General features: G+C 47.2%; 107 protein-coding genes, 5 tRNA genes, 3 pseudogenes and 1 riboswitch (2 of these 116 running past the window's edge). Of the genes and pseudogenes, 60 read left to right on the forward strand and 55 right to left on the reverse strand.

Annotated elements, in window-relative coordinates:
• Positions 1-925, reverse strand: the 5' portion of a protein-coding gene (locus VNK96_04815; GenBank protein ID HWP31033.1) for an FAD-dependent oxidoreductase. Its footprint begins 59 nt before the window's first position; the window shows 925 of its 984 coding nt (coding positions 1-925); it begins with the start codon at positions 923-925; the stop codon falls past the left edge of the window.
• A gap of 115 nt (positions 926-1,040) precedes the next feature.
• On the opposite strand from VNK96_04815, the gene VNK96_04820 reads away from it, so the two are divergent.
• The 11 genes and pseudogenes from VNK96_04820 (at position 1,041) to VNK96_04870 (ending at position 10,176) form a co-directional block, all read left to right on the forward strand.
• Positions 1,041-2,582, forward strand: a complete 1,542-nt coding sequence (locus tag VNK96_04820) for a hypothetical protein (protein HWP31034.1) — start codon at positions 1,041-1,043, stop codon at positions 2,580-2,582.
• The gene (locus tag VNK96_04825; protein ID HWP31035.1) at positions 2,575-3,105 is read left to right on the forward strand and encodes a hypothetical protein; all 531 of its coding nucleotides are present in this window, start codon (positions 2,575-2,577) and stop codon (positions 3,103-3,105) included. Before VNK96_04820 ends, VNK96_04825 begins: the two co-directional genes overlap by 8 nt.
• On the forward strand, positions 3,102-4,628 hold the full coding sequence (gene purH, locus VNK96_04830) for a bifunctional phosphoribosylaminoimidazolecarboxamide formyltransferase/IMP cyclohydrolase (protein ID HWP31036.1): 1,527 nt from the start codon (positions 3,102-3,104) through the stop codon (positions 4,626-4,628). Before VNK96_04825 ends, purH begins: the two co-directional genes overlap by 4 nt.
• 48 nt (positions 4,629-4,676) lie before the next feature.
• On the forward strand, positions 4,677-5,009 hold the full coding sequence (locus tag VNK96_04835) for a hypothetical protein (protein ID HWP31037.1): 333 nt from the start codon (positions 4,677-4,679) through the stop codon (positions 5,007-5,009).
• Between the two features lie 204 nt (positions 5,010-5,213).
• Positions 5,214-5,480 (forward strand): DUF370 domain-containing protein, encoded by a 267-nt coding sequence (locus VNK96_04840; GenBank protein HWP31038.1) that lies wholly within the window; start codon positions 5,214-5,216, stop codon positions 5,478-5,480.
• Complete coding sequence (locus VNK96_04845; protein ID HWP31039.1) at positions 5,477-6,535, forward strand: rod shape-determining protein; 1,059 nt, start codon at positions 5,477-5,479, stop codon at positions 6,533-6,535. Before VNK96_04840 ends, VNK96_04845 begins: the two co-directional genes overlap by 4 nt.
• On the forward strand, positions 6,532-7,338 hold the full coding sequence (gene mreC / locus VNK96_04850; GenBank protein HWP31040.1) for a rod shape-determining protein MreC: 807 nt from the start codon (positions 6,532-6,534) through the stop codon (positions 7,336-7,338). Before VNK96_04845 ends, mreC begins: the two co-directional genes overlap by 4 nt.
• Complete coding sequence (locus tag VNK96_04855; protein ID HWP31041.1) at positions 7,335-7,814, forward strand: hypothetical protein; 480 nt, start codon at positions 7,335-7,337, stop codon at positions 7,812-7,814. Before mreC ends, VNK96_04855 begins: the two co-directional genes overlap by 4 nt.
• 27 nt (positions 7,815-7,841) lie before the next feature.
• Entirely contained in the window at positions 7,842-9,116 is a 1,275-nt protein-coding gene (locus tag VNK96_04860) for a Glu/Leu/Phe/Val dehydrogenase (protein HWP31042.1), read from the forward strand.
• 94 nt (positions 9,117-9,210) lie between these two features.
• Positions 9,211-9,468 (forward strand): annotated as a pseudogene (gene rpsR, locus VNK96_04865) (30S ribosomal protein S18).
• 213 nt (positions 9,469-9,681) lie between these two features.
• A complete protein-coding gene (locus VNK96_04870; GenBank protein ID HWP31043.1) occupies positions 9,682-10,176 on the forward strand; it encodes a hypothetical protein in 495 nt (164 codons plus the stop codon).
• 16 nt (positions 10,177-10,192) lie between these two features.
• Here VNK96_04870 and VNK96_04875 read toward each other — a convergent pair whose 3' ends face one another.
• Together VNK96_04875 and VNK96_04880 are read right to left on the reverse strand one after the other, a co-directional pair.
• Entirely contained in the window at positions 10,193-10,513 is a 321-nt protein-coding gene (locus VNK96_04875; GenBank protein HWP31044.1) for a hypothetical protein, read from the reverse strand.
• A gap of 11 nt (positions 10,514-10,524) precedes the next feature.
• Positions 10,525-11,091, reverse strand: coding sequence for a MarR family transcriptional regulator (locus tag VNK96_04880; protein ID HWP31045.1), 567 nt, complete (start codon positions 11,089-11,091; stop codon positions 10,525-10,527).
• Positions 11,092-11,226: 135 nt separating this feature from the next.
• Between VNK96_04880 and VNK96_04885 the strand changes: the two genes are divergently transcribed.
• Positions 11,227-11,616, forward strand: coding sequence for a Rid family detoxifying hydrolase (locus tag VNK96_04885; GenBank protein HWP31046.1), 390 nt, complete (start codon positions 11,227-11,229; stop codon positions 11,614-11,616).
• Positions 11,617-11,712: 96 nt separating this feature from the next.
• Positions 11,713-12,099: a hypothetical protein gene (locus tag VNK96_04890; GenBank protein ID HWP31047.1), complete on the forward strand. Its 387-nt coding sequence runs from the start codon at positions 11,713-11,715 to the stop codon at positions 12,097-12,099.
• 118 nt (positions 12,100-12,217) lie between these two features.
• Here VNK96_04890 and VNK96_04895 read toward each other — a convergent pair whose 3' ends face one another.
• Both VNK96_04895 and VNK96_04900 read right to left on the reverse strand, forming a co-directional pair.
• On the reverse strand, positions 12,218-13,081 hold the full coding sequence (locus VNK96_04895) for an NAD(P)-dependent oxidoreductase (protein HWP31048.1): 864 nt from the start codon (positions 13,079-13,081) through the stop codon (positions 12,218-12,220).
• A 34-nt stretch (positions 13,082-13,115) separates the two neighbouring features.
• The gene (locus tag VNK96_04900; GenBank protein ID HWP31049.1) at positions 13,116-14,069 is read right to left on the reverse strand and encodes a 3-phosphoglycerate dehydrogenase; all 954 of its coding nucleotides are present in this window, start codon (positions 14,067-14,069) and stop codon (positions 13,116-13,118) included.
• Here VNK96_04900 and VNK96_04905 point away from each other — a divergent pair.
• The 10 genes and pseudogenes from VNK96_04905 (at position 14,068) to VNK96_04950 (ending at position 20,486) form a co-directional block, all read left to right on the forward strand.
• The gene (locus VNK96_04905; protein HWP31050.1) at positions 14,068-14,310 is read left to right on the forward strand and encodes a hypothetical protein; all 243 of its coding nucleotides are present in this window, start codon (positions 14,068-14,070) and stop codon (positions 14,308-14,310) included. The two genes, VNK96_04900 and VNK96_04905, sit on opposite strands and share 2 nt — an antisense overlap.
• Before the next feature lie 18 nt (positions 14,311-14,328).
• Positions 14,329-14,520, forward strand: a pseudogene (locus VNK96_04910) (hypothetical protein).
• 96 nt (positions 14,521-14,616) lie between these two features.
• Complete coding sequence (locus VNK96_04915) at positions 14,617-14,988, forward strand: tetratricopeptide repeat protein (GenBank protein ID HWP31051.1); 372 nt, start codon at positions 14,617-14,619, stop codon at positions 14,986-14,988.
• A gap of 203 nt (positions 14,989-15,191) precedes the next feature.
• Positions 15,192-16,655 carry a tetratricopeptide repeat protein gene (locus VNK96_04920; protein HWP31052.1) on the forward strand — a complete coding sequence of 488 codons (1,464 nt, stop codon included), beginning with the start codon at positions 15,192-15,194 and terminating at the stop codon, positions 16,653-16,655.
• 4 nt (positions 16,656-16,659) lie between these two features.
• A complete protein-coding gene (locus VNK96_04925; protein ID HWP31053.1) occupies positions 16,660-17,508 on the forward strand; it encodes an NAD(+)/NADH kinase in 849 nt (282 codons plus the stop codon).
• 96 nt (positions 17,509-17,604) lie between these two features.
• Positions 17,605-17,697, forward strand: a tRNA-Ser gene (locus VNK96_04930).
• Positions 17,698-17,719: 22 nt separating this feature from the next.
• Positions 17,720-17,881 carry a hypothetical protein gene (locus tag VNK96_04935; GenBank protein HWP31054.1) on the forward strand — a complete coding sequence of 54 codons (162 nt, stop codon included), beginning with the start codon at positions 17,720-17,722 and terminating at the stop codon, positions 17,879-17,881.
• 163 nt (positions 17,882-18,044) lie between these two features.
• Positions 18,045-19,223, forward strand: a complete 1,179-nt coding sequence (locus VNK96_04940; protein ID HWP31055.1) for an MFS transporter — start codon at positions 18,045-18,047, stop codon at positions 19,221-19,223.
• Positions 19,224-19,301: 78 nt separating this feature from the next.
• Entirely contained in the window at positions 19,302-19,670 is a 369-nt protein-coding gene (locus VNK96_04945) for a cupin domain-containing protein (GenBank protein ID HWP31056.1), read from the forward strand.
• A gap of 201 nt (positions 19,671-19,871) precedes the next feature.
• On the forward strand, positions 19,872-20,486 hold the full coding sequence (locus tag VNK96_04950) for a hypothetical protein (GenBank protein HWP31057.1): 615 nt from the start codon (positions 19,872-19,874) through the stop codon (positions 20,484-20,486).
• Between the two features lie 98 nt (positions 20,487-20,584).
• Here VNK96_04950 and VNK96_04955 read toward each other — a convergent pair whose 3' ends face one another.
• The 4 genes from VNK96_04955 to VNK96_04970 form a co-directional block, all read right to left on the reverse strand.
• Positions 20,585-21,307 (reverse strand): queuosine precursor transporter, encoded by a 723-nt coding sequence (locus VNK96_04955; GenBank protein ID HWP31058.1) that lies wholly within the window; start codon positions 21,305-21,307, stop codon positions 20,585-20,587.
• A gap of 248 nt (positions 21,308-21,555) precedes the next feature.
• Positions 21,556-22,083, reverse strand: a complete 528-nt coding sequence (locus tag VNK96_04960; protein ID HWP31059.1) for a YceI family protein — start codon at positions 22,081-22,083, stop codon at positions 21,556-21,558.
• A gap of 238 nt (positions 22,084-22,321) precedes the next feature.
• Positions 22,322-23,074 carry a C40 family peptidase gene (locus VNK96_04965; GenBank protein ID HWP31060.1) on the reverse strand — a complete coding sequence of 251 codons (753 nt, stop codon included), beginning with the start codon at positions 23,072-23,074 and terminating at the stop codon, positions 22,322-22,324.
• 123 nt (positions 23,075-23,197) lie between these two features.
• Positions 23,198-23,956, reverse strand: a complete 759-nt coding sequence (locus VNK96_04970; protein HWP31061.1) for a PspA/IM30 family protein — start codon at positions 23,954-23,956, stop codon at positions 23,198-23,200.
• A gap of 79 nt (positions 23,957-24,035) precedes the next feature.
• On the opposite strand from VNK96_04970, the gene VNK96_04975 reads away from it, so the two are divergent.
• Positions 24,036-24,920, forward strand: coding sequence for a nitrilase-related carbon-nitrogen hydrolase (locus VNK96_04975; protein HWP31062.1), 885 nt, complete (start codon positions 24,036-24,038; stop codon positions 24,918-24,920).
• Positions 24,914-25,789: an NAD+ synthase gene (locus VNK96_04980; GenBank protein ID HWP31063.1), complete on the forward strand. Its 876-nt coding sequence runs from the start codon at positions 24,914-24,916 to the stop codon at positions 25,787-25,789. Before VNK96_04975 ends, VNK96_04980 begins: the two co-directional genes overlap by 7 nt.
• Here the strand turns inward: VNK96_04980 and VNK96_04985 are convergent.
• From VNK96_04985 to VNK96_05010, 6 genes are all read right to left on the reverse strand, one after another.
• Entirely contained in the window at positions 25,783-26,625 is an 843-nt protein-coding gene (locus tag VNK96_04985) for a metal ABC transporter permease (GenBank protein ID HWP31064.1), read from the reverse strand. The two genes, VNK96_04980 and VNK96_04985, sit on opposite strands and share 7 nt — an antisense overlap.
• A gap of 25 nt (positions 26,626-26,650) precedes the next feature.
• Positions 26,651-27,664, reverse strand: a complete 1,014-nt coding sequence (locus tag VNK96_04990; GenBank protein ID HWP31065.1) for a metal ABC transporter substrate-binding protein — start codon at positions 27,662-27,664, stop codon at positions 26,651-26,653.
• Between the two features lie 10 nt (positions 27,665-27,674).
• Positions 27,675-28,748, reverse strand: a complete 1,074-nt coding sequence (locus VNK96_04995; GenBank protein HWP31066.1) for a hypothetical protein — start codon at positions 28,746-28,748, stop codon at positions 27,675-27,677.
• A gap of 77 nt (positions 28,749-28,825) precedes the next feature.
• Positions 28,826-29,869 (reverse strand): L-threonine 3-dehydrogenase, encoded by a 1,044-nt coding sequence (gene tdh, locus VNK96_05000; protein ID HWP31067.1) that lies wholly within the window; start codon positions 29,867-29,869, stop codon positions 28,826-28,828.
• A gap of 18 nt (positions 29,870-29,887) precedes the next feature.
• Positions 29,888-30,565, reverse strand: coding sequence for a ThuA domain-containing protein (locus tag VNK96_05005; protein HWP31068.1), 678 nt, complete (start codon positions 30,563-30,565; stop codon positions 29,888-29,890).
• A 43-nt stretch (positions 30,566-30,608) separates the two neighbouring features.
• Entirely contained in the window at positions 30,609-30,968 is a 360-nt protein-coding gene (locus VNK96_05010) for a hypothetical protein (GenBank protein HWP31069.1), read from the reverse strand.
• Between the two features lie 371 nt (positions 30,969-31,339).
• On the opposite strand from VNK96_05010, the gene acnA reads away from it, so the two are divergent.
• The 3 genes from acnA (at position 31,340) to VNK96_05025 (ending at position 35,407) form a co-directional block, all read left to right on the forward strand.
• Positions 31,340-34,066, forward strand: coding sequence for an aconitate hydratase AcnA (gene acnA / locus VNK96_05015; GenBank protein ID HWP31070.1), 2,727 nt, complete (start codon positions 31,340-31,342; stop codon positions 34,064-34,066).
• Positions 34,067-34,269: 203 nt separating this feature from the next.
• Positions 34,270-34,680: a hypothetical protein gene (locus VNK96_05020; GenBank protein HWP31071.1), complete on the forward strand. Its 411-nt coding sequence runs from the start codon at positions 34,270-34,272 to the stop codon at positions 34,678-34,680.
• Positions 34,681-34,702: 22 nt separating this feature from the next.
• The gene (locus VNK96_05025; GenBank protein ID HWP31072.1) at positions 34,703-35,407 is read left to right on the forward strand and encodes a DUF1326 domain-containing protein; all 705 of its coding nucleotides are present in this window, start codon (positions 34,703-34,705) and stop codon (positions 35,405-35,407) included.
• Between the two features lie 81 nt (positions 35,408-35,488).
• Here the strand turns inward: VNK96_05025 and VNK96_05030 are convergent, their stop codons facing one another.
• Positions 35,489-37,057, reverse strand: coding sequence for an MBL fold metallo-hydrolase RNA specificity domain-containing protein (locus VNK96_05030; GenBank protein HWP31073.1), 1,569 nt, complete (start codon positions 37,055-37,057; stop codon positions 35,489-35,491).
• A 99-nt stretch (positions 37,058-37,156) separates the two neighbouring features.
• Between VNK96_05030 and VNK96_05035 the strand changes: the two genes are divergently transcribed.
• A complete protein-coding gene (locus VNK96_05035) occupies positions 37,157-37,480 on the forward strand; it encodes a four-helix bundle copper-binding protein (GenBank protein HWP31074.1) in 324 nt (107 codons plus the stop codon).
• Positions 37,481-37,739: 259 nt separating this feature from the next.
• On the opposite strand, the gene VNK96_05040 is transcribed toward VNK96_05035, so the two are convergent.
• From VNK96_05040 to VNK96_05055, 4 genes are all read right to left on the reverse strand, one after another.
• Positions 37,740-38,639, reverse strand: coding sequence for a ChaN family lipoprotein (locus VNK96_05040; GenBank protein HWP31075.1), 900 nt, complete (start codon positions 38,637-38,639; stop codon positions 37,740-37,742).
• On the reverse strand, positions 38,636-40,756 hold the full coding sequence (gene glyS / locus VNK96_05045) for a glycine--tRNA ligase subunit beta (GenBank protein ID HWP31076.1): 2,121 nt from the start codon (positions 40,754-40,756) through the stop codon (positions 38,636-38,638). The genes VNK96_05040 and glyS overlap by 4 nt, the downstream gene beginning before the upstream one ends.
• Before the next feature lie 165 nt (positions 40,757-40,921).
• The gene (locus VNK96_05050; protein HWP31077.1) at positions 40,922-41,836 is read right to left on the reverse strand and encodes a phosphoribosylaminoimidazolesuccinocarboxamide synthase; all 915 of its coding nucleotides are present in this window, start codon (positions 41,834-41,836) and stop codon (positions 40,922-40,924) included.
• 37 nt (positions 41,837-41,873) lie between these two features.
• Positions 41,874-42,992: an iron ABC transporter permease gene (locus tag VNK96_05055; GenBank protein HWP31078.1), complete on the reverse strand. Its 1,119-nt coding sequence runs from the start codon at positions 42,990-42,992 to the stop codon at positions 41,874-41,876.
• Here VNK96_05055 and VNK96_05060 point away from each other — a divergent pair.
• The 3 genes from VNK96_05060 (at position 42,898) to VNK96_05070 (ending at position 45,731) form a co-directional block, all read left to right on the forward strand.
• Positions 42,898-44,073: a pyridoxal phosphate-dependent aminotransferase gene (locus tag VNK96_05060; GenBank protein HWP31079.1), complete on the forward strand. Its 1,176-nt coding sequence runs from the start codon at positions 42,898-42,900 to the stop codon at positions 44,071-44,073. The genes VNK96_05055 and VNK96_05060 overlap by 95 nt on opposite strands.
• Entirely contained in the window at positions 44,070-44,762 is a 693-nt protein-coding gene (rnc, locus tag VNK96_05065; GenBank protein ID HWP31080.1) for a ribonuclease III, read from the forward strand. The genes VNK96_05060 and rnc overlap by 4 nt, the downstream gene beginning before the upstream one ends.
• A gap of 234 nt (positions 44,763-44,996) precedes the next feature.
• Entirely contained in the window at positions 44,997-45,731 is a 735-nt protein-coding gene (locus tag VNK96_05070; GenBank protein ID HWP31081.1) for a DUF6777 domain-containing protein, read from the forward strand.
• 21 nt (positions 45,732-45,752) lie between these two features.
• Here the strand turns inward: VNK96_05070 and VNK96_05075 are convergent, their stop codons facing one another.
• A complete protein-coding gene (locus VNK96_05075) occupies positions 45,753-46,856 on the reverse strand; it encodes a Xaa-Pro peptidase family protein (protein ID HWP31082.1) in 1,104 nt (367 codons plus the stop codon).
• Between the two features lie 200 nt (positions 46,857-47,056).
• On the opposite strand from VNK96_05075, the gene VNK96_05080 reads away from it, so the two are divergent.
• From VNK96_05080 to VNK96_05090, 3 genes are all read left to right on the forward strand, one after another.
• Positions 47,057-47,130: transfer RNA gene (locus VNK96_05080), tRNA-Gln, on the forward strand.
• A 111-nt stretch (positions 47,131-47,241) separates the two neighbouring features.
• Entirely contained in the window at positions 47,242-49,617 is a 2,376-nt protein-coding gene (locus VNK96_05085) for a prolyl oligopeptidase family serine peptidase (protein HWP31083.1), read from the forward strand.
• 102 nt (positions 49,618-49,719) lie between these two features.
• On the forward strand, positions 49,720-50,280 hold the full coding sequence (locus VNK96_05090; protein ID HWP31084.1) for a uracil-DNA glycosylase: 561 nt from the start codon (positions 49,720-49,722) through the stop codon (positions 50,278-50,280).
• Between the two features lie 111 nt (positions 50,281-50,391).
• On the opposite strand, the gene VNK96_05095 is transcribed toward VNK96_05090, so the two are convergent.
• From VNK96_05095 to VNK96_05105, 3 genes are read right to left on the reverse strand one after another with little or no spacing between them, the layout of a single operon-like run.
• Positions 50,392-51,834, reverse strand: a complete 1,443-nt coding sequence (locus tag VNK96_05095) for a rhodanese-like domain-containing protein (protein HWP31085.1) — start codon at positions 51,832-51,834, stop codon at positions 50,392-50,394.
• A gap of 31 nt (positions 51,835-51,865) precedes the next feature.
• The gene (locus VNK96_05100; GenBank protein HWP31086.1) at positions 51,866-52,429 is read right to left on the reverse strand and encodes a rhodanese-like domain-containing protein; all 564 of its coding nucleotides are present in this window, start codon (positions 52,427-52,429) and stop codon (positions 51,866-51,868) included.
• Between the two features lie 44 nt (positions 52,430-52,473).
• On the reverse strand, positions 52,474-54,069 hold the full coding sequence (locus VNK96_05105; protein HWP31087.1) for a DUF4127 family protein: 1,596 nt from the start codon (positions 54,067-54,069) through the stop codon (positions 52,474-52,476).
• Positions 54,070-54,129: 60 nt separating this feature from the next.
• Between VNK96_05105 and VNK96_05110 the strand changes: the two genes are divergently transcribed.
• The 3 genes from VNK96_05110 to fsa are packed head-to-tail and all read left to right on the forward strand — an operon-like array spanning position 54,130 to position 57,802.
• Positions 54,130-55,659, forward strand: coding sequence for a YifB family Mg chelatase-like AAA ATPase (locus VNK96_05110; protein ID HWP31088.1), 1,530 nt, complete (start codon positions 54,130-54,132; stop codon positions 55,657-55,659).
• A gap of 25 nt (positions 55,660-55,684) precedes the next feature.
• Positions 55,685-57,097, forward strand: a complete 1,413-nt coding sequence (gene xylB / locus VNK96_05115; GenBank protein ID HWP31089.1) for a xylulokinase — start codon at positions 55,685-55,687, stop codon at positions 57,095-57,097.
• Positions 57,098-57,130: 33 nt separating this feature from the next.
• Entirely contained in the window at positions 57,131-57,802 is a 672-nt protein-coding gene (gene fsa, locus VNK96_05120) for a fructose-6-phosphate aldolase (GenBank protein ID HWP31090.1), read from the forward strand.
• 136 nt (positions 57,803-57,938) lie between these two features.
• Here the strand turns inward: fsa and VNK96_05125 are convergent, their stop codons facing one another.
• From VNK96_05125 to VNK96_05160, 8 genes are all read right to left on the reverse strand, one after another.
• Positions 57,939-58,712, reverse strand: a complete 774-nt coding sequence (locus VNK96_05125; protein ID HWP31091.1) for a PIG-L family deacetylase — start codon at positions 58,710-58,712, stop codon at positions 57,939-57,941.
• Positions 58,709-59,218 carry an RNA 2',3'-cyclic phosphodiesterase gene (gene thpR / locus VNK96_05130; protein ID HWP31092.1) on the reverse strand — a complete coding sequence of 170 codons (510 nt, stop codon included), beginning with the start codon at positions 59,216-59,218 and terminating at the stop codon, positions 58,709-58,711. Before thpR ends, VNK96_05125 begins: the two co-directional genes overlap by 4 nt.
• Positions 59,215-60,447, reverse strand: a complete 1,233-nt coding sequence (locus VNK96_05135) for a competence/damage-inducible protein A (protein HWP31093.1) — start codon at positions 60,445-60,447, stop codon at positions 59,215-59,217. Before VNK96_05135 ends, thpR begins: the two co-directional genes overlap by 4 nt.
• Complete coding sequence (locus VNK96_05140; protein ID HWP31094.1) at positions 60,444-61,367, reverse strand: lactate/malate dehydrogenase family protein; 924 nt, start codon at positions 61,365-61,367, stop codon at positions 60,444-60,446. Before VNK96_05140 ends, VNK96_05135 begins: the two co-directional genes overlap by 4 nt.
• Before the next feature lie 107 nt (positions 61,368-61,474).
• Entirely contained in the window at positions 61,475-62,434 is a 960-nt protein-coding gene (glpX, locus tag VNK96_05145; protein ID HWP31095.1) for a class II fructose-bisphosphatase, read from the reverse strand.
• A gap of 25 nt (positions 62,435-62,459) precedes the next feature.
• Positions 62,460-63,506, reverse strand: a complete 1,047-nt coding sequence (locus VNK96_05150) for a M48 family metalloprotease (GenBank protein HWP31096.1) — start codon at positions 63,504-63,506, stop codon at positions 62,460-62,462.
• 348 nt (positions 63,507-63,854) lie between these two features.
• The gene (locus VNK96_05155) at positions 63,855-64,247 is read right to left on the reverse strand and encodes a hypothetical protein (protein HWP31097.1); all 393 of its coding nucleotides are present in this window, start codon (positions 64,245-64,247) and stop codon (positions 63,855-63,857) included.
• 119 nt (positions 64,248-64,366) lie between these two features.
• On the reverse strand, positions 64,367-65,467 hold the full coding sequence (locus VNK96_05160; protein HWP31098.1) for an FtsW/RodA/SpoVE family cell cycle protein: 1,101 nt from the start codon (positions 65,465-65,467) through the stop codon (positions 64,367-64,369).
• 124 nt (positions 65,468-65,591) lie between these two features.
• On the opposite strand from VNK96_05160, the gene VNK96_05165 reads away from it, so the two are divergent.
• Positions 65,592-66,665 (forward strand): hypothetical protein, encoded by a 1,074-nt coding sequence (locus VNK96_05165; protein ID HWP31099.1) that lies wholly within the window; start codon positions 65,592-65,594, stop codon positions 66,663-66,665.
• A gap of 41 nt (positions 66,666-66,706) precedes the next feature.
• Here the strand turns inward: VNK96_05165 and VNK96_05170 are convergent, their stop codons facing one another.
• The 3 genes and pseudogenes from VNK96_05170 to VNK96_05180 all read right to left on the reverse strand — a co-directional run bounded on the left by VNK96_05170 (position 66,707) and on the right by VNK96_05180 (position 71,114).
• Entirely contained in the window at positions 66,707-68,650 is a 1,944-nt protein-coding gene (locus VNK96_05170) for a hypothetical protein (protein ID HWP31100.1), read from the reverse strand.
• 6 nt (positions 68,651-68,656) lie between these two features.
• Positions 68,657-68,956 (reverse strand): annotated as a pseudogene (locus VNK96_05175) (thioesterase family protein).
• Positions 68,957-69,155: 199 nt separating this feature from the next.
• Positions 69,156-71,114, reverse strand: a complete 1,959-nt coding sequence (locus tag VNK96_05180) for a GAF domain-containing protein (GenBank protein ID HWP31101.1) — start codon at positions 71,112-71,114, stop codon at positions 69,156-69,158.
• Positions 71,115-71,182: 68 nt separating this feature from the next.
• On the opposite strand from VNK96_05180, the gene VNK96_05185 reads away from it, so the two are divergent.
• The 3 genes from VNK96_05185 to VNK96_05195 are packed head-to-tail and all read left to right on the forward strand — an operon-like array spanning position 71,183 to position 73,843.
• Positions 71,183-71,623: a BON domain-containing protein gene (locus VNK96_05185; protein ID HWP31102.1), complete on the forward strand. Its 441-nt coding sequence runs from the start codon at positions 71,183-71,185 to the stop codon at positions 71,621-71,623.
• Positions 71,624-73,129, forward strand: coding sequence for a carboxypeptidase M32 (locus tag VNK96_05190; protein ID HWP31103.1), 1,506 nt, complete (start codon positions 71,624-71,626; stop codon positions 73,127-73,129).
• A 3-nt stretch (positions 73,130-73,132) separates the two neighbouring features.
• Positions 73,133-73,843 (forward strand): hypothetical protein, encoded by a 711-nt coding sequence (locus VNK96_05195; protein HWP31104.1) that lies wholly within the window; start codon positions 73,133-73,135, stop codon positions 73,841-73,843.
• 35 nt (positions 73,844-73,878) lie between these two features.
• On the opposite strand, the gene VNK96_05200 is transcribed toward VNK96_05195, so the two are convergent.
• The 8 genes from VNK96_05200 to VNK96_05235 all read right to left on the reverse strand — a co-directional run bounded on the left by VNK96_05200 (position 73,879) and on the right by VNK96_05235 (position 81,638).
• Positions 73,879-74,445, reverse strand: a complete 567-nt coding sequence (locus tag VNK96_05200) for a cysteine dioxygenase family protein (protein ID HWP31105.1) — start codon at positions 74,443-74,445, stop codon at positions 73,879-73,881.
• 164 nt (positions 74,446-74,609) lie between these two features.
• Positions 74,610-74,984, reverse strand: a complete 375-nt coding sequence (locus VNK96_05205) for a hypothetical protein (GenBank protein ID HWP31106.1) — start codon at positions 74,982-74,984, stop codon at positions 74,610-74,612.
• A 52-nt stretch (positions 74,985-75,036) separates the two neighbouring features.
• Entirely contained in the window at positions 75,037-75,594 is a 558-nt protein-coding gene (locus VNK96_05210) for a hypothetical protein (protein HWP31107.1), read from the reverse strand.
• Positions 75,591-76,487, reverse strand: coding sequence for a site-specific DNA-methyltransferase (locus VNK96_05215; GenBank protein HWP31108.1), 897 nt, complete (start codon positions 76,485-76,487; stop codon positions 75,591-75,593). The genes VNK96_05210 and VNK96_05215 overlap by 4 nt, the downstream gene beginning before the upstream one ends.
• A gap of 67 nt (positions 76,488-76,554) precedes the next feature.
• A complete protein-coding gene (locus tag VNK96_05220; GenBank protein ID HWP31109.1) occupies positions 76,555-76,959 on the reverse strand; it encodes a hypothetical protein in 405 nt (134 codons plus the stop codon).
• 272 nt (positions 76,960-77,231) lie between these two features.
• A complete protein-coding gene (locus tag VNK96_05225; protein HWP31110.1) occupies positions 77,232-80,819 on the reverse strand; it encodes a vitamin B12-dependent ribonucleotide reductase in 3,588 nt (1,195 codons plus the stop codon).
• An 18-nt stretch (positions 80,820-80,837) separates the two neighbouring features.
• Entirely contained in the window at positions 80,838-81,350 is a 513-nt protein-coding gene (gene nrdR, locus VNK96_05230; protein ID HWP31111.1) for a transcriptional regulator NrdR, read from the reverse strand.
• 210 nt (positions 81,351-81,560) lie between these two features.
• Positions 81,561-81,638 (reverse strand) — tRNA-Pro (locus tag VNK96_05235).
• A 74-nt stretch (positions 81,639-81,712) separates the two neighbouring features.
• Here VNK96_05235 and VNK96_05240 point away from each other — a divergent pair.
• The 4 genes from VNK96_05240 (at position 81,713) to VNK96_05255 (ending at position 84,990) form a co-directional block, all read left to right on the forward strand.
• Complete coding sequence (locus VNK96_05240) at positions 81,713-83,134, forward strand: aldehyde dehydrogenase family protein (GenBank protein HWP31112.1); 1,422 nt, start codon at positions 81,713-81,715, stop codon at positions 83,132-83,134.
• Positions 83,135-83,145: 11 nt separating this feature from the next.
• Positions 83,146-83,823 carry an AraC family transcriptional regulator gene (locus VNK96_05245; protein HWP31113.1) on the forward strand — a complete coding sequence of 226 codons (678 nt, stop codon included), beginning with the start codon at positions 83,146-83,148 and terminating at the stop codon, positions 83,821-83,823.
• Between the two features lie 162 nt (positions 83,824-83,985).
• Entirely contained in the window at positions 83,986-84,759 is a 774-nt protein-coding gene (locus VNK96_05250; protein HWP31114.1) for a prepilin-type N-terminal cleavage/methylation domain-containing protein, read from the forward strand.
• Between the two features lie 154 nt (positions 84,760-84,913).
• A tRNA-Met gene (locus tag VNK96_05255) sits at positions 84,914-84,990 on the forward strand.
• Positions 84,991-85,004: 14 nt separating this feature from the next.
• On the opposite strand, the gene VNK96_05260 is transcribed toward VNK96_05255, so the two are convergent.
• Entirely contained in the window at positions 85,005-86,000 is a 996-nt protein-coding gene (locus VNK96_05260; protein ID HWP31115.1) for an aldo/keto reductase, read from the reverse strand.
• A gap of 80 nt (positions 86,001-86,080) precedes the next feature.
• Between VNK96_05260 and VNK96_05265 the strand changes: the two genes are divergently transcribed.
• Positions 86,081-86,674, forward strand: coding sequence for a hypothetical protein (locus VNK96_05265; GenBank protein HWP31116.1), 594 nt, complete (start codon positions 86,081-86,083; stop codon positions 86,672-86,674).
• 215 nt (positions 86,675-86,889) lie between these two features.
• Here the strand turns inward: VNK96_05265 and VNK96_05270 are convergent, their stop codons facing one another.
• The 4 genes from VNK96_05270 to VNK96_05285 form a co-directional block, all read right to left on the reverse strand.
• Entirely contained in the window at positions 86,890-87,732 is an 843-nt protein-coding gene (locus VNK96_05270) for a ParB/RepB/Spo0J family partition protein (protein HWP31117.1), read from the reverse strand.
• Entirely contained in the window at positions 87,725-88,504 is a 780-nt protein-coding gene (locus VNK96_05275; protein HWP31118.1) for an AAA family ATPase, read from the reverse strand. Before VNK96_05275 ends, VNK96_05270 begins: the two co-directional genes overlap by 8 nt.
• A 93-nt stretch (positions 88,505-88,597) precedes the next feature.
• Entirely contained in the window at positions 88,598-89,413 is an 816-nt protein-coding gene (locus VNK96_05280; GenBank protein HWP31119.1) for a prepilin-type N-terminal cleavage/methylation domain-containing protein, read from the reverse strand.
• A 73-nt stretch (positions 89,414-89,486) separates the two neighbouring features.
• A complete protein-coding gene (locus VNK96_05285) occupies positions 89,487-90,308 on the reverse strand; it encodes a type II secretion system protein (GenBank protein ID HWP31120.1) in 822 nt (273 codons plus the stop codon).
• A 267-nt stretch (positions 90,309-90,575) separates the two neighbouring features.
• Between VNK96_05285 and hisS the strand changes: the two genes are divergently transcribed.
• A complete protein-coding gene (gene hisS, locus VNK96_05290) occupies positions 90,576-91,835 on the forward strand; it encodes a histidine--tRNA ligase (GenBank protein HWP31121.1) in 1,260 nt (419 codons plus the stop codon).
• Here the strand turns inward: hisS and VNK96_05295 are convergent.
• Positions 91,783-92,292 (reverse strand): hypothetical protein, encoded by a 510-nt coding sequence (locus VNK96_05295; GenBank protein HWP31122.1) that lies wholly within the window; start codon positions 92,290-92,292, stop codon positions 91,783-91,785. The two genes, hisS and VNK96_05295, sit on opposite strands and share 53 nt — an antisense overlap.
• A 107-nt stretch (positions 92,293-92,399) precedes the next feature.
• Here VNK96_05295 and VNK96_05300 point away from each other — a divergent pair, with 107 nt between their 5' ends.
• Genes VNK96_05300 through VNK96_05320 form a run of 5 tightly spaced genes read left to right on the forward strand, consistent with a single transcriptional unit; the run spans position 92,400 to position 100,911 of the window.
• Complete coding sequence (locus tag VNK96_05300) at positions 92,400-93,914, forward strand: hypothetical protein (GenBank protein ID HWP31123.1); 1,515 nt, start codon at positions 92,400-92,402, stop codon at positions 93,912-93,914.
• A gap of 36 nt (positions 93,915-93,950) precedes the next feature.
• Positions 93,951-94,868 carry a cation diffusion facilitator family transporter gene (locus tag VNK96_05305; GenBank protein HWP31124.1) on the forward strand — a complete coding sequence of 306 codons (918 nt, stop codon included), beginning with the start codon at positions 93,951-93,953 and terminating at the stop codon, positions 94,866-94,868.
• Positions 94,869-94,906: 38 nt separating this feature from the next.
• Positions 94,907-97,864 carry a hypothetical protein gene (locus VNK96_05310; protein HWP31125.1) on the forward strand — a complete coding sequence of 986 codons (2,958 nt, stop codon included), beginning with the start codon at positions 94,907-94,909 and terminating at the stop codon, positions 97,862-97,864.
• Entirely contained in the window at positions 97,855-100,245 is a 2,391-nt protein-coding gene (locus VNK96_05315) for a UvrD-helicase domain-containing protein (protein HWP31126.1), read from the forward strand. The genes VNK96_05310 and VNK96_05315 overlap by 10 nt, the downstream gene beginning before the upstream one ends.
• Before the next feature lie 30 nt (positions 100,246-100,275).
• Positions 100,276-100,911, forward strand: coding sequence for a hypothetical protein (locus VNK96_05320; protein ID HWP31127.1), 636 nt, complete (start codon positions 100,276-100,278; stop codon positions 100,909-100,911).
• A gap of 174 nt (positions 100,912-101,085) precedes the next feature.
• Here the strand turns inward: VNK96_05320 and VNK96_05325 are convergent, their stop codons facing one another.
• Positions 101,086-101,766 (reverse strand): lysophospholipid acyltransferase family protein, encoded by a 681-nt coding sequence (locus tag VNK96_05325; GenBank protein ID HWP31128.1) that lies wholly within the window; start codon positions 101,764-101,766, stop codon positions 101,086-101,088.
• A gap of 47 nt (positions 101,767-101,813) precedes the next feature.
• Here VNK96_05325 and tyrS point away from each other — a divergent pair, with 47 nt between their 5' ends.
• The 3 genes from tyrS (at position 101,814) to VNK96_05340 (ending at position 105,835) form a co-directional block, all read left to right on the forward strand.
• Positions 101,814-103,037, forward strand: coding sequence for a tyrosine--tRNA ligase (gene tyrS, locus VNK96_05330; protein ID HWP31129.1), 1,224 nt, complete (start codon positions 101,814-101,816; stop codon positions 103,035-103,037).
• 501 nt (positions 103,038-103,538) lie between these two features.
• On the forward strand, positions 103,539-105,266 hold the full coding sequence (locus VNK96_05335) for a DUF4838 domain-containing protein (GenBank protein ID HWP31130.1): 1,728 nt from the start codon (positions 103,539-103,541) through the stop codon (positions 105,264-105,266).
• Positions 105,267-105,310: 44 nt separating this feature from the next.
• Positions 105,311-105,835, forward strand: a complete 525-nt coding sequence (locus tag VNK96_05340) for a hypothetical protein (protein ID HWP31131.1) — start codon at positions 105,311-105,313, stop codon at positions 105,833-105,835.
• Between the two features lie 231 nt (positions 105,836-106,066).
• Here the strand turns inward: VNK96_05340 and VNK96_05345 are convergent, their stop codons facing one another.
• Positions 106,067-106,909, reverse strand: coding sequence for a class I SAM-dependent methyltransferase (locus VNK96_05345; GenBank protein HWP31132.1), 843 nt, complete (start codon positions 106,907-106,909; stop codon positions 106,067-106,069).
• Entirely contained in the window at positions 106,906-107,931 is a 1,026-nt protein-coding gene (locus VNK96_05350) for an ROK family protein (GenBank protein HWP31133.1), read from the reverse strand. The genes VNK96_05345 and VNK96_05350 overlap by 4 nt, the downstream gene beginning before the upstream one ends.
• Before the next feature lie 68 nt (positions 107,932-107,999).
• Here VNK96_05350 and queG point away from each other — a divergent pair, with 68 nt between their 5' ends.
• The 3 genes from queG to VNK96_05365 are packed head-to-tail and all read left to right on the forward strand — an operon-like array spanning position 108,000 to position 111,521.
• Positions 108,000-108,965, forward strand: coding sequence for a tRNA epoxyqueuosine(34) reductase QueG (queG, locus tag VNK96_05355; GenBank protein ID HWP31134.1), 966 nt, complete (start codon positions 108,000-108,002; stop codon positions 108,963-108,965).
• A 27-nt stretch (positions 108,966-108,992) separates the two neighbouring features.
• Complete coding sequence (locus VNK96_05360; protein HWP31135.1) at positions 108,993-109,205, forward strand: hypothetical protein; 213 nt, start codon at positions 108,993-108,995, stop codon at positions 109,203-109,205.
• 48 nt (positions 109,206-109,253) lie between these two features.
• Positions 109,254-111,521 carry a penicillin acylase family protein gene (locus VNK96_05365; protein HWP31136.1) on the forward strand — a complete coding sequence of 756 codons (2,268 nt, stop codon included), beginning with the start codon at positions 109,254-109,256 and terminating at the stop codon, positions 111,519-111,521.
• A gap of 13 nt (positions 111,522-111,534) precedes the next feature.
• Here VNK96_05365 and VNK96_05370 read toward each other — a convergent pair whose 3' ends face one another.
• Both VNK96_05370 and VNK96_05375 read right to left on the reverse strand, forming a co-directional pair.
• Positions 111,535-112,833 (reverse strand): MFS transporter, encoded by a 1,299-nt coding sequence (locus tag VNK96_05370; protein ID HWP31137.1) that lies wholly within the window; start codon positions 112,831-112,833, stop codon positions 111,535-111,537.
• A 215-nt stretch (positions 112,834-113,048) separates the two neighbouring features.
• Positions 113,049-113,124: transfer RNA gene (locus VNK96_05375), tRNA-Ala, on the reverse strand.
• Between the two features lie 210 nt (positions 113,125-113,334).
• Positions 113,335-113,402: riboswitch (Fluoride riboswitch) on the forward strand.
• 36 nt (positions 113,403-113,438) lie between these two features.
• Between VNK96_05375 and VNK96_05380 the strand changes: the two genes are divergently transcribed.
• Positions 113,439-114,635 (forward strand): cation:proton antiporter, encoded by a 1,197-nt coding sequence (locus tag VNK96_05380; protein HWP31138.1) that lies wholly within the window; start codon positions 113,439-113,441, stop codon positions 114,633-114,635.
• An 18-nt stretch (positions 114,636-114,653) separates the two neighbouring features.
• On the opposite strand, the gene VNK96_05385 is transcribed toward VNK96_05380, so the two are convergent.
• Positions 114,654-115,343: the 3' portion of a hypothetical protein gene (locus VNK96_05385; GenBank protein ID HWP31139.1), read on the reverse strand. The gene runs 357 nt beyond the window's last position; 690 of the gene's 1,047 nt are visible here — the last part of the coding sequence; the start codon falls outside the window, past its right edge; it ends in the stop codon at positions 114,654-114,656.

Here is a 115,343-nt window from a genome sequence, read left to right on the forward strand (position 1 = left end):
CTGCACGACCTGCTACCGTGCCATCGCCACAGATTATGACGCGCGTTCCTGGTGGATTTATGTTTTCGAAAAGTGCCACCGACTCCGGTTGAGAGATGCTCCAACGTCGTACGTAAACCCAATCCGGGTTTTGGAACGCCGTACCATATAGACGAACCAACGTAGGAACGACGACGGCTAACAAAGATTCATCGGAATCCTGAAAATGTTCTTTGCTATAAAGTGGACCGAGTTGCGCTACGAATACGGTCTTCCCTTCTGGTGCTCGACGCGGGCATTTCGAAGTTTCTATTCCCAACCATAGCAACGGTGCCGTGCGCTCCAGTGAAAGTAATGCGCTATAAGGAACATCTCTCAAGGGAACCGAAAAACCAAGACAAACAGAAAGACATGGGCGATATCTTGCATTCGTGATGTTTCTTCCCGAACCGAGGGTTTGCAGTAATCTCCGCGTCTCCGGAGCGGGAGGAGACAGAATTACCGCATCGAATAATTCCGATTCGAGGATGAATTTTTGACCGGAGCGTCCGAGTGCTTCTATCTTCGTAGATATTCGAACGTCGAGCCCATCTGCCAACAATTGAGGAAAGCGATTTGCACCTGTTTCATACGTGTAGCGCTGTTGAGCGTTTTTTTCCGGTGAGCCAGGCAAAATAAAACTGTCATTCAAAAGATAAATCGGTTTTTCGATTCGCGTCAAACCGTCTTTCGGAAGTAAGTTTAAAAGAAAATTTTCTATGCTCATACCCCGCGGAGTGTAGGATTGCAATCCGGTATCTACGGGAATTCCGTGCAAAACGACAGTTTCAGCTCTACCTCCGACATGGTCTTCCGCTTCGTAAACAACGGTTTCGACATCGTTTCGTTGGAGGATTCTTGCTGCGGCAAGCCCTGCAATTCCCGCTCCTACAACTGCTACACGCATTGCTTTCAATATCCTGAATCGGAAAGAGTATATCAGAGGTTTAGACTACGCGAGGTCTCTTCACTTTACTGTTGATTCCTGAGAAAGCGAAGGGTAGAGGTTATAATCTAAAACCGTGGTTGTGGGAATCGCACTTTCGAAAGACCAGGTGAGGGTGGAACCTGGTAATGCCGCTACGCTAAACGTTACGGTTCGGAACTCAGGCTCTTCTGCTGACCGGTTCGAACTGGAAGTGCACGGACTCGATAGCGAATGGGTTGCCGTTCCCTCTCCTTCCTTTACGTTGGCGCCGGGTGAAGAAAAACAGCAAAAACTTTTAATCAAACCTCCCCGTACTGCCGAAAGCAAAGCAGGCACCTATCCATTTCTCATACGTGCTCGCTCGCTCGAAACGGGAAAGTACGAAGAGGTGCAAGGTGTTCTGGAAATCGAACCCTTTCACTTAATTAGTTTAGAGATAGAGCCTCGTCGAGCACACGCGAGTATTTCTCGAAAGCAAGCAAACTTCAACATCACAGCAATCAACTTAGGAAACGCAGATGAAACTCTGCAATTCTTTGCCGACGATCCAGAGGATGAATGCACTTACCAATTCGCGCAGGAAAGAATTTCACTCGCACCTGGTCAGCAAAAACAAGTGGTGTTGCATGTTCAACCGAAGCATCTTCCCGTAGTCGGTGCACCGCGACTGTATGGTTTTTCTGTATCTGCACGTGGAATCGAAAATCCCCACGTCGTAGCAAGCGTTCAAGGGCAAATCGAGCGTCGTCCTTTGGTAACGCTCACGATGCTCGCCATGCTCATTATTATTTTGGCAGCCATAGGAGTTTGGTATGCATTACGCCCCACCTACCCCAGAATGGAATCTTTCGCTGCTGATTCCGTGCAAGTGCCAAAGGGAGAGAACGTAAGATTAACATGGACTGCTTCTTCGGACACGAAGAGCGTGCGAATCGAAGGAAATGGAAAAGTTTTATTTGCGCATCTTCCCCATAAAGGAGAAGTTTTCGTTCCCATCAACGAAACGACTACTTTTACTGCGACTGCAATTAACGATTTAGGAGAAAGCCGGGTTCCGATGACGGTTACCGTTACGGCTGTCGAATTACCCCCCCCTCAACTCCCGGAGATTGAAGAGTTCGCGTTATCTCCGTCAAAAGTCGTGTTAGGAAACAGTGTCGTCGTGCGATATAAAGTCAAGAATGCCACGAAAGTCCTCCTGCAGCCTTTGGGCATCGAGTTGCCTGTAAATTTGGAGGATTATTCCTTTACTCCATCGCAAACGGGAAAACTCGAATTTACTCTCGTCGCCATGAATCAAGAAGGCAAAGCCACGCGAAAAACCGCAACGATCACCATCGAACCCAAAAGTCAAGCGAAAATCCTTACTTTCCGTGCGTTATTCGAGGGCGAACCCGTCGGAGATAAAATGTTAGAACCTGGCTCACGAATTGTTTTAGAATGGCATCAAACCGGCGCAGAACGACTGGAGATCACTCCCGGTGTCGGCGAAGTGCAAGAGGAAAGAGGAAGTGTAGAAGTGCAGGTAGACAAAACGACAGAGTTTACTTTAACCGCGATAGATAGCGAAGGAATTTCTGTATCCAAAAAAATCATAGTCAAAGTGAAACCTCCGACTATAGGAACTGATGGATAAAATTTTTCTTTCGGGTTTCGGACCTTTCAAAGGTTTCGATGTCAACCCGAGTGAAGTGCTGGTTTGCTCGATAGACAAAAAGGATTCTGTCGTGCTGCCTGTTTCTTTCGATGCCGTAGATGCATTTTTACAAGATGGCTTTGTCAAACGTTTCGATGCATGGTTGATGATAGGAGTGATGTCGAAAGGAGAACGTTTCCGTTTAGAACGCACTGCGAAAAACTGGGTATGTGGGGAACCCGACGTTCGGGGGGTAATTCGAGGCGAAAAACGAATCGATAATGATGCGCCTGAAATCCTGCACGGCTCATTGTTTCAAAAAGGGTTTCGTTCCTGCAGATCATGGACTCTTTCCGATGATGCAGGCGCGTATTTGTGTAATTACCTTTATTTTCGCGCACTTCAAAAATATCCTAACTTCCCCATCGGATTTCTTCATGTCCCTGCATTCCAAATATTGGACGAAAACACGCAGATACGAATCCTCAAGCGCTTGTTGAAAAAATTGGAGAGCGCGCAGTGAAACGACTCGCATTGATTTCCGTCACGGACAAATCCGGCATCGTCGAATTCGCGAATGCTTTGTTGCGCAACGATTTCGAAATTCTAAGCACGGGGGGGACTGCCAAGCATTTACTCGACAACGGAATCCCCGTAACCTCCGTTAGCGAATATACCGGAATGCCGGAGATTTTAAACGGACGAGTAAAAACTTTGCATCCGAAAATTCACGCTGGGCTTTTAGCGCGTCCCAGCGATTTGAAAGGAGATGAAGATTTCAGAAGAATCGAAGTGTTGGTGGTCAATCTCTATCCATTCGAAAAAACCGTTTTGAGCGGGGCATCGAAAGAGCAATGTATCGAAAACATCGACATCGGCGGACCGACGATGATTCGCGCTGCGGCGAAAAATGCAGAAAACGTGCTCGTGGTTGTAGACCCTGCGGATTATCGAGAAGTATCGGAAAACTTAGAAAATCCTTGTGAAAAGTTGCGCGAGCGATTGCGTGCCAAAGCCTTTGCACACACAGCCTATTACGATTCCCTCATTGCCGAATATTTTCGCGGCGATGGTGATTTTCCCGAAATTTTGACTTTTGGATTTCGATTGCGACAACGCTTGCGATACGGCGAAAATCCTCATCAAAAAGGGGGGGTTTACGTGCGTGCTTTCGAACCGAAAGGCGTTATAGGTGCAAACCAAGTATGGGGCAAAGAATTGAGTTACAACAATTTTTTAGACGCCGATGCCGCTTGGGAATTAATTTGGGATGTTCACCGTGTATTCGAAATGCGAAAAAAACCTTGCGTAATTGTAAAGCATGGCAATCCGTGTGGACTCGGATGGAGTGAACAGCCGGAACTTTCTTTTCAGCGCGCAAAAGAGGGTGATCCGATCTCTGCATTCGGTGGAATCGTCGCTTTTCCTTTCGAACTCGATGAAAAAACTGCTTCCGCAATCACAGCGAAAGGCAACTTTTTCGAAGTCATCATATGTACTCGAATTGTTCCTGAAGCGTTGAACATTTTTCAGCACCGTTCAGGATGGGGGCAAGATGTGAGAATCTTGGAAGCACCCGAACCTGAATCGACCTCTTTCCTTGCTTTGCGTTCAATGAGAGGGGGGGCGTTAGTACAGGAATACGACTCTAAAGACATTACGGAATGGCGAGTAGTCACTGAAAAAAGTCCAACCTCCGAACAAAGTCATACACTTCGCGTTGCCTGGGCTATCGTGAAACATGTGAAATCGAATGCCATTACCGTTTGCAACAGCGAAAGATTGCTCGGAGTCGGTGCAGGCCAAATGAATCGCGTTCAATCCGTACGGCTCGCCTTGGAAAGTGCTGGCGAATTAGCGAAAGGTGCGGTTCTTGCAAGCGATGCCTTTTTCCCGTTCCCGGATAGTATTCAAGAAGCCGCTAAAGCAGGAATCGTTGCAATCATTCAACCCGGAGGTTCGAAAAAAGACGAGGAAATTATTCGTGTTGCAAACGAGGCAGGGCTTGCAATGGTCTTCACGGGTATGAGACACTTTAAACATTAGACAACAAACGAGACGAGTAACTGCGTCTTATCTCTAAGGAAAAATCAAATGGCTCAAGAAACTTCGAATGACCTTCCCGTAATCGTAGGCGCGATAGTAGTCGGTGTAATCGCAATCGGAATCTTTTACTTCATGCGAGCCGAACCTCAACCCCCAGCAGCCCCTGAACAACCTGTTTTGACCGAGCCAGCCACTCAGGCGGTCGCTCCCGTTATGATCGACACGACCGCAAAACCGTTCGGTCAGCAAGCAGGAGGAACCGGAACTGGCGGCGGTGGTGCTGTTCCTACCGGTGGTCCGTCCGCCGCAGGAGCCGCGGGTCCAGGCGGCGGTGGCGGTGGTGGAGGCCCTGTGGCAGCAGGTGTCGCTCAAACGGGATAAGCACAAAACCTTTTTCCCATACCCTCCTTGTAAAAGAGCACGCCCAAAATTAGGGTTGTATATTTCCTCGGCAATATCCTTGGAAGTAAGGAAATAGTCGATGAGGTGTAAGCCTTTTGCGACCGTTTTACGCACTCCCAAGCCTAAAAGCATCTTTTCCCACTAAAACGTGGCATACTTAAGTGCCCGAATTATGGAGGGTGGATGCCGATTCCTTATATGCTCGATGTCGGATTCTATAACTATGTGGTTACAAACCAAATCGTTGCCCTCGTGGGCAGCGATTCTGCCCCTATTCGAAGGTTAATCCAACAACTTAGGAATACAGGACAAGTGATCGATGCGACACAGGGCAGAAAAACAAAATGCGTTATTTTTACGTTGGCTAATCAAATCGTTTTATCCGCCATGTCTCAAGAGACACTGGCGAAAAGGTTAGGGTCAGGGGAATCGATAGGCGAACGGGAATGAAGTTTTTCAACGGTTTTTTCGATGGGTTTTTCAGCCACTTCACCGAAGACCTCGGAATTGATTTAGGCACATCGAATACGCTCGTCTATTCCGAAACTCGCGGGGTTTTACTCAATGAACCGAGTGTAGTTGCAGTAGATACCGAGACGAATACGATTTTGCAAGTAGGAGAAGAAGCGCAACGCATGTTGGGTCGCACACCTTCGACGATTGCGGCTATTCGACCTTTACGAGATGGCGTAATCGCGGACTATGATCAAACCCAAGCGATGCTTCGCTACTTCATTAGCAAAACGACAACCCGTCGTTTTGCCTTTCGAAAGGTAGTGGTCGGAATACCCAGCGGTGTTACAGAAGTGGAAAGACGCGCAGTTATCGAGGCGTGTAGACGTTCGGGAGCGAGTCAAGCATTCGTCATAGAAGAACCGATGGCAGCGGCAATCGGTGCCGGGCTTCCCGTTGCAGAGCCTACAGGCTCGATGGTCGTTGACATAGGGGGGGGCACGACGGAAGTAGCAATTATTTCTTTAGCGGGCATCGTCAGTGCGCGTTCGATTCGAATTGCCGGGGATGAAATTGACGAGGCTATCGTGAATTACGTACGACGTGCATTCAATCTCTATATCGGAGAAAGAACAGCAGAACGCGCAAAAATCGAAATCGGATGTGCTTATCCACTGGAAGAGCAGCGAACATTCGAATTGCGGGGAAGAGATTTAATTAGCGGACTTCCGCGCAGCGCGGTGATTACGAGCGAAGATATCCGCATCGCCATCCAAGAACAATTGAACGCTATCGTGGAAGCGGTGAAACTTACATTGGAATCCGCACCGCCTGAACTCGCTGCGGATATTATCCATAGAGGAATCGTTTTAGCAGGAGGGGGGGCTTTGTTGAGAGGTTTAGACCGGCTTATCGCTGAGGAAACCGGAATTCCCGTCGTAGTCGCTCATGACCCATTGAGTTGCGTCGTTATCGGAACGGGAAAAGTCCTTTCCGAAGTTCGTCGGAATCCGCAGTTGGGCAAGGTTCTCGTTCAGGCTTATAAAGATTGAAACGACGACCGATTTGGCTCGTTCCACTTTTGCTTTGTATCATCGCAATCCTTTTGCAAGGTTTACAGCAACGAAGTAATGCGCAAGGAAAAGTAAGTTTAATCCTTCTTCCACTGCAACAAACCATCTACATCGTCCAACGCCCCCTCGGAATATTCGCAGATTGGGTTTCTGGGTTTTTTTATGGTCTGGTAAATGGTGCGAACCTGGTGCAAAAAGTTCAATCTTTAGAATCGGAACTCGAAACTGCGAAACAAGCGCAAACACGAATGCGATTACTGGAGGAAGAAAACCGCCGCTTGCGTCAAATGCTTCGAATGCCTGCAAATTTCGCGCGTAAAAAAGTTTATGCAGATATCGTGGGATTTTTTCCTACAGAAAAGAAAATCCTCCTCAATGTCGGCTCGCGTCAAAACGTTCGTGCCGGAGACCCTATAATTTCTCCGGAAGGACTCGTCGGTCAAATCGTCCAAGTTTCAGGAAATTTTTCCTATGGCAATTTGCTCACGCATCCTGAATTTAGCGTCGGTGCACGCGTTCAAAGACTAACATCGGAAGCAGTCGGAATCGTTCGCGGACAAGGAAACAACGTGTTGGTTTTAGAAATATATGAAGAAAACGCAAATGTTCAAGTTAACGATCTCATCGTAACTTCAGGACTTTCGACGATTTACCCAGAAGGCATTCCAATCGGCATAGTAACTGAACTTTGGTCGGAAAGGGAGTGGGGAATCCGCCGAAGCTCCGTTCTCCCTTCCGTTAATCTTCATCGCTTGAGGCAAGTGGTGGTGCTCACTCGATGATTTCTCTGATTGTAACGAGTGCGATTTGGCTGATAGTCGCTGCCGGAATGCAAGGTGCTCTTTCAGAGCGAATCACAATCGGATGGGGAAAGCCGGATTTTCTTTTGGTTTCCGCGGTTATCCTCTCGATTCATCGCAGTACGGAAGGGAGCGCAGTTACCGGCTTTTTTGCCGGTCTTTTTCATAGTGCGCTCATCAACGACAGATTAGCCGCACTGACGATAAGCCGCATGCTTGCATGCGTTATTTCCGAAAGGCTGTACGCCGGGTTTTTAGGGACAGGGGGTGTGACGGCGGTTATCGTGTCCGTAATCGCCACGTTCGTTGCAGGGCTAATTTATTTATTCATCGGTGTTCCTCAAAACATTTGGAGTTACTTCGCTGATACAATAGGAAGCGCGATTTACAACGGCGCGGTCGCTATACCTATCTACGGGATTTACCGGATGTTCGCAAAAAGGCGTATTCGAACGTGACCAGCCGAAAACTAAGGAGTTCATATCATGCAGACTAAGACTTCGACGAATTTCAAGAAAACAAACATTCTGGATATGGCAAGACAACAACTCGCCATTGCTGCGAAGTACTTGGATTTGGACGAGGGGCTTCACAAAATATTGGCTCATCCCAAACGCCAGTTAATCGTTTATTTCCCGGTCGTAATGGATAACGGTGCGGTAGAAGTTTTCGAAGGATATCGGGTTCAGCATAATATCAGCCGCGGTCCCACGAAGGGGGGGCTACGTTATCATCCCGATGTAGATTTAGACGAAACGACTGCGCTGGCGATGTGGATGACATGGAAATGCGCTGTTGTAGATATTCCTTATGGGGGGGCAAAGGGCGCGGTTCGAGTAGACACGAAAAGACTGAGCAAACGAGAATTAGAAAAACTCACGCGAAGGTACGTTTCCGAAATTAACATGATTATAGGACCGGATACGGACATTCCCGCCCCGGATATGGGAACGAATGCGCAGGTCATGGCATGGATTATGGATACCTACAGTATGCAAAAAGGCTCTATGGCGACAGGCGTGGTCACGGGAAAACCCGTTTTGTTGGGGGGGTCGCTCGGAAGGGTAGAAGCGACGGGGCGAGGAGTGGTTACGGTTGCACAAGAGGCTTGCAAGTTTTTGGGAATCAACTTTGCGAATTCCAGAGTCGTCGTACAGGGTTTTGGAAACGTCGGAAGTATTGCCGCAATGCTTTCCGAACGTGCGGGAGCGAAAGTGATCGGTGTTTCCGATGCATCGGGGGGGATATACAATCCCAATGGGCTTCCCATCGAGACGTTGATTAATCGCTATGCTCATCGTGAGGGAGGGATTAAAGAATTTCCCGATGCAGAAAGAATCACGAATGAAGAACTCCTGACTTTGGATTGTGACATCCTAATCCCGGCAGCGACCGCAGAACAAATCCACAGCCGAAATGCGAATCAAATCAAAGCGAAACTGATCGTCGAGGGCGCGAACGGTCCTACGACTCCCGAAGCGGATGAGATCCTCATCGACAGGGGAATTTTCGTCGTTCCGGACATTTTGGCGAACGCAGGTGGAGTTATCGTTAGTTATTTCGAATGGGTGCAGGACCTCCAAGCCTTTTTCTGGGAAGAAAGTCAAGTAAACGAAAAATTAGAAAAAATCATGCGCAACAGTTTTCAGAACGTCTTGCAAACGATGAAACAACATAAAACGAGCATGCGGCTCGCCGCCTACATCATCGGGGTAAAACGAGTGGCAGACGCTACCGTTACCAGAGGTATCTATCCGTAGGGACGTGCTATACTAAATTCCGAGGAACCGTATGCGAAAGAAAGAAGAAAACTTAGAACAAACATTGGAACCGGCTGAAAAAGTGCCTTCCGAAATGACAGAAGTCGAAGAGGTGGTTAAAAAAACCCAGGCGCGAGAGCCGCGTCTGCGGAACCGAAAACGCCGCAAAGTTTCCTTTTTAACTATAGAAAAAATTGATAGAGTGGATTATAAGGATGTCCAACTGCTGAAACGCTTTCTCAACGACCAAGGAAAAATCCTCCCTGCGAGAAACACAGGCAATACTGCAAAGCAGCAACGAATGATAAGCCGTGCAATACGAAGAGCGAGAGAAATGGCTCTGCTTCCGTTCGACGGATTAGAAACGGGAGGTGGGGAGTACTCCTATGCGCGCAGGTCGAGATCAAGAGCCAGGCAAGAACCGAGAGAAGAATCTCAATAGAGTTTTTGCTTCCTAAAACGAGTTCGCGTGTGTTCACGAAAACGAATATCCATCTTGAAATGGTTTCTTCTTATATTTTGTTTTTCGTTTTTATGCGCTTCCTGTAAAAGTGCGCAAGACTGGATGCCGTTAGTGCCGGGAAAATCGTGGCGCTATGTTGCGAAAACCCCTTTACGAAGTGGAACCTATCGACTCCGTGTGAATGGTGAAACTCGTGTAGGACTCGAAAGAGGTTATCTCTTAGAAAGCGAAAGCGGCAACACGAAAATGGCATGGTCGAGAAATTCTTTGGTCGTATCTCAAATGGGCGGCATCGAATTTCACCCCCCCCTGACTTTACTGAAACCTACGGAAGGCAAAACCTCATGGACATATTCTGGAACAGTAAAAACTCCTTTTGCAGAAGAAAATACACGAATACGAATCATGCAAGAACCTGCCGAATTAAAAATTGGCGGCATATCCCATTCCACGATTCTCGTCACACTGACGATGCGTTTTCAAAAACAGGATATCGAGTGGAAAAACTGGTTCGAAAAAGGAAGAGGAATTTTACGACAAGAGCAACGAAACAACGGTAGATTCGCTCTAAGCATGGAATTAATTCGAGAAGACTAATTTTTAGACTAAGTTTTTAAGCGTTAACCGAACGCCCACAATTCGGACAAACCTTCAAGCGCGAATCGTAAACCTCTGCGCAAAAAGGGCAAAACACCGATTTCCCCTCTTCCTCTTCCGTTTTTTTCGGTTTCTCCTTGCGCTCCTCCATTTCTCGCAACAGACGTAAATCATAAGGGTCTTCTCGAAGTGCCTTTATACCGACGGCTGCGAAATAGACCGTCCCGATTGCGAAAACGACTCCTAAAAACAACGCCCGCGCAAATAATGCCGTCAGCAGTAAACACACTGCCGATAAACCGAATGCCAACCAAACCGAAGCGGTCCAACGAGACATTTCTCTATATTTTACGATTCTTTCTCTAATCGAGGTTCGATAGCCTCTAAGATATTTTTAATTTCCTGGCGAGCCTCTACGATTTGTCGGAACCTCTTGTCCGTAATCAATGCGAAACGAAAAGCCATATCTACCAACTCTAAAACGTCCAAAAGCCCCTGCAGGCGTTCCCGAAAAAGTGCAGACTTCTCATTTGCTTCTTTTTCAGGAAGCATTTCTAAGCACGTGCGAATCACGTCCACAGTCGGGTCGAGTTCTCGCCTTTTCCTTTCCCGAAGCACCCGTGCGACCATCTCGATACTATTCAGATCGCTTACATAGAGGTCATGGCGATCTCCGGGTCTTCTAAATCGCCGAACGACTCCCCAATCCATCAAACCTCTAAGGCTCATCGAGGCATTCCCCCTACTTATGGAAAGCCGTTCGCAGATTTCATCCATGCTCAAAGCATCCCCCGTAACGAACAAAAGAGCATGAATCTGGGACATCGTGCGGTTTATGCCCCAACTGCTGCTCATCCTTCCCCATTCGAGGATGAACGCGCTTTGCGCTTCTTGAAGAGCATTATTATTTTTCAAAATTTATGAAAGTATTATAATCAATCTTGATTTGCAAGTAGCTGAGAATCCTTTAGTGACCTTTCGGTCTTTACTTAGCGTAATAAAATAAGGAGATAAAATAGAAATCAGCATTTCTATGAGGAGGCATAAAATATGGGCGAACGCCATATCATCAACACGAGCCGTGCGCCCGCCGCAATCGGACCTTACAGCCACGCCGTAGAGGCAACGGGTAGATTCTTTTTCATAAGCGGTCAAATAGGGTTGCGACCCGATGGAAAACTGGCTGGTCCAACTATCGAAGAGCAAACCAGACAAGTAATCAACAATATTCGCGGGATATTAGACGCTGCGGGGATGACACCCGCGAACCTTGTGAAAACGACCATCTATCTCACGAACCTCGAGCACTTTTCCGTTGTAAACGATATATACGCTGAGATGGTTGGTGCAGAACCTCCCGCCCGCTCTACGGTACAAGTCGTGCGGCTACCGAAAGACGCGCTAATTGAAATCGAAGCGATTGCGGTTGCAGGCGTTTGAAGTAAAAAGCTTAGAAGATAAAGAAATCTTTTGCAAAAAAAACGATTTTGGCACCTAAGCGTGTCAAATCGTGCCAAATCGTGTAATATAAACAAAATGAAATATTTTGTGAAGTGTTTCTTTTCCCTAATAATTTTAACAGGTTGTGGAGGGGGCGGAACAACATTTATCCAACCGAACCCTTTTGCTGGCAATTGGGGCGGTACATGGTGGAGCACAAAGTACCCACAAGGAGGGTTTCTTTATGTACCCATCAACAATAATGGTAACTGCACAAATGGAACTATCACTAACAGTCAATTGGCTATACAAGGAAGCCTTACAGGAAAGATAGAGACGAACGGTGACTTCGTGGCGACTGCTGATTATTCAGGGGTAAAAATAACTCTTGCTGGAAAAATGGCATTTGAAGGGAATAACCTAACTGGAAGTTTTTACTCTAGTGAAAATGATTCGGGGGCCTTTGTTTTATCCGAACAATAGTGGAATTAGAGAAGGACGCTTCACAATCAAAGAGACCTGCATCTCTTTATGTTTTTGACATAATCTTCGCAAAAAGCTATCACGCCAAACCAGTTTTTCGAAGATGGATGGCGCGTATCTATCCACCGGATAAATCTTTCACTACGTCGTAGAGTGCGGGGGTTGCATCTTCCCCCCTGCCCGCATTTTCTAACGCTGCAAATAATTGATGAACGAGAGCAGTTCCTAACAAGGAGACTCCTATCTCTCGCGCGGTTCGAAGCGCATAAACAAGGTCCTTTTGTTGCAGACTTACGGAAAAACCGGGCGAGAAATCTTTTGCTACGACCTTCGGTCCGTAGTTCGATAACGACCAACTCCCTCCTGCACCACTGCCGATCAGTTCAATTGCGTCTTCCAAATCGACGCCGCTTTTTTCACAAAACACTAAACATTCCGCCATAGAAAGGACAGTCAAAGATACAGCGATTTGATTCGCCATTTTCATGAGTTGTCCTGAACCTACTGGTCCCACGAGTCGAATGAGTTTGCCGTACGATTCCATGTACGGTTTTGCGAAAAGGAAGTCCGATTCATCCCCCCCGCAAAAAATCGTAAGCGTCCCTTCTATTGCTCCTTTTTCCCCTCCAGTCAACGGACAATCCATAAAGCGCAGACCTTTTTCGGATAAACGACGATGAATATCTTTTGCAGCAGAAGGCTCGATCGTCGAATGGTCGACGAATAACGTTCCTTCTTTGGCGTGCAGATACATGCCCTCTATAACTTCTCGAACATCTTCGGTACGAGACACGCAAACGAAAATGAGGTCGCAATTCGCAGCAAGTTCCTCTAAAGATTTCGCGACATGCGCCCCCTTTTCTTTCAAAGGAAGAGTTTTTTCAGCCGTGCGATTATAAACAATCAACGAATGACCTTTAGCGAGCAGATGTCCCGCCATACGCGAGCCCATCACTCCGAGACCTACGAAACCTATATTCATAGAAAGTCCTTTATACCCATAGGCAATTTATTTATTAGCAATTCACGCAGTTGGGGGGGATTCCAGTTTCATAAAACACTTTGAAAATTCGCACGGTTTCCTCGGCGACTGCTTCTTGTGCTTGCTCTGTGCTCGCTCCGATGTGATGTGTGCAATATACATAAGGATTATTTTTCAAACTGCCTTCGTAGGTCCCCACGGTCGAAGAGGGCTCTCCTTCGAAAACGTCGAGCCCCGCTCGAATCTTTTTCGTTTCGATGGCTTTTTCGAGAGCCTTTTGGTTCACCACTTCCGCCCGACTCGTGTTCACGAAATACCCCCCCGGTTTCATCGCTTCGAAAAATTTCTCGTCGAGCATGCCTTGCGTTTCTTTGTCGAGTGCACAATGCACGGTTACGATGTCGCTTTCCTTCGCCAACTCTTCTAAGGAATTCACGCGCTGAATTCCTCTGCTTCGCGCTTCCTCGTCGCTCAAATGACGACTAAAGACCAAAACCTTCATCCCGAAACACTGTCCTAATTTCGCGACCAACTGCCCGACATTTCCGAATCCGATTATTCCGAGAGTTCTTCCATAAATGCCGCGCGCTTGGGAGAATTCTTTTTTGTTCCATTTCCCTTCTCTTAGGGCAATCACGTTATCGGGAATTCTTCGGTCTAAGGAAAGAATGAGTCCGAAAGTCAATTCAGCAACAGCATTTGCGTTTTTTCCGGGGCAGTTGCTCACGCGAATGTTTTTCTCTTTTGCAGCTTGAACGTCAATCGTGTTGTATCCTGCTCCGGCACGAACGATCAGTTTCAAAGAGTCGTTCAGATGGTATGCCTCGACACGTGTCGAACGAACGACCAGCCCTTCCGGTCTCTCCCTCCGAATCGCCTCGGCAAGGGCTTCCTCTTTTAAATCAGGCTCGTAAATGACCTCGAAACCTGCGTCTTTCAACCCTTTCAGACCGGACTCCTCGAACTTATCAGCAACGAGAATTTTCATGAAATTATTGTACCGAGTGCTTCTCGATGCTGACTCCATCGCCTATAATGGGAAAAACCGCAAACTTGCGGATTGGAGAAGCAACATGAAAAAGACTCTTTTAATCGTCGCTGCTCTGAGTACGGCAACCACCGCATTCGCCCAAAAGGAAATCGGCTGGAAAAACGATTGGGATGCCGCGCTCCAGGAGGCGAAACAAAAAAACAAACTCGTCATGGCGGATTTCTATACCGATTGGTGAGGATGGTGCAAAAAGCTCGATAAGGATACGTATACGAATCCTGAAGTCATCGAGCTGTCGGCGCAGGTAGTGCCGATTAAAATCAATGCAGAAAAAGATTCAGGACCTACGCTGAGAGAAAAATACAAAATAGCGGGATATCCGACGATTGTATTCATCGACCCCAAAACCGGCGAACGATTCGCGCGAATCGTGGGTTATCTCGGACCGAAAGCGTTCAAAAATCAAGTCACCCGAATCGTACAAGGTTATAAAGACCTTCCGGATTTAGAAAAACGTTTTGCTAAAAATCCGAACGATGGCAAAGTGAATATAAGACTTGCAATTATCTACGGATTGCAAGAAAATGCAACGAAGGCGGAAGAACACTTGACGAAAGCGCTAAATGCGAAATACGAAGGCGCGGAAGTCGCACAAGTATATAACGCAATCGGTGACATCTATCAAAACTCGGATAAATACGACAAAGCGATTGACTATTTCCGAAAAGCGGAAAAATCGGCAAAGGATCCATGGGACCGTTCGTATGCGAAACTCTCTATCGTGTTTTGCTATTTACAGAAGCGAGATAACGACAACGCGAAGAAAGAAGCTCAAGAGCTCCTCAAATTGCCGGATTTAGACGCGGACCATAAAAAAATGGCTGAGGAAATTTTGAAATATCTCAGCGGCGGATAAACACCGTAATCGTATGACCTGGACAGATTGGCGTCTCTTCTGAGTGATCGCTCAAGAAACCCAATCTGTCCATGGATTGGATATTAGGTGCTAGGCTGATGGACTACCTTCCGGGATGTCTGTCGTGCCTTGTTTCGTAATATAGGTAGCCTGCGCATAGGATGATAGGTAAAATAGCAAATATTCTTGTGGGGAAAAGAATCATGAAAATCTACAAATCACTCATCAACAAATGGCTCATCGTCGTTGCCCTTCTAAGTTCGGCTGGACTTGCCTCCGCCCAAGAGGTCTCGATTGCCCAGCGGCTTCAAGAAGCCGTCCAATTATATAAAGACAACAAATTGGGCGATGCTTTATCTAAAGTCGAAGCATTGGCAAAGGAAGCGCCTGAAAATGCAGACGTTTTGCAATGGCTCGGATTTTTGTATCTTAAGTCGAATCGTCCAGCGGATGCTATCCCCCCCCTTGTTAAAGCGGCAGACAAAATGCCACAAAATGTAGAGGTGATGAACAATTTGGGAAGCGCATATTTGGCGACGAACGATTTGGATAAAGCGCTTCAATCCTTCGGAAAAGCGGTGGAGATTCAACCCGACTTTTTCGATGCTTGGTACAACATCGGCATCATTCGCCAACAGCGTGGAGAGTTAGACAAAGCGGAAGAGGCATTTCAAAAAGCATCGAAAATTCGACCCGACGACCCTTTTACTTTGAACAATCTCGGCGCTGTTCTCACAGCCAAAGGACAGCACGATAAAGCAGCAGATCTTTTTATACGCGCTGCGAAACTTCGACCACAACGAGCGACTTTTTCGATGAACGCGGGGCTCACCCTTTTGCGTTTGAATCGAGTGAATGATGCGATTCCCTATTTAGAAAGTGCATATCAACTCGACCCTGACTCAACAGAAACCATTGCTGGTCTTTCCCAGGCGTATTTGGCAACGAAACAATCCCAAAAGGCATTGCAAATGCTCGAGCGCGCAGTACAGAAAAAGGAAAACGATGCCGTTCTTTGGTACAACTTGGGTGTCGTGCAAGGGAAACTCGGTCGTCTGCAAGAGGCGATTCAATCCTACGAAAAAGCATTGGCGATCAACAGCCAAGACACCGATGCACTGAACAATTTAGGTCTTGCCCAATTCCATTCGGGTCGTTATGAAGACGCAGAAACGACCTTTACGAAACTCACCGGTTTATTGCCCGGTAGTTTAGACGCGAAAATGAATTTGGCAGCCGCAAAAGTCAAAACCGGCAAACTCGACGAGGCGGTGCAACTCTACAAAGAAATCATTCGTTCTGCACCTTCGAGGCACGATGTTCGCCTCGCGCTCGCAAATGCGCTTTATCGAACCGGAGACTTCCAGGGTGCGCAATATCATTATCGCCAACTTCTTTTGGGGAATCCGAAACACGCAGAGGCATTGAACGGCTTGGGGCTCATCGCATACAAAGACGGAAACATGCGAGAGGCTGAAAAATATTTTCGTGATGCGATTGCGGCAGATTCTCGCTTTGCCCAAGCATACAACAACCTTGCAGTAACTCTCGAAAGATTGAACAAAAAGCAAGAAGCCATAAAAATGCTTAAACGAGCCCTCCAAATCGAACCCGATTATGAGGAAGCGAAAAAGAATTTAGAGCGAATGGAACGCACGGGCACATAGCCCAATGCAGAGAATCAACTTTCTCGTCAATACACAGCGCGAAGACGCATTGCGTGCTGCGTGCGAAACCGCTCAATGGCTCCGAAGTTTAGGTATCAAAGTCACATTCGACCAAGAAAGCGCACAACTTCTCAACGAAGACAGTGTTCCTCTGCAAAAAATCGGCGACGCTGATCTCGTCGTTACCTTCGGGGGGGATGGAACACTGATTCACGCCAGCGCTTATTGCAGTGAAACGCTAACCCCGATTTTAGGAGTTTATTACGGGCGTTTCGGATTCGTAACACAATGCGAGCCACATGAAGTTCGAACTGCGATTCGACAATTTTTAGACGGCGAAGCGGAATACGACGACCGTATGATGCTCAAGGGAGAACTGATAAGAGGTGACACTACCGTTGCGACATTGCATGCATTGAACGAAATCGCTGTACAACGTTCGATCGTCACGAGAATGATGATTTTCAGTGTCCGATTGGATTGGGAAGACATCACGTCGTATCCCGCAGATGGGATTCTCGTTGCAACGCCAACGGGTTCTACTGCCTACAATCTAAGTGCAGGGGGTCCTATCGTAGACCCTCACGTAGAAGCGATGATATTGACGCCGATTACCCCTCACTCTTTGGCGGTTCGACCATTGGTGCTTTCTCCTGAAAGCGTCGTGGAGCTTTCTATCGGAGCAAGAGGAGACGTCGTAGTTTCAGCAGATGGCCAATTTCGCTTGAACATGCTTTCGGGGGATAAAGTCACCGTTCGACGCTCGGAACGCAGAACGCGTTTATTATTAGTAGACCGAAGAGATTTTTTGATTAAACTTCGCACTCGACTTCTCTGGGGAGCGCGCAGTTGACAAGTTGACACTGTAGGAGCGCCGTATGGCGCGATTATACAGGAGCGCTGTAAGGCGTGAACCAACCCAGGGTGGTGTAATATCCGATAGCTCGAAGGAGCGGTGTCCGAGTGGTCTAAGGAGCGCGACTGGAAATCGCGTACTCGCCCAAAAGGCGGGTCGTGGGTTCGAATCCCACCCGCTCCGCCAGATGTGCAAGACAAATGAAATCATGAAAACACCCAAAGATGTAGATGCATATATGATGGAGCATCCGAAGAAGACCGCGAACATGCTCGAGAATGTTCGCCGAGTCATCAAGAAAGCCACATCGAAAAAACAGTTTAAAGCACTCGTCGAAGAAAGAGATAAACAGAATCGAAGAAGGTGGTAATTAGCTGCTCTCAGTGAAATCATAGTAAGCAAATAAAAAAACGCCAGAGAACCGAAAAAGTACAAACTCCACTTTACAACCAAAACATTTTTATACTTTGAGGATTTCATATAAAATAAACTAACATGAGGGTGTCAGTCTTTGGCAATAATGAAAAAGATTTATGAAAAATAGATTCGGCATTTCTAAAAATGTTGTCTTTTTGGGGTTGGTGAGTTTTTTCAATGATGTAGCCTCGGAAATGATTTATCCTATCGTTCCGATTTTTCTGACGAATGTTTTACAAGCACCAGTGTCCATTGTAGGATTAATTGAAGGGATTGCCGAGTCGACCGCAAGCGTTTTGAAGGTCGTATCCGGTTGGCTTTCCGATAAATACCGCAGCAGAAAACCCTTCCTCGTTGCAGGTTATTCGTTTTCAGCGGTCTCTAAAATAATTTTAAGTTTGGCTTATAGTTGGCCTTTTGTTTTATTTGCGAGATTTATCGACCGTTTCGGCAAAGGCGTGCGTACTTCCCCCAGAGACGCTTTGATTGCCGAAAGTTCAGAAAACTCCCTTCGTGGGAGAGCATTCGGATTTCATCGGGCGCTCGATACATTGGGGGCTGTGTTGGGTCCTCTTTTCGCGATTTTGGCAATTCATTTTTTGAATAATAATTTTCGTTTGATTTTTTTCCTCGCCTTTATCCCTGCGAGTATCGGAGTTCTTTTACTCCTACTTTTTGTTGCAGAAAAAAGAAAAGAGATTCATCTTTCTCCCGATCTTAATTTCAACTGGCGAAATTTCGATTCTTCTTTTAAGATTTTTTTGTTCATCAGTTTCATCTTTGCTTTGGGAAACAGTTCCGACGCTTTTTTAATATTGCGAGCGCAAAATTTAGGTCTCTCCGTAGTGTCAGTCATACTTGCTTATGTGCTTTTTAATTTCTTTTACGCGGTTGCTTCGACACCCGCAGGAATGATTTCCGACAAAGTCGGACCGAAAAAAATTCTTCTTATCGGTTTTTTCCTCTTCTCTGCTGTGTATCTTTTCTTCGGCCTCGCGAACGCGAGCATTCTGCTTTGGTTCCTTTTTCCGTTTTACGGAATTTATATGGCTCTTACCGAAGGAGTGGGAAAGGCTTATATCTCTAATTTAGTTCCTCAAGAAAAGACGGGAACCGCTTTTGGTATCTATCAAACGACAATCGGACTCTGTACGTTTCTTGCCTCATTAATTGCAGGGCTGCTTTGGACGCACGTCGGTGCGAGCGCGCCATTTATTTTCGGAAGCGTGATGGCAATAATCTCCGGTTTTTTGTTTATTATTTTAGAAGCAAAAATAAAACCTGTAAAAATATAAAACTCGGGGAAGCTTGAACGTTGAATTATTGAATATTGAATATTTATAATTAGGATTATCTCAAGGAAGGTGAGAATTATGGCGAAACAATCTGAGAGCATCACGGGAAAGAACTTCGATAAACCGGATGAAACGCGACGTCCTTTCGAAAAAGGCAAAATCGATGTCATTACCGTCGGTGGTTTGACATTCTATCGTGAGACGCTCGATCCCGGCTGGCAATGGTCGAAACATGTCAAGCCTGTCGTGGGTGGAGAAAGTTGCCAGAAATTCCATGTGAAAATATTCCTCGCGGGACGACAACGCGTCCGAATGGACGACGGCACCGAAATGGAGTTCGGTCCGGGTGATGTCGCTATAATGCAACCCGGGCATGACGCTTGGGTCGTAGGTGACGAGCCGAATGTCTTGATCGAGCTCGCAGACGTCGTCAAGCGACCAGAATAAAGGTTAACGTCTAAAAGAATTTCTCAACAGATGCTCTGCACCTCTTAGAGAATTTGCTTTCCTGAAATCTCTTTTCGCTTGCTTCCATACGAGGCGGGTAGAGAGAAGTTTTCCGAGAGTTCTGCCCGAATCGAGCATGTTGAAAAAAACCGATTCGGGTATATTTGCCCATCGGGGTAAAAAAGCATCTTGGAGGTGGTCATGAACCCAGTAAGCGAATTCAGAGAAATTATCCTGCAATACGATTTGAACAAGCACCCGTTTTATGTCGCCTGGCGTGAGGGGACTTTGCCCATCGAGAAACTTCAGCGATACGCGCATGATTACGGGAAGTTCATCGCGAGTATTCCGAAGGCTTGGGAAACGCTTTCTGAAAATCGAATCGCTAACGAAGAACGCTATCATGTTTCCTTATGGGAAGAGTTTCGAAACGCGGTAGACGAAAAAGTCGGAAGAAGAATTTCTTTCTCCTCGATTCCTGAAATGGAAGAGCTTTGCATGGAAGCGGAGCGCTGTTTCAAAAAACCAGCGGAGTCGTTAGGAGCCTTATACGCTTTCGAATATCAACAGCCCGGAACTTCGAAAACGAAATTGGAAGGGCTTCGAAAGTTTTATCACCTCGAAGAAAACGGTGAAAAGTATTTCGAGGTTCACGAAAACGATTTCGCAGAGCCGAAATTATTGGAAAAGAGAATCAAGAAACTACAGAATCGGGACTACCTTTGTGCGAAGATTGCATGTTCCCGAATGAGTGCATCGATTTGGAGAGCCTTGGACGGCTTGATGAGAGAAGAACCAGCGAAGATAAGAGTTTAAGTTTTACAATTTTTCAACTGGTTTCGCTACGAGATGTCGTCGCGCCTTACAGCGCTCCTACATGTTATTGATTTTGCCGGGCTTGGTTAAAGAAACAATCAATCCTTCAATGTAAATGGATTGAAATCGGTGTTTCTGTCGTAATAATCCTCCTTCTCCGCACGCTTCAGAAAATTTACAACGAGGTATGTAATCGGAGTCCAAAAGACTTCGACGGAAACTTTGAATAAGAAATTGAATAGAACGACTTGAAACATTTTTTCGGTTGACCAAATTCCGTAAAAGGCAAAAGGGTAAAAGATTAAACTGTCTGCACCTTGTCCGACTGCGGTGGAGGTAATCGTCCGTGTCCACAAGAATCTTCCCTTCGTCCATACTTTCATTTTCGCCATGACATAGGAATTCAAAAAATCTCCGACCCAGTATGCAATCATCGAACCGACAACGATTCTCCATGTATTTCCGAAAACGACTTCGAGCGCAGGTTGAATTTTTTCGTTGAATGGTTCACCAGGGTCAGGAGGCAAGTGGATGACGACTGCGCCCATCAGAGCAGCGAAGCCTAATGCGATAAAACCAGCCCAAATGACTTTTCTCGCTCGCGCGTATCCATAGACTTCCGTGAGAACATCCCCGAAGATGTAACTAATGGGGAAGAAAATATTTCCCGCTCCGAAAGTGATTCCGAAGAGTTTGCATACCTTTCCGGGTCCTATTAGATTCGAACAAAGAAGCACCGTTACGAACCCAGCCATAATCAGTTCGTAATATTTATAGTGTTTCGTTTGTGTCCTTTGTTGTGTTGCTCTTTTAGCTCGCATACTGTTTAGCGAATAGATCTTAATTTAGAGACGAATTCGAAACCCTATTTTTTTTGTGAAAAAAATTATGGATATGATACCGATAATCTCCTTCTCCCGTTCCCGAGTTCTACTCCGACGACCGAATCAATAATAAATTCGTTCTAAACAATCGTTCTATTAGTAAAACGCTTCGCTCACAGGTCATCCCTACGAAAAATGGAAAGGGATAATTTATGCTTTTCGCATCACTCCATAAATACAACCATTCATCTTTCTAAAATCGCTTCTGCGTCTATTGTGATGTATACATCGTCTCCCACGACCTTTCCACCATCGAGTGTCTCTGCGTCCCAACTCACTCCGAAATCGTGACGATTGAAGACTGTCTCCGCATAAAATCCGATTCTATAATCATCGAACGGAGAATGAACCTTACCATTGAAACGTACGGCGAGGGTAACTGTTCTCGTTACTCCCCGAATCGTCAAATCCCCCATCACTTTGTATTGATATTTGCCAGTAAGAATGACTTTCGTGGAGCGGAATTCTATGAGAGGATGATTCTGCGTGTCGAGAAAATGGTCACTCCGCAAATGTGCATCTCTTTCCTCTTCGTGTGTGCATAAGTTTTGAGCGTAAACTTTTGCTTCTGTATATGCTTCTTGTGGTTTTTCGGGGTCGAACTCGAGAAATCCTTCGATGTTTTTGAGATGTCCACGAACGTCCGTCACCATCATATGGCGCACGCAAAACTCTGCTGCGGTGTGACCGGGTTCGAACCTCCATCGCGCCATAAAATTGCTACGCTCGATGCACTATACCTCGAATCGCATTCGAGCGAGCGATTTCAATAGAAAGGTAATAGGATTCGAAACTGCAACTTTTAGAGATCGAAAATCTGCTCTTTATTAGAAACTCGGGTTACTGTAAACGCTTTGTCTTTTACTTTTCACAAATGATGCACTCGAAATGACTTTTCTTTGCGCAGAAGAAGTGGCTTGCAATTCGAAAAGAAGTTACGACCCTTTCGAGTTACCGCCTCGCGTCCACTAAAACGCGAAGCCATTTTTCGGATAAGAACTCGGTCGCAACCCCACCGCTGCTTTTGCTGGAGTGAATGAAATATCCGTTGCCGATGTATATTCCGGTGTGAGTGATTCTGGTTCGCCCCCCGTCTGTGAAATACAAACGATCGCCCATTTCTAATTGATCCAATCGCGCGACAGGCATTCCCACCGTCGCCTGCTCTTCCGCAGTTCTGGGTAACCGTATCCCGAATTGTTTATATAACTCTTGCACGAATCCGCTGCAGTCTACACCGCTTCGCAAATCGGTGCCCCCCCATTTATACGGCGTACCTATGTATTTCATCGCCTCGCTGATGAGTTGGCTTTGCCAACTTCCGTTGCGTGAAACCATCGCCTGACCGGATATACGAAATTCGTTCACAGAAGTCTCTGGCTTTATCCCCACCTCGAAAGGAAGTCTATCTACATATTTCGCTTGTATATATCCATTGCTCCCGTCCGCCATAACTACAGTTGCCCATTCCGAAGTGAGATTGCGCAAAACTACGTATTGTTCGTTTTTCGCTTTGCAAAGAACTCTCGAGCGCACGTTCGGTTTCAGATAAATCGGCACGTCTTCTTGATTCACTTGCCCCAATTTCCCGATTTTCGCACGCTCGGGGTTTCTGTTTTGGGCATTTTGTGCATCCGAAAAAGGAGCAGCGAAAATCATCAAAAGAAATAGCCAAGCGAAGAGCAAACTGCGTCCTTTAGCCATATTAACTCCCAGAAAACCTCTCGACCATAAGATTTAAAAGCCTATTCACAGTGTCGGTAGTTCTCGCTGAAAAGTTCACCTCAATTCCTTCTGCCATAGCGAAAAAGCGAATTCCCCGGAATTTCAACTTGGTTGCTGTCCTTTTTGATTCAACCTTTCTTCCAATTCTTGTAATTGAGCCTCTACAGTTTCCGTTGTTGCCGGAGTCGCCTCTGTCGCAGGGGCAAGCCCCAGTCTTTCTTCGAGTTTTTTCAGTTCCTCGTCTGCGGCAGCGTCCAATGCCATATCCTCCATCTTCATGAGTTTGCCTTGGATGCTTTCCTGTGCCAACTCTTGACGGGCGGCTGCTTCGCTTCGCGCCTGTCGGATACGCTCCGCCGCAGCCTCGAACGAACCGAACTGCGCTTCTGTTGTGAATTCGTCGAGTGTCTTGCTCAGAGCGGACTCTATTTGAGCCTGTTTATACTGCGCCTTCATTGCCAATGCTTCTGCAGTCCGACGGCGCACTTCCTCCTCCTGACGACGAATTGCGAGTTTCACCTGTTCGACAGCGGTGTTCGCCTGGGCGAGGGAGGCTCTCAGGCTCTCCAAAGTCGCCTGGTAATTCGCCTTTTCGCGCAGAAGTTGTCGTGCAAGGTCCCGATTGCCGAGTTTCAAGGCTTGAATCGCTTGAGCCTCGAGATTGTTCACTTTGCGCACGTGTTCATCGACCATCGCTTGCAAGTTATTTCGTTGGGTGATGGCTTGTATCGCCCGTTCCTTATTCGCCTGCAAGGTTTCTTGCATTTCGCGACGGGCTTGGTCGAGCATCAGGTCGGGGTCTTCGAGCCTGTTCATCAAGCGATTGAAAATCGCTTTGAGCCAGGCAAAAAATCTTCGCATGTAGGTTTGCTCCTCCTGCTTTTTCAGCATTATACTGCGATAACGACTTGCGGGCTTCACTTACCGGTAAACTTCTATCGTGCAATTCTGCGCTGCATCGGTGCAACTCGCCCCATTCAAAGGCAGAATCGAAGAAAACCTCAACCGAATAGCCGAGGCAGCCCTTCGCTGTTCCGAGGAAGGCGCTGAACTCGTAGTTTTTCCAGAAACCATAACCACGGGATACTTTTTGGAGGGGGGTGTGGCGGAATTATCAATGACATCTCAGGAACTCGTGGAGAGGCTGCATCGTGCACTAAAATCATGCGCGGGAAATAAAACATTCCAAAAAGATTTAGACATCATTCTCGGTTTCTACGAAGAAGAAGATGGGATTTTTTATAACTCGGGGGCGCATATAAATTTTCAAAAAGGCAATCCTGCGCTTTTACATGTCCATAAGAAATTTTTTCTTCCTACTTATGGCGTTTTCGACGAGGAACGATTCGTTGCGAGGGGGAAAAAAATCCAGACGTATCCCACGAGATTCGGTCCATTCGCCATTCTGATTTGCGAGGACGTATGGCACAGTATTTCGGCTACGATTGCGGCGCTAAAAGGTGCAGAAGTAATTGCGGTTTTGGCTGCATCACCGGTTCGCGGAGTTTCTTCAACAAAATACGATAATTTAGAACGCTACGAAAGGATGTTGCGAGCAATCGGTGAAGAACACGGCGTTTGGGTCATCAATAGTATGTTGGTAGGTTTCGAGGGGGGGAAAGGGTTTTGTGGCGGAAGCATTATCGTGGACCCATTCGGAAAGATACGTGCGCAAGGACCATTAGCGGAGGAATTCATTCTCATAGCGGATATCGATTTAGACGAAATTCCGGTGGCTCGCCAACAGTTTCCAGCCCTCGCTGATTTGCGAAGCGTGTTAGATAACATCATCGAACAATTTCAAGAATGTGAAATGCAATGTTAGAAGTTTCGCGATTGCCGATTATTCGGGCGCGCAAAACTGACCCGGAGTCCGACGAAAATCTTCGTATAAACCCCGAGTTAGTCACCGATTTCTTAGTTCGCTTTTTGCGTGACGAGTGCATCCGCAGGCGTGGGGTATCGCGTGCTGTGGTGGGGGTTTCTGGGGGGGTGGATTCTTCGGTTACTACCTGTTTATGTGTTCGCGCTTTCGGAGCGGAAAATGTTTTTGCTTTTCGATTGCCTTACAAGACGAGTTCTCCGGAAAGTTTGACGCATGCGCAAATGCTCATCGAAATGCTCGGGGTTCCATCCCGCACGATTGAAATCACTCCGATGGCGGATGGTTACTTGCAAAATGCCGAGCCCGATGCCGACCCACGACGCATCGGCAATGTCTGCGCGCGATGTCGCATGGTTATTCTTTTCGACCAGAGTATGAAGCTTCATGCGCTTCCTATAGGAACGAGTAACAAGACGGAAAGGATGTTCGGATATTTCACATGGCATGCAGACGATGCCCCCCCCATAAACCCGTTAGGAGACTTATTTAAAACTCAAGTGTATAAATTGGCGCGATACCTCGGAGTACCGAAGCTGATTCTCGAAAAACCTCCCAGTGCGGATTTAGTCGTAGGACAAACTACAGAGGGCGATTGGGGAATTTCGATTCCGGTGGCAGACAGGATTCTCGCTTTGCTTTTGTTAGGATATCGCGAGAAGCAAATCGTAAGAAAAGGGTTTCGAGAAGAAGACGTTCGCATCGTAAAACGGATGGTGGATTCCACGCATTGGAAGCGCAAAATGCCAACCGTCGCAATGATTTCTACGAGCGCGATTGGAGAATACTATTTAAGACCAGTGGATTATTGACGTCTATGCTTTGGATGACGATCTATGTCGGTATTTCTCGGGACGATGATCAAGCGAGCGATATAGAAAACCGCGACGAGAATCCCAATCCATAAAATAATCGACGAACCCGTAGGCCAATCCCATCGCTGAGAAAAAACTAAACCAATGAACGAACCCAACCATCCTAAGGCGATAGCCAAGAGCGCCGCTACGACCATGGATTCAATCCATAAAAGAGACGCCACAGCCGGCATAACGAGCCAAGTGAAAACCACGAAAACACCTGCGACTTTCACCGAAGAGGCGACGACGAAACCTAACAAACCATAAAAGACGAAATCCAAAATGATTGCCTTGATGCCTTTAGGCGCGTTTACACTATTGAGGGTCATTGCTGAAATGGGTTTCCAAAGAATCGCCATTACGAACAAAATCACCGCATAAATAATCGCAGTGTTTATAATTTCACGCTGTGTGATGAAAAGGAGCGTCCCCCCCAAAATATCTCGCAGTTCCTCGACTCCGTGTGGTGTAGGTTCGAGAAGAATAATCGCCCATGCAGAAGCGACGACGTAGATGATTCCGATGATAGCCTCGTGAGGAACGCGCGGGAGGCGTCTTCGCGTCAAAGCAATAAGCAACGCTCCTAAAAGAGCAAATCCGACAGCATAACTGTGCGCTTCGAAAGATTGAGGGTTTTTGCCGGAATGAATCGCAAGCGCCATCCCTAATGCTGCGATTTGCGCAATCGCTAAATCAATGAAAATCAATCCACGACGCACGATATGTAGTCCGAACAACGCATGCACCGGCGACATGACAAGCATCCCGATACAGGCGGGACCCATGAGCATCCAGAAATCCTTCCAGTTCATGGGTCTAAGAAAAAGCCTCTCTGAGTCTCGAGATTATCGTATCGAACAGGGAGAAATAATCTTTCGCGGAAGAATCATGCCCTATGTTTCCAGGAAGGATTACGACTTTGGCTCCGATTCTGCTCGCGACGAAGTTCGCATGACGCGTCGAATAAAAAGGCTCTTGAATGATCACTCTCACATTCTCTTCTTGGGCACGCCTCATCAAACTCGCTAAATGCCCCGGTGTCGGTTCGATGCCCGGCTTGGGTTCTAATTCACCGATAGAACGCAAATCGAAACGATTGATGAAATACACAAAACTGCGATGATAAGTGATGATAGTTTTTCCTCGAAAGACCTGCGAGGCTTTGACCCATCCACCCAAAAGATTCATCGACCCTACCTTTCGCAATTGTTCGAAAAGTTCGCCATTCCTTTCCCATTGCCAAAGTTCTTCTCCGCCGTATTTTTCGACTAACGCATCTCCAAACATTTTTCGGTCTAATTTGTCTATGAAATTTCGCGCGCCTTTTTTGTAGTCACCTGCATTAGAGGTATCTAATGCAGACATGCGCTCTGCGATTCTTTGAGCTACAACTCTTCCGTTATAAGGGTCGAGCCAAATGTGGGGATTTCCATACGGATGAATGTCACCTTGAGCACGTGTTACGGTTCCAGTGGGTCTATCTAAAACTAACGCTCCTTCCGAGGCATACAAGTGTCCCAATGCACCTATGCGGACATGCGAATTACGACTTCCATCTAAAAGCACACGTTCATAACCTATTTCCAAATCCAATCCTATGGCGATAAAAAGGTCAGCTCGCGAGATTTGGCTCATATAACTCGGTTTTGCTTCGATGCGGTGGGGGTCGCGCGCGCCGGTTACGATAGATTTTACAGAAACGTTTTTCCCACCTACGTAAGAAGCAATCGAAGCAAGATCGGGAGTCGTTGTAACAACGTTTAGTTTCGCAAAGGATTGCCCCCCAACAAAAAGGGCTATCACAACAGAAAATATTCGCTTGGATTTCATTACAAACCTCCTAATACTTATGCGCCGGATGCACCCCGATAATCCATTGAAACTGCAAAGTGAAAACGTTTCCACTCGCATCAAAATTACTATCCACGTTCTGCCATTGGAAACGCCAATGATGAAACTCTGTAATTTTATTTGTAACGCCTACTGTCCATGCTTTCCTTATATTTTGCGTTCCTGGAATTTCGCTGTAATCGTATTTCCCTAAAACAAACCATCGGGGGGCTACTTGGTACGTGAGAGAAGCGAAGGTGCCGAATTTAGTGGAATCACCCGGGATTCCGCTCTTCGCCCAGTAAGCCTCTGTTTCCAACTCTATAGACTTCCCCACAATTCCAGGCTGCCATTTCATCGTCCAATCTGTACCGTATATCTGGGCGCGTTTTCCCTCTGTGACAGAAGGACCGTTCGCATAGGAAAGCCCTAATTGTGCGGATAAATCATTGGAAAAATCGAAAAACGTTCGAATATGAGAAACCCATACTGGCTTGCTTGTGCCTGTTCCAGCGAATAAAGTAGACTCATGGGGGTCTAACGTCTCCAACGCTATTTCCAAATAGTGCTCCATGGGAAAGAGATAGCTTATCGAGATACCAGGAGCTCGGAATCCTTCCTCACCAAAAAAATCTGTTATCACAAAGGGGAAATCCAAATAATTCAGTTGGTCTTTATGATTGCGGTTTACCCTTCCTATTGCCGCAGCCAATTTCCCTGCCTTTGCTTGAAATCCTGCGCCGAGGTTTGTATACCATCCGAAGACTTCTTCAATTTCAGCCTCAGGCTCTCGCTCACCATTTTCTTTCTCCTCCTCTCCGAAAGTGATATACGCTTCGACGCGTAAGAAAGGGTCAGCATCCGCAGCCAAACCCACTTCAATTTCCTCAATGCTCGCTCTTTCGTTTTCTTGGTCTATCTCATTTTGCAAAACATAGCGCGTATCACCTACAACGCTAATCTGGGGATTGAAGTAGTTGGGATTTTGAGGAGCAACCTGCGATCCTTGCTGGAGATTCCCAAAATAGGTTGAGAGAATGCTTAGCGTAGCTCCCAACGGCAAAACGATTACATTAGTCGGCATCCAAATCCTCCATACAGCCACTCAACGGGCAATACCGCCAAGGGTAATCATTATAGCAATATTATTGCAATAAATTTTCATTGCTCGGAAATGGTGAAAACGATTTTCCCTGCCTTCCCACCAATCATCAATTCCATAGCCTCAATAAAGTTGCTATAAGGAAACCGATGGGTGATAATCGGCTCTAAATTCAATTTCCCTCCCTCTAACAATTGGGTCATCCTGTCCCACGTATCCCAGAGCCTTCGCCCTATGATGCATTGGATTTCCACCCCTTTGAAAATCAGATCGTTCGCACGGAAATTGACGAAGTCGCTGCTATATAACCCTAGAAGGCTTATCCTTCCCCCCGGACGTACCATGGATACAGCCAAGTCTAAGGCGTCCGGATGACCGGACATTTCCAAGACGCCATCTACTCCCTCTGGATAAGCATCTTGCAACGCTTCGAGAGTTCCTTTACTCGTCAAATAGGAAGGGTTCAAAATCACATCTGCACCGAGTTTCCTCGCGATATTCAAGCGGTATTCGCTAACTTCGGTAACGGCGACACTTTTTGCGCAGGAAGCCTTGCAAACTGCAAGGGCGAAAAGCCCGATCGGACCCATGCCTGTAATCAAAATATCCTGACCCTCCACGGGACCTGCAAAAACAGTGTGAACGGCGTTGCCAAGAGGATCTTGAACACACGCAATTTCCAAAGGAACCGACTTCGGTACTTTACGTGCATTGGCTTCTGGAATTACCACATAGGGGGCGAACCCGCCATCCACATCCACTCCCAAAATTTTCGTATTCACACATACATGCGCCTGTCCGTTCAAGCATTGTTTGCATTTCCCACAAACGATATGGGATTCACTCGCGACAGGATCCCCTGGTTTCAAGTTGGTTACACCCTCTCCGACTTCTTCGACGATTCCGCTGAACTCATGCCCGATGATTCTCGGAGGTTTTATCCTTTCCGCAGCGAAAGGATCCCATCTATAAATGTGTGCATCCGTTCCACAAATGCTCCCGTATCGGACTCGGACTTTCACATGACCTGGACGCAAAGTCGGCTCGGGAACATCGAGAAAATCCAATCCAGGAGCAGGTTTGCTTTTTACTATGGCTTTCAATTTTCTGTTCGGATTCTACTATCTACACGAATCTTTTGCAGCCCATAAGAAGCCTCTTTTCATAATCGTTCGAGGAGGTTCGACTTCGATAACCTTCCGCTGATGTCCCAAAGAGCAATAAAAGACGCGTCCTAACCCGTACATTTTCGTCCACACGACCGGCATATCTACTTCACCGTTCGTAACGTGAGGTCCTGGAACTGTCGGAAATCGCGTCGTTGCCAGCACTTTTATTGCAGGGTCTATGTGCATGTAATATTGTTCCGAACAGACTTCGAAGTCGGGAATTCCGTCGGTTATCGGATGAGAGATATCGCGTCGGATATTCACCCAGTATCGAACTCCATCGTTTCCGGGGTGAGCGACCCATTGCCCCCCCGTCATGAATTGCCATTCCGTACTTTCGCGAAAACTGTCGCACATTCCTCCATGACATCCTGCGAGTCCTACGCCGTCTTCTGCGACCGCTTTCAATACGGGCTGTAACTGTTCGTGCTCGATACGCCCCATCGTCCAAATCGGAATAATGAGAGAAAGTCGTGATAGTTTTTCATAGTCTTTGAAAACATCTAACGTATCCGATATTTCCACTTCGAAGTTTTCTTCTCGGAGAATATCGAAAAAAAGTTGCGCTACCAAATCGGGTTGATGCCCTTCCCATCCTCCCCAAACGATTAATGCACGTTTAGGTTCCATCACTTTACGAATTCTACACGAGATGGGTCATTAAAAAAATTGCTTATCGGAAAGAGCCGCTAACGCTAATCCCGAATCTTTCCATCCATATCCACATTAGGGAAAAAGTCATATTTTTTCCTTGGAGATTGAGTAATGCGTGGGATTTTCTCCCATCGTTCATAAGCAACAACCCTATATCGTCGCGCAATTTGAGATTCGCACCGAAAGGGAAATTGAAGCCGCTTTCGAATTCCGAATAATTAATCGAAAAGTAAGGTGCAACGGGCGAGCCAGGAAGGCTTTTTGCTATCGTAAGATAATAAGACTGATATCCTCTCGGTGTGCCGATTCTATCGCTCGATGTTCCGAGAGTGAGCAGAGGGCGAAAGGAGGTCTCCGTTGCGAGGATTAGGTTTGCCAAAGGATTAATTTCGTCGGTCGCAGGATTAAACTCGAACCCCAGTTGGGCTCGAGGCGTGAATGCATACATCGCCGTAAAGCGCCAACGAGGACGGTCGAGCTCGGTATCTACGAAACGACCTGAAAAGGAAAATTCTTTTTCTCGAAACTCACCCGAACCGAGGAGTCGCCCTTCACCGGGTCAGCCCGTTCAGGTCGGGACTTGAGTGTCGTTATGCTTATGCTGGTCTTGGGCGAAGACGGATAAAGCTGTCGAAAACAACAACCCAAGAACAAAGAAAGACTTCATGAGGTTATTATGTTCCATAGACTCAAATTTCTCAGGATTCGATTTTGGAATCGCTAAAGCACAAGCACGTATAATACGGATTGATGGCGAAAATAGATCCTTTCAACGCAAAAGACGAATTAGAAACACCTCTCGGTAAGCGTGCTTACTATAAGTTACAATCCGTCGAGAAATTAGGAGACGTTACATCTCTCCCCTATTCGCTCCGCATTCTTTTAGAAACTTGTCTTCGTAATCTCGATGGACATATAGTGACGGAAAAGCACATCGAGGCTATTCTCAAGGGGTCACAAACCGATATTCCGTTCTTTCCGGCGCGGGTAGTTCTGCAAGATTTTACGGGCGTTCCCGTACTCGTGGATTTAGCCTCAATGCGTAGCGCTATCGGAAAACTCGGGGGGGATGCTAAAAAGGTCAATCCGTTAGTTCCATCCGATTTGGTCATTGACCATTCGGTGCAGGTTGATGCGTTCAATTCGCGCGAAGCGTTGGAAATTAATACACGTTTCGAAGTGGAAAGGAATCGAGAGCGTTACAAATTTTTGAAATGGGGTCAATCTGCATTCGATAACATGCGCATTGTCCCCCCCGCAACGGGCATCGTTCATCAGGTTAACCTCGAATATTTGGGAAAAGTCGTTTGGGACGATGGCAAAACACTTTTTCCGGATTCGCTTATCGGAACGGATTCCCATACGACTATGATAAATGGTTTAGGGATTTTAGGATGGGGAGTGGGGGGGATTGAAGCAGAAGCCGTGATGTTAGGCGAACCGTATTACATGCTCCTTCCGGAAGTCGTAGGATTTCGTCTCGTCAATGAATTGCCGACAGGTTCGACCGCGACCGATTTGGTTTTGACGATAACGAAGATGCTACGCGACCACGGAGTCGTCGGAAAGTTCGTCGAATTTTTCGGTCCCGGCCTGATGAATATGCCCGTTGCGAATCGAGCGACGATTGCGAACATGGCTCCCGAATACGGAGCTACTGCCGCTTACTTTCCGATCGATGAAAGATGTTTGGAATATTTAGACTTGACGGGTCGCCCTAAAGAATTGATCGATACGGTCGAGCGTTACGCGAAAGAACAAATGCTATGGTACGAAGATGCGCAAAAAGTTCGTTATTCGTCCGTTTTGGAGTTAGACCTTTCTATCATAGAGCCGAGTTTAGCAGGACCTAAGCGACCTCAAGACCTCGTTCTTTTGCGTGAAATGAAAAAGAGTTGGCATAAAGCGCTCGAAACGCTTTTCGCAAAACCACCATCGCCAAGCGCCACGCTCAATGACGAGCGATGGCTCACAGAAGGGGGGGCGCCAACGGCTCCGACCGTTGTCATGGAGGACGAAGAATCCGCCGCTTGGGTTCAATTCGAAGGAGCGCGATTTCAGTTAAAGCACGGTGATGTCGTTATCGCGGCGATTACCTCTTGCACGAATACGAGCAATCCCGAAGTGATGGTTGGGGCAGGTTTGCTCGCTCGGAAAGCGCGTGCGAAGGGTCTAACGAGGAAGCCGTGGGTAAAAACTTCTTTAGCGCCGGGTTCGAAAGTCGTTACGGAATACTTAGGAAAGGCGGGGCTTATGGAAGACCTCGAAGCGACGGGCTTTTATCTCGTTGGTTATGGATGTACAACATGTATCGGAAATTCAGGACCTTTGCCGGAAGAAATCAGCAAAGCGATTCGTGAACACGAGCTCGTTACGGTTGCGGTGCTTTCAGGGAATCGCAATTTCGAAGGAAGAATCAATCCCGACGTCCGAGGAAATTATTTGGCATCCCCACCTTTGGTCGTCGCTTATGCCATAGCAGGAACGGTCGATATAGATTTGCTTAACGAACCGCTCGGAAAAGATAAAGAGGGGAATCCCGTTTTCCTGCGCGATATATGGCCTTCGCAGCAAGAAATTTACGATACGATGAAGGAATGCATCTCGCGTGAGCAGTTCATTCGTCAGTACGCGCATGTATTCGAAGGTTCGAAGGAATGGCAAGAAATTCCCATAGAGGGGGGGCTACTTTATGATTGGCCAGAGAGTACCTACATCAAAAATCCACCGTATTTCGATGAGATTTCAGCGGAAGTTCCCCCCCTAAAGCCGATTCGCGGAGCGAGATGTTTGGTAAAACTCGGCGATTCGATAACGACCGATCATATCTCGCCTGCTGGTTCGATTAAAGTAGACAGTCCTGCTGGAAAATATCTTATCGAATTGGGAGTCAAACCGCACGAATTCAACAGTTACGGGTCACGACGAGGAAATCATGAAGTAATGATGCGTGGCACGTTCGCCAATGTTCGATTGCGAAATCAACTCGTTCCAGAAAAAGAAGGAGGTTGGACATTAGATTTCACGGATAATACGGTGAAATCCATTTATGATGCAGCGATGAATTATCGTGCGAAAGGAATACCTCTCATCGTTTTAGCGGGGAAAGATTATGGAATGGGTTCCTCGCGCGATTGGGCGGCGAAAGGAACAGCGCTTTTGGGCGTAAAAGCGGTGATTGCAGAGTCGTACGAGCGCATCCACCGCAGCAACTTAGTGGGAATGGGAGTTTTGCCGCTCGCATTTTTGCCAGGGGAGAATGTAGCGAGTTTGGGATTAACGGGTAGAGAAATTTTCGATATCGAAATGGGAAACACCATCGAGCCGGGAAAAAGGATTACCGTTCGCGCGCAGCGAGAGGACGGTTCGCGTTTGGAATTCGAAACGATTTGCCGGATAGACTTACCTGTCGAGGTCGAGTACTACCGTCATGGCGGCATTTTGCCGATGGTCTTGAGGAAATTAACGAAGAATTGAGTAATCGAAAATTTAGAGAAAATATGATCCAATCCCTCGAATATCTACCAGCCAGTGAAAGTGTGGTATAATAAATTATGAACAAAGAAGGTGTACTTAGTCTCCTTCTTTTTTCATTGTTCATCTGCTCGGCTCAAATGGAGGAGTTGACCCCTATCACCTTTCATGTTAGCGGTTTCACGTGACCTTCCTGAGCACGCCCCGTGGAAGCGGGACTCCGCCAGTTGGGTGGAATAGAAAACATAAAAATCAACGTCGAGACCAAGCACGTTCAGTTCAACTTCGACGCTAAAAAACACTCCCTTCAAGAATTGTTAAAGGCTATAGAAGGCGAATCAGGACGTTTCAGCGCGCGATTGCTGTTGCAATTCAAATCGAAGAGTATCACCGAAGAAGATTTTCTAAAATTGAAAAACGCACTCGTTCGCATCAAAGGTGTGAGAAGCGTGGGAGAACCCGATAAATCCCGAACGATAATGATCACCCTAAAAAAAGATGAGAGAACTTTTTTACAAGAAATTCTCGACACTTCGGAAAAAGTGGGCATTCCCTTGCAAAATCCGATAAAAGAGGAGAAATTGGCAGCATGCAATCAGAATTTATCGCAAATCTAACTAAACCAATAAGGAGAAGACAATGAAAACAAAAATAACCATCGTACTCGGAATAGCAATGCTATTCCTGGTTTCATCCGTCTATGCAGCCTCTCAATACTCGAACGAGAAGCAAAGCAAACAAGACAAGTCGAAAACATGGAGCATCAAAGCTGACTACATCGAAGCCTGTTCCTGTAATATGTTCTGTATGTGCTATTTCAATACGCATCCTGACGGCGAGATGTTTTGTGAATTCAACAACGTCATCAAAGTCGCCAGTGGACATTACGGGAATACCAAGTTGGATGGAGTTTTATTTTGGATGGCAGGTGACTTAGGAGGCGATTTCACGAAGAACGCCAAATGGGTAGCTCTTTACTTCGATCCGAAAACCACGAAAGAGCAACGCGAAGCCATTCAAAACATCATCCTAAAAATTTATCCCGTGCCAGGAGTGGATAAGTTCATCGTGGATGAAGCTCCCATCGTTTGGAAGAAAGAAGGCAATAACGGTTATGCAAAACTCGGAGACGGCATAGCCGAAGTGGTACTTACAGGAATAACCGATGCCAATGGAAAACCAACGGTCATAAACAACCTCAAATATTGGGGTGCCGAAAAGAATAATGGATTCGTGCTGGCTTACAGCAAACATTATTTCAAAGGCCATGGATACGACTACGCCCATGAAAGACGAAATGGCTTTTTCATTCACATCGAGTCTTCCGGAACTTTGGAAAAGTAATTTTCCGTAAAGGAATATGCATCAGCCCGGTTGAAAAATCGGGCTTTTTTATCGTGTTTTATCGTAATAGGAACGACTTCATTATTCGAACTCTGAACCGTCGTTCAAAAGCAATACCTGAATCGGTTCGTCTTGAAAATTTTCCGCGAACCACTCCGGGTATTCCGTATGCACCGGGAGAAGTTTTTCTGGTTGTATTTCTTTTATCATCCAAAGCAAATCCTCTTCGCTGATGTGTCCGCTTGCACTAAGGGGGTCATCGAATACAGGCTCGTTTTTTTCACTATCCCACCGAAAACCGTGTAATTCCATCCCGAAAAACTCTATCCAATTATTCAAACGCCAGAAGTCTATCTTCTGATCTTCTCCGTATGCTTCCGATGAAGAGTAAATATAAACAGCACCGTAAGGTTGGATATCCGACATCTCGTTCATATCCCAAAAACTGAAAGCGAGTATGTATTTCCCCGGATTTTCACGAACTTCACCGCTATGAACGAGCCTCGGTTGACATTCCTGTCGAAAAGCATTCTCCCAGCCATCGAGTTTGGCTTTTACCTCATCGTAAAAAACTAAATCATCACTGCAGATGGAATCATAACGAGGATTGGCTGTGTAAAGCGCCTGCAACATGAAGCCATCTTTCACGGGCACGGCGAGTTTGCGCTTCGTCTCTTTCGCGATTCGCAAGAACGAATCCAAACGCTCGAAATGCCTGCCTGCGAAATCCGCAATGACCAGTTTCCCATACGATTTTTCCACTATCGCTCGACATCGCTCGAAAACTTCTTCCTCTGAAAGATTTTTTTGTTCTTCATTTTCTTTTTTTCTTCCTAAACGTGTTCCTTCCACAATCAGAAGATAAGGCTTTTGTTTCGCCATTTCTTCTACGAACTTCCGTGTTTCTTCTTTGTAGCGTCCGTGTATTCGCAAATCACCGGTATAAACGATGAGACCACGTTCCGTTTCGAAAGCGAACGCGACTGCTCCCGGAATGGAATGGTCCACAGGGAAAGCTCGGAATTTTACCGCGCCGATGGAATCACCGGAAACTTCGATAGGGGGGGTATCTAAACCTTTTTTCCCTGTAGGGTTAGGTGGTGTTTGCCAGAATTCGCGAAGTTCGTTCGTCAATGGAAAAACGGACAAAAACTGCCTTCCGATATGGTCACCATCTGCTACTAATGCACGATCGTCTATTTTACAGTCATGTTTTCTTATTGAAAAATACACTAAATCGCTGTGGATTCCTTTGCTACTTCCACTGACTTGATATCCTTTCAAAATTGCGGCAGTCTCCGGTGATGTATATATGGGAATTTCCGGATGCAGAAGGCCTATCAAACCGGCATGGTCGAGATGTGCATGCGACAAAAATAATCCTTGCACGTCGAGCCTTCCATTCCAAGATGGATGGAAATCATTAGGAATACAGTCCTCGCGATATAAGCCATCGAATTTCGGAATCAAATCGAGTGTCCAATAATCCACCAATCCTCTCGCGCCGCGAGGATTCAAAAACTCTTCGAAATAACGATTCCACTTCGAATAATTGATGCCGAAATCGAGCAGGATTCCCGTGTCTTTTTCTTGAAGGAAAAGTTTTGTTCCCCCGATACATCGGGTTCCTTCCATTATCAGTAGCCTCATTTTTCTCCTCCACTCGATTATATCCAAGAAAAAGTGCGACGAAGGGGTTATGAATGCACTGCACTCAGCGTTAAAGAGAAAAACAAAAAAGGAGGCCTCATGGCAGTAAACGTAGAACTTCAAGAATGCATAGACAGTTGTACCGAATGTGCAGATGCATGTCGAACATGTGCGGATGCCTGTCGAGGTATGGAAGGCATGGAGCAATGCGTGGCACTCTGCGAAGAGTGTGCGAAGACTTGCGAGCGTTGCATCCAAGCGATGAACAAAGGCTCTACAGCCGAATGTGAAAATTGCGCCGACATATGCGAGCAATGCGCCGCCGAGTGCGAAAAGCATGATATGCCCGAATGCCAAGTTTGCGCGCAGTCTTGCCGAGTTTGCGCAGAGGAATGTCGAAGTATGGCAGCAACGGCAGGATAAACTCGAAAGTTCGGTAAATTCTTTAGGAGCATTCGATTTTATAAACCCCCTTCGTTGGGTTCCCCCTGCTTCGCAAGGGGAACCGTTTTTTAACTTTGCTCGTTTTTTTTCAAAATAATCATTCTTTTCGAACATATGCATGAGACTATGTTCCGTTGTGGTTTTAGAATAAATGGTTTCTCTTTGCGAAGCGAAGAGGGGAGATTTTTTAAGCGTTTTTTCTTCGCGCCTTACGGCGCTCCTACAGGATTTATTTCTTTTACTGGATTTGCTTCTTTTCTCGAATTCCGACGACGAAATCCGCAACGCCTGCGCTCACTCGCCTTTCGTTCGTTTCTGAAGGCACTGGCACTGTAACGAGTGTGATTCCATCCATCCCTGTGCGACGCTTTATTCTAAAATTGATTCCCTTGCGGTACATCACATGGCCATTTCCTGCTAAAATCACGAATACGGTTTTTCCCGAACGATATCGTTCGTTGTAATAGCGAATCGCACTATCCGCCATCGCTTCATCCCAAAGGACTTGCCCTCTGTACACATTCTCCAACGACGCATCACCGGGATGCCCCCCCATGAGCGCTCGAAACACTTCGAAATGTTCTGCATCACTCATATAAGGTTCAGGTAACTGCGACTTCGCTTCCGGAGAAAGCGCTTCCCATCCACTGCGACTCACCGTTCGCACCCAATCTCTCGGAATGTTGAGCGCAATCATTCGGAGTTTTTCCTTTCGCGCGATCTCGAAAATCGGACGATACAGCGCATAGTCCATTCCCCACTGCCGTTTCCAATCCACTTTTTCTAAAAATTCTTCTTCCGAAAATTTCCCCAAAGTCCATAAATCGAGGATGGGCTGCTTTTCTCGTTGCAGCATTTCGAGTCCGATGACGACTTCCCTTCCGTGCTCGACCAGAGCACCGATAATCAAAGTTTGCCAACGATGGGAATCGGCATTGTCGTGCTCTTCTCCGATGTAAACGAAACTTTTTCCATCTACAGCAGCGGCAATTTCTTGTAGCGTTGCTCTTTTTCCATCGGGAGTACGATACGCATTGTTCGCTCTCACTACGATTCTTTCAGAAGAGCCGATGCTCAAAAGCCATGGGTCGGTTTCCGGTTGTTGCATCATTGCTTGGAAAAATAACAAAGGAATCATTTTTCGGATTCTCCTTCGATGACGATTCGACTGAAATCCCCTAACTTGCGGAACAGACTATCCAAATAAGCGAGCATTTTCAAGCGATTATCCCGCAATTTCTCGTTATCGACCATAACCATCACTTGGTCGAAGAAATCGGCGATGGGCTTTTGTAAAGAGCGAAAAACTTTCGCCATCCCTTCGTAATCTTCGCGTTGTTCCAGTTCGAGAATTTCTTTTTCTGCGGCAATTGTCGCCTCGAGTAATTTCTTTTCACAGGGGTGTTCGAAAAGTTTCTCGGATACGTCTTCTTTCGAAGGTGTTTCGGGAAGCGAGATGCCCTTTTTTCTCGCTGCGTGGACGATATTGGCAGGTCTTTTTCCTGTTCGCAGGAAGGGGATGTCGTCTATGTATTTTTGAAAAACCTTCGCCCTTGCAAGAAAACGCGGTGTAGTGTCGGCGGCATGAACAGCCCAAACCGCATCTCGCACGTCATAACGAATTTCGGGAAACATCGCTTCGTATCTGCCATATAGAATTTCACGGAAGGATTCTCGAATCGTTTCATCCGAGGAAAGAGTAACTCCCCCCTCGCGAAGGACTTCGACTGCTTTCATGACGATAGATTCTGCGGAAATTCGAGGAAAATGCGGATAGGATTGCAATTCGACGAGTTTCGTTACGGCGGCGCGAATTCCATATGGGTCGCTGCTCCCTTTGGGAATTTCTCCGATTCCTAAAAATCCTGCAACCCGTTCCGCAGAATCTACACTGCATAACAAATTTGCAGCGATTTCCCCCCCGGATTTCGGCTCCGGAACGCCTTCATAATGATGATAAATCGCCTTCCATGCGATTTCTGGAAATCCTTCGCGCTGGGCATACAAACCGCCGACGATTCCTTGGAGTTCGGGAAACTCGCTCACCAGTCCTGTGCTGAGGTCCGCTTTGCAATAACGGGCAGCCAATTCACACGGACCTCGCTCTTCGTGTGTGCGAAAAACTTCTTCCGCGATCCACCTCATCAAAGCGACTAAACGCTCTGCGCGTTCGTATACCGTTCCTAAGCGTTCTTGAAAAAGGATGTTCTTAGTTTTTTCTAAAAACTCTTCGAGAGTTTGACGGCGGTCCTCCTCAAAAAAGAATAGCGCGTCATTGAATCGCGCATTGAGAACCCATTCGTTTCCTGCGCGCACGACATCGGGTTCCCCCCCATTGGAAATACTGATAAAACGATTCGTTAGGTTTTCTTCTTTATCGAAAACCGGGAAAAATCGTTCGTGTTTGGACATTGCAGTAATCAATACCTCCTGAGGAAGTTCCAAAAATTCTTTTTGGAAAGTTCCCTCGATGGCGATGGGATGCTCCGTCAGAAAAACGTTCTCTTCTACAAGAGGACAAAACCACGGATATTTCTTAAGTTCTTCGATACTCTTTTTCATTAAAGTGGAACAAGAATCCAAGATTCGCGCCTTTCTTTCTTCTGGGTCAGGTTCTACGTAACGTTTACGCAGTCCTTCGACTAATGAGCGGCAGTCCGAAACCTCGAATTCTTCCGGACACAAGAACCGATGACCACGTGAACGATTCGACGAATGAACCGATTCCAGTTCGAAAGGAACGATTTCGCCATCGAACACCGATACGATCCATCGTATGGGACGAGCGAAACGCATACGTCCACCCCCCCAGCGCATCGTCTTTTCGAAAGTTATGGATTGAATCGAGTCGGATATTATTTCTCCTAAAATTTCACGTGCCGGTTTTCCGGGAACATGCACGACTGCCCACACATAGTTTTCGCGAGTTTGCACATTTTTCGGTTCGATTCCCAAAGACTTGCAAAAACCCAATAATGCTGGAGACGGTGACCCGTCGGCAAGGTAGGCAGATTTCAGTGAAGGACCTCGGCGCTCGAGAGTACGGTCGCTTTGTATCGCTTTGACATTGGCGATTGCTGCAATGAGGCGGCGAGGTGTACACAGTTCTCGGGAAGTAGTCCGCTCCGCTGCTCCTTCGAGCAAGGTCGCCTCTTGCATATTTCTTTCGAGGGCTTCGAAAAGTTGCCGATTAGCGTTTCGAATGGCATGAGCAGGCAGTTCCTCACACCCTACTTCGACGAGCAACTCAGGCATTGCAAGATATTACCATGAAACGGTTGGCGCTTGAATCTTCTTCTCCACCTCGAAATTTCGACATTCTTTAGCCCCCCCCTATTATTCGTAACGAACCGCTACAATTATTTTTCCCTAAATTTTTTAGGAGCACCGTAAGGCGCGATACATCTACAAGGTATGACATTATAAAATCGGTTCTTTACCTGTAATCCTTCTAAAAATCTCGAAATACCGCGCTCGCGTTTCTTCGACCACCTCAGCAGGCAACTCGGGTCCTGGGGGGGTCTTGTCCCAATGAATGCTCTCAAGGTAATCACGAATGAACTGCTTATCCAAACTCTCCGGTGGTTCACCTGGTTTGTAATCCGCTTTCGACCAAAATCGAGAACTGTCGGGTGTCAGCGCTTCGTCAATCCAAACGATTTCGCCATTCCTTTCTCCGAATTCGAATTTCGTATCCACCAAAAGAATCCCGGCGTTCGCACAGATTTCTCTCGCTTCGTCGAACAAACGTAGAGTGATATCACGAAGTTTTTCTGCAATCTCCTTCCCTACGATTTTTTTCGCTTCCTCGAAGTCTATGTTTTCGTCATGTCCCGATTGCGCCTTCGTGGCAGGAGTGAATATCGTTTCCGGAAGTTCGTCTCCTTTGCGTAAGCCTTTGGGAAGAAAGATTCCGTGAATCGCCGCCCCGTTTTCTACCCCCCCCGCCTCAAGATATTCTTTGTAAAGCGAACCTGTAATAAACCTTCGCGCGACGCATTCTAAAAGGTAAGGCTCGCACTTTTCCACCAGCATGCATCGCCCTCGAAACTGTGTTTCGTCGTAGTCCTGCCCCAACCGCCGCGCGATTTCTTCGTCATCAATCGTTATCATGTGATGCCTTACGATATGCTCCAATTTTCGAAACCAAAATGCGCTAAGCTGGTTCAGAATCTTTCCTTTATCCGGTATTCCCGTCGGCAAAACAACGTCGAATGCACTGACCCTATCCGTTGCGACCATCAAGAGCTCATCGCCCAAATCGAAAATCTCGCGCACCTTTCCCGAACGTATTGGACGTAAAGTGGGTGAAGAAATCTGCGTAATAGAGAGCATGTCCTTTTTTACCTCGCGCATCGAGGCGCATGCGTTTTTAACTTTGTTTTTTCAAAACAAAAAACAAAAAGGGTGCCCCGATGAGTGCTGTGATGATTCCTAAATTAATCTCGGAACCAGGGATGAGGCGTTGAGCCAATAGGTCTGCCATCAAGGTCAATGTACCGCCGAGCAAAGCGCATGCAGGAATCAAAACCCTCAAATCCGCACCCACGATTCGCCTCGCGATGTGCGGAACGAATAGTCCTACAAATCCCACGATTCCCACACAAGAAACAGCCGTCGCTGTCAGAGCGGACCCTAAAAACAATACATTCCTTTTGAGCACCTCCGTAGGAACCCCTAATGTTTTCGCCGTCTCTTCCCCTAACGAAAAAACCGTCAATGCACGGCTTTGCGTCCAAACTCCTAAACCTCCTAAAAGAGTCACCCAAAACAACATCTGCACTCGCGTCCAATCCATTCCTGCCAAACTTCCCAACAACCAAAACAAAACGCGATTCGCATCTTGACCAGCCGCTAACAATAAAAAACTAATCACAGCCCACAAAAAAGAACCGACTGCGACACCTGAAATCAGCAGCGTGCTCAAAACGAGAGAACCCTGCCTTCTCGCAATCGCAACCGTAATAACTAAACTCGCTAAACCCGTGATAAAAGCAAGCGAAACCACTCCCAAACCAATAGGGATGCCCAAAACTACAGCCAGCACCCCACCGACTGCCGAACCGCTGCTCACTCCCACGATGTATGGATCGGCAAGCGGATTCCGAAATAGGGCCTGAAATGCCGCTCCCACAACGGAGAGGTTCATGCCTAACAGAAGAGCGGCAATCGTGCGCGGCATCCGTAGATCCCAGAGAATCGCCCCGACCGCGGATTCGCTCTCCCTCCAGAAAATTTCCCTAAAAATCGTGTTCGGAGAAAAAAAATACACGCTCCCGATCGCCAAATGAAGTAGAAACGCGCCTATCAGCAGCAATACGCATACAACCCAAAACATCGAAGAAACCCTTCTCACAGTCACGATTTCAGTAAACCTCAGTTGTATAATTCGAATTGTGTTCGCAAATCGAGTAAAGCAAATTGCTCCTTCGCCAACGCTCGCTTTGGGTGCAAAAGTCCGTGCAATGCGAGCGCAAGGAAAAGATGTCATTAGTTTCGCAATGGGTGAACCGGATTTCCCTACGCCCGAACCGATTTGCGAAGAAGCGATTCGAGCAATCCGCGAGGGGTTCACCCACTATACCGACAGCCGAGGAACGCTCGAACTCAGAGAAGAAATCTCCCGAAAACTTCTCGAGGAAAATCACATTCATGCCTCTCCGGACCAAATCGTTGTATCTTGCGGTGCGAAGCATGCGCTTTTCAATGCTTTGATGGCGATTTGCAACCCTGGTGACGAGGTTATTCTCCTTGCGCCTTGTTGGATGACCTATCGTGAGCAAGCCATTCTCGCAGGGGCAGTTCCTGTAGTCGTCGAAACGCCCGCACAAAATCAATACCTTCCAGTCTTCGAAGACATCCAGCGAGCGATCACTCCTCGGACAAAGGCGATTATTATCAATTCGCCGTGCAATCCTACCGGAGCAGTCTTCCCGCGCAACACATTGAAAGAAATTGCATCCCTCGCTCTCCGTCATGGCTTTTTCATCATCAGCGATGAAATTTATGAAAAACACATTTACGATGGAAATTCCCACACGAGCATAGCATCACTGAGTCAAGAGGTAGCCAAACAAACGATAACGATAAACGGAGTCAGCAAGTCTTTCGCTATGACGGGCTGGAGAATCGGTTATGCTTCCGCACCATTAGACATCGCAGAAGCTATGGCGACTATTCAAGACCAAGTGACGAGCAATCCCTCGGGCATTTCGCAAAAGGCTGCTTTGGCAGCATTGAGATTAGATTCGAAACTTATTCATAAAATGCTCCAAGATTTCGATTCGCGAAGATGTTTCATGGCAGAAGAATTGGCATCGGTATCTGGAGCAAAATTCTGCTTGCCCAAAGGAGCCTTTTACATTTTTGCGGAATTCGACGGCGCAATCGGAAACAAAATCAAAAACGATATCGAACTCGTGAATTACTTATTAGAAAATTACGAAGTCGCATGCATACCCGGTTCTGTATTCGAAGGACCGGGGAAATTACGCTTAACTTATGCATTGCCTCACGAACAAATTCGTGAAGGAATTCAAAGACTCTCGGAAGGTATACGTTCCCTGAATTGAAAGACCGTCCCGACGTTCCTATCAAAAACGAAGCGCTTCTTCGACAAGCGCTGCGACACCGTTCCGTTACCGATTCCGTTTGCGATTCTTACGAACGTTTGGAATTTTTCGGAGACTCTGTTTTGGGAATGATTATCGCGCAATATCTTTACGAGCAACATCCCGATTGGGATCAGGGCACACTGAGCAAAGCGAAGGCGACGGTCGTGCAAGAAGCCCCCCTCGCTCAAGCAGCAAAAAGATTGAAGTTAGAAAAATATATAGAAGTGTCTCCAGCAGAAGGTCCGGGGGGGAAAGAAAGGCCTTCCATTTTGTCTGATGTGTTCGAAGCGCTCGTAGGTGCTTTGTATATCGACCAAGGACTTGCGGCTACACGATGGTTCGTACTCGAGCATCTTCACGATGTTTTAGAGCAAGTAGCAAGAGGAGATATTGCAACGACGGACTATAAATCCCGTCTGCAAGAAATCACGCAAGCTCGTTGGAAAACGACACCGGTATATCAACTAGTGAGAGAAAACGGCGAAGCACACGAAAAATGGTTCGAGGTCGTTGTGATCTTGGAAAACGAAATCATGGGAACCGGTAGAGGGCGCAGCAAGAAAGAAGCAGAACAACTAGCCGCGAGGGAGGCTATCGAACTCATCACACGCGCAGAAGCAGCGCGTGCAGCTCGAACGGAAGAGTAAGGTTTTCCCTAACTCCTGTTTGAAGGAGGGTGACTATAACCTACTGGGGTTGAAAAAAGAAATAATGCCAGGTAGTCTTTACAGAATTCTCGCTCAAGGAGAGGTTTTCAAAAGGGTTGGCACAGAATTTGTACTTATTTTTTCCGTCTCCGTTCCCACGAAGCGAACAATTTCTGCTAGGAATGCGTCGTAGGAACATAAGTACCCTTGTTTTTTCGACTCGGGAGGTCGAACATGATGTGGAATAAAGGAAAGTTGCTCTGGGTCGTTTTTTCGACCCTAATGGCCGGGACGCTATTCGCGCAAATGCCACCCGGTGCTTTTTTGGTGCGTCCTGCTTATTCGAAAGCGGCGCTTATTAATCAGGTTCGTAATGAACCTAAGGTCATGGAAAGCCTTATGCGTCACTTCCAGATGACGGAAGACGAGGTAATTTCCATGCTTCGCACGCTGAAACTCGAAACCCTTAAAGAGGATATCTATGTGCAGCAAGCCGGAGTGTCCGCGACAACAGGCGAACTTCGACTCCATAAGGCGAAAGTCAAAAAGGGAACGAAGGTGTGGGTAGATAAAAACGGCAATCCAGTTCTTGTCGCGAATTGCGGAAATCCAGTAGCGCGCTATGACAAGGCGTCAGCACCCTCCATCGAACCGGTTTTGGGTGGTGGGGCGGCAGAAAGACCACTCGAAGCAGGTGGGGGAATCGTCGAGGAAATGTATCAAACCACACTTCTCGAACCTCTCCTGCCGGAAGCCCCCCGAGTAGAATTCGTAACAGTCCCCACACCAGAGGAAATCGTTAGCGAAGGTGGAATGGGAGAAGCGCCCTTTTTGCCTGCTTTAGGACTCTTGCCTAGTTTGCTTCTCGCGTTCGACACAGGTGGGGGAATCATTCCAGAACCCGGAACGATTTTCATTTTGAGCGCAGGAATGGGATTGTTGGCTCTCCGCTTGAAAAGAAAAAAATAATTCGTCACATCATCGCGACTTTCAAACATCGAGCTCGATAAGGGTATCGGGCGGCTCGGCATTCAATGATTCGTGCCCATTTTCCGTAACGGTAACGACATTCTCGATTCTCACTCCGAATTTCCCCGGCAAATAAATTCCTGGCTCTACAGTAAAACATTGCCCGGGTTCTAACAATGACTTGCTTCCCTTTACGATGTGGGGGGGCTCGTGTCCTTGAATTCCGATTCCATGTCCGGTGCGATGAACAAAATACTTTCCATAGCCTGCTTCTTCGATGACCTTTCGAGCCGCTTCGTCTATCTCTTCGCAGCGTTTCCCGGGTCGAGTAGCAGAACGAGCTGACATATGCGCCTTGTAAACAATTTCATAAATTTTCTTCGCTTCGTCGCTCGCCTTACCGACGGCTATTGTTCGTGTGATGTCGCTCAAATAATGACTCACCATACATCCCCAGTCCATGACCACTATGTCTCCCTCTCGAATGACGTCTTCGGAAGTGTCGTGATGCGGTTCTGCACCGTTCGCTCCCGCGGCGACAATGCAAAACGTAGGTATCCCCCCCCTTTCCGACATCGCCTCCAAAATAATGCGCGCTACCTGCTTCTCCGTCATTCCGACCTTTATATTTTTCAGAATCTCGTCGAAAGCCGCATCGGCGATTTCCGCTGCTTTGCGCATGAGTGCCAATTCTTCCGGGTCTTTTCGTTTTCGAAGTTGCGCGGAGATATCCCCCCCACATTTAAAAAGCGCAGCCGGTAACGCTTGTTGCATGCGAAGAAGATAATTCGCAGGCATCTCGTCATCTACCGCAATGACGCTGGTTTGCAATCCCCATTCGATTGCCAACCTTTCGAATAGCGCGTCGGGGTCTTCGCCGTCTTTCCATGTCCGAATGTCCCGTATGCCGGTTTTTTGTGCATGAGTTGCACTGAGTTCGGGCACAATCATCGCCGGTTCACCTTTTGCGGGAATCGCCATCAGGAGCATCCGCTCTCCTCCTCCCTCGAAGAAATCCGCCAAATAGCCCATCGTTACGGTAGAGGAGGCGAAATAGGCGTCGAAGCCGGCTTCTGCAAGCAGACGTTGAAATCTTTCGAGCCTATCCTTTCTGAGGGAATTCATCGGTAGTAAAATACCCGTCCGTCCAGCTTAGGGGACTGGCAAATAGCAACATCTAAGGCTCACGCTACGAAGTAAATCCCGTAGCATAGAGGTGGAAGGGTTTACGAGCGGTGGTTGAGTCAGATTCACTTAGGCAGAATCTTCCATTTAGCGGGTGGGAAAGGGTTCTTCAAAAAGTGTTAAACTCCTTTAGATTCCTTTGGCGGGTCGTCCAATGGCAGGACATCAGACTTTGGATCTGAGAATCTTGGTTCGAATCCAAGCCCGCCAGCCAATGAGTTAACGTCCACGATTTCAGCGGTCGATGCAATTTCAAAATTAGAGCTCTCCCTCTTTTTTCCTTTTATAAAGAACTCGACTTATGGACTGATTATAATCTTCACTTATGCGATGGATAGCCACTCTTTGCATTCTCTTTCTCAGCTCCGCTTTCGCCGAGCAGGCTGATGAACTGCACCTCTACGACCTCTTTCCCAAGAAGAGTTATTTCGGCAAGACAGCCCGCAACATCGCCTGGTCTTACGACGACCGGTATGTCGCCTATCTCTGGAACCCCTACGACGTGAAGGGATGGGATATCTGGCTCTACGACACAAAGACGGGGAAGAGCAAGAGAATCACCTCGATAGAACTCATGGCGAATTTCGATAGGGATATTCCGAAAATCATCGAGCGCTACAAAAAAGAAAAAGAGGAAGAGGAAAAACGGAAGAAACTTTCGCGCGAAGAACGTCGACAACTCGAGCGTGAAGACGACTTGAAAGAGGAAAAACGAAGAAAAGAGGAAGAAAAAGACCCCGACAAAGAGCGACAACTCGATTACAACGGCATCAGCAGTTTCGTTTGGGCGAACAAAAAGCACGAAATTTTGTTCGAATATCGAGGAGACATTTTCCGCTACACGATCGGAGACGAGTTGCCGAAACAACTTACGAAAACGCAAGAGCGCGAATCGAATCCTAAATATACGAAAGACGACAGCGGTTTTTATTTGCAAAGAAGCACCGGCGTTTTCAAATGCCGCTTCGATAGTCCGGAAATCTTGCAGCTCAATCCGAAACTTCCCAAGAACATGAGCATGGGAGACTACAAGTTATCTCCCGACGAGTCATACATATTGATCGAGTCGGGAAGATCTACGGGTCCTGAAAGGCAAGTTACCTACATCACTTATCGAGAACGATTCGCAGAGGCGAGAACTACCGGACGCGGTGTCGCAGACGACACTTTCAAATGGGAATCGTATATGTTTATTTACGATTTGAACGACGATCCGAAAAAGAATCCCAAACATGACGGAAAGCCATGGCAGATTTATTATCATCCCGCCGGTGAAGAATACGCAGCGGTGAGCATGCACGAAGAACCATGGTCGGAAGACTCGAAAAAAGTCGTATTCGCAACGTGGAAACGTGACAAACAAGAAATCGAAATCATCGTGGCAGACGTGGAAAAGAAAAAAGTCGAGACGGTTTTCAAAGAACTGCACTCAGGCGGACCGGACACGCATTTTTACATTCAGCCATTTTTCACACCGGATGGAAAGAAAATCGTCGCTCTGCTCGAAACCAGCGGCTATCGGCACCCTTGGCTGATAGACCCGATGACGAAAGGCGCCACGCAAATCACGAAAGGAGAATTCGAAGTTTATCATCGAAAAATTTCGAAGGATGGCAACACGCTTTATGTAACTTCATGGAAGGAGCACTCTTCTCGCAACGATATCTATGCCGTGAACATGGCAAATGGAGAAATGAAAAAACTTACAGAGCGTGTTGGCAGTTATGGAGAGCCTGAGTTCAGTCATGACATGAAAAAAATCGCAACTTCCTTCAAATCCTGGAATGCCTTGAGTGAACTATATGTGATTAATCCAGGACACGAAACTCCCATTACGAGCGGTTCACATTCCGAAGAATTTTGGAAACTCAACAAAATCACTCCGGAACTTTTCGAATACAAAAACCGACATGGACATACGATTCGCGGCATCATTTATCACCCCCCCGGATGGAAGAAAACGGACAAACGTCCTCTGATGATTTACGTGTATGGTGGTCCGCTCGGAACCGCGAAGGATGTGATCAATGGGAATTTCAACTTATTCAACATGTATCTTGCCTACAAACACGGATATGTCACCGTTTCGATAGACCCACGTGGAATGTCGGGGTACGGTGCTCTTTTCGAAAGAGCGAATTGGGAGGCACCCGGAGTGGCGCAAGTAGAGGACTTGACCGATGGAGTCAAATATCTCATCGAGAATCATGGCGTAGACCCAGAGAAAGTTGGAATCAACGGATGGTCATTCGGTGGATTTCAAACGTTGATGTGCATGCTGACCGCTCCGGATGTTTTCAAATTGGGAATTGCCGGTGCTGGCCCGACTGAGTGGCAAAATTACAACACTTGGTACACGGGAAACGTAATCGGAAAATGGAAGCCGGATAAAAAAGACGAAGCGGAATTAGAAAGGCATTCGATTTTGAAATACGCGAAGAATTTGCGCGGACCTTTGCTTCTTTTGCATGGTGTAGAAGACACGAACGTGCTTTTTCAAGACACGGTAAAGATGTACCAAGCATTCCTGCGCGCTGGCAAAGGACCGTTAGTCGAACTCGTCATAGACCCCACAGGCGGTCATGGCCTCGGGGGGGACATTAAAACGGTAGATAGGCTGGAGATTTACGAAGCATTTTTGATGAAACACTGGGGAAGTTATAAACAGGGGGGGACAGAGCGAGGGGAAACCGTTTGGTAGAAAAAAAATATTACAGGTGTAGGAACGGCGTAAGCCGCGATTAATTTACTTCGCGCCTTGCGGCGCTCCTATCAAGAGACCGTACACAATTATGAACAGACTATGACAAAGCAACAAGCATTGGCGCAAATTGCGAAGCGAATAGCGAGATGCAAAGAATGCAAATATCATCCGAAGCAAAAGCCCGTTCCCGGGGAAGGCAATCCCGATGCAAAAGTCATGTTCATTGGGGAAGCGCCTGGGAGCAAAGAGAATGAAACGGGACGCCCCTTCGTCGGCCGCGCAGGTAAATTTTTGGAAGAATTCCTGCATTCGATCGGGTTAAAAAGAGAAGACGTTTTCATTACCAACGTCGTCAAATATCAACCACCGAACAATCGCCCCCCCACGAAGCGTGAAATCCAGCGTCAACTCCCCTTCCTGAAAGAAGAAATTGCTATAGTTTCACCTTTGCTCATCTGCCTTTTAGGCAGTACGGCGCTAAACGCTCTCCTTCCAGAAATTCGCAAACCCATCTCTAAACTTCACGGGCGACTCATCGAAAAAGACAATCGTTTTTTTCTACCGCTTTATCATCCTATCTCTCCCGTTCCCAAACGAACATTCCTAAAAGACTTCGCAAAGATTCCCGAGTATTTGAAAAAAATCGAAGCTAAGCAATAATCTTCCCCTTGCACTACCCCCAAAAATATAAAAAACGGTTCGCCTTGCGAGGTAGGGGGAAACCGCAAAATTAATTCTCAAAAAACTCTATTGCAGAAGGGTTCTAAAATCTCAAACCCCGATTTCGGCCTTCTCTTCTCTCTCTACGGGAAGTCCCTCTGCTTCATATTCCATGAAACCTCCCGTCAAATTAATTGTATTTTTAAAGCCCAATTTTCTCAAAACGCTAATTCCGATCGAAGAACGCGCCCCCCCTGAACAGTGGACGACGAGAGGTTTATCTTTAGGAATTTCCGCTACGTGTTCCGCCAAATATCCCAACGGGACATGGCGCGCTCCCGGAATATGACCCATTCGATACTCGCTCGCCCCCCGTACGTCTAAGATTTCCACCTCTTTTGATTGGTAGCGCTGATACATTTGCTCTGCCGTAATCTGCGGAACAATCTCCAAAGCGACATAACGTCTTTCGTATGCGCGTAAAGCATCTTTCCCGAGCCAACCTCGTACATCGTCGAGCCCGATCAAGGTCAAATCTCGCACGGCTTCGGAAACGTCCTCCTCGGCATTCGCGAGTAAATAAATCGGTTTTTCGTAATCCAAAAGCCATCCTGCCCATGTTGTGAACGATTCGTCCAAAGGGATATTGAATGCCCCCGGAACGAAACCTAAAGCGGCTTCACCTGCCGAACGTATGTCCACGAGGAGTTCATCCTTCTCCAAAATCTCGAAAAGCCTGTCACCCGGTAACCTCGGCGGGATACGCAGCCCCCCCAGAATCGGAGGACCGAGTTTGTTGATTTTCTTCATCTGCGCGAAATACTTCGGAGGCTCTGGCTGTCCCTCTAAAATCATTTCTACAAACTTTTTCGATTCAGGAATGGAAAATGCCCAGTTGGAATATTTTTCGTATCCCAATGTGCTGACGGGAATTGCTCCTAAACTCTTTCCGCATGCGCTTCCGGCTCCATGCCCTGGGAAAATCATCAAATAATCCGGGTTGGTCTGAAATTTTTGCAACGATTCGAACAACGCTCGTGCCCCCACCTCCATCGTGCCTTTATAATTCGCGGCACGCTCCAATAAATCCGGTCTACCAACGTCTCCGACGAATACGAAATCTCCCGTGAAAACGCAAAGCGGTTTATCAGAAACCGACAGGTCTCTCGTCAAAAAGGAAATGTGCTCCGGAGTATGCCCAGGTGTGTGGAGGACTTCCAAGCGCAGTTTCCCTACATCGATAACATCGCCATGCTTCACTAAAACGAGATTTTCTCGTTCAGGAAAAGCGTACTGCCACTCTGCATCTCCCTCACCGCTCAAAAACAACCGCCCCCCCGTTCGTTCGGCGAGTTCACGGCTTCCCGAAACGTAATCCGCATGAATGTGCGTTTCGGTGACAGCAGTAATGCGTAGACCTTCTTTCGTCGCCTCTTGAAGGTACTGGTCTACATCTCGATTCGCATCAATGACAATCGCCTCTTTCGTAGAAGAGCACCCCACTAAATAACTCGCTTGGGCAAGCTTCTCTTCGTAAAAGCGTTTTAAAATCATATTTTTCGAAATCCGATTTCTTTGAGAGAAATTACGCTGCTCCGAGTTTTTGCGTTTCTTTCCGGGGAGAGGCTGGACGATTCCAAGGCATCAGCGAATATAGCGCTGCCATTCCGCAAAAGTTCGTGAGTCCAGCGAACGTCAATCCCGCTCCGAAAAACATCGTCCCGAAGACCCAAAACGGATGAACAAAAATAGCCAAGGAAGAAAAAAGCAAAATCAAAAGACCAACGGTAAGCCGTACCTGACGTTCGATACTCCAACGAGTACGCGTGCTTCTGACGATTTCGTGCCCAGCCGAAGCCCACGCATCGGTCCCGCCTTCGAGCACTTTGGCATCGCTTCGCTTATCTCGCAACAGTTCGCAAGTAATCGAAGCCCTATCCCCCATTTGGCAGACTAGAACCAATCGCTCGTTCGGGTTCAAGTCGCTCAAGCGGGCTTCGACTTCATCCATGGGGATGTTAATCGCGGTAGGAATATGCCCCGATGCAAACTCGCTCGGTGAGCGAACGTCCACGACCTGTATCGGTTCTCCCTGCTGTATCATGTTCGCAAGTTCGTTCGGGGTGAGAGTAATCATGCTTCGATTCATACGGCACACTTCCTAAGAATAATTTCTAATTATACCGAAAAAACCTACTTATCAAGCATAGATGCAGTGATTTCGAATTTCATTTCGCACTCGAACGCCCTGGGCCAGGGAAGCGTCACGGAAATATTCTCGACGTCACGGAGCTCGTACCGTTTTTCCCCGTCCTGAATCACCGTTCCTAAAAATTGTTTTTCGAAATACTCTCTCAACAGTTCCTTAGTCTTTTCGGCAACCCATTTTTCAGTGTTCCTGAGCGCTTCCCCGTTTTCGACTTGATGCGTTTTCTGCGCTTGCTCCTCGAGCATCCGATAGGCTTCCGGTCGAATCATCCTCGCATATCCGTAATCGCTCACGAGTCTCATCAGTAAATAACGGTAATGCGCAACTTCTCTTTCCAATGCATTCGGGAAAATTTTCCTCGCAAGCAATATCACATGCGCGTGTGCTACTGCCGTGCCAAGACTATTCGCTGGAGTATTCCAGGAGGAATACGCAGTCAATTTCGAAAAGTCTCGTTCGAAAAGAATCGGGTTCATCAATGCCGCGTCCCCAGCGGCTTGCGCATCGAAATTGATATCCACCAAGGCGGCAGGAAAACCTTTGCGCAAATCCCGTTTGAGCATATACAAAAAAATCTGGCGTTGATTATCCGACGTTTGTGGCAAATGGAGATACAAAACATACTGCGCTTCCTCTTTTTTCGTCGTCATCTCCCCCCCCGCCATAATCACTTGCTGGCGAATGGACGCTGCGAGAGGTATCGTTTCGTAGCTTCCCGCTTTCGAAAGATTCGCTGGATTCGAAACTTGCAAGAAGACGCGGGGAGTCCAGCCATGACGTGCGCAAAATAACCTGCTCAACAAAACGAGGGGCAATTGGTCTACTCCTTCGCAAAATTCCGCTCGCTCTAAAACTTCTTTTTCCTCTGCGTACTTTCTCAACTCCCACCGCTCCTTTCTTTGAGGTCCGTAATCCAAAGAGTCATCCGTACCAATCACCAAATAAGAAATAACACCTTTTTTCACTTCGTCAATGAGGATTTTGCTGACTTCGACATTTCTTGCGCGCGCTGCAAAATATCTTTCTAAATGGTCTTCGGGAATTTTCGTTTCGATATTTTCCAATTTGACCCTCTGCTCTGGTAATCCCATCAAATAATGTTTTTCTTTCAACGCCACATAACGACTGAGCCAGACTCGCCACTCTTCGTTAGCCTTCGTAGCCGTCGGGGTCGTGCGCATCAGGGACGCATAAACATAAATAGGCAAACGAGGATTCTGCTTTCGTATCTTGCGCAGAACATCGAGACGAATGTCGGCAAGCCTCGTGGAAACCGTCGGCAAGCGCGATTCCACGAGCCCACCATAACACAACATGTCCGCACTTACGATGAGCGCTTGTGCATCTTTATAATCCTGATTCGACAACCATTCCACGATGAAATCGCTCTTTCCCGGAATCGTGAAACGACCAAGTAATTCTTTTGGCGGCGAAACGACCTTTACGCCCGCGACGGAAGCGAGCATCTCGGGATGTTGCGCAGTCGCAGGGCGTGAATCCAACGGAACCATCACGACATAAGGCATGGTTCCTATAGCCCCTCCTAAAAGACCAATCGCGCAAATGACTAAAGAAATCACGGAAATCTTACTTTACCAAGGGCAGGAACATTTTGTTCCCATGACGTACAATGCAATGTAATGATTGCGAAAGCACGAACGGCTACTCTCGTAGGGATTACCGCCTATGAAGTAACCGTCGAAGCAGGATTATCGGGCGGCTTGCCCAATTTCACCATCGTCGGCTTACCTGACACTTCTGTACAAGAAAGTCGCGAAAGGGTGCACAACGCTATTCGCAACAGCGGTTTCGAATTCCCCATGCGCCGAATCACGGTCAACCTCGCGCCTGCCGACATGCGAAAAGAAGGACCTGCTCTCGATTTGCCGATAGCACTCGCCGTACTTTGCGCCAGCGGACAATTGCCGCAAGGTGCTTTCGAAGACACTTTGATTGCCGGCGAACTAGGTTTGGACGGTTTGATTCGAAACGTAAATGGCGCAGTAAGCATCGCTTTGCTCGCACAAGAAAATCATGCCAAGCGACTGATACTTCCCGAAGAAAACGCTCCTGAAGCAGGGATTGCTTCGGATGTGGAAGTGTACGGGGTTACTTCTTTAAGGGAAGTGTGCGACCTTCTCGTCAATCCTCAATCTTTCACCCCTATTTCGAAAACCGATTATATGATGGAACGGGAGCCGGAATACGGAGTGGATTTCGGTGACGTAAAAGGACAGCAACAGGCGAAGCGCGCTTTGGAAATCGCCGCAGCGGGGGGGCACAACGTTTTGATGATCGGTCCTCCCGGGAGCGGCAAAACCATGCTCGCGCGACGCGTTCCGACGATTCTCCCCCCCTTGACTTTGCCGGAAGCCATCGAAGTAACCCGCATCTACAGCAGTGCAGGAATGATGGATGGACGAAAGGGACTTTTATGGGAGCGACCCTTCCGAGCCCCCCACCATGGCGCGAGCCATGCCGCGATTGTAGGAGGGGGGCGCGTTCCTCGTCCAGGACAGGTGAGCCTAGCGCATCACGGTGTGTTATTTTTAGACGAAATGCCTGAATTCGATAGAGATGTCTTAGAAGGTCTTCGACAACCTTTAGAAGACGGGATTATTACGGTAGCGCGTGTTCAAGCCTCTCTCGAATTTCCAGCAGAACTGATGTTAATCGGCGCGATGAACCCCTGCCCTTGCGGTTTTCACGGAGACCGTTTCAAAGCCTGCACTTGCAATCCCGAAGCAATACGTCGCTATCGCAGTCGAATCAGTGGTCCGCTTCTCGATCGAATAGATTTACACGTGGAAGTGCCGAGGCTCAAAGAAGAAGAACTACTCACTTCGAGAATCGGAGAATCCTCTGCTGCAATTCGCGAACGAGTGCGTAAAGCAAGGGAAATTCAAACGAAGCGATTCGCAGGAACTTCCACAAAAGTCAACGCAAGAATGAACACGAAACAGATTCGGGAATTTTTAGGGTTGGAAGAGGATAGTTCTGCATATTTGCGTCAAGTCGTCGCGAAAATGGGACTCTCCGCTCGTGTTTTCGACCGAGTTCTCAAAGTCGCACGCACGATTGCCGATTTGGAAGAAGTGGAAAAAATTCAAATGCGGCACATCGCAGAAGCCGTGCAATATCGTTCTTTGGATCGTGTCGGTGTTTTATGATCCTTTTTAGAGCGATGCAATAAAAATGTCTCGGCTGCTCGGTCTCGATATCGGCACGACAGGATGCAAAGCCATCGTCATTGACGAATCCGGAAAAATCCTCGAAGAATCTTTAGCCGAATATCCTTTGCTCACACCGAAACCAGGCTGGACAGAGCAGCATCCAGACAATTGGTGGGAAGCGGTGGAGAGCATCTATCGAAAATTATCCCCCCCGTTCGATGCAATCGGGCTAACAGGGCAAATGCACGGTTCTGTTTTTCTCGATAAAAAATTCCGTGTCCTTCGCCCGGCAATTCTCTGGAACGACCAAAGAACGCACGAAGAAGTTCGAGAATTGGAAGACTTACTCGGCATCTATAATCTTTATCGCATCACTTGCAATCCCCCCCTTACCGGTTTTCAAGCACCGAAAATCTTATGGCTGAAAAATCACGAGCCGGAGTCTTTTCGAAATTTACACAAAGTTCTTCTTCCGAAAGACTACATTCATCACAAACTCACGGGGGGGATGTTTACGGACGTGAGCGATGCCAGCGGAACGAGCCTCTTCGACGTTCCTCAAAGAAAATGGAGCCGAGAACTGCTCGAGAAATTGGATTGGAATGCAGAATGGTTTCCCGAAAGTGTCGAAAGTTTCCGAGTTACGGATAAAACAGAAGATGGCGCACTCGTCGTAGGGGGGGCTGGAGACCAAGCAGCAGGCGCGGTAGGTACCGGAGCAGTAATACCCGGCGTAATCAGCATCAGTCTCGGGACGAGCGGGGTGGTCTTCACCTCTCAAGAAAAACCCGACTACGATCCACGCGGCAGAATTCATACCTTTTGCCACGCAAACGGGAAATGGCACTCCATGTCGGTAATGCTTTCTTGTGGGGGGGCTCTACGATGGGCGAGAGAAACCTTCGGATTCCGAAATTACGAAGAGATGGCATTTTTGGCAGAGAAAGCCGTAGATGGTGGCGTGGTTTTCAAACCTTATCTCGCCGGCGAGCGTTCGCCTCATAACGATCCATTGCTGCGTGCATCTTTTCATAACTTATCCTTGGCAAGCGGCAAAGGGGAAATCGCCCGTGCGGTGTTCGAAGGAATCACGTTCGGTCTCTACGATGGATTCGAAGTTCTAAACGAAATCGTAGGACCTTTTCCCGAAAATACGGTTTTGCGAATAACAGGGGGGGGAAGCAAAAGCGATATGTGGATGCAACTCATCGCAGACGTCTTTCGACTCCCCACGGTTCGATTGGAAATGGACGAAGGACCGGCTTATGGAGCCGCAATCCTCGCAGGGGTGGGCTTGGGAATTTGGGATAATGTAGCGGATGCCTGCAAGGAACTCGTGAGAACGACACGTCTATTCGAGCCCGATTCTTCCCGCGCAGAAGAACTCCGAATACTGCGAGAACGATGGCTCCAGTACCCTGCATCGAAAACATAAAGAGCCAAAATTTGTTATACTGAATGTTCGACCATGAAACTTTTCTTAGATACAGGAGACATTCGCGAAGTAGCGCAGGCTGCCGAATGGGGAATCCTCGACGGTGTCACCACGAATCCTTCGCTCATCGCGAAATCCGGTCACGGTTTTCGCGAAACGGTTATGGAAATATGCACCTTGCTTCCCGAGGGTTCGATAAGTGCGGAGGTCGTGGCGACGAATTACGATGCCATTTTGCGCGAAGCGCAAGAAATCGCGAGTTGGCATCCCAATATCGTCGTGAAAATCCCCTTGATTAAAGAGGGCATCCGCGCCGTAAAAACACTTTCCGAAAAGGGCATTCGTGTGAACGTTACGCTTGTCTTTTCCGTTCCACAAGCATTATTGGCAGCCAAGGCCGGTGCGACTTACATCAGCAACTTCGTGGGAAGAGTGGACGACGTGGGGGGGGACGGAATGGCGGCAGTCGAAGAAACGGTAAAAATGGTCGAGAAGTATGGATTTACGAGTCAGGTCCTCGTTGCGAGCGTTCGCCATCCTATGCACGTCGTGCGCGCAGTCCAAGTCGGTGCACACATCGCCACAATGCCATTCAAGGTTTTAGAACAACTTTATCATCATCCACTTACCGACATCGGCCTCAAACGCTTTTTAGAAGACTGGAACCAAGCCGGCCTCTACATTTTCGAAAGGCAAATGGTGTAGAAAGCGTAAAACTTGTAGGAGCACCGTAAGGTGCGATTTCAAGAAATCGTGAGATGCGGTTTCAAAAAGTGGAGCGCTTTCAGGCGCAATTTCAAAAAACATTTCGCCACACCTGCTTGCGAGATGAACTTCGTCTCTAAAAGGAACCTACACGAGAATGCTTCTCCGCGTAGCGTTTCATCGCTTCTAACCATTGCTTCCACTTCTCGCTCCGCTTCACTTTTTCCGCCAACTCCGCAGGCAAATTCGGTTCGAAGAAATTGTCATGCGTCTGTAAACGCATCCTTTCCGTCGCGTAAAGCCTAACAGGTCTCAAGCTCAATGTCTTTAGCAACGTATATCCTGTCAAATAAAGCCCGATTCGCTGACTGCGATACATTCGGCTCGCTCGGATTTTTATTTTTTGCTCCTCTTCCGTGAGTGCGATAATTTCCTCACCTTCGTCATCCGCAAAACGATTGATTACCGGTATTCGCGTCAAATAAGTATGATAAAAAGGAACTTCAAAAATCGGCAACGACGTTTTTCCCAACGACTCGCGCGCCTGATTCACCGCGAAATTCGTCGAATCATGGTCTAAATGTCCGCATTCGAATGCCCCCACCACGATTCGATGTGGCGCAACTTCTCGCACGACCTTTTCCCACTTTTGGACTAATTCTTCCAAATGCGAGCAAAGTTTCCCGTCGGGCAACGAATGAAACACTAGGTTTTTTTGCGGAACGCCAACCATTTCCATAACGGCTCGTGACTCTGATTCTCGAATCGGATTACTCACGCTCCAACCCGAATATACTTCAGCCCCACCTCGAACCAACCTGCGCATCCAAGCGAGAATAGAAAGTTCATCGTCAGGATGAGTAAAACAGAAAAGCCAACGCGTTCCGGGTTCGATACGGAAGAGATTCAACCTTTATCCCCCCCCAATTTCCATGTTTGTAAAACATGATACCCTGCATTTTCTCCGTGCAAAATCGAATTCACGAGCGCGACCTCGTTTGCGATGAAGTTTATAGGCTCGAAAGAGAGTGCGGGCAGACGCAAAGGGCGGTAAAAGCGTGCCAACGTCAAATGAGGATGCGGTTTGCGGTCTCCTTCCTCCATCAAAAGCGTGCTGATGCGGACTAAGGGTTCACACTCATGGTCCAAAAAAGCCACCCTCGCGCGCATCGGGCTCGGAAATCCGCTCAGACTGCTCAGCGTTACGGGAAAAACAGACTCGTTCGCCAGCGCTTGCGAAATTTTCCGCGATGCTTCCTCGACATCGTAATCTCCGAAAAAACGAAGCGTAATATGCATTTTTTCTCGGCGCGTCCAAGATGCTCTCGCGTGAATCATGCTGCGTAGTTTCGATTGCAATTCGACGATCTCATCCAGAGCCTTTTCTGGAATAAATATAGCAGCAAAGAGTCTCAAGAGTGTACCAACTCCTCGTAGAGCATCAAAAGTGCAGTCTGTGTCGCCCTAAAGCGAATCGTTTCTCGATTACCCAGAAAGCGCTCTTCTTTCACCTCGGTCCCTCTCGGACCGGTCAAACTCACGTAAACCAACCCGACCGGCTTCGTCTCCGTTCCCCCCCCTGGTCCAGCGATTCCCGTTATCCCGATTCCGTAATTCGTTTTGAAATTTCTCACGACACCTTCGCTCATTTGCCTCGCAATTTCTTCGCTTACCGCGCCATATTTTTGCAAATCCGTTCTGGCTACATTCAAATGGGTCGCTTTCGCCTCGTCGGAATACGTGATAACCCCCCCAACATAAACATCACTCGCACCAGGTATGGAGGTGATTCTCTCCCCCAACATCCCCCCCGTACAACTCTCCGCGGTGGCGAGATTGCGCCTTTTCGTTTTCAAAAGGTTTACGACGACGTATGGTAAGTCCTCCTCGTCTTCGCCATAGGCATAATGTCCGAATCGCTCTTTCAATGCAGTTCGTATCGGTGCGATAAGTTTTTCCGCTTCTTCCTCGTCCTTTGCGCGAGCGGTTATTCGCAAATGAACCTCACCGAGTTTTACATAAGGCGCTACGGTGGGATTTTCACTGTCGATCAAATCTTCGATGCGTTTCTCGACAGCCGCTTCTGTAATCCCTGCGATTCGAACCACTTTCGAAAGAATGGCTCCTTCTCGATGTTCTGGAAACCACGTTTTTTCGAGGTATCCCAAAACCGAAAGGAATTCATGTTTGGGACCAGGAAGCGCAATGACCCATTTCCCATCCTTCTCGCATACTAATCCAGGTGCAGGCCCCCCCTCATTCGGCAGCGTTTTACAACAAGCTGGACGCTTCGCCATCTTTGCGTGGGCATCCAACCATACACGCTTTCTTCTTTCCATATCTTCTCGAAGCATTTTTTCCACGTTTTCATCGTGCACAAGTTCCACACCGAGCGCTTTCGCGATCGCTTCGCGAGTTATGTCATCCGCCGTCGGTCCCAAACCTCCAATCGTAAAAACCACATCCGCGCGGGACAGAGCCTCACGAAGCGCTTCCACACAACGCTCGAGGTTATCCCCCACCGTCATTCTTCGATAATGCGCAATCCCGAATTTCGCGAGAGTTTGCGCGAGAGATTGCGCATTGGTGTCTACAATGTCACCTAATAAAAGTTCTGTTCCGATAGAAAGTATTTCGGCGTTCACGCCACTTTTTGCCACACTTCTTTTAGTGCTGCTTCCGATTTATAAAGTCCATCCAACTCCTGTTTGTCTAAATCCGGTTCGAGTATCGAATGCACACCTTTTTCACCTACGATAGTCGGCAAAGACAAACAAACGTCGCGTATCCCGAGAGCGCCTGTTTGCAAACAACTCACAGGAAGCACGCTTTCTCGATTCAACGCAATTGCTTCGACTACAGTTTTGATACTGATTCCGACCGCCCATCCAGCCCCCCCTTTCAAGCGAATCACTTCGGCTCCGCTTTTTTTCGTCGCTTCGAAGATTTCGTTCGCTATTTCTTGAGAAAATCCCGGAAGAGAACGTAGCGGAATGCCGTTGATTGTCGCACTGCTCCATATCGGCACCATCGTATCGCCGTGTTCACCGAGAATCATCGCCTTAATATCCGTCGCAGCAACTTTAAAATGCTCCGCTAGTAAAGAACGAAATCGGCAAGTATCTAACACGGTTCCTAAGCCGAAAACTTGATTCACGGGAAGTCCGGATTCACGCACAGCGATATGGGTGAGGATATCTACGGGATTGCTCACGACCAAAATTTTCGCATGAGCAGGTAAGGATATCCCCTTTAAATTTTTAAGAATGTCTCTAAATAATTGAACGTTGCGATTGATTAATTCCAATCTACTTTCATCGGGTCTCCGACGTAATCCTGCTGTAATAATCACGCAGTCGCTGTCTTTTACAGCATCGTATCCTCCTGCATAAATTCTTTGCGGCGATGCGAACGCGGTACCATGCAAAAGGTCGAGTGCTTCTCCTTGCGCCATCTCTTCATTCATGTCGTGAATGACGATTTCTTTAACGATATTTCCTAAAAGCAAAGCGAAAGCGGCATTCGAACCTACTCTTCCGCCGCCTCCGATGATAGAAACTTTCATATTTTGTTGTCTCCTTTTAATTTATTTGTTTATCGAAAACCATTTTTGCACATCCTTTTGGTTCACTGCAAACCAATTCCCACAGCAAACTTTTTTTTGAAAAAAAATCAAAACTTCGGTAAATGAGTAAAACGATGTCTCGTCTCGATGCGACTTACTGTTCCCGTAGCAGAGCGCATGACCAAGGATTCCGTATAAGCGCCGTTCGCCGTGAAACGTACTCCTTTCAAAATGTCTCCCGATGTAATTCCTGTTGCTGCGAACATTACATTCCCACTTGCGAGGTCGTCTACATAAAGCACCCGGTCTATATCCCCTTTCACCATCCTCGCCGCGCGCTCCCTTTCTTCATCGTTGCGAAACACCAACCTGGCTTGCATATCGCCACCGTATGCACGCACTGCTGCGGCGGTAATTACCCCCTCTGGTGCACCTCCGATACCGAATAACGCATCTATCCCGCTTTGTTCATCTATTGCCGCTAATCCCAACGTGATATCTCCGTCTCCCACTAATCGAATGCGTGCTCCTGCTCGACGAATTTCAGAAATCAATTTTTCGTGTCGAGGACGGTCGAGAATTCCAATGGTAAGTTCATCTACTGGCTTACCCAGACATCGCGCAATCGCCTTCAAATTCGCCGTCGGAGGCAAAGTGATGTCTATTGCCCCTTTCGCGGCTTCGCTTACCACCAACTTATCCATATAGCAATCAGGGGCGTGCATTAAACTTCCATCCCCTTGCACAGCCGCTGCGAGCACGCTGATAGCGTTCGGTACGCCGTTTGCACAGAGGTTCGTGCCTTCTAATGGGTCTACCGCAATATCGATTCGAGGTCCATTACCAGTACCCACCTCCTCACCGATATAAAGCATCGGCGCTTCGTCTCGCTCGCCTTCGCCGATTGCGATGTATCCTGCGATATCCATATTGCACAAAGCCGAACGCATCGCATCGCATGCCGCTTGGTCTGCAGCATGACGATCACCTTTTCCTACCCATCGCGCGCTTGCTAGTGCAGCGGCCTCTGTGACACGAACGAACTCGAGCGCTAAATTTCTATCCATAACGCCAAAACCCTCTAAATAAAGATTACCCCCGAATTAAGCCGCTGTATCGCTCTGCGCTAACAAGACAACTCCGCAATTCCTCTTCCGAGAGACCTCCTTCTTGCGCGATTCTTTTCGAACGTCTCAGTAGCCCTTTGTCGAACTCGCCTTTTGCGTCGATGAGTTTGTCGTTCAAAGCATAATGAATCGCAAGTGCACGGATGAAACTGGAAGCATCCGTATAACGTACTGCAATCACATCTGCTGCATCCTCCCGGCTCTTCTTGAAAAGAAACGACACCAAAAGTACAGCACAAGACAATCCTAAAGCCAAGACAGGCGCAATCTGTTCAGACAAAAAATTTATTTCTGTAAACCACCAAATCGCAATTCCTATAATCAGTGAAAAAGAAAATGCCGCAAAAAAGAACTTTGTCGTAATTCGTTTTTGCTTAAGATGCTCTATCTCGTGTGCGGCAACCGCTAAAAATTCTTCCTTCGTCAAAGAATTCAGAAAAACATCGCTGAAAGCGATTCGCCCCCCCGTAAGCGCTAAAGCAGCAGCAGAGTGAGGATCTCTCGTTTGGATAAGCATCAATGCACGAAAAGAAATCCCCATTCTCTCCGCCAATTCCCGCGCGCTCCGCTCCCAATCCTCTCGTGGAAAACGCGCCAATTTTCCAGGAAGCATCAACGAATGAAGTGCGTTCCATTGTGCACACCATAAAACGATAGCGCAGAATGTTATAGATACCAGCAGAATTTTTTCCAATGTTCCCGAAGGGGAATGAAATAAGTTTTCGAAAGAACCTATGAGTATCGCCGTCGTTCCCACCGGAAGAGCAACCATCCATCCCATCGCAACAAGGCGTTCTGTGAGAAAACTCTTAGTCCACTCTTTCCCACGTATGTGCTGAACAGCAGGATGCATGCAAAGTCCCAAAACGATTTGCGAAAACGTAACGAGCAAAACGAACAGCCCCCCACCCAACAACAATCGAGAACCGAGCGTTTCGACATCTGCCATCAAACTCGCAATAAGCGATAAAACCGTACTGACAATCAGAAAAACGAAGGTTGCCACTTTCATTCTTGAACGAAGCGATGCCCATTTTGCCCGAGCAGATGTGTCGTTTTCGCAAACGTTTTTCAGGACCTGCTACCCCCTAAAAGCGTAATAAACGCGCACCCGAAAAAAGCGGCAGAGAACAAAACCCCGACTTAGCACTATCCTCTTATCGGAAATAAATGACGGAAACCCCAGACTCATGCCAACAAGCCGAAAAACAGTTCTAGTAAAAGAGAAGAGGCTCGGCGAAATTCAATCCAACCGAGCCTCTCACGAGGTGCAGGCAGGCACTTACGAGTGTCCTAATACGGATACGCAACCCTCACCTGTGAAAGTTCCCGGTTACGAAAAGCCTTCCCCAAAAAAGGGTTATCGCGTAGGAATCACAGCGACCGGATTTCCCTGCGAATCGTACATGGAAATATCCGGATAGTCGTTCTTTAGACCTATACGCGTTCGCACTCGACCGTACCGGTCATAGAAAATGAGCACGGGTTCATTGTGCACGATGCCCATGCGAATTCGGGTCGTTAGGTTTCTATCCCAAAATCGCAATATGGGCTCTCCGTTTTCTAATCGCGTAACTGCTCCCGCAATATTATCGCCTGAAGCATAACGCGTCTCCTTCCACGCAACCAGTGAAAGCAAAGGCGCGAATAACGCGAGCGCACAAATTATCGTGAGAAAACGATTCCGTTTTTCTAATTTCGTTAAACGAATTTCGTATTCGGCGATTTTTAGTTCATGCAATTTCTCATTCATGATGCTCTCCTTTATTTTTTACGCTTCGATTGCTCCATTATCGAAGTCCATTTCACAAACGAAGCGTGTAGCGTATTTATTAAATCCTACGCTATAACGGGCTGACTGACTCGAATGGATTAAAAAATCAGGTGTTTTTCCCTGCTTCGTATGTTCAAAAGCAACCCTAACATGGCGATGTTTAGCATGAGTGCAGAACCTCCATAACTCATAAAAGGCAAAGGAACTCCCACGATCGGCAACACTTGCACCACCATAAGCAAATTTACGAGGATATGAAAACTGTAGATAGTAAATATCCCTCCCGCAATGAAACGAAACAATGGTACGCTTGCGCTAGCAACAACCCCCCAAACCCTCAATAAAAAATAAGCGAATGCCGAAATTGTCAAAACCGAACCGATGAACCCCCCCTCTTCTGCAATCACGGTAAAAATAAAATCTGTGGTCTGCTCCGGAACGAAGCGCGCTTGCTTTATTGCACCCTTTCCAAAACCTTGTCCCACCACCTCGCCGCTCGCGATGCTGAGTGTCGCCATCTTCCCGTGATAGGAACTTTCACCCGTGAGCAACGCTGTGATTCTTTTTTTCTGATAATCTTCGATAACTCCGCTCACCCACGCAATGGAAAATAACAGCAACCCGACTGCTACCACGATTCCAACGAACAATAATCTCTGCCCAGCAACTAAGGACATGCCAATCCAAATGCATAAAAAGACGAGACTCGTTCCTAAATCGGGTTGAAGATATACGAGTACGAACAATGGAAGAACCAAAAGCAAAGATTTCGTCATCTCTCTCCATGTTTTAAAACTTTGTTTTTTGCGCACCATGAAATCCGCAAGCGTAAACACTAAGAGCAGTTTTGCAATCTCACTCGGTTGTATCTGCAAAGGACCTAAATCGAGCCACCTTTGCGCTCCCTCCGCGCTTTTTCCGATGACGAGCACTAACACTAATAAAGTTATGTTGACGACATGCAGAATGCGACCATACGCACACCATGTTCTCGGGTCTACGAACAAAAATATGAAAAAAACAGGCACCGAAAGCACGACCCATAGAATCTGCTTCTGAAAATCACGATGCCCCTCCTGAACACCGCTCGCGCTGTAAAGGGCTAAAAGACCGACGAGAAGCAATAACCCCGCAGAAAACAGCAAATGCCAATCCATCCTGCGAATAGGGTCACTTTTAGCAGCTACCCGAGTCGTCATCTGATTTGAAAAATATACATTCTCCAGTAAAGCAAAGTGACTTCGCGCCCGTCTAAGACGAATATATCCATAAAAATCTGGCTTTATTGGATCGATGTGGAATCTTCTGATGTAGAATCTTCTTATGAAAGAGAGCGCGCTTCTCGTAGGAACGAAAAAAGGACTTTTCCTCTTGAAAAGCCAAGACGATCGCAAGAACTGGTCTTCCGAAGGACCATTTCTTCCCGGTATGCAAATCAATCACGCTTTATACGACTCTCGAACGAATCGAATTTGGGCATGCGCCTTCAGTGAAATCTTCGGACCGAAATTATCTTTCTCTGAAAACTTCGGCAAGGACTGGCATGATGCAGAAGGCCCGAAAAACCCCGATGAACCTGTTCAACGCTTTTGGCTCATTTCTCCAGGATTCGATGACGAAGGGGAAATGCTTTATGCGGGCTCTGCACCCGCCAACCTCTGGTTATCGGAGGACGGAGGAAAAACGTGGAAACTCAACGAAGGTTTGTACAAGCATTCCACGCGAAAACAATGGGAGCCGGGAAACGGTGGACTATGTTTGCACAGTATCGTGCGAGACCCCGAAAACCGAAACCGAATGTGGGTAGGCATTTCCGCAGCAGGAGTTTTTTATAGCGAAGACAGCGGCAGAAATTGGGAACCTCGCAATCGAAACGTTCGCGCAGATTTCTTTCCCGATAAATATCCCGTCGTAGGTCAATGCGTTCACAAACTAACCCTCGATGCCGCGAAAAGAAACACTCTGTATCAGCAAAACCACTGCGGAATGTATCGCTCGGACGACGGGGGGGAAAATTGGATAGATATCGGTGAAGGCAAACTGCCGTCTCGTTTCGGATTCCCGATTGCTTCACATCCGAGAAAATCTGGCGTGATTTGGCTCGTTCCCCAAAAGAGCGATGAAACCCGCTTTACGATTGACGGCAAGTTAATCGTTTATAAAAGTGAAGACGGAGGGGGCAAATGGATGGCGAAATCCGATGGGTTGCCGCAAAACGGAGCGTATGTTTCCGTCCTGCGCGAAGCGATGACGGTGGATAAGGAAGAACCATGCGGAGTTTATTTCGGCACTACAGGGGGGGCTCTCTTCGCTTCGACTGACGAAGGCGAACACTGGCACACCATTTCCTCTTTCCTTCCCCCTATTTCCTCCGTTAGCGCATTCTCGATAGAATAATCAAAAAATCCACTTCCGGTGGAGATGAAAAAATCGGAAACTTACAACTCCTCGAGTCGGAGTCGCAAATTCGAGACCATACTTCTAAACCAATCCCCATTCGGGGTAACCATCAACATCCACCAAGCGCACGGACGATGATGTGCACGCTCCAAACCGTAACAAGTGATTAAGGAATCGTGCACGGCTTCCAAACGTGCCTCTTCTGCCTCGCGTTCGATATCCATTCGCCGCTTCTTCACCTGACATATCTCGAAAGAAGAAGCGAACTCGCGCAAATTTCTCCGCAATTCCTGAATCTCGTCTTGGATTTTCTCTCTTTCCATCCGCAAATTCGCAATGCGTTCGAAAAACCTTTCGCGTTCTGCCAACGCTTCGGGGCTCGGATTTTTACCGAGAATCTCTTTGCGAAATTGTTCTCCTTGTTCTTCTTGTGTTTTTTGCCATTCTTTTTTGATTTCTCGCAATCGCTCGTATTTTTTGGCGATTTCTGCTCGAACTTCCGAAGTTTTCTGCTTCAAAGGCTCCAATTTTTCACGCAAGTCTTCGTATTCCACGGCGAGTGATTTCCACTGCCCCCCCATAATGTTAGCCAGCAAACGTATCAATTCGATTCTCTTGCGAGCCTTCCCGAACATCTTCAAAACCTTTTTCTGCTGCTCCACTACCTTTCTCCAGGTCGTCGCAAACGTATGAGCCGAAACATGCTCCGCTCCGAAAGGACGACGCAACGGCTTAGGAAGTCGAAACCACCTATCCGTAGATGCAAGCGAATCCCAGGTTTCATGAGCGATACGCAATATCGGATAACAATTTACAGAAAGGCCTTCTTTTCTCAGCAAAGAATGAAATTCACGAGTAACCTTTACATAAGGTGACGCTGTTTCGTGAAACGCGAAAACGAATTCGCGAGATAGCATGCTAATCAACGTTACTGCCTTGCCGATGAGGACGCATTCCCCGAATGCCTCTTGCGTAACTTCCGCCAGTTGAGAAATGTTTTCGATAGGTTGTTTTAGTTTTGCGAATTTCGGAGTGGGAGTCGTTACCACGAGCATCTTCGGCGTTATGCGCAGTGTTCCTCTGCCCACATTCGGAATCACTAAATCGAAAGGAATTGCACCTGTACCGAATTTATCGAGTGTATAGATTTCTGTTTCGGAAACCGCTTGGTTATAAAGCTCGCATGCTTTGTCTTTTGTTTCTGGCATTAAGAAAAGATTGACAAACTCGAATCGAGGAAGTTGTGCGGTTTCTTTCGTGAAACGCAAGAGTTTCGTTGTTCGCGAGATAGTAGTTGGAATTTCTCGCCCGATTAACATTTTATGGAATTGCGGCAGCAAACACTCGTAAAACCCAGAAAGAGTGTTTTCTCTGCAAGATTCGAGAGTATCACAAAGCAAAGCGTGAATTTTATCGCGCACTTCGAGTGCTTCCGCCAACTGCTGTGGCTCGCAAAGACAACGAAGAGTTTCTTCGAAAGCCCAATCCAAAGCGTTTTGCAAAACGGGAAACAAAGGATGAATGGCAATCTCGCAAGAAACTCGTGGTGTCGGGTCACTTTGCGCAATTCCTCGCCAACCCCATGCCTCGGTCCATTTATCTATAAAACTTTCATCGCCATGAGCGAGTTTCTCTAAATAAACTCCTGCTTCAGCATATCGCTCTTTCGTGAGAGGGGTTTCACCTCCGAAAAGCGCGCTGAATTCCGCTGCTGCAGACCAAAATCCCTTTGTCGAGCCATCGTTTTTCGGCAATATAACGTATGGGGCTTTACTGACTACCCCTCCAGGAATCTTCGCGAAGTAATCCGTATCGTGAATTCCAGCGACGAGTTCGATTTCATGCCCTGTTTCCTCGGCAAGCAACGGTAACGCGATTTTCAACGGCTCATCCCAGAAAACGGTTTGTCCAAGCGCTAACAAAGGTGCTCCAACGGCTCTCCTATGGAGTTCATCGAATGTTTCCTTTACACTCGGATGCACGTTTGTTTATTGTACGCGGAAATCATCCGAGTCTTTTAATTTCTCGCGCAACCAATCGGGAATTTTCACCGATTTGCGCTCTCGACCCATTAGAACATGCCACGTGTAGGCTTCTGTGAGGATTTGGCTATTCGCAGCTTCTTCTGCTTTTACAATCTGATAGTCGAATTTCATCGAAGAACTTTTTACTTCGGCGAGTCGAATTTTTACGAGGATTTCATCATCGTAATGAATCTCGCCACGATATCGAACCCAGACTTCAACGACAGGAAGAAAGTATCCTTTCTCTTCGAGACTTTTATAAGTAAAGCCTTTTGCTCTACATCATTCACTGCGCGCGACTTCGAACCAAAAGAGATAACTCGCATAATATGCATGACCCATCTGGTCGGTTTCCCCGTAACGTACCCGTATCGGAACGTCGAGCCATTGCATAGGAAAAGAGTCTACTTCATTCGAAAATCAAAAAAAATCTTGCTTACGTTGTATCGCGACTATTTCGTTCCTAAGCAGCTTCTTTCGAGATTTCCGCCTCGTGAGCGATAGAAGTTTTCTGAAAATCTTCGATTCGCGCATTCAAATCCGCTGGACGCGCACGAACGGCGAGAGGAACCGGAGTCCTTTCCGTGTAAGAATCGTAACTGCGCATGGCGGCGAGAGTCATGATGTGATTCGCCCATTCTTGCGCTTCTTGCAGAGTCGTATCGGGTAACAAAACGATATAACTATAATCGGATTTGCGGCAAATGCGCGCTGTTCGGGGAGAATGACGATGAATCAATAACCCTAATTGGCGAGCAGCCAATTCGATCGTATGTTTTCCGAGTTCGTTTTCGAGTTCTCGAAAGCGCAACGGTTCGATATAAACGATGCAGCCCCCCCGATTGGAAATTTCCATCATTTCTTTTTGAAATTCTGTAACGGAGAGCAAACCAGTGGAACCTTTCTTTTTACTTTCACGCAGAACACTCAACGTATGCGCGAACTCGGTAGCGACATCGGTAAGAGTTTTTGCATCCTCCTTACCGAGCGCACCTTCCGTTCGCGAAGAGACGCTGATAAACCCGATAATTTGGTCTCCTTCGGCAATCGGAACGAGAAAATAACTACCCACACGCAATTTCGCCGCCTCTGCGGGGTGAATATCGGGATGATTCGACGCAGAATACGCAAAAATGGGTTTTCCCCCCCCACGAAGCCAACCCTCTATTCCTTCTGGTTGATACAATAATGTCTCGAAAAGTTTTATCACACGCCCTTCTCTTGCCATGAGTGTAGGTTTTTCATCCTGCAACTTATAGATCGAAATATCGCACTCGGGAAGGATGTCTTTCAAAACCTGCACGACACGGCGAGACAAATCCGTTACTGTGGCAGCGCCGTCTATTCGGCATGCGATTTCATAAAGCAACTCCGATTCCCGCAACTTGCGAAGAATGCCAGCATGCTCTCGTTCGTCTACGATGACACGTGCAATGACTTCGGATGCTTCTTCCGCTCGCCGACGAAGGTCTTCGAGTTCATGAGAATCTTTGATGAATAAAGTCAAAATTCCGATTAACTTTCCGTGAAGTGTCAGAAGAACACTGCAGAAGGAAAGTTCTTCTGCATAATCCTTCTGCGAAGAAGCAATCGCTTCGTTTATTCTGAGTTGAAGTTTTTGTGCGCTATCGTTGGGTTGAATGGGTATGCTCAAAGTAATCGAGTCTTTCGGAACGCGTCCCGCTTTTTCGTTTACGATAAATCTATCGCCTAATTGGTTCTTCGTAAACAAAATAATTCCTTCGGCACGCATCATCTCTCGAACCTGATTCATGACGTCTGACAAAGCCCCCCCAGCATGCGCGCGACCTAATAAAACCTTCGTGCCTAAACGGTCTACGCGCGACTTTCTCTCTAACTCCCTGTATTCACGAGCTAATCGCCGGTATTTCTCTCTTAATTCGATGAGCGCTTGCGTACTGTTTTCTATCGCAGGCTCTGCGAGTTCGGCAATCATTTGCTGAATCGTTTTCGGGCGAACGACAATACGCGGACTATTCGCAAAAAGTGCAACGATCAAAATTCCCGCAGATTGCGCGAAGGCAATCGGGTCTTCCAAGGTTCCTATTGCCATCGCATTTGCAAATACTAATGCGGCTGCAGCAATTGCGCCGGTCGCTAACGGGTTACTGCCTCGTTTCGCTACAGCATAAACCAGCGGTGCGACAACAATAAGCCCGAAGAAATGTAGCCATCCTGAGTACGCGAGAGCAGCGGAGATGGCGAGAGAGTCCAATCCAGCAACTAATCCCGCAAATGCCGGATTCGTTTTCTTCTTCGATTCCACGAGAAATGCAACCGCCGCATAGGTGGCAGTCAGCACACCGATTATCCAAGCGATCTCCATGGGGGGTTGACCGAACCATCTGGAGACGGCAAATAACCCGATTGCCGCGACAAGACGACAGGCGAACTCGTACATCTTTAAGTTCTTTATCGGAGGCTGAACTCAGCCCGTTAGGGTAGCCAAGTTGGGTAGTCTTCTATAAAATGACGGGAATGACTTGGGTAGCGGTGGTCGCTCTTTTGTTATACGCATTCGTAACCGGTTGCGAGGACATGCAAGGCGACAATATCGCAAAGGAAAGCCCTTCCTTGGAAAAGCCCCCCGCTCAAAAAGAAAGCGAAACTTCCACGAAACAGGCTTACGAGAAAGGGCTCGAAATCGGAAAACAAATGACGTACAAACAGGGGAGTGAAGCGACTCAAGAATTGGCAGACGCCATCATCAGGGGAAAAGTGCATGCTGGTCTAAAAGTCGCAGAAGTAGACAGAAGCGGATTCGAGGTGATTGTCAAAAACGGAGTAATCGAACTGAAAGGAAAAGCCGCTTCGGAAATTCAGAAAGCGAAAGCCGAAGGAGTTGCAGTCGGTGTTATCGGAGACGAAAAAAAAGTAAAGAATAACTTAACGATCGAAGGTGATTCATAGATGAGTTCCTTAGAAAAACTGAAAGAAAAATTGCGCGAAGTCAAGCGTTTAGGAGAAAGCGTCGGTGTATTGCATTGGGACATGCAATGTTACATGCCGCCAGGGGGGGCTCAGGCGAGGTCTGAGCAAGTCAGTATCCTTTCTCGCCTCATCCATGAAAAATTCACTTCGGATGAAATCGGAAAACTCATCGAAGAGGCGGCAAAGGAAGTGGAAGGACTGCCTTATGAACATGAAGACGCTGCTCTCGTGCGAGTGGCGAAAAGAAATTACGACCGCGAAGTAAAAGTTCCCAGCGAACTCGTTGCCGAAGAAGCACAAACCACTTCGCTTGCTCATGAAGTATGGGTGAACGCGCGAAAACACAACGATTATCCGTCCTTCCAACCCTGGTTAGAGAAAATCGTAGATATCGAAAGGCAAATTGCCGAACATCGAGGTTATCGAGAACAAGCCTACGATGCGCTCATGGACCCTTATGAGCCAGGCACGACTACTTCCGAAGTCGAAACGATTTTCAATGAACTCAAACCGGGTCTCGTCCAACTCGTTCGAGCCATCAGTGAATCAGGAATCGAAATTGACGATTCGATTCTAAAACGAAAATATGACATCAAAAAACAAGAGGAAGTTACTTTGGATATCGTGAAGCGGCTCGGTTATGATTTTCATCGAGGCAGACAGGACCGCGCTCCGCATCCGTTTTGCACTACACTCGGTGGGGGGGATGTCAGAATCACGACACGATTCGATGAAAACTTTCTATCAGGAAGCGTTTTCGCTTCGATGCACGAAGCCGGACATGCTCTCTATGAACAAGGTCTTCCCGAAAAATACGATGGCACGTTGTTGTTCGAAGCCTGCTCTTTAGGATTTCACGAGAGTCAATCGCGACTTTGGGAAAACCAAGTCGGCAGAAGCAGAGAATTTATCGAGTTTTATTTTCCCTTTTTGAAAGAAAAATTTCCGGAATCATTGGGGGACGCTTCGGAAGAGCAATTTTATAAAGCGGCGAACAAAGTCACCCCTTCCTTCATTCGAGTGGAAGCGGACGAGGTGACCTACAACCTGCACATCATGCTGCGATTCGAACTCGAAAAAGAAATGATAGCCGGTAGAATCAATTTCAAGGAATTGCCGGATATCTGGAATGCGAAAATGAAAGAGTATCTCGGAATCGTACCTTCGAACGATGCCGAAGGCGTTTTGCAAGACGTGCATTGGTCCGGCGGTTCGATAGGATATTTCCCTACATACACCCTCGGGAATCTCATCGCCGCACAACTCTGGTCTAAAATCAAAAACGAAATCCCCGACATCCGAGAACAAATACGCAAAGGGCAATTCGCTTCGCTATTGGAATGGCTGCGAAAAAATGTCCATGTACACGCAAACATTTATCTTCCCAAAGAACTCATTCGTAAAGTTACAGGAGAAGGCATCTCTACCAAACCCCTTTTGAGTTATCTCCACGAAAAATTCGATCCGATATATGGGCTGGCATAAACTATGAATCCGTCGGAAACTCTCCAAAAACTCTCGCAAGCGATACAGCAAATCCGTTCCGGATTGGAGAATGCATCGGTTCTTTTGCCTGTACTCGATACGATTAGCGCTAAGGCGAAAGAGGCGGAGGAACTCGAGGAACGCATCAAAGACCTCGAAGCGCGAGGAACCGCAGCGAAAGAAGCGTTGGAAAAATTCGAAGACGCATTAGCGAAAGCGATTCGAAAAGCGAACGAAGAGACGGTGAATCCGCAATTCGATCTCGATACGCGTTTGAATTTAATGGATGTCTTTCGCAAGGCATTTTCGGAATTGGCGAATGTCGGAATAAGAGTGTGGATTCCAAAGGTAGGAGAACCTATTGACCCGGAAAAGCATCTCGTGAGAGGGCGCGCTGAAAACGGTGGATACAGCGACGAGGTTGCGGATGTTTTGACATGGGGTTTTCGATTCCCCACCGGATTGCATCAACATGCAGAAGTATTAGTAGGAAATCTTTCACGAGTAGAAGAAACATCCGAAAAAGAAGAGGAACCCGTCGGACCGGGGGGGATTCCTCAACCGAAAGCAGGAATTTCTATGGTTCTCGATGAAGAAACAGATTCTGACGAATCTGAAGCAGCCACCTCGCAGAAAAAAGGAAAAACTGCCGAAGAGGATTTGTTCGAAAAACTCCGAGAAGCGGCACAGAAAAACACGCAGAAGCGTTCGTAGAGAAAAATCATTCTTCGCGCTCTTAGAAGCTTAATTCAATCGTGATACGAAAGTTGTTTCACGAGCATCTTGTATCCCCCACCTTCTACCGGCTCGAAAATGTTGCAGTGGTCCATCTCACCTCCGTATACATGAAGGGTTATCGCTAAACGAGAGGGGTCGCAATTAGAAATCGTGTGATACTCGAAGGGGGGGATTAGACTGCCCGCACTACCCACTCCCGCAAAAACCGATCCCTTCGGTGCGAAATAATACAAATCGTTTTTCTTCTCGAGTAATTCGTATTGAACCACTTCCAATTCCCCTTCTAAAACCCCTTCCACACACCACATTCCAGAATGGTCATGCAAAGCAGTTCCTTGCCCCGGAGCCCAGACCATCGCAAGAGCAGTGTAACCGTATTCAGGACTTCGATGGAGAAGACGTCGAGCGTACGTACCTTCGATAGGCTTTCGAAACTGCTCGGGGAGGTCGAACGCTTTTTCAGCGACCAAACGCTTGAGAGCCTGCTTTACGGCTTCCGTAACCCGATGAACATTCCCCAAAGAAACTGCGTCGTCTAAGGCTCGAATAAGCGTGCTCTTACCGGTGAAGGTGACCATATCTCTTCCTTTCCGAGACGAACGTATTATAACCCGAGTTTTTATGTGGGGAAAAAAATAAAGGCTGGGAGCATCCTTGCTCCGTCCTCCGTTACCACCAAATCCTTAGGTGACAGCCTCAATTATTATAGACGACAGAAATACGGAATTGCAACGCGTTTTTTTCAAACCGCCGCCCATTGCAAGCGTGGAGGCTGGCTGTGGGTAACCCCGAGAAGGTGGAGCGGTCCCGGGCTTTTCGACCATACCGAGCGATGACGGTTCCAAAAGACCGTGTAAACGAGACTGCCATCAGCGCTTCTTCGCCATCGGTTCTCGCCACGTCCCGTTACGAGCATCACATAGCACGAGGCGGGTATGCACACATCCTCATAAAAGGCGTACGCGCGGTCCAAGACGATTTCACCACTGTCGAGAAACGCGCTGTCGTCCGCGAGAAGATGCCCTCGCAGGTTCGCTTTAAGGACTCCCTGATTTTGGAGAAGAACGAATTCCTTTTGTGGGTCTTCGTTTCTTTCGACACCGACGATTCGCAACATTCAAAGAAGAAGACGATCATAAAAAGGCATAAGCAGCAAGATTCGACACAAATCAATCAGATGTCAAGTGTTTAAAACATTTAACTGCTTTCTCTAATGTTCCTCCGTAAGGTTCAAGCCACTCATAAACCTTCTCAGGATAAACCGTAAGCCATGCTGTGTCCGAACCACGTCGTCCTCCATGTTGGGTTTGAATGCCAGGGACTTTCCCCCAATTATTTATCAATACAACCTTAGGAATAACCCAAGCATGTGCGTCGAATGGACTAATTCCTAAGCATATTACCAATTCATAATCTTGATCTCTAATTTGTTGAAACTTATAAAATCCATTAGCCCAAAGAGTGCTAAATTTAATTTCGACCTTTTTCCCATTTACTAATCTATCGGAATCGCTATTTGGTGCATGTACGACATCAAAACCTTTAGCAGCCAGAAAACCTGCTAACAATCTTTCACCTATAGTTCCAACCTGACGAGACGGCCTCGTTTTTATCCATAGGAATGGGCTATCAATCCATGCTTCGTCTCCCTCTGCGTATTCTTCTTGCAACATGCGTGACAACTGAGCTAATAGCATTACATCTGGGTCACTGATCAGTTTCTTCATGTGATTTTAGAAAATAGGTTTTTTTCTTTTGATATGCCCAATTTTTTTTCTGTAATACCATAAAGTCCCGGATTCGCAAAAGCAAGTCGTTTCATCATAACACGAATCGCTTCGATGTTATTGTCAATCAAAACACAAAAGCGCCCAAGCCGAACTGCAGCTTCACCCAAAGTCCCACTTCCAGCAAAGAAGTCAAGAAGCCAATCACCAGGGTTCGAATGAACACGTACAATTCTTGAAATAATACTAAGAGGTTTTTGCGTTGGGTAGCCGGTTTTTTCCTTTCCCCCAGGACTCACAATCGTATTCCACCAAGTATCCGTTGGCGTTTTTCCTCTTGCCGCCTTTTCGGGACCCACGAGTCCCGGTGCGAGGTAAGGGATTCTGTCTATTTCGTCGTAATGGAAAATGTAATTTTCGGGATCTTTCGCATACCAAAGGATGTTGTCGTGTTTAGGCGACCACTTTTTCTGTGTTCGCGCTCCGTAATCGTACGCCCAAATGATTTCGTTCATAAAGGATTCGCGTCCGAATATTGAATCGATCAATATCTTGCAATAATGAACTTCTCTATAATCGATGTGAAAGAAAAAACTGCCGTTAGGGGTCAAAAGACGATACGCCTCACAGATGCGCGGCTCGAGAAATTCCAGGTAATCATCGAAAATATCTATATACGCACGCTTGCCGACGGGAATGGTGCGATACCTTCTTCCTCCGAACCCTGTACGGTCTCCTTTCTCGTCTCTTACCGTTTTGATTTGCGTCCTTGCCTGAACTTTTCCTGTATTGAACGGCGGGTCTATATAGATGAGAGAAAAGGACTCGTCAGGCAATTTAGAGAGAACCTGTAAATTGTCACCGTAATGGATTTGGATGGATGGGTTTTTCATTTTTTCCCAGAGCGGAATAATTTTACCTTGCATCACTAGCCCAAGGCTATACCACAAACAACCGAAATCATATAAGAGGCGTTGATGATATGTTATAAGAGAATGCTTTCCTGATCAAACCTTCTTCGTTTACTCTAATCATAAATAAAAGCCGATTATAAAACACAAGTTGCCAATCGGAAAAATCAGGAACCTCACTCAAAATCATTACTCTATAGGCAAGAGTAATACCTCCCACAAAAAAGGGGCCATTATATCCTGGCGTGTACCATGTGTTGTTACACACTTTCTCATTTTCTTCTAGGTTATATCCCCACCATTTATAATCAAGGTTTGGATTTAAAATTTTTTTCTGGTGGCGAAAATATAACCCTCGTACTATCCATTTCAATCCCGCTAAGATACGGCCAGCATCAGCTTGCACTCTACAACAAATGCCATATGGAGTTAGAACGGGCTCGTTTATATTCATTGTGCGAAGTATCTGTTTCCCTGGAGAATTTCTATCCTCACAAAGCGCGGCGCGAGTTGCCTTATCGAATTGTCCATGCAATCGAAAAATACTATTTGTTTCGACTCGAAATGCAAACACGTCGCGTAGATATTCGTCGTCCAACGATTTCTTTTGTTGACATTCGTTGCAGCATGGAACCGTAACGCACGAATTTTTATCGATTAAAAGACACTTCGGGACGACATGGTCTTTTGACTTAGCTGGCGCGCCACAGTATGCACAAAAACAACCTAGCTGCATCCGCTCGTCGCTCCGCACGAAACGCATTTCAGGCAGGTCCCATTTCGCACCAATGTGAACTGGCCGCATTCGCTGCAGGGGTCGCCTTCATAGCCTTTCATCCGAGCGTTGTGAATTTTCGTGCTCAAATCATCCACCGGACTCAAATACAAAGTAGACTGCACCTGCGCCCCCCCCAATGTACTCGCGGAATCCGAACCCGATAGAAAAACATTCGGCAAGATGGTCTGCGGGTTATTAGAAACCGACGCTTTCGAAGAAGGACCATTGGAGCCGTGCGTCACTCGAAATCCCTTTCCCGTATGGTCTTCCCATGTCTGTCCCGGAATATGAGGAGACATGTGGTGTTCGTCCACGACCTCTTCCTCTGTGAATTCGGGCACTTCCTCTGCAGGACGACCGATCGTGTCTCCGCGCAAATCTTCATGGATCACCTGCATGAAATCCGTTCGTCCTAAATACGTAACCGCCAACTCTCGGAAAAGATAATCTATGACGGAAGTCGCCATTTTGATATGGTCGTGTCCTGTAACTACGCCGTTCGGTTCGAAACGCGTAAACACGAACGCATCCACGAACTCTTCGAGAGGAACACCGTACTGCAACCCGAGAGAAATCGCAATCGCGAAGCAGTTCATCAAACTTCGGAACGCAGCCCCCTCTCGATGCATGTCTATGAAAATTTCGCCGAGTGTTCCATCCTCGTATTCTCCCGTTCTCAGATAGACTTTGTGCCCCCCCACTCGCGCCTTTTGCGTATACCCTTTGCGTCGCGCAGGCAAAACACGGCGTTTCGCAATATAACGAAACACCAATTTCTGTGCCGCTTGCGCGATGGAAGTGTGCTCTCCATCGATCTCAGCGATCGCCGCCGCTACTTCGTCCGCTGCTGTATTGAGGGGCTGACTCAACTTCGAACCGTCTCGATATAGCGCAACCGCTTTCAAACCTAACTTCCATGAAAGCATGTACGCTTTGCGCACGTCTTCCACAGTCGCAAACGAAGGAAGATTGATGGTTTTGCTAATCGCTCCGGAGATGAACGGTTGCGCTGCTGCCATTTGTCGAATGTGTCCTTCCGTCGAGATGAATCGCGTACCGTTCTTACCGCTTCGATTCGCGCAATCGAAAACCGGATAATGTTCCGGCTTCAAATGAGGAGCACCTTCGATTCCCATTTTTCCGCAAACATATAGATTCGCCTTTTCGATTTCTTCTTCGGAAAAACCCAACGCCTTGAGCATGTCGAAATTCCAATCATTGAGTTGCTCTTCTGTAAAGCCCAGTTTCGACATACAGAATTCCTTTCCCAAAACATGCTGATTGAAGGCGAATCTCAAATCGAATGCGGTTTTCAAGGCCTCTTCCAAGCGTTCTAACGCTTCGTCCGTAAAGCCTTTTTGACGAAGTTCCTCGTGAGAAATCGCAGGGGAGCCCACGAGCGTAGCATGACCCATGCAGTATTTCACGATATCGTCAATTTCATCCATGCTGTAGCCCAACCGTCTCAAAGCGATGGGAACGGATTGGTTGATGACCTTGAAATATCCCCCCCCTGCGAGTTTCTTGAACTTCACCAACGCGAAATCCGGCTCGATACCTGTCGTGTCGCAATCCATCAATAGTCCTATAGTGCCGGTGGGGGCGAGCACGGTAACTTGCGCATTTCGATATCCGTGTTTTTCACCCAGCTCTAACGCGCGGTCCCAGGCTTCCCTCGCCGCTTTGAGAAGTTCCGTAGGGCATTCGTCCGGGTCTATCCCGACTGGCTTGATCGAAAGTCCCTCGTATTCTTCCTTCGATGCGTTATAAGCAGCGCGGCGATGATTGCGAATCACGCGAAGCATCGCTTCCCGATTTTCTTCGAAATGCGTGAAAGGACTGAGTTCCGCAGCCATTTCCGCCGAAACCGCGTAACTTTCCCCCCCTAAAATTGCCGTCAATGCCCCTGTTATCGCATTTCCTCGTGGGCTATCGTAAGGAATCCCCATGCGCATGAGAAGCGCACCGAGATTCGCATAACCCAATCCGAGCGTGCGATATTCGAACGAGTTGCGCGCAACTTCTTCGCTGGGATATTGCGCCATCAACACGCTGATTTCCAGCACAATCGTCCACAACCGTATGGCATGACGATACGCCTCGATGTCGAATTCGCCTGTTTCGTCATCATAGAACTTCGCCAAATTCAAACTGGCTAAATTGCAAGCCGTATCGTCCAAAAACATATATTCGCTGCATGGATTGCTCGCACGAATACGCCCCCCCTCAGGACACGTGTGCCATTCGTTAATCGTCGTGTCGTATTGAACACCAGGGTCGGCGCACATCCACGCCGCATAACATATCTCGTCCCACAAATCCTTCGCTTTAACTGTTTTCGAAACGCGTCTATCCGTTCTCCAACGCAAATGCCATTCGCGGTCTTCTTGCACGGCTTCCAAGAAATCGTTCGTAACACGAACGGAATTGTTCGAATTCTGTCCACTCACCGTGCGATAGGCTTCCGAAGTCCAATCCGTGTCATAGGTCGGAAATTCGATGCTCCTGTATCCTTCTTTAGCGAGTTGAATCACTCGCTGAATATAATTAGCCGGGATTTGCGCAGCCTTCGCCAAGGCAATCGCTTCTCGCAAAACCTTGTTCTCTCGAGGGTCGAAAGGATTCTCCGCTTTTTCATTTTCAAAACATGCTTTCATGATTTGGTTGAGGTGATAAGCGGCAAGTTTCGAACCTGCAACCAAAGAAACCACCTTTTGCTCTTCGACGACCTTCCATTTCACGAACTCTTCGATGTCAGGATGGTCTATATCCAAACACACCATCTTCGCGGCACGTCGTGTCGTTCCGCCGGATTTGATTGCACCCGCGCTCCTGTCACCGACGCGCAAAAAGGACATCAATCCGCTCGACTTACCCCCCCCACTCAAAGGTTCGTTTTCACCACGGAGTGTCGAGAAATTCGTCCCGACTCCGCTTCCATATTTGAAAATTCGCGCCTCGCGAAGCCAAAGGTCCATAATGCCGCCAGGATTCACGAGGTCATCTTTGATGGACAAAATGAAACAAGCATGAGGCTGAGGACGCTCGTATGCGCTTTGACTCATGCGCACTTGGCCCGTTTCCGGTTCTACATAATAATGTCCTTGCGGTGGGCCTGCGATTTTATAAGCGTAATACAATCCCGTGTTGAACCATTGAGGGCTGTTCGGCGCACCGATTTGCCGCGCCATCATCGCACAAAGTTCATCGTAAAACGCATCCGCATCCTCTTGGGTATCGAAATACCCGTATCGTTCACCCCAATCTTTCCAACAACCCGCTAAACGATGAAAAACCTGTCGAGCGTCATTTTCCCCCCCGTATGTTCCGTCCTCTTTCGGAACTCCTGCTTTGCGGAAGTACTTATGCGCCAGAATATCCGTCGCAACTTGTGACCAATCCGATGGAACAATCACATCATCCATGGAAAACACAACGGTTCCATCCGGATTGCGAATTTCAGATTTCCTTTTTGTGAACGAGATATTCGCGTACGGACCCTCTCCAGGTTTCGTATAAAAGCGTCGAATTTTCATTTGATTTGCCTCCTTGGTTTATTGGGAATCCTGTGCCTTTTGAGAAAAGGTCAACAACGATGCATCACGTTTTCTTTTTGCGCGCCGTGTGAGCGCTTTCACGATCTCACCGAATTCCTCGGGCTCCTCGAACTCTTGGTACACACTCGCGAATCGAACATAAGCAACCGAATCAATCTCCGCCAACTTCTCTAATACCGCTTCGCCGATTGCCACCGAGGGAACTTCCATATCGTAGTTCTCCAAAAGCTTCTTCTCGACATCTTCTGCAGCGCTTTGCAAAACGGAAGTAGGGATGGGACGTTTTCTGCACGCAACCTTCATGCTTTCCAACACCTTTGCGATTTGAAAAGGTTCGCGCCGTCCATCTTTTTTCACCACGACGAGAGTCCGCTGTTCGACTTCCTCGAAAGTGGTGAACCGCTTTCCGCAGCGCACGCATTCTCTACGCCGCCGAATCGCTGCACCCTCCCGCGCGGGGCGGGAATCGATCACCTTATCGTCAGGGCAGCCACAAAACGGACAGGTCATAGATTACAAATTTCCTATGCTTCCTATGTCTTTCTTAGGTATCGGAGCAACCCAACATATGGAAGCACTTTCACTATACAACACAATATCTCGGGTGTCAAGGGGGTAAAGCCACAATTTTAAAAGATTTTTTAGCCCCAAAAAGTCAACTAATTTCCCACGATTTTTCCCATCTTTATCAGCAAAGTTTTCCACACCCTTAAAGAAAAATGGTCGGGGCGGCGGGATTCGAACCCACGACCTACTGCACCCAAAGCAGTCGCGCTATCCAGGCTGCGCTACGCCCCGAACTGTAAATACAGTCTACCTGCCATAGACCAAACTCCCCAAAAAAGAGACATACTAAAACGTTAAACAAAATCATGATCGAATTCGGCTCGCTCATTTGCGGAAAAGAGGAAATTTCTGGGAGTTGGCTCGATTCATACGACCCTTGGACAGGGGAAAAACTCGGTCGCGTAGCAGAAGCGACACCCGAACAAATCGAAAGTGCCTTAGCAATCGCCGAAGAGGCTTGGGAAAATCCTCCACCACTCGAAGAACGCAAAGCGGTCGTCGCGCAAATGGCAGAACTCGTCAACGAACATCGAAGTTGGTTGGTGGATTTATTAATTCAAGAAACGGGAAAACCGAAACAATTCGCAATCGGTGAAGTAGAACGATTAGAACGAACGTTCCGACTCTCCACCGAAATTACCGACGAACTCCGAGACCGACCACTCGATTTATCTTACGACCCGAGAGGTGAGCAATTCGCCGGGCTTTGGAATCGCTTTCCCGTCGGTCCGATTTTGGCATTCGTTCCGTACAATTGGCCTTACAATTTAGCGGCACACAAACTCGCGCCAGCAATGATTGCCGGATGCCCGATTCTGTTGAAGGTCAGCCCTCTCGCCCCCCTTTGTAGTTTCGCCCTCGGAAAACTGCTCATCGAAGCAGGAGCTCCGAAAGGTTTCATCGCCGTTATGCACATAAGCAACGAAAACGCACAAAACGCGCTCAAACACGAACGAATCAAAATGCTCAGTTTCACGGGAAGTCCGCGAGTCGGATGGATGCTCAAAGAACTCGCCCAAAAGAAAAAGGTGCTTTTAGAATTGGGGGGGAATGCGCCTGTCATCGTAGAGGCAGATGCAAATTTGGATTTGGCTGCCCAAAGAAGCGCATACAGTGGATACGGCTATGCGGGGCAAGTGTGCATTTCTGCGCAGAATGTTTTCGTTCATCGCGATGTTTATAACGAATTTCGAGAAAAGTTGATTCGTTACACGGAAGAAACCGTAACGGGCGACCCTCGCAAAGAGGATTGTGTTTGTGGGCCTCTCATTTCAGAAGAAGCCGCGAAAACTATCCAGGAAAAAATCGAAAGCGCAGTGAAAAGAGGAGCGAAAATCATCGCGCAAGCAAAAGCAGAAAAACATCCGCGCCTTCTCCCCCCCACATTGGTCGAGAATCCTCCTCCCGATGAGCCTGTCTTTTGCGAAGAAATTTTCGGCCCTGTTTTGACATTGAACTCTTACGTTGAATTAGATTCGCTCATCGAAACCCTCAATCGCGGTCGCTATCGCTTGCAGGCATCGCTTTTCACGAGCAACGATTCCACTGCAGACAAAGCGTATAGAACTCTGCGCTATGGGGCTCTGGTGTGCAACGAATCCCCTTCTTTGCGTTTCGACTCGATGCCATACGGAGGAGAGGGCGAAAGCGGCTTCGGCAGAGAAGGTGTTCGTTTCGCTTTGGAAGAAATGACCTCTCCCAGAACTTTTTTATGGCGAAAGAAATAAAATAGAAACGAATGAAAGAATCTTTTTCGGAAAATAAAGACAGCGTCACTGTAAGTTATCACGAGATCAATGCGATGGTGCGCTTGGGGCAGCGCTTAGAACTCGAAGCATATTTCCGTCGCTTCGAAAAAGATTTAATCGCATTAGCCGAACGAGATTTAAAAATGGCGCAAAGCCGCTTCATTTCGCTCATAACGATACTCGTGAATTCCGTCTTAGAAATCGGTGCAGCGCAGGATACGGAACGCAGGATTGCAGAAGCGGCGGAACTCGCTTTACATGCGAAAGATGCAGACGCTCTTCTCCAAATTGTTCGAGAGTTTTTGCAAAAAACCACCGAATGCGCATCGCCACAAAAAAATCGTTATTCGGAAGAAATTATCGAAAAGGCGAAGCAAATTATTTTAGATAATTTTCATATGCCGATTACCGATGAATGGGTAGCGCAACAAGTGCATTTGAGCCGCTCCCATTTTCGCTATCTATTCAAGGTCGTTACCGGAATGCCTTTTATGCGCTTCGTAACCGAGGTGAGATTGAATCAAGCGAGGAAATATTTAGAAACGACTTCCTTGTCTGTAAAAGAAATTTGCGCTCGCATTGGATATACGGACACGAGCGGATTTTCTCGTGCGTATAAAACCTACCACGGAGTCCCCCCCGTAATTCATAGAAAAGCAAGCGTTTAGAATTAGTGCTCAGAAACTTTTCTCGAAAATTTTTAATGGGTTTTCCTGCGTTAAAAAATGTAGACGTTAGTCTATATTATTTAGTCTTTTTAGTAGACAACCATCACCTTATACGGTGAAATCCACCGCCGACAACTATGAGTATAGGGAGGAAAACCTGGTATGGGGAAGAAGAAGGGCTTTACTCTTATCGAGCTGCTTGTCGTTTTAGCGGTCATTTCCATCCTCGCCGCAATCCTTTTTCCGGTAATCAAAAAGGCAAAAGACAAAGCGAAGCAATCCGTATGTGTATCGAATGCGAAGCAAATCGCATATGCTTTTATGCTTTACACATCTGACTACGAAGAATATACGCTTCCGCTTTTCTATCTCAGTCCGAAATACGGTCGTATCACGATATACGAATTCATTTACTGGCCAAGATGCCTTGTCTCGTATGTGCAAAGTCCGGAAATTTATTTCTGCCCGAAAGACGAAAAAGAAGACCCTGCATTGGTGAATTCGGAATTCTTGCGCAAAGAAAAACAAAATCCTCAATACCAATACAATTGGAGTTTCTCGCCGAGTTATGGTTACAACGGACGCTATCTCTCGCCAGGGTTGAACGAAAAAGACCCTGATGCCGGACCTTTTACAACCGTTCCACTTTCTGCTTTCGATTCCCCCTCGATGACGATAGCCTTTGCTGAATCCACTTGGTTCTCTCCACGTGCCGAAGGGTCGAAACTATGGGCGGAAGACGTCGGATATTTTCGGGTCTATCCGCCATCGAAGTGGAAGGGAGCCCCCCCTACGAACGGGCTCAGTTGGGGTCATTTCTGGCCAAGGCATTTTGGTTTCGGCACCGTGATTTTCTTAGACGCTCACGTAAAATCCCACACCCCCGCACAACTCCAAGACGAAAACATGTGGAACGGCAAAGGGCAGTCAGACTAACTCCGTTTCTATATCAGGTGCTGCCCATTACTTGCAAGAGCAAAAAACTCTACAAGAATGGGAAACTTTTTAGGCGCGCGGATTGGTTTGCATTAATGCGACGGCCTCTATTAGGGTTGACGACTAACCAGTTAGGGTATAATCAGTACGACGTTGCGGGGTGGAGCAGCCAGGTAGCTCGTCGGGCTCATAACCCGGAGGTCGTTGGTTCAAATCCAACCCCCGCTCCCATTTTTTAAATTCTCTCAAATCGGTAAAACGCCAGGTCCGAAGTCCGCCGAATAATAATCGACAATATAGGAAGAGGGTGGCACGATACGGTCTATTCTCTCGAGAACCCGGGCGGGGAGCTTCAATTCGGTAGCCTTCACCAAATCGTCGAACTGCTCGATTTTTCTCGCCCCGATTATCGCAGAGGTAATGCCTGGTTGGTTTAGTACCCAAGCAAGTGAAAGGCTAGTAAGCGAAACTCCCATGCTGTCTGCGATTCGTTTTAGTTTTCGAACGACTTCAGTGGAGCGAGCCGTGATGCGCCGGTTCGGGTCGCTCTTTGCGTATCGCCCTTCCTGTACTTTCGTAAGATACTTTCCCGTCAATTGCCCCCCCGCTAACGGAGACCAAGGAATGACGGCATAAAGATAGGTTCTGCAAAACGGAAGCAACTCCTTTTCGATTCTTCTATCTAAAAGATTATAAGGCGGCTGTTCGCTTACGAAGCGATTCGTTCCCAACTCTCTCGCAATATAATGCGCTTCGCAAACTTGCCATGCCGCAAAAGTGCTCGTGCCGATATAGCGCACTTTGCCCTGACGAATCAAATCGTCCAATGCTCGCAAGGTTTCATCAATAGGGATAGTTGGTTGGGGGCGATGGAGTTGATAAAGGTCTATCCAATCCGTTTTCAATCGCTTCAAGGAGGCTTCGCATTGTTCGATGATGTGCCTTCGTGAATTTCCCCAATCGTTCGGTCCTTCTCCCATTCTTCCATGAACTTTTGTCGCTAAAAAAATTTCTCTGCGGACTGGTCGGATGATTTCTCCTGTGATCTCCTCGCTTACGCCGCGTGCATAAACGTTTGCAGTGTCGAAAAAGTTGATTCCCAAATCCAGCGCTTTCTGCCCGATTTTTATTGCGTCTTCTTTCGTGCTTCCCCAATCCTCGGGCTCCCAGCCAAAGGTCATCGTCCCCATTGCAAGACGACTGACCATCACTCCTGTGCGTCCAAAAGGTACGTACTCCATGCTTCTGTTATACCGTTAGTTACAAAACGCACGCGAAGGCGTCAAAAAGACCGGTACACTGAAAAACTTAGGAGGCATCCATGAAGTCGTTTGTTTTGCTTTTCAGCGTTTCGATTTTGAGTTTGGTTTTAGCAACCCCTCTGCAAGTATCGCGTCCCGACCCGTTCAACGTTCAACCGATTCTCGATAAGTTAGCGGAAATAGACAAAGCGAATCAAATTTTGCCACTTGCACTTACAAAAGAGCAAATCGGAAAACTTCTGCCGAAGTTGGAAGAGTGCAGGCAAAACGTAAGAAATCAAGAAAAGAAGGAAGCGGACCGCCTGAAAGCGCTCGATAAAGAAATTTCTCAAGTGCTTAAAGACGCGGAAGCAGGAAGCGTACCTCCCAAAGAATTCCTCGAACGAATGGATAAACTCTTTGCGGCATTCGAAAACGAGCGCAATGGAGTGAAAATCGCGAACGGCATCATCCTTTATAAAGCGCTACACGAGATTCTGAATCCCGGACAAAAAAAGATCATTGTGCAAGTCGTAGACCAAATTTATGACGTAACTTTGAAGCAATGGAAAGAGGGAACGGAAGAGGCGAAGATTCAATTTTATGCTTTGACCGTCTTGATGGATGATGCAGGTTATAAATTTTTGGTGAAACTCAATAGAAGTGCTAAGTAAGATTAGATTTTAGCGAAAAGAGCGCTGATTCCTTTTTTGGCTTTGCTTGCTAATTTTTTACTTAGTTCCTTCGAACAAAACAAAGAGGAAACTTATAGAGTAAGTAATACACTCCAAACGTTCCCAAACAGAGTTTGGGAACGAGAAAAAGTGCTAAATAAAAAATGATTTTTCGCGTCTCGTTGAATACCTAAACAGAGAGGAATGAATTTCTACTACAACCTTTCACGAGGAGTTAGCAAATCTACTATACGCGTCAAATCTTCCTCTGAATAAAACGAGATTTCTATCGAACCCGACTTCCCACTTCGATGAATTTTCACCGGAGTCCCCAATGCTTCGCTGAGCAAGTTCTCGATGCGAGCAATTTCCGGGTCTTTGGCTTTTGATTCTCTACTCGCAATAGCTTTAGGCTGTTCTTTTCGAGCCAACTGCTCGACCTCTCTCACGGTTAATTTCTTTTCTAAAATCTTTTCGTGCACTTGAAGCATCTCGGATTCAGTATCGAACTGAAGAAGTACTCGAGCATGCCCCTCTGAAATCTCTCCGGCTTCTAAAGAGTTGCGGATTTTTTCGGGTAATCGCAACAACCTAAGCGTGTTCGCAACCGCAGCGCGAGACTTTCCGACCCTTTGAGCGACTTCCTCTTGGGTCAGGCCTTCTTGCTCGATGAGGACACGATAGGCTTCCGCTGCTTCCAAAGGTGAGATATCCTCACGCTGTAAGTTCTCGATTAAGGCAAGTTCCAAAGATTCTATTCCCGCTGCAGCACGCACAACCACTGGGACGAATTCGAGACCTGCGAGTTTTGCTGCACGCCAACGACGTTCCCCCGCAATCAACTCGTAATGGTCTTTATCCAACAAACGAACGAGCAAAGGCTGAACCATGCCCACTCGTCGTATCGAATCTGCGAGTTCCCGTAGAGAGTTTTCATCGAAAGATTTTCGAGGCTGTCTCGGATTTGGAACAATCGAATCGATCGGAATCTGGCGAACTTCGGATTCCTCTTGCTCTCCTAAAATCTGCGCAAGACCTTTTCCTAAAACCCTACGCACCGACTTCCTCCATAACGTTCGATTGACAAAATTCTTCTACAAAATCACGATACGCTTTCGAACCGAGTGCCGATGGATAACGAATCACCGCAGGTTGACCGAAGCTCGGCGCTTCGCTCAATCGCACGTTTCTGGGAATAGTCGTTTTCGCGACCAGGTCACTGAAAAAGGAGCGAACTTCCTCCTCCACCTGTACAGACAAACGGTTTCTCTTGTCGTACATAGTCAAAAGCACTTTGCCGATTTCCAAATCCGGGTTGATACGTTTTTTTACAAGTTCGATGGTTTTGAGCAATTGGCTCAAACCTTCGAGAGCGTAAAACTCGCATTGCATAGGAATTAAAGCGAAATTCGAGGCGGCAAGAGTGAGAATCGTCAAAATCCCTAACGAGGGAGGAGCGTCGAGAAAAATATATTCGTAATCTTCCTGCACTGGCTTCAAAGCATCCCGTAAAAGAGTTTCTCGTCCGACAGTTCCTAAAAGCAAGGGTTCAGCGCCTGCGAGATCGAGCGTAGAGGGGAGGATATGAAGATTAAGAACCGAGGTCGAGTGAATCGCTTCGCTCGCCGGGGTTCCCTCGACGAGCACTTCGAAAAGAGTGGCTTTTAGGGAGCGTTTATCTGTTCCGAGCCCTGTGGTGGAGTTCCCTTGAGGGTCCACATCTACGAGAAGGGTTCTATGTCCGTTCGAGGCGAGGACTGCGGAGACATTGACAGCCGTAGTGGTTTTGCCAACACCCCCTTTTTGATTTACCACAGCCCAGATAGGCACACGCTATTGTAGTCCATCCCGCAGTAACAGAATCAAAACATCAATACTTTTTTTTCAGAGACCGTTTGAAATTTTCAACTATTGAATTTCGCTTTACCACCAATCGGGATAAATATCCTTCCGACTCGAGAAATATGGACGCTTTAGTAACCCGTATACCATTCTCTTCACATGTCCATCTCCCCATAGGCTGTTGGCACCTCCTCTATGCAAAAAATGAAAGTGATTTATAAGATAAGACGAGTTCGGTGGAGAGTCATACCAATTTTCTGGCTGTAAAAAATTGCAAAGCGGAACCCATGCGTTATGTTCCCACATGATAAGCGTTCTTGCTGGTTCGTTAACCTCCGATTGCGATGCCCCAAGCCCGACTACACATCCACTTACATAATTCACAGTCTTTACCGTAGGTCCCCATTCGTTTTGATAGGCTTTAGGATTTTTCGAATAGTAACCCGACCAATATTCTTCGTTCCACCAACAATGCGCATAAGACATTTGCCATTCTTCTGGCATAACCGGACATTCTCTTACATCGTGATTTTGAATGTAAGGGTCTATCGCTCCTGGTCGCGGTTTATTTTTAGCAGGCTGATTTACACGACCCCAAAAACCTCCATACAACCCACCGTTATTGTTGTCGTATCCAATCCACATTTGCTGCGGGGCAAATCCAGAAAGAGGGGAGTAAATCGAGCAAGCAGGCCATGTATCGTCCCATGCGGAAAGATAGTTCATCATCGCCAAACCTAACTGGTTCATGTTGCTCAAGCAGACTGTTTGCTTACTCTGTCTTTTCGCTTGTTCGAAGACAGGAAAAAGAATAGCCGCGATAATCGCGATGATGGCGATCACGACAAGTAGTTCTATGAGCGTAAAGGCGCTCATACCGCTTTTTTTAGAAACCATTTCGGTCTCCTTTATCTGCAAGGATGTTTTTGAACAATTGCTGACTTTTGAAAATTACTACTTTAGCCTGACCTTACCACCAATCCGGATAGATATCTTTCCTGCAAGAAAAGTACGGGCGTTTGAGGAGATCATAGACCATTCGCTTCGTATGGCCATCGCCCCAAAGGCTGTTCGCCCCACCTCGGTGCAAGAAATGGAAGTGATTAATTAGGTAGTTGCTTTTTGGGGGGGTATCGTACCAGTTATCCGGCTGAAGGAAATTGCACATGGGAACGCGAGCCTCGTGCTCCCACATAATCAATGTCCTCGCGGGTTCATGCATCTCGGAATGATTCGCCCCTTGCGACCATCGGAAAATTCCACCACTGTACGTGATGTCTTTCACCATAGGACCCCACTCGTTGTATCTGGCTTTCGGGTTTTTAGAATAGTAAGAAGAATCATAAACCTTACAGAAGAAACAATGTGCGTAAGACATTTGCCAATGGTCTGGCATCACGGGACATTTACGAACTTCATGGTTTCTTATATAAGGGTCGAGCGCACCTACACGGGGCTTATTTTTCGCAGGCTCATGAACATGCCCATAAAAACCACCATCCAACCCGTAGTTATTGTTGTCGTATCCGATCCATATTTGCTGTGGGGCGAAGCCATCGAGTGGCGCATAAAGCACTGCGGGGGGCCAGTTATCGTCCCATGCGGACAGGTAGTTCATCATTGCCAAACCCAACTGGTTCATGTTGCTCAAGCAAACGGTCTGCTTGCTTTGCCGTTTGGCTTGCTCGAGGACGGGGAATAAGATGGCTGCGATGATAGCGATAATCGCCATGACGACGAGCAACTCGATGAGAGTAAAGCCCTTGACACTCTGTTTTGTTTTCGAAAACATTTTCGTTCACCTCTGAAAGCCTGTTTCTTAGAGCCTGCCTGCCCTCTCAGTCATACCTCCGAATTGCACCCTCAGTTGAGGTTTTCCCAAGCATAACGGGCTGCTCACAAAAGGCTTTCCTTCCTCATATTACACAGAAATAGACGAATTTCCAACATCTTTTGTAGATTTTTTTGAAAAAGTTCACAATCTGCCGTCAGGGCTCAGAAAGAAAAGGATGCGGGAGTATGAGAAGCCGTTCAAATAGGTTCTGCCAAAATGGCTTTTATGCGTTTTCAAGCGCCGAGAGGCACCAGAGACGTCCTCCCTCAAGAAGCTCATCGATGGGTACATCTCGAGAAAACTTTTCGAGACATCTGTCATTTATATGGATATTCGGAGATACGAACGCCGACTTTCGAAGATACGGAACTCTTCGTTCGTGGTGTGGGAGAAGGAACGGACATCGTTTCGAAAGAGATGTACACGTTCAAAGACAGAGCTGGAAGGAGTCTCACATTAAAACCCGAAGGCACTGCTCCTGTAATTCGCGCCTATCTCGAACATTCTCTCGGGACTCCTAATCAAATCACGCGTTTGTTTTATATCACTCCCATCTTCCGTTACGAAAGACCTCAAAAAGGTCGTTTGAGGGAATCTCATCAAACAGGAGTGGAACTCATCGGTAGCGGAACCCCCGATGCGGATGCGGAAGTCATCGAACTCACCGTACGCTTTTACCAAACCTTAGGTATTCGAAATATCTCTATCAAATTGAACTCCTTAGGAGAAGAAGAATGTCGAAAATCGTATCGGGAGGCGTTATTGGAATACGCACGCCCTCATTTGCGTGATTTTCCCGAAGAATTCCGCGCTCGCTGCGAAAAAAATCCTCTAAGGCTTTTGGATTCCAAAGACCCGGAGGTACAAAAAATCGTTGCTGATGCCCCCCCTATAACTCGTTATTACGAGAAAGAAACCATCGAGCATTTCGAATCACTCCAAAAACTCCTGAATTCCTTAGGCATCACCTACGAAATAGACCCCAAACTCGTCCGAGGATTGGATTATTATACGAAAACTGTTTTCGAAGTGCAATCCGAATTCTTAGGGGCACAGAACGCATTGTGCGGGGGGGGACGGTACGATAATTTAATTGAAGAATATGGAGGGCAACCGACCCCAGCAGTAGGTGTAGCAATGGGTATCGAACGAGCGCTCATGGTCATGGAAACTCTCGAAATCGAAAAAAAGGTGGAACGACTTCTTGATGTCTTTGCGGTGTGTTTAACAGAGAACCGTATCGAATTTGCAAAATTCGTGAAATTCTTGAGGGATTCCGGGATTTCCGTTGTTACAGACCTCGAATTTCGCTCGGCGAAGAGCCAATTTCGTCAAGCCGACAAATCCGGGGCGAACTACGCAGTCATCTTGGGAGATGAGGAGCTCGAAAAGGGGGTCGTGAAAGTGAAAGACATGCGTAGCGGTGAAGAAGTTACTTTGCCATCGGGAGAAGTATTGAGAGTGCTCCGGCATCACCCGGCTTGACTTTTCCTTGCGTACGTTGTTCCCCTTTTTTGACGATAGGCTGTTCCGTAATCATCACGGCTTGTAGATTTTTCCGTATCTCGTAGTGCATCGTGCCTTCTTGAATCGTTTGCCATTTTTCTGTAGTCATGATTACCGTGTTGTCGGGAGCATCTGGCTTCGGGGGGGTGTATTTTAGGAGATTATTGCTTTTTTCGTAAACGCTCTCGACCATGTAGGGTTTTAATTCTTCGAATTTTTCTGGAAATTTCCCTTTCGCATCTTTATATTGCTGCAGTGCGGAAACTACATGAGGCAAGATATCCTCCATCTGTTGCGATAGCTGCATCGTGCGTTGGAATTGTTTCCCCTCTTCACTACTGAAAAAGCGCCATAAAGTTACACCGCCCGCAACCAGACCGATAAAAATCAAACCGAGAATAGCGATAGCACTCCAGAAAACGATTTTTCCTACCATGATTCGCTCCGTTCCCTTATGGAAAGAACATAGCGACATTACCCGAAAGGACATACATAGAAGCGAAAACTGAGAAGGTTCGTATATTAGAATAGGAGGAAAAGACCATGTGGAATGCTTTTTTGCTCGCCTTTTGTGTCGCCCCTATCGAGGAGATAATCACTCCAAAGACTTCTTCTGCCTCTCTTTTCAAAAACGGTTATTCGGTCATCGTGAGAGAAGTTCCCCTTAGTGGAAAATCCGAATTCTTGCTCAAAGGAATCGGCTCGTCGGTCGTCGGAACTGTATGGATTTCTACCACGAAGGGGGTCACGCTCCATAGCGCAGAAAGCGTTTTGCAAACGACGAAAAAAGAAGAAAACATCGGCTTCTTACAAGAAATGCTTCTCGCGAACATCGGAAAAAGCATTACAGTTTCTACGCAAGATAAACAGAAATTCAGTGGTGTTTTGAAAAGTGCTACCGGGGAAGTGATTGTCTTATCAGACGATACCTCGACTCATGTCATCCCAAAAGCACAAATTCTTTATATTCTCGGTGCCGGAGATTTCGTTTGGAAAGCCGAACGCACAACTACAGAAAGACTTCTAAGAATCCGCGCTTCGGGACCTTCCGACGGGAAGATTCATATCATCACCCTCGAAAAAGGAATCACATGGTTCCCGAATTACACTCTCGCTTTAATAAGTGATAAAAAACTGAACATTCTCTGCAAAGCGACGATTCTCAACGATATGGAAGATTTGGAAGGTATCGAATTGCGTCTCGTTACCGGATTTCCGAACATTCCTTATCTCGGTGTTCCCGACCCGTTTACGAGTGGAATGACGATCGATCAATTCTTGCAAGCACTGAACATCACACAAGGACGAGTGATGGCGGATGCCACTCGTCAGGTCCTGGCGCAGGGTGGTGGATTCGCTGAAAGAAATATCTATACGATAGAGTCACCGGAACCGCAGACGTTTCAAGCAGAAGACCTTTTTCTTTATCGCATTCCCAAAGTCACTCTCAAACGCAACGAAAGGGGACATTACGTTCTTTTAGAGAAAGAACTTCCTTACGAGCATCTCTATGTTTGGGATATCCCGGATAGCATCGGGAGACAATTGGAGTACACGGATATTTCGAATCTTCCCAAAGATGTATGGCACTGCATCGAATTTCAAAATTCCACATCGCTTCCCTGGACGACAGGTTTAGCAACGATGATGAAAGACGAAATGATTTTAGGACAAGACACAATGAAATACACGAGCATCGGCGCAAAATCACTGTTGAGAATCACCAAGGCTCTCGATGTGCGTGCGGATTATTCAGAGGAGGAAATCGAAAGAACGCGACAGGCTTTGAAATTGCCCAATTCTCAAGTTTTCGATTTGGTAATCCTCAAAGGAACATTGGAAGTCGTCAATCACAAGAAAGAAAACATCCGGATGAGAATCACCAAAGAAATTACAGGCGAAGTGATATCTACGGATGGGAATCCAAAAATCACCAAAATCACCAAAGGATTGAGCTCCGTCAATTCACGAGCCAAACTCGAATGGGACTTGAACTTGCCCGAGGGTGAAAAGAAGATGTTGACGTTCAGTTATAAAGTTTATATTCCCCAAAGATAATCAATAGACCACGAAAGTAGTATCCTTTTATCAACTGTGGCAAGGCGCATTCAAGACAATCGTAAGGTAATTGCGGCTGTCGTGTCCGTTATTTCCAATGTAACGATTACTATCGCAAAGATACTCGCTGCTATACTTTCTGGAAGCGTATCTGTGCTGAGTGAAGCGCTGCACAGTTTCGGAGACGTCATCGCTAGTTTGATCGCCTTCTTCACCGTTCGTGTCAGTGATAAACCGGCGGATAGAGAACATCCTTATGGACACGGAAAGTTCGAGACATTTGCAGGTCTCATCGAAGCGCTCCTTTTGATGATTGCAGGGCTCTACGTGGGTTACGAAGCGGTTTTACGACTCATTCACCCTCGACCAATCGAAGTGGATATAGCGTTTATCATCATCATGGTTTCCGCTGTGTTGAATGTATTTATAAGTACATACATAGGAAAAGTCGCCGAAGCAACAGACAGTGATGCTCTGCGCGCCGATGCAATGCATTTAAAAGCGGATGTCGTGACGAGCGCGGGAGTTTTATTAGCCCTTTTCCTCGTTCGATGGACGAATAATCTCATTTTCGACCCGATTATTGCGTTGCTGCTCACTCTTTGGATTTTGTTTTCTGCTAGTAGGATCGCTTTCGGGAGTTTTCAACTTCTTATGGACGTGAAATTATCGGACCAAGAAATCGCAATAATCGAGAATATTTTGAGGACGCATCCGGGAATTTACGATTTCCATCAATTGCGCACGAGAAAATCCGGCTCTTATCGCCATGTGGATGCACACATATTGGTAGACGATAATTTGAGCCTCATTCAAGCGCATGAGTTGACGGAAGAAGTAGAGGACCGTATCCGACAAACGCTTCCGAACGTATTGATCAGCCTACACGTTGAACCTTATCACCGAGAACGCCAGCATCGAGCGGAGTTTCATAAAGACGCAAACGAGAAATGACCGCAACCTGCATCGAGGTATTACGATAAACTAACCTTATGGCGAGACTCGGAAAAGTTAGGCTCGTCTTCGGACTTCCGGGTTACTCTTCCCTTAAGGCGTTTGTGGAGGAGTTTCTGAATTCGCCGGGTTCGATTTTTACTTCGACGAATGACGCAGTTCTCGCTCAGGCTCGGGATTTAGCGCTTGCTCATCCAATCGGTATTCGTCGTCTCGAAGAAGGTTCTATCGAAGTTCTTCCATTAAGCGAGCTAACTCGTATGTTTGCGAATTTAACTGATTTGCCAACGTACCCTCTCGCAAGTGCCGACCATCAAAAAGTGTTTGCAGCATTGGCTTCTCAAGAACTTCCGCCAGAAAGTTCTTTATATTCAGCAGCCGATTTGCCAGGATTTCATGAAGCGCTTTCGAAAACGATGCGTGAAATTCGACGCCATCGAATCCCTATCGAGGTATTGGAAAACATGGGGGGGAGAGCACGTGACATCGCTTATCTTATACGAGTCTTCGAGGAAGTTCTGACGCGTAATAGAATGACCACCCTCACTCAGAGAATCGAAAAAATCATCGAAAAACCTCCCTGCCGTCCGAGGGAGCTAAAAAAGATTTTCTGGACAGGAGAGAGCACATGGGTGCCTTTGCATATCGAATGGTTGCGATGGATGCAAAAAGCAGGCATCGACATCGCGATGCTTTTAGAACGTCATCCGACGGAACCGAATTTTTATTGCGCACACGTACCACTCGAATCGAGTTTCATCTCCGCGCAGTCGGAAGTTCTTCAACAAGATTTCACACAAGCAGCATGCTGCTTCGGATTTTTGCACTCTAAAGCGCGCGAAATTCCCATTAAAATCTTCGATTGCGCCGACGATGTTCTCGAATGCGAATGGGCGCTTCGTGAATCACTTTCTTTGCCTTTCCGCCTCGATAATACGACGCTCTACTGCACGCAACCCGACAAATATGCACCGCTTCTTTACGCTGCAAGCACGCGCTTCGGAATTCGACTCGATTTCCATCGCCGAACTCCTCTGCTTTCGAATTCTTTTGCGCGATTTTGTTTGCATGCATTAAAAGCGCTAATTCATCCCTCTGTGGATATGATTTCGTCACTTGCAGGAAACTCCTATTCGAGAATCCCCCCCTCTGAACGAGAAGCCATCTCCGTTTCTATACGCTCTTGCGAGCGCAAAGAAAATCCTTGGGAGGAACTTGCGAATTTAGCGCAAGAAGGCACGATTCCGGCATATTTCGCACGCTTGACTGCATGGAGAGAGAATGCAATTTTCCAACCGAGAACGCTGTCGGAATGGCTGAGAGCGTTGAACCAACTTATTTCGCAAATGCCATGGCTCGATGAAAGCGTCGGAAATTCCTCACGCACCGCTGAGCGCGATACTGCCGCACAAGTCGCAATGATGCGTTCCCTCGAATTGAGTTTTTTACAATGCGACATAAATCGTCGTTATACTTTCGAAGATTTCGTCCATCACGCAGAGAGCGTTTGGAGAAGCGAAGAATATTTCGAGCGACAAAAGGGGGATTTAAAGGTGGTGAACAATGCGTATGAAATAGGAAATGCAGAGCATTTGATCGTTGTCGGATTAGTGGAAGGAGCGTTGCCCAGCCGTAGAACGGAAGACCCCTTGTTATTGGACGAAGAACGCAGACGAATCAATGAACTCAACCCTGCCTACCGATTGCCGGTCAGTTTCGAAATAGCGCAAGAGGAACGAAGAGAGTTTCATCGCCTTCTTTGTTCTGCAAACTCGTTGCTCGTTTCATGGTCTCGAGAAAGGGGGGGGCAAGCCGAGGTAGTATCTTCGTTTTTGAACGATTTGAAACTCGTAGCCCCTATCCAAGAAATGCAAATGCCGTATCAACAACGTTTTCCTGTTCCCGCTTCGACTACGCATCCGATTGACGTTTTGCCGGGTTTGGCATGGCATGCGGATAGCATCGACGAGCAAACGCATCTCGAATTCATAGAAAAATTGGACGACGATACGAAAAAACTTTTATCCCGAATCGAAGTAGCAGTCGAAAATTCGGAGATCGACAAAATAAGCAACGAGGAGGTGCTTCGAAAACTATCCCGACTCCCTCAGCCTCTGCGATTTTCCCATCTTCGCTATTTAAAACGCTGTCCGTTTCAATACCTCACGATGGCGATTATGGATTTGCGCAAAAAGCGATATTTCACGATGTGGGAACACATCCGGTCCATTTTGCGAAATACGGATATGTTGACAGTTCGAAGTCAGGGGGAATTAAAGGAGCGACTTCGAGAAGGGTTGCGGAAGAAACTCGATGAACTTCAAGGCGAAATTTCTCGAGAGGAATTGGATTTGTTCGAAATATCTGCAGAAAGAATTTTAGATTCGTTCGCAAAAAGAGAATTCTCGACACGAGAATTATGGCAACTCCGCCCCTATCAACAAAACGTCTCCCTTTCCGAAGCAGGTCTTCGAAACACAATCAATCACAACGGAAAAAAAGTAGAAATAACCGAACAATTGGATTTGATTTATCGAACGGAAGACAAAGCATGGGTTGCCCTTCGATACGGTTTCGTGGATTTCGATATCGGTCTCGAAGGTTCGGGCGACGAGCTGAGTGCAACACTTTTAGAAAGCGGAATCCTCTTTTCTTTAAAGAACAAAGACGATTCCGAAAAATATGTTTCTATCGTCGAAGACCCTATCAAAGAGGAGCGTGTTGCGGTGGGGCGTTCTGTCACTCATGGTGCTTGCCAGTGGCCACATAATAAAAAAGCGGGGTTGACATTCAAAGATAGTCCTCATCCTTTAATAAACCTCCGTAAAAGCGCGGCGAAGGAATTGATAGAACTTCTAAATCTCGCGATCTCTAGTGAACTTCAACCGAAACCCGGTTACCATTGCGAGCATTGTGGATTCGCATCGCTATGCCGCCGCGCAACAAATACGAGAACTCACGAAGTCTATTCGGAAAATAACCAAGAATGGATTTGATACAAGAACAAATCATCGCGATAGGGGAAAGCGGGAAGAAAGTTGCGATTATCGCGTGTGCTGGCGCAGGGAAAACGACCGTTCTCATCGAGCGCTACATCAAAACTATCGAAGAAGGGACATCATCACCAGAGCGCATTTTGGCAATTACCTACACGCGCAAAGCAGCCGCGGAAATGAAAATGCGCATCGTCCAAGCATTGCGCCAGAAAGGGCGACATCACGAAGCGCAATTGGCGCAAGTCGGTCCTATTTCGACGGTACATAGTTATTGCGAAAGACTTTTGCGTGAATATCCTTTCGAAGCTGGATTAGACCCTGGCTTTAATGTTTTGACGGAAGGTCGCGCGGAAGACCTACTCATTTCTTGCGCTCAACGCACCTTGCATCGTTATCGCAACAAAAGTCCGGAAATCGAATTGGTATTGCAGAAATACTCCGGAAAGAAAAGCAGAAAATACGACGAAAGCAATATGGGGAAATTGGTCGAACATATCGGAGACATAGTGCAAGCAATGCGCACCGCTGGAGTCAAATTGGAATACTTATTAGAAAATCTCCAGCGGCACGAAGATACGACGAGCGTTTGGAAAGCAATGTGCGCGCATTGGCTCGAGAATCATATACCCGAAGAAATGCATCCGGAACTGCGAAAACAATGGTTGGATGCCCCATGGTGCGAGTTTCAAGAGACATTCCAAACGACACTTCGATTGAATAAACGAAACGTCCCACAATCGTTAACTCAACCAGTAGATATTTCAAAAGAAGAAGAGACAGCCAAACTCTCTTTCGGATTACTGGAATTGAGTGTCGCCTGCTGGGAGGAATATCTCGATGAATTAAAAAAACAGCGTGCACTCGATTTCTCGGAACTGGAATATCGCGCAAGAAACTTATTAGAAAAATCTCCCGAGGTTCTACGAGACAAATACGACCATGTAATGGTAGATGAGGCGCAAGACCTGAACCCTTTACAACATGGTATCCTCGAACAAACCCCAGCAAAAACGATTCTTTTCGTGGGTGACCCTCAGCAAGCGATTTACGGTTTTCGAGGAGCAGAGCGAGAACTTTTCAAGCAGTGGGCAAAAGATGCAAACCTCCGAAAACTGAACACGAATTGGCGTTCTCATCAAAAAATTATTCGAACGGTCACGTCGGTTTTCGCCCCGATATGGGAACCGAATGGCGAATTCATCGAAATGCTGCCATCACCGAAAACCGAAAGCGTAATTTCGGAATCCGATGACCCGTTCGTTACCGAATCATCGAATGACAACCCCCCCGTAGAAATCTGGAGAATTCCTCACCAAAAGCCCGATGTGATTACGCAAGGAATTTTGCAACTGCTTTCCGAGGGTATCGAGAAAAAGCAAATTGCGGTATTGGCTCGGAATCGTGCTGATGTCGAAAAAATCGCTTCGGGGATGAGTCGCGCGAAACTTCCTTTCGCGGTCTTAGATTCCGGGCGTAATTATTTTCTTCGGATGGAAATCTACGATTTAGCATCTGTCTTGAAAGCCCTGGCAATTCCGACGGATGATGTGGCGATGTTATCCGTTTTGCGTTCCCCTTTAGTCGGTTTGAGTCTGGATAGCATCGTCTTGCTCGGTTTAGAGGCGAAGGCGACTAAAAAGAGCGTTTGGGAATTGCTTCACGAAACTCCTTTCGACTTCCCAGAAATAGAATGCGAAATGATTCGAGAATTCTTGGGATGGTTCGATTCTCTATCCGCCGTTGCCGATAGACTGCCTGCTTGGCAAATCCTCGCAGATGTTTTCACCGCGACGAATTTGGATGCGAGACTCGCAAGAACTCGGGGGGGGAATTTCCCCATTCTGATTGCCAACGCTCGCCAACTTTTGAAAATTGCGGGCGAACAGCCCGATATGGACGCTTTGCAATTCTCTCGATGGATAGAAACAAGACAGCAAATCAAAACTCCATGGAGCGACGCACCTACTTTTTCGGAAGACGCAGACGCTGTTAAACTATTGAGCATTCATAAAGCGAAAGGGCTCGAGTGGGATGTCGTGATTGTGTATGCTTTTGCCTCGACTCCCTCTACTAAAGATTCCGATTTAATCATAAATAAGAAATTTCCCGTGCCCATTCCTGCTTTCGATGGCTACTTCCCTCTCGCCTATCGCGTGGCATTCGATCTGAGGAACAAAGCGGAATTCGAAGAAGAAATACGCCTGCTTTATGTAGCGATGACTCGGGCGAGAAAAAGGCTCATTCTCGCCGTTCCCGATCTAACAAAAGCACATAAAACCGTCAATCGCTGGCAAAAACTTCTGAGCCGCTTAGTGAAATCGAGTGAAATCATCACACGGGATTTTCCGCTCGAAATTGCAACCGAAACAAAAGTAATTTGACTTCCGGTATAGTTCAAATATACAATGAGCATGTTGAACAGTTTTGTTCGGAAAGCCTATTTATCATTTTTTTTGTTAGTGTTTATCGGCTCGCCTTCGTTCGCTGACCGTATCTTCCTACTCCCCACCGCATACACGCTACGTCTCGGGGAGTTGCGCCTGGAGGCTCTGGTTTTCGGAGAAGAAACCGAGAAATCCCTCTCGTTCGTACAAATGGGAGTCCTACCTTTTATGGAATTGCAAGTAACGCGAGAAGAATTTCCTGGAAAAAGACCTTCGGTTTCTGCAAATTTCCTTTACAGCGTTAGTCAACCCATCCCCGATTATTTTCCCGGAGTCGCGGTGGGGATTTTGGATGTCTTCAATGAAACGGAAAGCGAGCGTTCTTTATTCGCTGCGCTCACCTGGCAATCATTGGTCTATTCCGATTGGGCAGATACAGAAAGTTCGTCATTCACGATAGGAATCGGCACGGGAAGATTGAAAGACGGAATTTTCATCAGCACCTCTTTACCCATGTATAAAGGAATCACGTTTTTTGGAGAATACGACACGAAAATCATGACTGCTGGCTTCGACATCACCGCATTTCGAAACACCGCTTTTCGCATTGCGTTTCGAGATGGAGATCCTTTATTCGGCTTTCAATTCGTAAAACACCTTTGAAAATTTTCCTTCGCATTTCCGAGACCCGCTTGAATGTAATCCCCTCTCGGGATGGGAATGGGATGCAAAAGAGCTGAAATAAACGCGCCTTAGGGCATTCCTATGAGATGCTCCTATAATTTTAAAAGTCGCGCCTTACGGCGCTCCACCGCAAAAATTTTTCTCCTCGAAACTCTAAACATCGGCTATCGCGCTCGTCTTCGGTGCAGGCTCGATATTCTCCCCCCCCTCGATTAACAATTCGTGTATTCTTTCCATAATAAAATCTCCGAAAATCTCTTTTGCCCGCTTCTCCCCGAATCGCTCCGTGAGTTCCGAAAATCTGAACGGTTTTCCCACGATTACTTTCACCTTATGCCGTTTTGGAAACTTTGCCCCCCTTGGCAAAAGTTTCGCAGTCCCGCAAATTCCGACCGGAAGAACCAACGGATCGCTTTTCATTACCAATAGCACGACCCCCTTTTGGGCGGGCAAAAGTCTCTTTCCATCCCCTCGTCTACCCTCGGGAAAAATGAGCAATGCCTCTCCCTTCGCTAAAAATCCCAAAGCCTTCCGAATCGCCGCCACATCCGGTTCACCCCTTTTCACCTCGAAAGCACCCAACAGTTTTATTAACCAATTAAAGCCAAAAACCTTGAACAAATCAGCCTGTGCCATATACCGCAATCTTCGTGGAAGCATCGAGCCGATGATAGGAGGATCAGCATGACTGACATGATTCGCTACCACGAGAAGCGCTCCTTTCCTCGGCACCCTTTCGAGGTGATATGCCCTCACCCCTCCAAAAAGAGGAAAGACCAAAAAGCGCATGAACGCACGGACAAATGCAATGAACCAATCGTAGAGTCGCAACAACGCATAAAGTCTACCGAGACCGGTATCCTTTTCCGTGTAAGCAATCGATGAACATCCAAGAACAACTACAGTATCTGTCTCGTGGCTGTGCCGAAATTATCAGCGTAGAAGATTTAGAAGCGAAATTAAAAAAACACGAGGCGACAGGTAAGCCGCTTCGTGTGAAATTAGGGGTTGACCCGACCGTTCCTCACGTTACCCTTGGCTGGGCTGTTGTCCTGCGAAAACTTCGACAATTCCAAAACTTGGGTCATCTCGCGTGTCTGATTATCGGAGACTTCACCGCAATGATCGGCGACCCGAGTGGGCGCTCGAAAACTCGCCCACAATTATCTCGTCAAGAAGTCGAAGCCAACGTCCGTGCTATCGAACCGCAACTTTTTAAAATCCTCGACCCTGAAAGAACAAAAATCTATTACAATTCCGATTGGCTGGGTCCGATGAAGTTCGCCGACGTCATTCAATTGGCGAGCAAGATCACCGTAGCGCGAATTTTAGAAAGAGACGATTTCGAACAACGCCTTGCGAAAAACCTCCCTATCGGAATGCACGAAATTCTTTATCCCCTTTGCCAAGGTTACGATTCCGTAGCGATCGAAGCCGACATCGAATTGGGGGGGACGGACCAAAAATTCAATATTCTCGTCGGACGAAATTTACAAGAGCAATACGGTCAAGAACCGCAAGTCGTGATGCTCATGCCACTTTTAATCGGATTAGACGGAAAAGAGAAAATGTCCCAATCTCTCGGAAACTACATCGGCATCACGGAAGAACCGAATCAAATCTACGGCAAAACGATGTCCATCCCCGATCATCTCATCGAGTCGTGGTTTACGTTATGTACAGATGTCCCGTTGGAAGAGGTTTCGCAAATGGTCAAACAGATGGCAAAGGGTGAACTGAACCCTCGCGATGCTAAACGCAGGCTGGCAAGAGAGTTGGTGAAGATTTATTGGGGTGAAGCGAAGGCCAAAGAAGCAGACGAGTACTTCCTGAAAACTTTCAGCCAACGTGAGACCCCCGAGGACGTTCCCGAAGCGACAATTCCCGAATCCTGTATCCGAGATGGGCGAGTAGCTATAGTTTCTTTAATAACTGCACTCGGGCTTACATCGTCGAACTCGGAAGCAAGAAGACTTATTCAGCAAGGAGGAGTGTCTCTCGGAGATGTGAGGCTAACCGACCCAATGGTATCGCTCCCTCTGGAAGAGGTTATTGGAAAAGTGTTGAGAGTCGGGAAACACAAGTTTAGAAAGTTGAAACGATAATGCAACCTTCAACTATCATCAAATCTGCTCTGCGAAGCGAAACGCAAAACCTTCAAGAAGGGCTCGAATAAAAACCTTTTTATGCCTCAACAGCTCCTGCTGTTGAGGTTTTTCCTTCATCTATATTCATCTATATTAAAAGGAGCAGAAAATCACGCCTTACGGCGCAACCACAAATATGTGTAACAAATTCATATTCTGCTCCCTTTGAGCAGACAGCAAGGATACTTTTATGGTGTGAGGTTATTCATATTTTTTATGCCTCAACAGCTCTTGCTGTTGAGGCTTTTCCTTTATTATTAATCGCACCTCACGGCGCTCCTACAATTCCAGCCTCTACGGTCTCCCCTTCATACGAAGCGATAGGGGGAACTTTTAAGAAAGTGAGGTTATTCATATTTTTCGCACCAAACTTTTATCTGAGACTCAAGTCAAAATAACCCCCCCGCTTGCATCTATCACAATGTATCTTTCAACCGGAGTGGGTATCATAACAAACCCATGCTGAACTTCTCTACGACCCTCATAATTCTTCTTCTTCTCGCTACTACACCTCTGCCCGCACAAAACATTACCCTCGTAAAAGAGGGAAAAAGCGATTGGGTAATCGTCGCATCCCCTGAGGCCTCCGAACCCATGAAACACGGTGCGAAAGAAATCCAAAAGCACATCGCAGAAATGTCAGGAGCGAGAATTCCATTATCAGAAAGCATCACACCATCGGCAAACGGAGCGATTATTATCGCGGAAGACGGGAACCTCCAATCCGAAGAATTCAGAATCGTTACATCCATTCCCAAAGAAAAAAACGAAATCCCCAAAATCGAAATCATCGGCGATTCTCGGCGAGGCGCTCTTTACGGTTGCTATGCCTTTCTCGAAGACGTTCTCGGTTGCCGTTGGTACACACCTGAAATCACATACGTACCCAAGCACAAAACCATCATCGTCCCCCCCCTGAATATCCGAGAAAAACCAGCATTCGAATATCGCGAGCCTTTTTTCTTCGAGGCATTCGATAAGGACTGGGCTGTTCGCAACCGCACGAATGGAAATACTCAGCGATTAGACGAATCTGTAGGAGGGCATATCGTTTACGGTCGCTTCGTTCACACATTTCAAGAACTCGTCCCCCCCGAACTATACTTCGATGAGCATCCAGAATACTTTTCGCAAATAGACGGAAAGCGAATGAAAGGATATTTTCAACTTTGCCTTACCAATCCGGACGTTTTGCGAATCGCCATTTCGAAAGTAAAGCAGTGGATTCAAGAAAATCCTCGAGCGACGATATTCTCGGTTTCCCAAAACGATACGTATTACAATTGCCAATGCGAGAAATGTAAGGCGGTGGAACAAGAAGAAGGTTCTCCATCGGGCACGCTGCTGCGCTTCGTAAATGCCATCGCAAAAGAAATCGAAAAGGAGTATCCTCATGTGCTCATAGATACCCTCGCCTATCAATGGAGTGAAGCCCCCCCTAAAAAAACGAAACCGCGAGCGAACGTGCGCGTGCGTTTGGCTCCTATCGGGAACTGCTTCGCTCACCGAATAGACAATTGCGAGAAGAACAAACGAATGTATGCGAATCTCAAAGAATGGGCGAAAATCACCAACAAACTTTACATTTGGCATTACAGTACGAATTTCGCGAACTATTTGCAGCCTTTGCCGAGCCTGGACGAGATCGCGACGAGCCTGCCTTTGTATAAAAAGCATGGCGTTGTTGGAGTTTTCTACCAAGGAAGTTACGAGTCACCAGGGGGGGCACTCGCTGAACTAAAAGCATATCTCTGTGCCAAACTTATGTGGAATCCTCTTCGCCCCGTGAAACCGATTATCGATGACTACTTGAGGGGCGTTTATCATGATGCTGCGCCTTATATGAAACAGTGGCTCGATTTGATTCACGAGGAAGTCCGCAATGGGAAACATGCTTTTATTTACGATTCCCCCAACGCGGATTATCTAACCGATGAAACTCTTTCCTCGAGCGACAAAATTTTATCGAAAGCGGAGCAAGTCGTAGCGAACGACCCGATTGCTAAAAAGCAGGTGGAAAAGGCTCGACTTTGGATGGATTACGTAAAACTCATGCGACTGCCTTCTGGTGACTCGAGGCGAACTCCTTTGATAAAAACATTAGTTGAAAAATTCAAGCGCTTTGGCATTACGCGCGCAAAAGAAGGCGAGCCGCTCGAAGTCTTCTTCAACCGTATCGGCAGCTAAAGAAAAAAGCAACCAAAAGAAAACGTTCTGGTAAAATTCTTCTAATGCCGAAATTGAAAGTAAAACCCGGCGATAGAGTCAAAATCGTCAAACGACAAGTAACGAAAGAGGACAGAGACTCATCTGCCTACTTCGCTCACCTCGCTGGGCTGACAGGAACGGTGCAAAACGTATACAGCGACGATGAAATCGCAGTGCAAATAGACCCTGGTGCGTTTCCACCTCTCTTGCAAGAGGTTCATGCTGAAGCGGTTCGTCGCATGCAGGCGAAATTTCTCGACAGCCTGAGCGAAGAGCAACGGAGCAAACTAAGCGAAGAGGAAAAGAAATTTCATGCGAACTTCGTCGTCCTCGTCAGTGCAAAAGACCTCGAGCGAGGACCGAAAACTGCTCCGAAAGTCAAAATGAAACAAGGGAAGGAGCCAGAAGATTACGACGGCACGTCCGTCCGCCACGATATCGTCTACGATGACGAAACCATCCCGGATACCGTGTCTCGCAAATCTCTCGCAGAACTGGAAGCGGCAGAAGAGGAAGAATTTCGAAAACGAAACAAAAAAAGACTCTAAACACCTTTTCCCCGGGCAACCCTGGCAATCGGTGGCAATCTGACCTGAATTGATAAGCCGTAGGCAAAAGAAATAGGGGGTCTCGCGGACCCCCGATTCTCCTCTCCTCGCCCAGCCCCTTGGGCTGGACTTATAGGAGTGCCAACACGATTACACTATAACGCAAGTTTTCCGAAATCCCAAATCTTTTTTTTACGAAATTTTGAAAAAGTCCCACGGATAGCCATGAACTTACGGTTTTTTCGCTGACCAAACAATGATTTTCCCTGTGCGGTCAATCTTCTCGACCTCCCGTTCTATTTCCTCTAAGACTTTTGTTCTTTCCGAAGGCTCGATCCGCTCCAATGCAGTCCTAAAGGGTCCACCCATCTCGATGATGGCTTCCACCGCTTCTCGAGCCGAAAGTTCCGCCAAATAACGCATCTCGATAGACTGACTTTTCCAATCGCAAAAACCCACCTTTTGAAGCAAAGCTCGAACCTCCTCGGGATCCGATAAACGAAACGGACCCGGGTCGAAAGGGGAGGGCATCCGCAAGCCCGCTCGCGGAAATAGGATTCGCGAAATCGTGACCTGGGTCAAGTTCTCTTCTCGTGCCCCCCACACAGAAAAGACAAAACGTCCATCTTTTTTCAAAACTCTGAAAACTTCACGAAATGCAACGATGGGGCTCGCGACCAGCATCATCGCCAACCGCGAGAAAGCCCTTTCGAAAACTTCGTTTCGAAAAGGTAACGCGAGCAAAGAGCCGACGACCATTTTCGGGCGACCTTTCACCATCGCGTGGGATAAATCTACGCCGTAAACCTCCCAAGACTCGGGATAAGGGATCGTGCACGCGCCGCATCCCAAATCCAAGAGTCTCCCTATCCCCTTCCCTAATTCTTCGAGCATGCATTTCGTTACCGGTTCGAATCTTCGTTCGATGATTTCGTGTCGATTGCGCCAGGTGTCTGCAACGGCAGACCAAAAATAGGTTTGCTTTTTCTCCCAATCTTTTGCGGATTCTTCGAAAGTGTAGAGGTAAAGTTTTCGCCCCCCCGATATTGTTCGATCTTCTCGCTTGTATTTCATTCTCCTCTCCTTTCGAGGATCGTCGCCGCGAATGCTGCAGCGCCTAATATCCCTGCATCGTCTATTCTTTCCGCCTGAACGATTTTGGTATCTGCGAATAAAGTGGGGATAGAATATTTTCGCGCCGATTCCCTCGCCGGTTGCAAAATCCAATCAGCCACTTTCGCGATCTGCCCCCCCAATGCAACGATTTCTGGCGCAAAAAGATTAATCACGTTTGCGATTCCTACCCCCAAATACTCACCGGTTTCGCGCCAAACTTCTCGTGACGCCTCGTCTCCTTTTTCTGCCGCCTCGTGAAGCAGCTTGGGATTTATGTTTTCAGGATTGTTTTTAGAAATTTCTCGCAAAATAGACGCTTTCGGCGATTCCCATTTCTTTTGCGCGCGCTGGATTATCGCATGCACACCGCAATAAGCCTCTACGGTTCCAGCAACCGCCGAGGGATGGGGAGCGCCGTCTTTCACGATAACCATATGCCCCCCCTCCGCACCACCTGCATTTCCACCGATGAGCAACGTCGCTCCGGACAGACCTCCTGTAACGCACTCGGGCGTCAAAACCATCCCGAAACCGATTCCCGTGCCCAAAGTGAACATCGCAAAACCTTTCGCTTTTTTCCCCCCCGTACCGAAACAATATTCCCCCCACGCAGCGAGGTTCGCATCATTCCCCATAACAACCGGCAATCCGAATTCTTTTTCGATCTTCTCACCCAAAGGCACATTTTTCCATATCTCGAAATCACCGTCTTTTCGCATTCTAAAATTCGGAGCCCATCGAACTATATTCCCCTGAATATGCCCGGGAACCGCCATCCCTATTCCATTAATCTTCCCCTCTTGCGTCATGGCTTCTCGAATCACCTGAACAATCGAATTCACGCACGCCTCTACTCCTTCTTTGGCATGAGACGATGTTTGGAATGATTTTCCTACGATTTTTCCAGTCTCCGGCTCGACTAGAGCCGCGCGCACATTCGTGCCACCCAAATCCACTCCAACAATCAAATGTTCACTCACGATTAGGAATTGTAATCCCTATCGCTGCTCACTATAGCGATAAGATGCGTATAGAATGAAAGAAATCGATGCTTCCTTCCTCTGCAATTAAGCGAGCAGCCTTAGAAGCCGGATTCGATATTGCAGGGATTTGTCCTGCTTGCGAACCGCCTCATTACTCGGCATATTTGTCATGGTTGCAGGGGAAATTCCATGCGGGAATGGCTTATATGGCACGCTCTAAAGTTTTGCGTTCGAGTCCAGAGTCGTTGCTGCCCGGAGCGAAATCCATTCTTGCAGTTGGGCTCAACTACAACCAAAACCCGCCCCGAAACACGAATGCAAAAATCTCCCGCTATGCACTCGGCAGGGACTACCATAAAGTCATCAGAAAAAAACTCAAACAGGTTGCGAGATGGGCAGAAGCGGAGTACGAGGGATTGCAGACGAGAATTTGCGTGGATTCCGCTCCGATTCTCGAACGCGATTATGCATGGCTCGCCGGGCTCGGTTGGTTCGGGAAAAACACGTGTTTAATCAACACGAAGCGTGGAAGTTGGTTTTTCATAGGTCTTTTGCTCCTCGATAAGGAATTCGAGCCGGATGCCCCAACAGAGGGAAGTTGCGGGAGTTGCCGCAAATGCATAGATGCCTGCCCTACAGGTGCATTAGTTTTCGAAAACGGTTCAAAGGTCGCCGTCTTGGATTCTAAAAGATGCATCAGTTACCTCACGATAGAACACCCCAGAGGCTTTCGTCATGGTGAAGAACGCCTCTTGAATGGATGGATATTCGGGTGTGACGTCTGCCAAGAGGTTTGCCCTTTCAACCAACCTCGAGAACACCAACCTCTTCGCGCCACAATCACGAAAGAGACGGATTTTATTCCAAAGAGAGAAATCATAAGTATCGAACCGGAAGAACTCGTCGGAATTTCGGATGCGGAGTTTCTCGACAAATTCAAAGGGACTTCGCTTATGCGCGCGGGAGCAGGGAGAATGAGAAGGAATGCCCTGGCATTAATTGCAACGCGAGGAGGAGAAAAAGCGAAATAATATGGAGCATATAAAAGGAGTATCTGAATGCGTCATTTCTTTGTTCTTGCGTTTTTGCTTTTCATCGCCCTCGTAGTCGGAGCGGCGGCTTGGTCCGTGCTTACGTTCGTGCTCGCTGTTGCGTTTTGGCTCGGGAAGGTTTTGATAACCGTCGCGATTGCCGCCGGCGTATTTTTCTTTCTTTACGGAGTCGTCTCTCGCAAAATGCTTGGAGAAAACAGCAGAACACGATTGCCTTAACCCTAAACTAAGATATAGCGCCTCGAAATAAGGCTAAAATCTTTTAAAATGTTGTTCCTGTTTCTTTCTGTCAGCCTTTTTATGAGCATATCTTCGAAGCGCAGTATCGAGGGCGAAATCATTCGTGATTCCTATGGAATACCCCACGTCTTTTCGAATAATTTAGAGCAGGCATTTTTCCACGCGGGTTATGCAGTTGCGCAAGATAGATTGCTCCAAATGGAACTCAGCCGCCGTTTGGCGCGAGGAACACTGAGCGAGATCTTGGGAAGAAAAGCACTCAATAGCGACAAGGATGCATTAAGGTTCGGATATACAGACTCGGAATATCTCGAGTTTTACGAAAGGCTCGGTTCGAAAACGAAAATCATGCTCGATTCCTATGCTCGAGGAGTCAACGCATGGATCGAAGAGGCGGAAAAAACGGGAAAACTTCCGAAAGGTTTTCAAGGTAGAAAACCTCTCCCGTGGAAAGCCACGGATTCCCTCGCCATCGCAGTAAATTTGACAAGACTTTTCGGAAGGGGGGGCGCAGGGGAGATCCGGAATTTAATTCTCTTTTCCTACCTCAAGGAGCGTTTGGGTAATGAGGTATTCGATGCAGTAAACGACTTAGCTTGGCAAAACGATACTGCTTCGATTCCCACTTGCACTCGTGAAGACGACCCGTTTCGCGGAAAATCTCCGTTCGAAATACCGAATGAGAAAACAACCGAAGAGCACGCAAAACTTTTACCGAAAGCGAATCTTTTAGAACTGCTTCCTGGAATACGTTTAACAGAGCAAGCGGACATGATAGAAATGGCGGCTGGGTTAGGGTTGACGCATCAATGGGGAAGTTTCGCCGTCGTGGTATCCGCCCGTAAAAGCGCACTCGGAATTCCGATACTCTTGAATGGTCCGCAAATGGGTTTTCATGTTCCGAGCGTAATTCACCAGATGAGCATATCGTGCCCGGAATATACAGCGGTGGGGATGGATTTGCCCGGACTCCCCGGAATTTTGGTGGGGCATTCCCCTTATGCGGCATGGGGAGTTACGAGTGGTGTCGCCGATACGGACGATATCTTTTTCGTAAAGCTCAACCCTAAAGACTCCTCGGAATACGACCTCGGAGGGAAATGGGTGAAATTCGAAGCGGAACATTTCCCGATTCGCGTTCTTGGGGGGGAAGAAACTACAGGTATACGCGAACTTTCGATTTACGGTCCTGTAATTCTTAAAAGTCCCAGCACCGGAGTGGCGTATGTTCGAAAATCCACACTATGGAAATCAGAAACGGAAATCATAGACTGTATTTATGAAGTCGCGCAAGCGAAGAAACTCGAGGAATTCAAAAATTTAGCCAAAAAATTCAATGCGAGTTTCAATTTATTCGTCGCGACAAACGGGGGGGATATCGCATGGTTTTATTGTGGTCGCATTCCCCTGCGTTCGAAGAACGTGGACGCTCGATTCCCGACTCCGGGGGACGGAAAGCATGATTGGCAAGGAATCCTCCCCCCCGAGAAGATGCCTTACGTTCTCAACCCCAAATCCGGTTTCATCGCAAACTGGAACAATAAACCCGTAGAGTGGTGGCTCAATTTCGACACGCCTGTGTGGGGACGCATCTTTCGCCATGAATTATTGCTGGAGTATCTGCGCACAAAAAAAAGAATTTCTTCCACGGATCTGGAAGAATTAGTGGAAAGGATCGCAACCTACAAAAGCGAACCTCGACATTTTTTGCCCGATTTATTGAACAACCTTCAAGAAAAGAGGGATGGAAACGAAATTTTTCGAGATGCGATGGCGATTTTGGAGTCTTGGGATTACAACTTTCGAGAGGGTTCTATCGCTCCTACGATTTATGAAGCATGGCTCGATGCGCTTCGAACAGAACTCTTTCGCGAGAAACTGGGGGGGATGATTTCGCCGGAGATTTTTCGCATTGCTCTGCAACCTACTCTCGTCTGGAACGCATTGCACAGCAAGACGAAAATTCGTTATTTGGGGGACAGAAAACGAGAGGAGGTAATCCAAATCGCCTTCGATAAAGCGCTCGCAACACTTCAGCGAACGAAAGGAGAAGAAGTGAGCGCGTGGAGATATCGCGCACCGAGGGTGCACTGGGAGAATTTGCCCGAATTGCTCTATGACGAACGTGCAACTTATGTTCAGATTATAGAACTGTGGGAAACACCACGCGGTCGTTTCGTAGCCCCCCCTGGTGTGAGCGAAGACCCGTCATCGGCTCACTATCAAGATCAAATTCCCCTTGCGGCGAGTTGGGGTCTTTGCCCAATGCTTTGGAAACGCGAGGATTTTCGCTAACCCGAACTTTCCTTCATGGAACGTTTTCTTCGACCGGCTGTAAACTGACGGTCGAAACTTCCGAACTCGATTCCTTCGGCAAAGTGGCCATGCGAAAACTGCGCGAGCAAAGCCCCCCCAACGCAGAGACGCAAAGACCTGCGCCCATGAGGATATACACTCCTGGCAGAGTGAGCCACTTGATTAAAAACCCAGTCAATCCCATGCTCAAAGGCATGGAAAGCGCAGCAATCATATTCAGCGCGGAATTCACACGACCGCGAAATGCATCCGGAGTCTCGAGTTGAATAAAAGTATTTAAAGGAATCGAACCGAAAGGCAGGAATAATCCGCATAACAAGTTCAAAATCCAAAAAACGACGAGGGAAGAAACATAACCCATCGGGACGATGGTTAAGCCCGAAAGGAAAATCGCAACAGAAAACGCGAGCCCTGCGCGCCGAATCGAAAATTTGCTGACAAGCCAAGAACCCAAAATCATTCCGAGAAAGAAGCCTGTTTCCAGATATCCGATTACCCACGGACCTGCACGAAAAGTTTTCTGTGCAGTTTCGATATAAACGATCATAAACGGTGCGATGGAAAATTGCATCCCCACCATCATCACTAACGTAATAAGCAAAACGGGGTGCGTTACGACAAACCTAATGCCTTCTTTCGCTTCTTTCCATGCACTCTTCGGAGCATCTTCTCGTTCAGGCACGAGAGAGGGGAGTTTCATATTGAACAATGCAGACACGATGAAAGACAGTGCATTAATTCCGAACGCAAGTCCATAGGCTACCAATCTGCTGAATACGAAAACGATTTGCAAAAGTAGAGCAGAGGCGAAATTGCCTACGAGATACATCACCTGCATCGTTGCGGAATTGACACTGTTCGCTTCCAATAGTCGCTCTTCGGGAACTAATCGTGGAATGGCTGCACTTTTCGCAGGTTGATGAAAAACCAAAGCGCAGGAAAGGAGCGCCGCAATGAGAGAAACAAGCCACACAGGGGGTTTCTGAACGATAAAAATTAATGCCAAGAAAACTAACAATAATAGGGCACTCGCCAAATCGGACCATATTAAAACTTTTTTTCTATCGAGTTTATCTACTACCGTGCCTGCATAAAGGGAAAGGAACAAATAAGGTGCCATCCCGCTCGCCATTACGATTCCGACCTTCGACGGGTCTCCAGTCGCTTCTCTTACGAACCACAGGAAGACGATGTAATGCAAGACATCGCCGAATTGCGATATCAGCCCCCCCAGCCAGAGGACTCTGAAACCGGGATAGGAAAAGATGCTCGGTTTGCCTGTGTTCTTCATCTATTCGTAATATTCGAGGAGTGTCGAAAAATTCTTTTATCGAATCACAAATCATACTCAATAGTGCGCGTTGTTTCTTTGACAATTGCGGCACATTTTCAGCTCCCCCATTTTTAATCAAAGATGAATGCATTACGACTTACTCCGCTCTCGATTTATGCACAACTATGGTTATCTTATAGCGGCTCACGCCGCTCCTACGGTCGGGTTGTTTCTGGTGGAGATGATGGGATTCGAACCCACGACCTCTGCAGTGCGATTGCAGCGCTCTCCCAGCTGAGCTACATCCCCGTTCTATTTCTGAATATAGATACCCGATTCCTGGGTGAAAAGGGAAGAACGCGTCAAGTCGAACCAATCGAAAAATCGTAAAAAGTGCGATTCATCAAAGAACAGAGCATTTTGTTGCTGCAGTGACGAGTAGTCAAATTTAAAATATATGTAAAATAATCAGAGCATCGAAAAAGAAGAACTTCATTAAACATCTTTCCATGCTATAATATGCGCCAAGGCGATGGAGTCCGCCGTAACCGTCTCGAATTTCGGGGACTGATGGCTCCTACCATAAACGATAGGCTCGATTGACTATCGGGAAGGAGTCGAAAATGGAACACGTTTGGTTTACGGCGGCTATATGGCTCGGCTTAGCGCTCGTAGCGACCTTAATTGCAATTTGGTTAAAAATATCAGTCGCACTTATAGAGATCTCCATCGGTGCGGTAGCTCAACTTATTCTCGGAAATACATTAGGGCTCGGAATTCTCGACCCACAAGCAAGTTGGGTTACTTTTCTTGCCGGAGTCGGTGCAATCGCTTTAACTTTCCTCGCCGGTGCAGAACTCGAGCCAAAGGCTTTTAAATCTTTTTGGAAAGAAGCGACTCTCATCGGTTTACTTTCTTTCGGCGCACCTTTCCTCATTGCTGCTGGGATTTCACATTGGGTTTTGGGCTGGGATGTCAGAGCGAGTTGGTTAGCAGGTGTCGCATTGTCTACGACTTCCGTTGCAGTCGTTTATGCTGTAATGCTCGAGTTAGGTTTGAACCGTACACATTTCGGAAAAGCGATTTTGGCTGCATGCTTCGTTACGGACCTCGGAACCGTGCTCGCTTTAGGTTTCATTTTTACCCCGTTCACGATAAAGACAGGACTTTTCGTAATAATTTTTGCTTTATCTGTGCCCATTCTCCTCTTAGCCACCCGCCCATTTTTCAAAAAATATGGCAGGCGACCGAGCGAACTCGAAGCGAAATACATATTATTCGCGCTCTTCGTTCTCGGTGGTTTAGCAGCTTGGTCTGGGTCGGAAGCTGTTCTCCCCGCTTATCTTATAGGAATGATGCTCGCAGGAGTAGTGGGCACAAACCATCACTTAGTGCGTCGCTTGAGAACGATGACGTTCGGATTACTCACTCCGTTTTATTTCATTCGTGCAGGTTCATTAGTGCAACTTTCGGCAATCGGAAGTGCGATAGTGGTTTTCGTCATCCTCTTCATGTCGAAAATTATCGCTAAATTCGGGGGGGTATTTTTTTTGGCGAGGAAACTCGGACATTCGAGAGGAGAAGCGATGTACGTTACCCTTCTTATGTCTACAGGTTTGACCTTCGGTACTATTTCCGCCCTTTACGGTCTTTCGCACGAAATTATCAATCAAGAGCAATATTCCCTCTTGGTCGGTGCCGTCATCGCAAGTGCCGTAATCCCGACATGGATTGCAAATCGCTGGTTCATGCCCCACCACCATCTTCCGAAAGGCAGAGGCGCCGAAGATGCAGCCGCATTAGCAACAGAAGACGAATGATTTTACCGTTCTGTGCGATTATTTCCAAACGTAAAAGAACGTCAATCTCGGGAAGATGTCGTCATCGGGCTCCGTACCCGTAACTGGGTCGTCGTAGGTAACGAACTCGATGTTCGGAATGATATGCACGTTCTCCGTCAACGCGAAATCCACTCCAACGATGTAAAGAGTGGGTCTCGCATTCGTCGCTAGCGAGTGATAAGCGATTTTGTCGGCATCCGGAACAGGGTTGGAAACGAAATCCGCGCGGAAAAATGCCTTCGCATTTTTAGAAACTTTCACATCGGTGTAAAACGAAAGAACAGTCAAATCCAAATCGCTCATGCCAGGCCGTTCGCGCCTTTGGTTCGCGCCTAAAACCTGCACGCGGAAGTTGTCTTTTTGAAACATAGCCCAAGCCGATACAGTTCTCCAATCCGTGTCGCCAGGTTTATCCCAAAAATCCGCGTATCCCTCGACGTAAATTTCAGGAGTCAACCAATGACCGAGCATCCCGTATATGGCTTTTCCTTTATCTGTTTCTCCCCTCGTTCCGCTTCCGTTTCCGAACATGAGCCATGCAGTCGTTTTCTTATTTTTGTCTAAAGTGGTTTTGATGGAAATCCCCGTATCACGCGCTTCCCCCATTTTGTATAAATCAATCGGAGATTTTTCGACAGGACGAAAGCCAATCATCGTGTCAATGTTGTCCCATGTCGGGGTGGGGCT

It is taken from the genome of Fimbriimonadales bacterium (assembly GCA_035559795.1).
Lineage (GTDB): Bacteria > Armatimonadota > Fimbriimonadia > Fimbriimonadales > ATM1 > DATMAR01.

Excerpts from the sequence above, each read along its gene's own strand:
- VNK96_04825 (HWP31035.1), top strand. The coding sequence starts at position 2,575 with ATGGATAAAATTTTTCTTTCGGGTTTCGGACCTTTCAAAGGTTTCGAT.
- VNK96_04835 (HWP31037.1), top strand. The coding sequence starts at position 4,677 with ATGGCTCAAGAAACTTCGAATGACCTTCCCGTAATCGTAGGCGCGATA.
- VNK96_04840 (HWP31038.1), top strand. The coding sequence starts at position 5,214 with ATGCCGATTCCTTATATGCTCGATGTCGGATTCTATAACTATGTGGTT.
- VNK96_04845 (HWP31039.1), top strand. The coding sequence starts at position 5,477 with ATGAAGTTTTTCAACGGTTTTTTCGATGGGTTTTTCAGCCACTTCACC.
- VNK96_04855 (HWP31041.1), top strand. The coding sequence starts at position 7,335 with ATGATTTCTCTGATTGTAACGAGTGCGATTTGGCTGATAGTCGCTGCC.
- VNK96_04860 (HWP31042.1), top strand. The coding sequence starts at position 7,842 with ATGCAGACTAAGACTTCGACGAATTTCAAGAAAACAAACATTCTGGAT.
- VNK96_04870 (HWP31043.1), top strand. The coding sequence starts at position 9,682 with ATGCCGTTAGTGCCGGGAAAATCGTGGCGCTATGTTGCGAAAACCCCT.
- VNK96_04875 (HWP31044.1), bottom strand. The coding sequence starts at position 10,513 with ATGTCTCGTTGGACCGCTTCGGTTTGGTTGGCATTCGGTTTATCGGCA.
- VNK96_04885 (HWP31046.1), top strand. The coding sequence starts at position 11,227 with ATGGGCGAACGCCATATCATCAACACGAGCCGTGCGCCCGCCGCAATC.
- VNK96_04890 (HWP31047.1), top strand. The coding sequence starts at position 11,713 with ATGAAATATTTTGTGAAGTGTTTCTTTTCCCTAATAATTTTAACAGGT.
- VNK96_04895 (HWP31048.1), bottom strand. The coding sequence starts at position 13,081 with ATGAATATAGGTTTCGTAGGTCTCGGAGTGATGGGCTCGCGTATGGCG.
- VNK96_04905 (HWP31050.1), top strand. The coding sequence starts at position 14,068 with ATGAAATTATTGTACCGAGTGCTTCTCGATGCTGACTCCATCGCCTAT.
- VNK96_04900 (HWP31049.1), bottom strand. The coding sequence starts at position 14,069 with ATGAAAATTCTCGTTGCTGATAAGTTCGAGGAGTCCGGTCTGAAAGGG.
- VNK96_04920 (HWP31052.1), top strand. The coding sequence starts at position 15,192 with ATGAAAATCTACAAATCACTCATCAACAAATGGCTCATCGTCGTTGCC.
- VNK96_04925 (HWP31053.1), top strand. The coding sequence starts at position 16,660 with ATGCAGAGAATCAACTTTCTCGTCAATACACAGCGCGAAGACGCATTG.
- VNK96_04935 (HWP31054.1), top strand. The coding sequence starts at position 17,720 with ATGAAAACACCCAAAGATGTAGATGCATATATGATGGAGCATCCGAAG.
- VNK96_04940 (HWP31055.1), top strand. The coding sequence starts at position 18,045 with ATGAAAAATAGATTCGGCATTTCTAAAAATGTTGTCTTTTTGGGGTTG.
- VNK96_04945 (HWP31056.1), top strand. The coding sequence starts at position 19,302 with ATGGCGAAACAATCTGAGAGCATCACGGGAAAGAACTTCGATAAACCG.
- VNK96_04950 (HWP31057.1), top strand. The coding sequence starts at position 19,872 with ATGAACCCAGTAAGCGAATTCAGAGAAATTATCCTGCAATACGATTTG.
- VNK96_04955 (HWP31058.1), bottom strand. The coding sequence starts at position 21,307 with ATGCGAGCTAAAAGAGCAACACAACAAAGGACACAAACGAAACACTAT.
- VNK96_04960 (HWP31059.1), bottom strand. The coding sequence starts at position 22,083 with ATGGCGCGATGGAGGTTCGAACCCGGTCACACCGCAGCAGAGTTTTGC.
- VNK96_04965 (HWP31060.1), bottom strand. The coding sequence starts at position 23,074 with ATGGCTAAAGGACGCAGTTTGCTCTTCGCTTGGCTATTTCTTTTGATG.
- VNK96_04970 (HWP31061.1), bottom strand. The coding sequence starts at position 23,956 with ATGCGAAGATTTTTTGCCTGGCTCAAAGCGATTTTCAATCGCTTGATG.
- VNK96_04980 (HWP31063.1), top strand. The coding sequence starts at position 24,914 with ATGTTAGAAGTTTCGCGATTGCCGATTATTCGGGCGCGCAAAACTGAC.
- VNK96_04985 (HWP31064.1), bottom strand. The coding sequence starts at position 26,625 with ATGCTCATGGGTCCCGCCTGTATCGGGATGCTTGTCATGTCGCCGGTG.
- VNK96_04990 (HWP31065.1), bottom strand. The coding sequence starts at position 27,664 with ATGAAATCCAAGCGAATATTTTCTGTTGTGATAGCCCTTTTTGTTGGG.
- VNK96_04995 (HWP31066.1), bottom strand. The coding sequence starts at position 28,748 with ATGCCGACTAATGTAATCGTTTTGCCGTTGGGAGCTACGCTAAGCATT.
- VNK96_05005 (HWP31068.1), bottom strand. The coding sequence starts at position 30,565 with ATGGAACCTAAACGTGCATTAATCGTTTGGGGAGGATGGGAAGGGCAT.
- acnA (HWP31070.1), top strand. The coding sequence starts at position 31,340 with ATGGCGAAAATAGATCCTTTCAACGCAAAAGACGAATTAGAAACACCT.
- VNK96_05025 (HWP31072.1), top strand. The coding sequence starts at position 34,703 with ATGAAAACAAAAATAACCATCGTACTCGGAATAGCAATGCTATTCCTG.
- VNK96_05030 (HWP31073.1), bottom strand. The coding sequence starts at position 37,057 with ATGAGGCTACTGATAATGGAAGGAACCCGATGTATCGGGGGAACAAAA.
- VNK96_05035 (HWP31074.1), top strand. The coding sequence starts at position 37,157 with ATGGCAGTAAACGTAGAACTTCAAGAATGCATAGACAGTTGTACCGAA.
- VNK96_05040 (HWP31075.1), bottom strand. The coding sequence starts at position 38,639 with ATGATTCCTTTGTTATTTTTCCAAGCAATGATGCAACAACCGGAAACC.
- glyS (HWP31076.1), bottom strand. The coding sequence starts at position 40,756 with ATGCCTGAGTTGCTCGTCGAAGTAGGGTGTGAGGAACTGCCTGCTCAT.
- VNK96_05050 (HWP31077.1), bottom strand. The coding sequence starts at position 41,836 with ATGCTCTCTATTACGCAGATTTCTTCACCCACTTTACGTCCAATACGT.
- VNK96_05055 (HWP31078.1), bottom strand. The coding sequence starts at position 42,992 with ATGACATCTTTTCCTTGCGCTCGCATTGCACGGACTTTTGCACCCAAA.
- VNK96_05070 (HWP31081.1), top strand. The coding sequence starts at position 44,997 with ATGATGTGGAATAAAGGAAAGTTGCTCTGGGTCGTTTTTTCGACCCTA.
- VNK96_05075 (HWP31082.1), bottom strand. The coding sequence starts at position 46,856 with ATGAATTCCCTCAGAAAGGATAGGCTCGAAAGATTTCAACGTCTGCTT.
- VNK96_05085 (HWP31083.1), top strand. The coding sequence starts at position 47,242 with ATGCGATGGATAGCCACTCTTTGCATTCTCTTTCTCAGCTCCGCTTTC.
- VNK96_05090 (HWP31084.1), top strand. The coding sequence starts at position 49,720 with ATGACAAAGCAACAAGCATTGGCGCAAATTGCGAAGCGAATAGCGAGA.
- VNK96_05095 (HWP31085.1), bottom strand. The coding sequence starts at position 51,834 with ATGATTTTAAAACGCTTTTACGAAGAGAAGCTTGCCCAAGCGAGTTAT.
- VNK96_05100 (HWP31086.1), bottom strand. The coding sequence starts at position 52,429 with ATGAATCGAAGCATGATTACTCTCACCCCGAACGAACTTGCGAACATG.
- VNK96_05110 (HWP31088.1), top strand. The coding sequence starts at position 54,130 with ATGATTGCGAAAGCACGAACGGCTACTCTCGTAGGGATTACCGCCTAT.
- xylB (HWP31089.1), top strand. The coding sequence starts at position 55,685 with ATGTCTCGGCTGCTCGGTCTCGATATCGGCACGACAGGATGCAAAGCC.
- fsa (HWP31090.1), top strand. The coding sequence starts at position 57,131 with ATGAAACTTTTCTTAGATACAGGAGACATTCGCGAAGTAGCGCAGGCT.
- VNK96_05140 (HWP31094.1), bottom strand. The coding sequence starts at position 61,367 with ATGAAAGTTTCTATCATCGGAGGCGGCGGAAGAGTAGGTTCGAATGCC.
- glpX (HWP31095.1), bottom strand. The coding sequence starts at position 62,434 with ATGGATAGAAATTTAGCGCTCGAGTTCGTTCGTGTCACAGAGGCCGCT.
- VNK96_05150 (HWP31096.1), bottom strand. The coding sequence starts at position 63,506 with ATGAAAGTGGCAACCTTCGTTTTTCTGATTGTCAGTACGGTTTTATCG.
- VNK96_05155 (HWP31097.1), bottom strand. The coding sequence starts at position 64,247 with ATGAATGAGAAATTGCATGAACTAAAAATCGCCGAATACGAAATTCGT.
- VNK96_05160 (HWP31098.1), bottom strand. The coding sequence starts at position 65,467 with ATGACGACTCGGGTAGCTGCTAAAAGTGACCCTATTCGCAGGATGGAT.
- VNK96_05165 (HWP31099.1), top strand. The coding sequence starts at position 65,592 with ATGAAAGAGAGCGCGCTTCTCGTAGGAACGAAAAAAGGACTTTTCCTC.
- VNK96_05180 (HWP31101.1), bottom strand. The coding sequence starts at position 71,114 with ATGTACGAGTTCGCCTGTCGTCTTGTCGCGGCAATCGGGTTATTTGCC.
- VNK96_05185 (HWP31102.1), top strand. The coding sequence starts at position 71,183 with ATGACGGGAATGACTTGGGTAGCGGTGGTCGCTCTTTTGTTATACGCA.
- VNK96_05190 (HWP31103.1), top strand. The coding sequence starts at position 71,624 with ATGAGTTCCTTAGAAAAACTGAAAGAAAAATTGCGCGAAGTCAAGCGT.
- VNK96_05195 (HWP31104.1), top strand. The coding sequence starts at position 73,133 with ATGAATCCGTCGGAAACTCTCCAAAAACTCTCGCAAGCGATACAGCAA.
- VNK96_05200 (HWP31105.1), bottom strand. The coding sequence starts at position 74,445 with ATGGTCACCTTCACCGGTAAGAGCACGCTTATTCGAGCCTTAGACGAC.
- VNK96_05205 (HWP31106.1), bottom strand. The coding sequence starts at position 74,984 with ATGTTGCGAATCGTCGGTGTCGAAAGAAACGAAGACCCACAAAAGGAA.
- VNK96_05210 (HWP31107.1), bottom strand. The coding sequence starts at position 75,594 with ATGAAGAAACTGATCAGTGACCCAGATGTAATGCTATTAGCTCAGTTG.
- VNK96_05215 (HWP31108.1), bottom strand. The coding sequence starts at position 76,487 with ATGAAAAACCCATCCATCCAAATCCATTACGGTGACAATTTACAGGTT.
- VNK96_05220 (HWP31109.1), bottom strand. The coding sequence starts at position 76,959 with ATGAATATAAACGAGCCCGTTCTAACTCCATATGGCATTTGTTGTAGA.
- VNK96_05225 (HWP31110.1), bottom strand. The coding sequence starts at position 80,819 with ATGAAAATTCGACGCTTTTATACGAAACCTGGAGAGGGTCCGTACGCG.
- nrdR (HWP31111.1), bottom strand. The coding sequence starts at position 81,350 with ATGACCTGTCCGTTTTGTGGCTGCCCTGACGATAAGGTGATCGATTCC.
- VNK96_05240 (HWP31112.1), top strand. The coding sequence starts at position 81,713 with ATGATCGAATTCGGCTCGCTCATTTGCGGAAAAGAGGAAATTTCTGGG.
- VNK96_05245 (HWP31113.1), top strand. The coding sequence starts at position 83,146 with ATGAAAGAATCTTTTTCGGAAAATAAAGACAGCGTCACTGTAAGTTAT.
- VNK96_05250 (HWP31114.1), top strand. The coding sequence starts at position 83,986 with ATGGGGAAGAAGAAGGGCTTTACTCTTATCGAGCTGCTTGTCGTTTTA.
- VNK96_05260 (HWP31115.1), bottom strand. The coding sequence starts at position 86,000 with ATGGAGTACGTACCTTTTGGACGCACAGGAGTGATGGTCAGTCGTCTT.
- VNK96_05265 (HWP31116.1), top strand. The coding sequence starts at position 86,081 with ATGAAGTCGTTTGTTTTGCTTTTCAGCGTTTCGATTTTGAGTTTGGTT.
- VNK96_05280 (HWP31119.1), bottom strand. The coding sequence starts at position 89,413 with ATGGTTTCTAAAAAAAGCGGTATGAGCGCCTTTACGCTCATAGAACTA.
- VNK96_05285 (HWP31120.1), bottom strand. The coding sequence starts at position 90,308 with ATGTTTTCGAAAACAAAACAGAGTGTCAAGGGCTTTACTCTCATCGAG.
- hisS (HWP31121.1), top strand. The coding sequence starts at position 90,576 with ATGCGTTTTCAAGCGCCGAGAGGCACCAGAGACGTCCTCCCTCAAGAA.
- VNK96_05295 (HWP31122.1), bottom strand. The coding sequence starts at position 92,292 with ATGGTAGGAAAAATCGTTTTCTGGAGTGCTATCGCTATTCTCGGTTTG.
- VNK96_05300 (HWP31123.1), top strand. The coding sequence starts at position 92,400 with ATGTGGAATGCTTTTTTGCTCGCCTTTTGTGTCGCCCCTATCGAGGAG.
- VNK96_05310 (HWP31125.1), top strand. The coding sequence starts at position 94,907 with ATGGCGAGACTCGGAAAAGTTAGGCTCGTCTTCGGACTTCCGGGTTAC.
- VNK96_05315 (HWP31126.1), top strand. The coding sequence starts at position 97,855 with ATGGATTTGATACAAGAACAAATCATCGCGATAGGGGAAAGCGGGAAG.
- VNK96_05320 (HWP31127.1), top strand. The coding sequence starts at position 100,276 with ATGTTGAACAGTTTTGTTCGGAAAGCCTATTTATCATTTTTTTTGTTA.
- tyrS (HWP31129.1), top strand. The coding sequence starts at position 101,814 with ATGAACATCCAAGAACAACTACAGTATCTGTCTCGTGGCTGTGCCGAA.
- VNK96_05335 (HWP31130.1), top strand. The coding sequence starts at position 103,539 with ATGCTGAACTTCTCTACGACCCTCATAATTCTTCTTCTTCTCGCTACT.
- VNK96_05340 (HWP31131.1), top strand. The coding sequence starts at position 105,311 with ATGCCGAAATTGAAAGTAAAACCCGGCGATAGAGTCAAAATCGTCAAA.
- VNK96_05345 (HWP31132.1), bottom strand. The coding sequence starts at position 106,909 with ATGAAATACAAGCGAGAAGATCGAACAATATCGGGGGGGCGAAAACTT.
- queG (HWP31134.1), top strand. The coding sequence starts at position 108,000 with ATGCTTCCTTCCTCTGCAATTAAGCGAGCAGCCTTAGAAGCCGGATTC.
- VNK96_05360 (HWP31135.1), top strand. The coding sequence starts at position 108,993 with ATGCGTCATTTCTTTGTTCTTGCGTTTTTGCTTTTCATCGCCCTCGTA.
- VNK96_05365 (HWP31136.1), top strand. The coding sequence starts at position 109,254 with ATGTTGTTCCTGTTTCTTTCTGTCAGCCTTTTTATGAGCATATCTTCG.
- VNK96_05370 (HWP31137.1), bottom strand. The coding sequence starts at position 112,833 with ATGAAGAACACAGGCAAACCGAGCATCTTTTCCTATCCCGGTTTCAGA.
- VNK96_05380 (HWP31138.1), top strand. The coding sequence starts at position 113,439 with ATGGAACACGTTTGGTTTACGGCGGCTATATGGCTCGGCTTAGCGCTC.